This window comes from Alkalihalobacillus deserti, from assembly GCF_020734105.1.
GTDB classification, from domain to species: domain Bacteria; phylum Bacillota; class Bacilli; order Bacillales; family Bacillaceae_D; genus Halalkalibacter; species Halalkalibacter deserti.
Genome location: NZ_JAJAFR010000005.1, coordinates 57,672 through 173,014, shown reverse-complemented (window position 1 = coordinate 173,014; position 115,343 = coordinate 57,672). Strand labels below are relative to the sequence as shown.

General features: G+C 38.5%; 107 protein-coding genes, 5 pseudogenes and 1 riboswitch (1 of these 113 only partly in view). Of the genes and pseudogenes, 30 read left to right on the top strand and 82 right to left on the bottom strand.

The features are described 5' to 3' along the window. The 6 genes from LDX58_RS11780 to prfA form a co-directional block, all read right to left on the bottom strand. Positions 1–432, bottom strand: partial view of a manganese efflux pump MntP gene (locus tag LDX58_RS11780; protein WP_227937031.1) — the 5' portion only. It extends 105 nt beyond the left edge of the window; only the first 432 of its 537 coding nucleotides appear in the window; the start codon lies at positions 430–432; its stop codon lies off the left edge, out of view. A gap of 144 nt (positions 433–576) precedes the next feature. Then, the gene (locus LDX58_RS11775; RefSeq protein WP_227937030.1) at positions 577–1,617 is read right to left on the bottom strand and encodes an L-threonylcarbamoyladenylate synthase; all 1,041 of its coding nucleotides are present in this window, start codon (positions 1,615–1,617) and stop codon (positions 577–579) included. 222 nt (positions 1,618–1,839) lie between these two features. Continuing rightward, on the bottom strand, positions 1,840–2,283 hold the full coding sequence (locus LDX58_RS11770; RefSeq protein WP_227937029.1) for a GNAT family protein: 444 nt from the start codon (positions 2,281–2,283) through the stop codon (positions 1,840–1,842). Positions 2,284–2,339: 56 nt separating this feature from the next. Further along, positions 2,340–2,966: a stage II sporulation protein R gene (gene spoIIR / locus LDX58_RS11765; RefSeq protein WP_227937028.1), complete on the bottom strand. Its 627-nt coding sequence runs from the start codon at positions 2,964–2,966 to the stop codon at positions 2,340–2,342. Between the two features lie 370 nt (positions 2,967–3,336). Continuing rightward, entirely contained in the window at positions 3,337–4,212 is an 876-nt protein-coding gene (prmC, locus tag LDX58_RS11760) for a peptide chain release factor N(5)-glutamine methyltransferase (protein WP_227937027.1), read from the bottom strand. 1 nt (position 4,213) lies between these two features. Next, positions 4,214–5,284 (bottom strand): peptide chain release factor 1, encoded by a 1,071-nt coding sequence (gene prfA, locus LDX58_RS11755; protein ID WP_227937026.1) that lies wholly within the window; start codon positions 5,282–5,284, stop codon positions 4,214–4,216. Positions 5,285–5,441: 157 nt separating this feature from the next. Between prfA and LDX58_RS11750 the strand changes: the two genes are divergently transcribed. Next, positions 5,442–6,752: an FAD-dependent oxidoreductase gene (locus LDX58_RS11750; RefSeq protein ID WP_227937025.1), complete on the top strand. Its 1,311-nt coding sequence runs from the start codon at positions 5,442–5,444 to the stop codon at positions 6,750–6,752. Positions 6,753–6,984: 232 nt separating this feature from the next. Here LDX58_RS11750 and LDX58_RS11745 read toward each other — a convergent pair whose 3' ends face one another. The 10 genes from LDX58_RS11745 to LDX58_RS11700 form a co-directional block, all read right to left on the bottom strand. Then, entirely contained in the window at positions 6,985–7,458 is a 474-nt protein-coding gene (locus LDX58_RS11745; RefSeq protein WP_227937024.1) for a hypothetical protein, read from the bottom strand. 506 nt (positions 7,459–7,964) lie between these two features. Continuing rightward, entirely contained in the window at positions 7,965–8,657 is a 693-nt protein-coding gene (gene urtE / locus LDX58_RS11740) for an urea ABC transporter ATP-binding subunit UrtE (RefSeq protein WP_227937023.1), read from the bottom strand. Further along, the gene (gene urtD, locus LDX58_RS11735; RefSeq protein ID WP_227937022.1) at positions 8,635–9,438 is read right to left on the bottom strand and encodes an urea ABC transporter ATP-binding protein UrtD; all 804 of its coding nucleotides are present in this window, start codon (positions 9,436–9,438) and stop codon (positions 8,635–8,637) included. The genes urtE and urtD overlap by 23 nt, the downstream gene beginning before the upstream one ends. After that, complete coding sequence (gene urtC / locus LDX58_RS11730) at positions 9,386–10,480, bottom strand: urea ABC transporter permease subunit UrtC (protein ID WP_227937021.1); 1,095 nt, start codon at positions 10,478–10,480, stop codon at positions 9,386–9,388. The genes urtD and urtC overlap by 53 nt, the downstream gene beginning before the upstream one ends. Positions 10,481–10,499: 19 nt before the next feature. Then, positions 10,500–11,402 carry an urea ABC transporter permease subunit UrtB gene (gene urtB, locus LDX58_RS11725; protein WP_227937020.1) on the bottom strand — a complete coding sequence of 301 codons (903 nt, stop codon included), beginning with the start codon at positions 11,400–11,402 and terminating at the stop codon, positions 10,500–10,502. Positions 11,403–11,589: 187 nt separating this feature from the next. After that, complete coding sequence (gene urtA, locus LDX58_RS11720) at positions 11,590–12,861, bottom strand: urea ABC transporter substrate-binding protein (protein ID WP_227937019.1); 1,272 nt, start codon at positions 12,859–12,861, stop codon at positions 11,590–11,592. A 352-nt stretch (positions 12,862–13,213) separates the two neighbouring features. After that, on the bottom strand, positions 13,214–15,616 hold the full coding sequence (locus LDX58_RS11715; RefSeq protein WP_227937018.1) for a glycoside hydrolase family 31 protein: 2,403 nt from the start codon (positions 15,614–15,616) through the stop codon (positions 13,214–13,216). Positions 15,617–15,718: 102 nt separating this feature from the next. After that, positions 15,719–17,014 carry a TRAP transporter large permease gene (locus LDX58_RS11710; RefSeq protein ID WP_227937017.1) on the bottom strand — a complete coding sequence of 432 codons (1,296 nt, stop codon included), beginning with the start codon at positions 17,012–17,014 and terminating at the stop codon, positions 15,719–15,721. A gap of 43 nt (positions 17,015–17,057) precedes the next feature. Then, positions 17,058–17,531: a TRAP transporter small permease gene (locus LDX58_RS11705; protein WP_227937016.1), complete on the bottom strand. Its 474-nt coding sequence runs from the start codon at positions 17,529–17,531 to the stop codon at positions 17,058–17,060. An 87-nt stretch (positions 17,532–17,618) separates the two neighbouring features. After that, positions 17,619–18,668, bottom strand: a complete 1,050-nt coding sequence (locus LDX58_RS11700) for a TRAP transporter substrate-binding protein (protein ID WP_227937015.1) — start codon at positions 18,666–18,668, stop codon at positions 17,619–17,621. Positions 18,669–19,074: 406 nt separating this feature from the next. Between LDX58_RS11700 and LDX58_RS11695 the strand changes: the two genes are divergently transcribed. After that, a complete protein-coding gene (locus tag LDX58_RS11695) occupies positions 19,075–20,070 on the top strand; it encodes a LacI family DNA-binding transcriptional regulator (RefSeq protein WP_227937014.1) in 996 nt (331 codons plus the stop codon). Positions 20,071–20,317: 247 nt separating this feature from the next. Here the strand turns inward: LDX58_RS11695 and LDX58_RS11690 are convergent, their stop codons facing one another. The 3 genes from LDX58_RS11690 to LDX58_RS11680 form a co-directional block, all read right to left on the bottom strand. Then, positions 20,318–21,955, bottom strand: a complete 1,638-nt coding sequence (locus LDX58_RS11690; protein WP_227937013.1) for a glycerol-3-phosphate dehydrogenase/oxidase — start codon at positions 21,953–21,955, stop codon at positions 20,318–20,320. Positions 21,956–22,176: 221 nt separating this feature from the next. Then, positions 22,177–23,667: a glycerol kinase GlpK gene (gene glpK, locus LDX58_RS11685; RefSeq protein ID WP_227937012.1), complete on the bottom strand. Its 1,491-nt coding sequence runs from the start codon at positions 23,665–23,667 to the stop codon at positions 22,177–22,179. 241 nt (positions 23,668–23,908) lie between these two features. Beyond that, entirely contained in the window at positions 23,909–24,457 is a 549-nt protein-coding gene (locus LDX58_RS11680; protein ID WP_227937011.1) for a glycerol-3-phosphate responsive antiterminator, read from the bottom strand. Positions 24,458–24,971: 514 nt separating this feature from the next. Here LDX58_RS11680 and LDX58_RS11675 point away from each other — a divergent pair. Beyond that, on the top strand, positions 24,972–25,271 hold the full coding sequence (locus LDX58_RS11675) for an HPr family phosphocarrier protein (protein ID WP_308017502.1): 300 nt from the start codon (positions 24,972–24,974) through the stop codon (positions 25,269–25,271). Between the two features lie 638 nt (positions 25,272–25,909). On the opposite strand, the gene LDX58_RS11670 is transcribed toward LDX58_RS11675, so the two are convergent. From LDX58_RS11670 to LDX58_RS11620, 11 genes and pseudogenes are all read right to left on the bottom strand, one after another. Then, positions 25,910–26,173 (bottom strand): hypothetical protein, encoded by a 264-nt coding sequence (locus tag LDX58_RS11670; RefSeq protein WP_227937010.1) that lies wholly within the window; start codon positions 26,171–26,173, stop codon positions 25,910–25,912. A 480-nt stretch (positions 26,174–26,653) separates the two neighbouring features. Next, complete coding sequence (locus LDX58_RS11665; protein ID WP_227937009.1) at positions 26,654–27,226, bottom strand: thymidine kinase; 573 nt, start codon at positions 27,224–27,226, stop codon at positions 26,654–26,656. A gap of 12 nt (positions 27,227–27,238) precedes the next feature. Then, positions 27,239–27,892, bottom strand: a complete 654-nt coding sequence (locus LDX58_RS11660; RefSeq protein ID WP_227937008.1) for a tyrosine-type recombinase/integrase — start codon at positions 27,890–27,892, stop codon at positions 27,239–27,241. A gap of 307 nt (positions 27,893–28,199) precedes the next feature. Further along, positions 28,200–28,427, bottom strand: a pseudogene (locus tag LDX58_RS11655) (thymidine kinase); the annotation flags it as partial. 144 nt (positions 28,428–28,571) lie between these two features. Beyond that, complete coding sequence (locus tag LDX58_RS11650; protein ID WP_035661966.1) at positions 28,572–28,817, bottom strand: type B 50S ribosomal protein L31; 246 nt, start codon at positions 28,815–28,817, stop codon at positions 28,572–28,574. A 207-nt stretch (positions 28,818–29,024) separates the two neighbouring features. Further along, positions 29,025–30,293, bottom strand: a complete 1,269-nt coding sequence (gene rho / locus LDX58_RS11645; protein WP_227937007.1) for a transcription termination factor Rho — start codon at positions 30,291–30,293, stop codon at positions 29,025–29,027. Positions 30,294–30,710: 417 nt separating this feature from the next. Continuing rightward, on the bottom strand, positions 30,711–31,676 hold the full coding sequence (glpX, locus tag LDX58_RS11640) for a class II fructose-bisphosphatase (protein ID WP_227937006.1): 966 nt from the start codon (positions 31,674–31,676) through the stop codon (positions 30,711–30,713). A gap of 438 nt (positions 31,677–32,114) precedes the next feature. Further along, a complete protein-coding gene (gene murA, locus LDX58_RS11635) occupies positions 32,115–33,398 on the bottom strand; it encodes a UDP-N-acetylglucosamine 1-carboxyvinyltransferase (protein ID WP_227937005.1) in 1,284 nt (427 codons plus the stop codon). Positions 33,399–33,554: 156 nt separating this feature from the next. Next, complete coding sequence (fsa, locus tag LDX58_RS11630) at positions 33,555–34,196, bottom strand: fructose-6-phosphate aldolase (RefSeq protein ID WP_227937004.1); 642 nt, start codon at positions 34,194–34,196, stop codon at positions 33,555–33,557. 135 nt (positions 34,197–34,331) lie between these two features. Then, a complete protein-coding gene (fba, locus tag LDX58_RS11625) occupies positions 34,332–35,195 on the bottom strand; it encodes a class II fructose-1,6-bisphosphate aldolase (RefSeq protein WP_227937003.1) in 864 nt (287 codons plus the stop codon). Between the two features lie 274 nt (positions 35,196–35,469). Next, on the bottom strand, positions 35,470–35,832 hold the full coding sequence (locus LDX58_RS11620; protein ID WP_227937002.1) for a response regulator: 363 nt from the start codon (positions 35,830–35,832) through the stop codon (positions 35,470–35,472). A gap of 265 nt (positions 35,833–36,097) precedes the next feature. Here LDX58_RS11620 and LDX58_RS11615 point away from each other — a divergent pair, with 265 nt between their 5' ends. Beyond that, positions 36,098–36,616, top strand: coding sequence for a DUF2529 family protein (locus LDX58_RS11615; protein WP_227937202.1), 519 nt, complete (start codon positions 36,098–36,100; stop codon positions 36,614–36,616). 275 nt (positions 36,617–36,891) lie between these two features. Here LDX58_RS11615 and pyrG read toward each other — a convergent pair whose 3' ends face one another. From pyrG to LDX58_RS11560, 11 genes are all read right to left on the bottom strand, one after another. Then, positions 36,892–38,490, bottom strand: a complete 1,599-nt coding sequence (gene pyrG / locus LDX58_RS11610) for a CTP synthase (RefSeq protein WP_227937001.1) — start codon at positions 38,488–38,490, stop codon at positions 36,892–36,894. A gap of 209 nt (positions 38,491–38,699) precedes the next feature. Next, complete coding sequence (gene rpoE / locus LDX58_RS11605; RefSeq protein ID WP_227937000.1) at positions 38,700–39,242, bottom strand: DNA-directed RNA polymerase subunit delta; 543 nt, start codon at positions 39,240–39,242, stop codon at positions 38,700–38,702. Positions 39,243–39,435: 193 nt separating this feature from the next. Continuing rightward, entirely contained in the window at positions 39,436–39,621 is a 186-nt protein-coding gene (locus tag LDX58_RS11600) for a hypothetical protein (protein WP_227936999.1), read from the bottom strand. Positions 39,622–39,766: 145 nt separating this feature from the next. After that, positions 39,767–43,027, bottom strand: coding sequence for a fused isobutyryl-CoA mutase/GTPase IcmF (icmF, locus tag LDX58_RS11595; protein WP_227936998.1), 3,261 nt, complete (start codon positions 43,025–43,027; stop codon positions 39,767–39,769). Positions 43,028–43,041: 14 nt separating this feature from the next. Next, positions 43,042–43,644 carry a TetR/AcrR family transcriptional regulator gene (locus LDX58_RS11590; RefSeq protein WP_227937201.1) on the bottom strand — a complete coding sequence of 201 codons (603 nt, stop codon included), beginning with the start codon at positions 43,642–43,644 and terminating at the stop codon, positions 43,042–43,044. 210 nt (positions 43,645–43,854) lie between these two features. Then, on the bottom strand, positions 43,855–44,001 hold the full coding sequence (locus LDX58_RS11585; RefSeq protein WP_227936997.1) for a hypothetical protein: 147 nt from the start codon (positions 43,999–44,001) through the stop codon (positions 43,855–43,857). A gap of 82 nt (positions 44,002–44,083) precedes the next feature. Continuing rightward, complete coding sequence (locus tag LDX58_RS11580) at positions 44,084–45,226, bottom strand: acyl-CoA dehydrogenase (protein WP_227936996.1); 1,143 nt, start codon at positions 45,224–45,226, stop codon at positions 44,084–44,086. A 12-nt stretch (positions 45,227–45,238) separates the two neighbouring features. Further along, positions 45,239–46,381, bottom strand: a complete 1,143-nt coding sequence (locus tag LDX58_RS11575) for an acyl-CoA dehydrogenase (protein WP_227936995.1) — start codon at positions 46,379–46,381, stop codon at positions 45,239–45,241. Positions 46,382–46,727: 346 nt separating this feature from the next. Beyond that, entirely contained in the window at positions 46,728–47,579 is an 852-nt protein-coding gene (locus LDX58_RS11570) for a 3-hydroxybutyryl-CoA dehydrogenase (RefSeq protein ID WP_227937200.1), read from the bottom strand. Positions 47,580–47,592: 13 nt separating this feature from the next. Then, positions 47,593–48,771, bottom strand: a complete 1,179-nt coding sequence (locus LDX58_RS11565) for an acetyl-CoA C-acetyltransferase (protein WP_227936994.1) — start codon at positions 48,769–48,771, stop codon at positions 47,593–47,595. Positions 48,772–48,908: 137 nt separating this feature from the next. Further along, positions 48,909–51,011 carry a (Fe-S)-binding protein gene (locus LDX58_RS11560; RefSeq protein ID WP_227936993.1) on the bottom strand — a complete coding sequence of 701 codons (2,103 nt, stop codon included), beginning with the start codon at positions 51,009–51,011 and terminating at the stop codon, positions 48,909–48,911. 284 nt (positions 51,012–51,295) lie between these two features. Between LDX58_RS11560 and cls the strand changes: the two genes are divergently transcribed. Then, complete coding sequence (cls, locus tag LDX58_RS11555; RefSeq protein ID WP_227936992.1) at positions 51,296–52,492, top strand: cardiolipin synthase; 1,197 nt, start codon at positions 51,296–51,298, stop codon at positions 52,490–52,492. 893 nt (positions 52,493–53,385) lie between these two features. Here cls and LDX58_RS11550 read toward each other — a convergent pair. The 6 genes from LDX58_RS11550 to speE form a co-directional block, all read right to left on the bottom strand. Then, positions 53,386–54,159: an alpha/beta fold hydrolase gene (locus LDX58_RS11550; protein ID WP_227936991.1), complete on the bottom strand. Its 774-nt coding sequence runs from the start codon at positions 54,157–54,159 to the stop codon at positions 53,386–53,388. Between the two features lie 17 nt (positions 54,160–54,176). Next, positions 54,177–54,347: a XapX domain-containing protein gene (locus tag LDX58_RS11545; RefSeq protein ID WP_227936990.1), complete on the bottom strand. Its 171-nt coding sequence runs from the start codon at positions 54,345–54,347 to the stop codon at positions 54,177–54,179. 55 nt (positions 54,348–54,402) lie between these two features. Next, the gene (locus LDX58_RS11540) at positions 54,403–54,885 is read right to left on the bottom strand and encodes a DUF456 domain-containing protein (RefSeq protein ID WP_227936989.1); all 483 of its coding nucleotides are present in this window, start codon (positions 54,883–54,885) and stop codon (positions 54,403–54,405) included. Between the two features lie 534 nt (positions 54,886–55,419). Next, complete coding sequence (gene argS / locus LDX58_RS11535; protein ID WP_227936988.1) at positions 55,420–57,090, bottom strand: arginine--tRNA ligase; 1,671 nt, start codon at positions 57,088–57,090, stop codon at positions 55,420–55,422. Continuing rightward, positions 57,087–57,530: a YwiB family protein gene (locus tag LDX58_RS11530; RefSeq protein ID WP_227936987.1), complete on the bottom strand. Its 444-nt coding sequence runs from the start codon at positions 57,528–57,530 to the stop codon at positions 57,087–57,089. The genes argS and LDX58_RS11530 overlap by 4 nt, the downstream gene beginning before the upstream one ends. Before the next feature lie 204 nt (positions 57,531–57,734). Beyond that, the gene (speE, locus tag LDX58_RS11525; RefSeq protein WP_227936986.1) at positions 57,735–58,562 is read right to left on the bottom strand and encodes a polyamine aminopropyltransferase; all 828 of its coding nucleotides are present in this window, start codon (positions 58,560–58,562) and stop codon (positions 57,735–57,737) included. 203 nt (positions 58,563–58,765) lie between these two features. Here speE and LDX58_RS11520 point away from each other — a divergent pair, with 203 nt between their 5' ends. Next, positions 58,766–60,835, top strand: a complete 2,070-nt coding sequence (locus LDX58_RS11520; RefSeq protein WP_227936985.1) for a transglycosylase domain-containing protein — start codon at positions 58,766–58,768, stop codon at positions 60,833–60,835. Positions 60,836–61,100: 265 nt separating this feature from the next. Here LDX58_RS11520 and LDX58_RS11515 read toward each other — a convergent pair whose 3' ends face one another. The 4 genes from LDX58_RS11515 to LDX58_RS11500 form a co-directional block, all read right to left on the bottom strand. Continuing rightward, positions 61,101–61,625, bottom strand: coding sequence for a YwhD family protein (locus tag LDX58_RS11515; protein WP_227936984.1), 525 nt, complete (start codon positions 61,623–61,625; stop codon positions 61,101–61,103). A 214-nt stretch (positions 61,626–61,839) separates the two neighbouring features. Then, positions 61,840–62,343: a YwgA family protein gene (locus LDX58_RS11510; protein WP_227936983.1), complete on the bottom strand. Its 504-nt coding sequence runs from the start codon at positions 62,341–62,343 to the stop codon at positions 61,840–61,842. Positions 62,344–62,356: 13 nt separating this feature from the next. Beyond that, complete coding sequence (locus tag LDX58_RS11505) at positions 62,357–63,655, bottom strand: HD domain-containing protein (protein WP_227936982.1); 1,299 nt, start codon at positions 63,653–63,655, stop codon at positions 62,357–62,359. Between the two features lie 582 nt (positions 63,656–64,237). Beyond that, the gene (locus LDX58_RS11500) at positions 64,238–64,462 is read right to left on the bottom strand and encodes a YuzB family protein (RefSeq protein WP_227936981.1); all 225 of its coding nucleotides are present in this window, start codon (positions 64,460–64,462) and stop codon (positions 64,238–64,240) included. A 258-nt stretch (positions 64,463–64,720) separates the two neighbouring features. Here LDX58_RS11500 and lipL point away from each other — a divergent pair, with 258 nt between their 5' ends. Both lipL and LDX58_RS11490 read left to right on the top strand, forming a co-directional pair. After that, the gene (lipL, locus tag LDX58_RS11495; protein ID WP_227936980.1) at positions 64,721–65,566 is read left to right on the top strand and encodes an octanoyl-[GcvH]:protein N-octanoyltransferase; all 846 of its coding nucleotides are present in this window, start codon (positions 64,721–64,723) and stop codon (positions 65,564–65,566) included. A 261-nt stretch (positions 65,567–65,827) separates the two neighbouring features. Continuing rightward, positions 65,828–65,971 carry a methyl-accepting chemotaxis protein gene (locus LDX58_RS11490; RefSeq protein WP_227937199.1) on the top strand — a complete coding sequence of 48 codons (144 nt, stop codon included), beginning with the start codon at positions 65,828–65,830 and terminating at the stop codon, positions 65,969–65,971. Positions 65,972–66,188: 217 nt separating this feature from the next. On the opposite strand, the gene pta is transcribed toward LDX58_RS11490, so the two are convergent. Beyond that, on the bottom strand, positions 66,189–67,178 hold the full coding sequence (gene pta, locus LDX58_RS11485) for a phosphate acetyltransferase (RefSeq protein ID WP_227936979.1): 990 nt from the start codon (positions 67,176–67,178) through the stop codon (positions 66,189–66,191). Positions 67,179–67,439: 261 nt separating this feature from the next. Between pta and LDX58_RS11480 the strand changes: the two genes are divergently transcribed. The 4 genes from LDX58_RS11480 to gerQ all read left to right on the top strand — a co-directional run bounded on the left by LDX58_RS11480 (position 67,440) and on the right by gerQ (position 70,278). Then, a complete protein-coding gene (locus tag LDX58_RS11480; RefSeq protein ID WP_227936978.1) occupies positions 67,440–68,180 on the top strand; it encodes an enoyl-CoA hydratase/isomerase family protein in 741 nt (246 codons plus the stop codon). 80 nt (positions 68,181–68,260) lie between these two features. Next, positions 68,261–69,010 carry a hydrogen peroxide-dependent heme synthase gene (hemQ, locus tag LDX58_RS11475; RefSeq protein ID WP_227936977.1) on the top strand — a complete coding sequence of 250 codons (750 nt, stop codon included), beginning with the start codon at positions 68,261–68,263 and terminating at the stop codon, positions 69,008–69,010. Positions 69,011–69,252: 242 nt separating this feature from the next. Continuing rightward, positions 69,253–69,684, top strand: coding sequence for a cell wall hydrolase (locus tag LDX58_RS11470; protein WP_227936976.1), 432 nt, complete (start codon positions 69,253–69,255; stop codon positions 69,682–69,684). A gap of 24 nt (positions 69,685–69,708) precedes the next feature. Further along, entirely contained in the window at positions 69,709–70,278 is a 570-nt protein-coding gene (gene gerQ, locus LDX58_RS11465; protein WP_227936975.1) for a spore coat protein GerQ, read from the top strand. A 132-nt stretch (positions 70,279–70,410) separates the two neighbouring features. Here the strand turns inward: gerQ and LDX58_RS11460 are convergent, their stop codons facing one another. The 8 genes and pseudogenes from LDX58_RS11460 to pgmB form a co-directional block, all read right to left on the bottom strand. Further along, complete coding sequence (locus LDX58_RS11460; RefSeq protein WP_227936974.1) at positions 70,411–70,785, bottom strand: DUF423 domain-containing protein; 375 nt, start codon at positions 70,783–70,785, stop codon at positions 70,411–70,413. 30 nt (positions 70,786–70,815) lie between these two features. Next, positions 70,816–71,085, bottom strand: a complete 270-nt coding sequence (locus LDX58_RS11455; RefSeq protein ID WP_227936973.1) for a DUF5327 family protein — start codon at positions 71,083–71,085, stop codon at positions 70,816–70,818. A gap of 91 nt (positions 71,086–71,176) precedes the next feature. Further along, positions 71,177–71,422, bottom strand: a pseudogene (locus tag LDX58_RS11450) (MerR family transcriptional regulator); the annotation flags it as partial. Positions 71,423–71,451: 29 nt separating this feature from the next. After that, positions 71,452–72,192 carry an exonuclease domain-containing protein gene (locus LDX58_RS11445; protein ID WP_227936972.1) on the bottom strand — a complete coding sequence of 247 codons (741 nt, stop codon included), beginning with the start codon at positions 72,190–72,192 and terminating at the stop codon, positions 71,452–71,454. After that, a complete protein-coding gene (locus LDX58_RS11440; protein WP_227936971.1) occupies positions 72,189–73,202 on the bottom strand; it encodes a DUF294 nucleotidyltransferase-like domain-containing protein in 1,014 nt (337 codons plus the stop codon). Before LDX58_RS11440 ends, LDX58_RS11445 begins: the two co-directional genes overlap by 4 nt. A gap of 2 nt (positions 73,203–73,204) precedes the next feature. Next, positions 73,205–74,464: an ammonium transporter gene (locus LDX58_RS11435; RefSeq protein ID WP_227936970.1), complete on the bottom strand. Its 1,260-nt coding sequence runs from the start codon at positions 74,462–74,464 to the stop codon at positions 73,205–73,207. Between the two features lie 300 nt (positions 74,465–74,764). Further along, complete coding sequence (locus LDX58_RS11430) at positions 74,765–75,427, bottom strand: uracil-DNA glycosylase (protein ID WP_227937198.1); 663 nt, start codon at positions 75,425–75,427, stop codon at positions 74,765–74,767. Between the two features lie 115 nt (positions 75,428–75,542). Continuing rightward, positions 75,543–76,223 (bottom strand): beta-phosphoglucomutase, encoded by a 681-nt coding sequence (pgmB, locus tag LDX58_RS11425; protein WP_227936969.1) that lies wholly within the window; start codon positions 76,221–76,223, stop codon positions 75,543–75,545. Positions 76,224–76,327: 104 nt separating this feature from the next. Between pgmB and rarD the strand changes: the two genes are divergently transcribed. Beyond that, positions 76,328–77,275 (top strand): EamA family transporter RarD, encoded by a 948-nt coding sequence (rarD, locus tag LDX58_RS11420; protein ID WP_227936968.1) that lies wholly within the window; start codon positions 76,328–76,330, stop codon positions 77,273–77,275. A 61-nt stretch (positions 77,276–77,336) separates the two neighbouring features. Here rarD and glnA read toward each other — a convergent pair whose 3' ends face one another. Together glnA and cshA are read right to left on the bottom strand one after the other, a co-directional pair. Beyond that, entirely contained in the window at positions 77,337–78,695 is a 1,359-nt protein-coding gene (gene glnA, locus LDX58_RS11415; RefSeq protein WP_227936967.1) for a type I glutamate--ammonia ligase, read from the bottom strand. Between the two features lie 266 nt (positions 78,696–78,961). Beyond that, entirely contained in the window at positions 78,962–80,464 is a 1,503-nt protein-coding gene (cshA, locus tag LDX58_RS11410) for a degradosome RNA helicase CshA (RefSeq protein WP_227936966.1), read from the bottom strand. A 624-nt stretch (positions 80,465–81,088) separates the two neighbouring features. Here cshA and LDX58_RS11405 point away from each other — a divergent pair. Beyond that, positions 81,089–82,624 (top strand): FAD-dependent oxidoreductase, encoded by a 1,536-nt coding sequence (locus LDX58_RS11405; RefSeq protein WP_227936965.1) that lies wholly within the window; start codon positions 81,089–81,091, stop codon positions 82,622–82,624. Positions 82,625–82,920: 296 nt separating this feature from the next. Here the strand turns inward: LDX58_RS11405 and LDX58_RS11400 are convergent, their stop codons facing one another. From LDX58_RS11400 to LDX58_RS11385, 4 genes are all read right to left on the bottom strand, one after another. Then, the gene (locus LDX58_RS11400; RefSeq protein ID WP_227936964.1) at positions 82,921–85,110 is read right to left on the bottom strand and encodes a DNA topoisomerase III; all 2,190 of its coding nucleotides are present in this window, start codon (positions 85,108–85,110) and stop codon (positions 82,921–82,923) included. Positions 85,111–85,312: 202 nt separating this feature from the next. Next, positions 85,313–85,627 carry a DMT family transporter gene (locus tag LDX58_RS11395; RefSeq protein ID WP_227936963.1) on the bottom strand — a complete coding sequence of 105 codons (315 nt, stop codon included), beginning with the start codon at positions 85,625–85,627 and terminating at the stop codon, positions 85,313–85,315. A 5-nt stretch (positions 85,628–85,632) separates the two neighbouring features. Continuing rightward, the gene (locus LDX58_RS11390; protein ID WP_227936962.1) at positions 85,633–85,983 is read right to left on the bottom strand and encodes a DMT family transporter; all 351 of its coding nucleotides are present in this window, start codon (positions 85,981–85,983) and stop codon (positions 85,633–85,635) included. 57 nt (positions 85,984–86,040) lie between these two features. Beyond that, positions 86,041–86,155: riboswitch (guanidine-I (ykkC/yxkD leader) on the bottom strand. Between the two features lie 34 nt (positions 86,156–86,189). Continuing rightward, a complete protein-coding gene (locus tag LDX58_RS11385; RefSeq protein ID WP_227936961.1) occupies positions 86,190–87,389 on the bottom strand; it encodes a class I SAM-dependent rRNA methyltransferase in 1,200 nt (399 codons plus the stop codon). 695 nt (positions 87,390–88,084) lie between these two features. Here LDX58_RS11385 and LDX58_RS11380 point away from each other — a divergent pair. The 3 genes from LDX58_RS11380 (at position 88,085) to LDX58_RS11370 (ending at position 89,390) form a co-directional block, all read left to right on the top strand. Beyond that, on the top strand, positions 88,085–88,390 hold the full coding sequence (locus LDX58_RS11380) for a DUF3817 domain-containing protein (RefSeq protein WP_227936960.1): 306 nt from the start codon (positions 88,085–88,087) through the stop codon (positions 88,388–88,390). A 281-nt stretch (positions 88,391–88,671) separates the two neighbouring features. After that, positions 88,672–88,830, top strand: a complete 159-nt coding sequence (locus LDX58_RS11375; protein ID WP_227936959.1) for an anti-repressor SinI family protein — start codon at positions 88,672–88,674, stop codon at positions 88,828–88,830. Between the two features lie 236 nt (positions 88,831–89,066). Beyond that, positions 89,067–89,390 carry a helix-turn-helix domain-containing protein gene (locus tag LDX58_RS11370; RefSeq protein WP_227936958.1) on the top strand — a complete coding sequence of 108 codons (324 nt, stop codon included), beginning with the start codon at positions 89,067–89,069 and terminating at the stop codon, positions 89,388–89,390. Positions 89,391–89,480: 90 nt separating this feature from the next. Here LDX58_RS11370 and LDX58_RS11365 read toward each other — a convergent pair whose 3' ends face one another. The 4 genes and pseudogenes from LDX58_RS11365 to LDX58_RS11350 all read right to left on the bottom strand — a co-directional run bounded on the left by LDX58_RS11365 (position 89,481) and on the right by LDX58_RS11350 (position 91,166). Next, positions 89,481–89,696 carry a helix-turn-helix domain-containing protein gene (locus tag LDX58_RS11365; RefSeq protein ID WP_227936957.1) on the bottom strand — a complete coding sequence of 72 codons (216 nt, stop codon included), beginning with the start codon at positions 89,694–89,696 and terminating at the stop codon, positions 89,481–89,483. Continuing rightward, positions 89,683–90,075 carry a hypothetical protein gene (locus LDX58_RS11360; protein WP_227936956.1) on the bottom strand — a complete coding sequence of 131 codons (393 nt, stop codon included), beginning with the start codon at positions 90,073–90,075 and terminating at the stop codon, positions 89,683–89,685. The genes LDX58_RS11365 and LDX58_RS11360 overlap by 14 nt, the downstream gene beginning before the upstream one ends. 145 nt (positions 90,076–90,220) lie before the next feature. After that, positions 90,221–90,812, bottom strand: a pseudogene (locus tag LDX58_RS11355) (DNA-3-methyladenine glycosylase). A gap of 156 nt (positions 90,813–90,968) precedes the next feature. Continuing rightward, positions 90,969–91,166: a hypothetical protein gene (locus tag LDX58_RS11350; protein WP_504752853.1), complete on the bottom strand. Its 198-nt coding sequence runs from the start codon at positions 91,164–91,166 to the stop codon at positions 90,969–90,971. Here LDX58_RS11350 and LDX58_RS11345 point away from each other — a divergent pair. Then, entirely contained in the window at positions 91,161–91,367 is a 207-nt protein-coding gene (locus LDX58_RS11345) for a glycine betaine ABC transporter substrate-binding protein (protein WP_372459162.1), read from the top strand. The two genes, LDX58_RS11350 and LDX58_RS11345, sit on opposite strands and share 6 nt — an antisense overlap. Positions 91,368–91,677: 310 nt before the next feature. Here LDX58_RS11345 and aguB read toward each other — a convergent pair whose 3' ends face one another. Together aguB and LDX58_RS11335 are read right to left on the bottom strand one after the other, a co-directional pair. Next, positions 91,678–92,553: an N-carbamoylputrescine amidase gene (gene aguB, locus LDX58_RS11340; protein WP_227936954.1), complete on the bottom strand. Its 876-nt coding sequence runs from the start codon at positions 92,551–92,553 to the stop codon at positions 91,678–91,680. A gap of 20 nt (positions 92,554–92,573) precedes the next feature. Then, positions 92,574–93,602, bottom strand: a complete 1,029-nt coding sequence (locus LDX58_RS11335; protein ID WP_227936953.1) for an agmatine deiminase family protein — start codon at positions 93,600–93,602, stop codon at positions 92,574–92,576. 304 nt (positions 93,603–93,906) lie between these two features. Between LDX58_RS11335 and LDX58_RS11330 the strand changes: the two genes are divergently transcribed. After that, positions 93,907–95,826, top strand: coding sequence for a triple tyrosine motif-containing protein (locus LDX58_RS11330; RefSeq protein WP_227936952.1), 1,920 nt, complete (start codon positions 93,907–93,909; stop codon positions 95,824–95,826). A 223-nt stretch (positions 95,827–96,049) separates the two neighbouring features. On the opposite strand, the gene LDX58_RS11325 is transcribed toward LDX58_RS11330, so the two are convergent. Continuing rightward, positions 96,050–96,481: a GNAT family N-acetyltransferase gene (locus LDX58_RS11325; RefSeq protein WP_227936951.1), complete on the bottom strand. Its 432-nt coding sequence runs from the start codon at positions 96,479–96,481 to the stop codon at positions 96,050–96,052. A gap of 141 nt (positions 96,482–96,622) precedes the next feature. Between LDX58_RS11325 and LDX58_RS11320 the strand changes: the two genes are divergently transcribed. Together LDX58_RS11320 and LDX58_RS11315 are read left to right on the top strand one after the other, a co-directional pair. Further along, complete coding sequence (locus LDX58_RS11320) at positions 96,623–97,180, top strand: YpiB family protein (protein ID WP_227936950.1); 558 nt, start codon at positions 96,623–96,625, stop codon at positions 97,178–97,180. 165 nt (positions 97,181–97,345) lie between these two features. After that, the gene (locus LDX58_RS11315; RefSeq protein ID WP_227936949.1) at positions 97,346–98,050 is read left to right on the top strand and encodes a Dps family protein; all 705 of its coding nucleotides are present in this window, start codon (positions 97,346–97,348) and stop codon (positions 98,048–98,050) included. A gap of 533 nt (positions 98,051–98,583) precedes the next feature. Here the strand turns inward: LDX58_RS11315 and LDX58_RS11310 are convergent. Together LDX58_RS11310 and LDX58_RS11305 are read right to left on the bottom strand one after the other, a co-directional pair. Next, the gene (locus tag LDX58_RS11310) at positions 98,584–99,054 is read right to left on the bottom strand and encodes a thioredoxin family protein (protein ID WP_227936948.1); all 471 of its coding nucleotides are present in this window, start codon (positions 99,052–99,054) and stop codon (positions 98,584–98,586) included. Beyond that, positions 99,051–99,482, bottom strand: a complete 432-nt coding sequence (locus LDX58_RS11305; protein WP_227936947.1) for a disulfide oxidoreductase — start codon at positions 99,480–99,482, stop codon at positions 99,051–99,053. Before LDX58_RS11305 ends, LDX58_RS11310 begins: the two co-directional genes overlap by 4 nt. Positions 99,483–100,044: 562 nt before the next feature. Here LDX58_RS11305 and LDX58_RS11300 point away from each other — a divergent pair. After that, positions 100,045–100,308 carry a hypothetical protein gene (locus LDX58_RS11300; protein WP_227936946.1) on the top strand — a complete coding sequence of 88 codons (264 nt, stop codon included), beginning with the start codon at positions 100,045–100,047 and terminating at the stop codon, positions 100,306–100,308. A gap of 605 nt (positions 100,309–100,913) precedes the next feature. On the opposite strand, the gene LDX58_RS11295 is transcribed toward LDX58_RS11300, so the two are convergent. Next, positions 100,914–101,540: a hypothetical protein gene (locus LDX58_RS11295; RefSeq protein WP_227936945.1), complete on the bottom strand. Its 627-nt coding sequence runs from the start codon at positions 101,538–101,540 to the stop codon at positions 100,914–100,916. Positions 101,541–101,552: 12 nt separating this feature from the next. Beyond that, positions 101,553–102,722 (bottom strand): ParM/StbA family protein, encoded by a 1,170-nt coding sequence (locus tag LDX58_RS11290; protein ID WP_227936944.1) that lies wholly within the window; start codon positions 102,720–102,722, stop codon positions 101,553–101,555. A 671-nt stretch (positions 102,723–103,393) separates the two neighbouring features. Between LDX58_RS11290 and LDX58_RS11285 the strand changes: the two genes are divergently transcribed. Next, the gene (locus LDX58_RS11285) at positions 103,394–104,458 is read left to right on the top strand and encodes a sulfite oxidase (RefSeq protein ID WP_227936943.1); all 1,065 of its coding nucleotides are present in this window, start codon (positions 103,394–103,396) and stop codon (positions 104,456–104,458) included. Positions 104,459–104,521: 63 nt separating this feature from the next. Here the strand turns inward: LDX58_RS11285 and rlmN are convergent, their stop codons facing one another. Next, complete coding sequence (gene rlmN / locus LDX58_RS11280) at positions 104,522–105,577, bottom strand: dual-specificity RNA methyltransferase RlmN (protein ID WP_227936942.1); 1,056 nt, start codon at positions 105,575–105,577, stop codon at positions 104,522–104,524. A 322-nt stretch (positions 105,578–105,899) separates the two neighbouring features. Between rlmN and rsbQ the strand changes: the two genes are divergently transcribed. The 3 genes from rsbQ to LDX58_RS11265 all read left to right on the top strand — a co-directional run bounded on the left by rsbQ (position 105,900) and on the right by LDX58_RS11265 (position 108,738). Further along, positions 105,900–106,709, top strand: a complete 810-nt coding sequence (rsbQ, locus tag LDX58_RS11275; protein ID WP_227936941.1) for a sigma factor SigB/phosphatase RsbP regulator RsbQ — start codon at positions 105,900–105,902, stop codon at positions 106,707–106,709. Between the two features lie 19 nt (positions 106,710–106,728). Continuing rightward, positions 106,729–107,940, top strand: a complete 1,212-nt coding sequence (locus LDX58_RS11270; protein ID WP_227936940.1) for a SpoIIE family protein phosphatase — start codon at positions 106,729–106,731, stop codon at positions 107,938–107,940. 423 nt (positions 107,941–108,363) lie between these two features. Next, positions 108,364–108,738 (top strand): hypothetical protein, encoded by a 375-nt coding sequence (locus LDX58_RS11265; RefSeq protein ID WP_227936939.1) that lies wholly within the window; start codon positions 108,364–108,366, stop codon positions 108,736–108,738. A gap of 506 nt (positions 108,739–109,244) precedes the next feature. Here the strand turns inward: LDX58_RS11265 and LDX58_RS11260 are convergent. Beyond that, positions 109,245–109,694, bottom strand: a pseudogene (locus tag LDX58_RS11260) (SDR family NAD(P)-dependent oxidoreductase); the annotation flags it as partial. A 395-nt stretch (positions 109,695–110,089) separates the two neighbouring features. Here LDX58_RS11260 and LDX58_RS11255 point away from each other — a divergent pair. Continuing rightward, entirely contained in the window at positions 110,090–111,259 is a 1,170-nt protein-coding gene (locus LDX58_RS11255; RefSeq protein WP_227936938.1) for an MFS transporter, read from the top strand. Between the two features lie 280 nt (positions 111,260–111,539). Here LDX58_RS11255 and LDX58_RS11250 read toward each other — a convergent pair whose 3' ends face one another. Beyond that, positions 111,540–111,896, bottom strand: a complete 357-nt coding sequence (locus tag LDX58_RS11250) for a nucleotide excision repair endonuclease (protein ID WP_227936937.1) — start codon at positions 111,894–111,896, stop codon at positions 111,540–111,542. Between the two features lie 448 nt (positions 111,897–112,344). Here LDX58_RS11250 and LDX58_RS25930 point away from each other — a divergent pair, with 448 nt between their 5' ends. Both LDX58_RS25930 and LDX58_RS11245 read left to right on the top strand, forming a co-directional pair. Further along, positions 112,345–112,479, top strand: a complete 135-nt coding sequence (locus LDX58_RS25930) for a hypothetical protein (RefSeq protein ID WP_265416648.1) — start codon at positions 112,345–112,347, stop codon at positions 112,477–112,479. A gap of 102 nt (positions 112,480–112,581) precedes the next feature. Next, a pseudogene (locus LDX58_RS11245) lies at positions 112,582–113,077 on the top strand (FecCD family ABC transporter permease); the annotation flags it as partial. Positions 113,078–113,285: 208 nt separating this feature from the next. Here LDX58_RS11245 and LDX58_RS11240 read toward each other — a convergent pair. Then, entirely contained in the window at positions 113,286–113,717 is a 432-nt protein-coding gene (locus LDX58_RS11240) for a DoxX family protein (protein ID WP_227936936.1), read from the bottom strand. Positions 113,718–113,977: 260 nt separating this feature from the next. Here LDX58_RS11240 and LDX58_RS11235 point away from each other — a divergent pair, with 260 nt between their 5' ends. Beyond that, positions 113,978–114,517, top strand: coding sequence for a helix-turn-helix domain-containing protein (locus LDX58_RS11235; protein WP_227936935.1), 540 nt, complete (start codon positions 113,978–113,980; stop codon positions 114,515–114,517). Positions 114,518–115,087: 570 nt separating this feature from the next. On the opposite strand, the gene LDX58_RS11225 is transcribed toward LDX58_RS11235, so the two are convergent. Next, positions 115,088–115,234 carry a lmo0937 family membrane protein gene (locus tag LDX58_RS11225; protein ID WP_227936933.1) on the bottom strand — a complete coding sequence of 49 codons (147 nt, stop codon included), beginning with the start codon at positions 115,232–115,234 and terminating at the stop codon, positions 115,088–115,090. Between the last annotated feature and the right edge of the window lie 109 nt (positions 115,235–115,343).

Genomic DNA, 115,343 nt, shown 5'->3' with positions numbered 1-115,343 from the left:
CCATGATAACACCATGCTCACGACTCCAATCATTAGAACTGTTAAAGCCGTTTTTGCTCCTAAAATACCGAAGCTTAATCCTGCCGAAAAGCTATCCAAACTCACACTCAAGGCAAAAAGGATAAGGCCAAAACCGATCGGCTGCAAAATTTGCTCATCATCTGATTTAAATGAAGCCACAACCATTTGTAAACCAATAATGAGAAGTAGCCCTCCACCAATATACGTCGTGATCATACCAAAATAATTCGACAATAGTTTCCCCGTCACCATACCAAAAAGGGGCATAATGATGTGAAACAGCCCAATCGTTACTCCTATATCAAAAATCTGTCGCAATCGTAAGCCAAGCATGCCCATTCCGAGTGCCACTGAAAAGGCATCCATCCCTAATGCACTAGCCATAATAAAAAGTGTAAACAACTCGCTCATCTATATCCACTCCCCGAACATGCTATTCCAATGTATGCAAGTCCGAAAAGAAATAGACAACCTATCTTGAGATTGGTTGTCTGAATGAATGAAGAGTATAGGGTGTGTTTCATAAACACGCTATTTTCCTATGTTATGTGTTGCTTAAAAGATAGAACCGCCGGCAGCTTTTTCTAAGCGGTTCATGATGGCAATTCCTAGATTTTCATATGGGAAGGTTTCTGAAAATATGATTTCAGCCTTTTTTTCGTCAAAGGTTCGTAAGCTTTCATAGAGTTGATTCGCTACAGAAGCTAGGTCGGCTCTGCTTCCACAACTTACAATGACATCGGCCTCATACGTATCAACATTTTCTTTTGTTGTTAACACACCTGTTCGTTTACCTTCAGCTTTGGCTTTGGCAAGTAGAACTGGGATCTGCTTTTGATCACGAACTAGAACGAATGTCCCATCGGGTGCATAATGTGTATATTTCATTCCAGGTGATAGCGGAACTTCATCCTTTGATTTTAGAGAAGGATCAACTTTTATCTTTCCGATCACTGCTTCAATTTCTTCAATTGTCACGCCACCTGGGCGATATAAAACCGGAATCTCTTTTGAACAATCAAGCACTGTTGATTCAAGACCGACCCCAGTTTGGCCTCCATCTAAAATCCCGACTATTCTCCCTTTTAAGTCGTGATAGACATGTTTTCCGCTTGTTGGACTTGGCTTGCCAGAAAGATTGGCACTAGGAGCTGCCACTGGAACATCAGCCAGCTTAAGCAATTCAATTGCAATTGGATGATCTGGAATTCGAATTGCAACTGTATCTAACCCTGCTGTTACACTTTTGGCAACAGACTCCTTTTTGTTCAATATAATTGTTAAAGGCCCCGGCCAAAATTGATCCATTAGTTGTTTAGCGACAGACGGAATAGCCGTCACAAGCTGGTCCAATTGACTCACACTCGCAATATGGACAATCAACGGGTTGTCACTCGGTCTCCCCTTTGCCTCAAATATTTTCTTAACTGCTGTTTCGTCTAATGCATTTGCACCAAGACCATAAACCGTTTCTGTCGGAAAAGCCACTACTTCCCCTTTTGTTATCCACATAGCTGCTTCCCTTATACATTCACTGTGTTGATCTTTATTTAAAAAGTTGTCCACAGACCAAAAAAAAGTTTGTTTATAACTCACGTTTCATCGCTCCTATCTCTTCCATTTTGCAAGTCTTGTCAAACGTTGTCAACAAAAGAGCAAGATATCGACATAAACCCTTGTCATTCAAAGTCTTCAGCCTATGGAAACATAAATTCTTTAACACTGTTCGACAACTTTTTTATCTCCCACCTAAAAAAGTTGTCCACAGCCGTGGACAACTTGTAGATAACTCTGGTTATTTATCCAGTTATCCACATCTTATTCCAATAATGAACAGGCCCAAACTTTCGCATCAGCTTTTGCATTTCGCCTGAAATGTGGAGAACCTTTAATTGGGTCTGGAACCTCTTCTTTTTCAATTTCCCGAAATCCAAGTTGATGAAACAGGGCATTCGTCCCTTTTGTACAAAGGTAAATCGTTTCCATGTCTTGCTCTTCTGCATATTTTAAAGTAAGTTGTAAAAATTCTAAGCTCAGTTGCGCCGTCCAGATTGGTGAATCTAAGACAAGAGAACGCAAGAGGCCTTCTGTCTCATACTGTTCAATTCCGACCGTGCCAATTAAATTTTGATCCTGGTCCTCAACAACTAAGAAGCTTTCTATATTTTGCTCGATGCCTTCATCTCGTAATCCTGCTTTTGCCACCAATCTTTGAATTGGTAGCATATCTTGGTCTTTCGCCTTACGAACGACAATTCCCATAAGCTCCACCCTTTCACAAAAGCGCCTTATTAATCTCTATGTGGAGCTTGTACGAATTATGCCTTTTCTGAAGAAAAGATTCGATCGATAATGCTAGAAAACATTTCGACTACGAAAAATGCCACTTCTACTTCTTCTTCTGTTTCATTTGGTTCTTCTGCCTCAACCGTACTTGTATCGGTTGCTTCACCATTTGCCATATCTAGAAAACATAATGGAGGAAACAACACACACCACCAGTTTTCTCCTTTCCCCTCACCTAACGTAATTAAAACCGCATCATACAATCCAGCCGGATACACGATGTTTCCATATAGCTTTGTCGGAAACTGAACTTCAGAAAAACTCACTTCATATGATTGATTGATTCCCATATTGATTAACTCTTGTTCGACGATTCCCTCAATCATTGCTAAATTATCTTCAATCGTTGCTTTTGCTTCATTCAAATCATTTATATCGATGACCATATCCGTAATAGCTTCATTTACACTGTCACGAATATCGCGTTTTAACGCTTGATCTTTAATTGAGTCACTATTAGCTAAAATACGTAACCTAATCGCTTCTTCTTGGCTGACCTCCTGATGAAAAGAGGCAACCGCTACAGCATTTTCAGATTCCCAACTAATTAATAGAACAAACAAAGAGAATAATAGATAGATAATAACATTTGGTTTCAATTTAACTCCACCGCCCCTTCACAAACCATTGTGGACAGGAAGGTGAATCTTTAAACCTATGATAGATATTTTTTAGAAAGGGCGGGTTTCCCTTTCTAAAAAATATCTATGCAATGAGCAGAGCCACTGCCGGGTTTTAAGCCGTCTGTGAGTGAACTTCTCACAGACGGCGCGCAGCGTGCGGAGCCATTGCCATTACCCCAATCGAAGGGGTGGCTTTTCTCTTCTAATATAATCTAGCAACAAGCAGAGCCGCTGCTGAACTTTCAGCTTTCTTGAGCGGATTTCTCATAGAAGATTCATAGCGTAGGGAAGATTACCATACCTTGAATCGAAAATAAACTTTTTCGAAGCCATTACGTTCAAATATTTACTTTGTCACATTCATATTTCCATAAGCAAAAACCATCCGCTCTTTGCCATTGATATCTTTTTTAATTTCTGTTTTTGCAATAGGAAACGTTTCAACTAACATCGCTCTAACCGTTTCGGCTTGTCCGACTCCGACTTCAAAGGCAATGATTCCTTTTTCCTTTAAACAAAGCGGTAGCTCCTTCATGAAACGGCGGTATAAATCAAGGCCGTCCTCCCCACCGAATAACGCAAGATGCGGTTCATGTTCTCTTACATGAATAGCCAAGCTGTCTGCATCACTTAACGGGATATAGGGTGGATTGGAGACGATCATATCAACTTTCACTTTTGCATCGATTAACGGCTGAAGTAAGTCTCCTCGCTTAAAACCAACCTCCGCTTTTAACTGCTGTGCATTTTTCTTGGCGACGGTTAACGCTTCGATCGAGATGTCTATCGCTTGTACGTCTAATGTCTCGTCCTCTAACGCTAATGTAATGGAAATCGCCCCACTCCCCGCACCGACATCGACAAGTTGTACCGGTTCCTTTTTGAAAAGATGTTTTTTAAATTCCAATACAGCAACAACTAATTCCTCTGTTTCAGGGCGCGGGATTAGCACATGCTCATTCACTTGAAAACGTCTGCCATAAAACTCTTCATAGCCAATAATGTGTTGTACCGGAACTCCGTCTGCATGACGGTTCAGATCTTCTTTTAATCGCAGTAAGATGACTTCCTCAATCGGATCTTGCAGCATTAACAGCAGTTGTGTTCGATTGATCTGTAAATAATGACGTATCAGCCATTCTGCCACAGGCTGTTCAAGTTCTCGTTCCGCTAAAAAAGAAGAAGCCCAACGAAGGGCCTCTTGAATAGTCTTTTGTTCCATCTTAATCTTCAGCCCTTTGCATGGCTTCTGCTTGCTCTTCAAGAATGAGGGCGTCGATGATTTCATCAAGCTTCCCTTGTAAAATTTGCTCAAGTTTTTGAATCGTAAGACCGATACGATGATCGGTTACGCGACTTTGCGGAAAATTATACGTACGAATACGTTCAGAGCGGTCACCCGTTCCTACCGCAAGTTTACGGTTTTGATCGTATTCTGCCTGCACTTCGCGGTTGATTTTATCAAACACACGCGCGCGAAGAACTTTCATCGCTTTTTCTTTGTTCTTGATTTGCGATTTTTCATCCTGACATGATACAACCGTTCCTGTTGGTACATGCGTTAAACGAACAGCTGACATCGTCGTATTAACACTTTGTCCACCCGGTCCGCTTGATGTAAATGTATCAACACGAACATCTTTATCATGGATTTGCACTTCTACTTCTTCAGCCTCTGGTAAAACAGCTACCGTTGCTGTTGACGTGTGAATCCGTCCGCCTGATTCCGTTGTCGGAACACGTTGAACACGGTGTGCACCGTTTTCGTATTTAAGCTTCGAATAAGCACCAGCACCGTTAACACTAAAGATAATCTCTTTAAATCCACCAAGCTCCGTTGTCGTTGATTCGATAACATCCGTTTTCCATCCTTGCGCTTCCGCAAAACGACTGTACATTTTGTATAGATCGCCAGCAAACAACTGAGCTTCATCTCCACCAGCTGCTCCACGAATCTCGACAATAACGTTTTTATCATCATTTGGGTCTTTCGGTAAAAGAAGAATTCTTAAACGAGCCTCAAGCTCTTCTTTACGTCCTGACAATTCCTCAAGCTCTTCTTTAACCATCGTATACATTTCATCATCAAGCTTTTCTTCAAGCATGGCCTTCGCATCTTTATGCTGCTCATTCGCTTCTTTATATTCACGATACGATTCGACAATTTCCTGAAGATCTGATTGTTCTTTTGAATACTCTCTTAGTCGTTTTGAATCATTTATAACATCCGGGTCACTAAGTAGTTCGTTTAGTCGATCATAACGATCTTCTAATGATTGTAATCGGTCTAACACGGCTTTTCACCTCATTAAAATTTCCAGTCTATAACAGTCTAATTATAGTATATAGAAGGGGTCGGGTCAATGTGAGTCGAAATATCTTATAATAGCCTTGCCTTTCATTGCTTATCTAAACTAAAAATGGGTATTTTACTACTAAAGGAGTGAGGATATGAAATATGTCATTATCGGTGGCGATGCTGCAGGGATGAGTGCAGCAATGCAAATTGTCAGAGCAGATCAACAAGCGGAAGTAACCACACTTGAAATGGGAGCTGTTTATTCTTATGCACAGTGTGGCCTACCCTATGTCGTTAGCGGTGTGATTGACTCGTTTGATACTTTAATTGCCCGCGATATCGAAACATTCAGAGAAAAATATGGAATTGATGCAAGAGTCAATCATGAAGTCACTGCGATTGATGTAGAAAAACAAACCGTTTCTGGCAAGGAGTTTGAGCTGGACTACGATAAGCTACTTATTGCTACAGGTGCAAGTCCCGTTCTGCCTCCATGGGATGGCGTCGAATTAGATGGCATTCATACGGTCAAAACGATTCCTGACACAAAGGCAATCGTAGCTGAATTAAATCGTGTTTCGCGTGTTGTCGTCGTTGGCGGTGGCTATATCGGACTTGAGATGGCAGAAAATCTGGTTGAGCTTGGAAAAGAAGTCACATTAGTCGAGCGCGGACCGCGGCTAGCAAAGATTTTTGATGAAGAACTATCAGATAACATTCATAAAGAAGCGCAAAAGCATGGAATTATTTTAAAATATAATGAGTCGGTTGAATCGTTTGAAGGTGATAAACATGTTCGCCGTGTGGTGACCGACAAAGGTACTATTGATACTGATCTTGTCATCGTTGCCATTGGTGTACGTCCGAATACTCATTTTTTAGATGGAACCGGCATTCACCTATTTGATAATGGTGCCATTAAAGTAAACGCCTTTATGGAGACGAATATTAAAAATGTCTATGCCGCTGGCGATTGTGCGACCCAACACCATCGGGTAAAAGAGCGTGACGATTACATCCCTCTTGGCACACATGCAAACAAGCAAGGACGTCTTGCTGGAAGAGCCATGGTCGGTAACCCTCGACCGTTTCAAGGCATTGTCGGAACATCCATTATTAAGTTTTTTGACCTAACCTTAGGCAGGACTGGTTTGTCTGAAGTGGAGATGAAAGAGATTGGCTATCCGTTTAAGACGATTTCGGCCTCCATTTCTGATATTGCTAGCTATTATCCTGATCGAAAGAAAATGGATATACGCCTTAGTTATCATGCAGAGACGGAGCAATTACTCGGCGGTCAAATCATTGGTGAAGCCGGAGTCGATAAACGGATTGACGTGCTAGCTACTGCCCTTTACCACCGGATGCACGTGTCAGAGCTAGAAGATTTAGATTTAGCTTACGCACCTCCTTATAACAGTGTGTGGGATCCAATTCAGCAAGTCGCGCGGCGGAAAAAATAATGAGTGGCACAACAGTAGGGAGGCCAGGTTGCTATATGCATGCCCTGGTCTTTTTAAGGTTGTCAATGGCTCGTGTCCAGAGCAAAGTCGGGAAGTGCGCACTTTACTTTCTCTAAATTATTTCCCGGGAACGAAACTTCGACAATTTGCGCATTTTATTTATCCCCCCAAGTACTGTGTAAAATAAAACCGCTAGCCTCATACCTGACAGATTACCCAAAAAAGAACGCCCTTAGGCGTTCTCTTCACTAACATGTACTCGGTAACGTGGAATTTCTTGTAAAAGAGCTCGTTTAAGTTTCCCCATTTCCTTTTTCTTTTCGTCATCATTAAGTTCTGTTGGCGGTGTCACATTGACAAAAGCGTGGCTTCCGGCAATGATAACCACTCCTGCCTTCATATTATGTTCGACTTCAATGATATGATGGATCAACGCTTGATCGTTTTCTAACGTTCTACGTGTACTTTGTGGAGTGATATAACTTGTACCCTTGTTAAATTCGGCAACTTCGTTATAAGTGACACGTTGGCGGTTAGAACTTAGATCATTCATTGGACCAAGCCCAAATACACCATGTATTGCTCGGTCCATGTAATTTGAATTATTCGTATTCCCTAATGCTTGTGCTTCTGGCGGCTCAGGATCATTACACCCTGTAGCAAGCAGCATCCCAACAGCTAAACAACTTAACCATTTTTTATTCATACAGAGCACCTCCATGCTTTAAAATGGGGTTGCATTCGTAGTATGTCCAGACAAATTGCTTTTGTTCACTGTTAGTTTTGACCATACCTTTTTTGAACTAATTACGCGCATATATTCACATTAAAACTGCATAATAAAAATAGAAAATACAGGCTCCCAACAATGAGAGACTCCCAGCATTACTCATTTCTTTCGAATCTTGAATAAATTTGCAATTGCCCGCTGTCAGTAGTCCGACAAACACGGTACCGAAGTTTCCAATAATGTTGATCATTTCAAACAGAAATTTGGGAATTGATGCCATTGTCAGCATCTGGCGTTGACTCAGATAGTTTTTTAATCCTTCGTAAATCGGTGGGGATGCAAATTTGTAGTAACCGCAAAAATTAAAAAGATCGTTACTTTTGTAAAAAAGACTCCCAAAATCAATAAGACCATCTTTTAAAGATGGCCTCTCGCTTGTTTGAAATGACTTTGTTCCAAAAATTTAATGTTCGAAGTAACTCTCACACACTCAAATGATGACTTACCTCAGACTCAATTAACTCTTCACCCTCGTAAACAATTCTTCCCTTATCGATAATATAAAAATAATCGGCTACGCTTTTGGCGAAGTCAAAGCTTTGTTCAATTAAAAGGATCGAGATGTTTTCATTTTGTTTTTTGATGTCGCGGATAACATTTTGGATATCTTGAACAATATTTGGCTGTATTCCTTCTGTTGGTTCATCGAGCAGCAAGCATTCTGGTTCAGAAACAAGGGCACGAGCAATCGCTAATTGTTGCTGTTGGCCACCACTTAAATCGCCGCCAAGACGATCTTTCATTTCTATTAGCACAGGAAAATAATCATAGATTTTTTGATCGATTGTTCTTTTCGAATTGGATCGAGCCTCTAAGCCGAGCATGATGTTTTCGTTCACGGTCAATTGCGGGAAGATCTCTCTTCCTTGTGGAACATAGCTGATTCCTCGTCTCGCACGATAGGTTGGCGTTTTATGAGTCATTTCGTCGACTCCGTAAGTAATAACTCCTTTTTTTGCTTTTAGTAATCCCATAATCGATTTGATCAATGTTGTTTTCCCGACACCATTTCGGCCCATTAAACAGACAATCTGTCCTGGACGAATTTCCATTGTAATATCTCTTATTACCGTACTTTCATCATAGGCGACTTCAAGCTGTTGTAGTTGCAGCACTAGATTCAACTCCTTTTCTTCCCAAATAGACTTCTATTACTTTTTCATTTGATTGAACTTTGTCCATTGGACCATCGCAAAGCAGTTTTCCTTCATGCATAACGGTGACTTTCTCAGCAAACTTCCGAACGAAATCCATGTCATGTTCGACAACGATAATCGTACATTGCTGTTTGAGTTTTAATAGTAGTTCCCCTGTTTTCTCTTCTTCTTCCTCTGTCATCCCGGCAATCGGTTCATCAAGCAAGAGCAAGTCAGGCTTTTGCATCATCACCATTCCGATTTCAAGCCATTGTTTCTGTCCATGAGAAAGGATTCGCGCTTGTACGTCGCGTTGCTCCAATAGTCCAATCAATTCAAGTTGTTTTTCAATCTCTTCCTGTTGCTGCTGCGTTGTTTTCGCAAGTAGAATCGACCAGATGCTCTTATCTTGCTTCATTGCAATCTCCAAATTTTCAAAGACAGTTAAGTTAGGAAATATCGAAGGAGCTTGAAATTTCCGCCCAATCCCTTTACGAACGATTTCGAACTCTTTAAACTTTGTTAAATCATGTTTTTCTCTAAATAAGACATCGCCTTCCGTCGCTTTTGTTTTTCCACATAATACATCGAGAAACGTCGTTTTCCCTGCGCCATTCGGTCCAATCAGAAAATGAAGTTCCCCACGTTCAATCGAAAAAGAGAAATGATTAATGGCTGTAAATCCACCGAAGCGAACGACTACATCGCTACACTGCAGTACGTCTTCGCTCTCTATCTTCCGAGATTGATTTCGTTTCATTTCTTCGTCCTCCTTTTTTCTTTCCACGTAATTTATTAAATAAGCTCATTAATCCACCTGGTAGGAATAATACAATGATGACAAAAACAGATCCTAAGAAAAACAACCAGATATCAGGGTAATTTTCGCTGAAAAAGGTTTTGGCTAAATTGGTGACGACGGCTCCTATAATAGGTCCAATTAACGTCCCGCGACCACCTATTGCCACCCAAAGAATCATTTCAATCGATGGAACGATTCCAATTGTTGTTGGCGAGATCATTCCGACTTGTAAGACAAATAACATTCCTGCAAGCCCTGCAATTCCAGCAGATATTGCAAAGACAAATACTTTAAACAAGGTTGTATCATACCCTGAAAAACGAAGACGATTTTCACCATCGCGAATCGCAATGAGCGTTTTTCCGAATCGACTATGAACCAATCTATAACAAAAAAAGAAAATAGTAGCTAAACAGGCGATCGTTACAAAATAAATGATTTTCTGTGTCGATGGTGCCATTAATGGTTGGCCGAAAACCGTCGAAAAGCCTGTAATTCCATTCGTACCACCAGTAAATTCTTGTTTACTAATAATAAGCGTAACCGTTACGATGACCAATGCTTGAGTAAGGATGGTAAAATACACATCCTTAATACGATTGCGAAAGATAAAAAACCCTAAAGTCCCAGCTATTAACGCTGGCACAATAATGGCGAGTGGGATCGCCACAAAAGGACTTTGTAAGACAGCCCAAAACCATGGAAGCTCTGTAATGCCGTTCCACATCATAAAGTCAGGAACCGTACCTGATTCGAGTTTTAAATAGATTGCCATAATATAAGCGCCTACTCCAAAAAATATCCCGTGTCCAAGACTTAAAACACCTGCATATCCCCATAGAAGATCTAAGCCAATAACAAGAATAGCAAAAGCCAAAAACCGTCCTAATAAATTCAAGCGAAAATCTGACAAAAAAAGTGGACAAAGGATTAAAAACAGTAATAAAACAACGAACATCCACCTTCTGTCAAATATATATTTCGTTACTGAAAATGGCATTTTTCATTCTCCTTTTTTATTAATCTAATGAACGTGTGCGCAGAGAGAATAATCCTGAGGGCCTCCATTGTAAAAACAGAATGATAAGCGCAAACACAAGGACTTTCCCCATCGATGCATCTGTCCAAAACTCAAAAATGGTAGTAAACATACCAATGCCAAGTGCTCCTATTACAGTACCTGCTAACATCCCGACGCCGCCAACAACGACTACCATAAACGCATCAATAATGTAGTTCTGGCCGATCGTAGGCCCAATTGGACCAATTAGCGTTAGGGCCGAACCAGCGATCCCGGCAAAACCGGATCCAATCGCAAATGTTAACGAGTCTACTTTTCTCGATGAAATTCCGAGACATGTAGCCATATCTCTGTTTTGCATAACCGCTCGAATTCGTCTTCCTCCTGTTGTTTTATATAAGTAGAAGAATAATCCTAGAAAACAGACGATAACGAGTCCAATAATAAAAAGCCGACTATATGGAAGCGTAACAGACATCACTTGTAATCCGCCTCTTAAAAAGGAGGGTGCTTCTACCCCTACATTAGGAGCTCCGAAAATAGATCTTGCCGTTTGCTGCAGGATCAATCCAACACCGAAAGTCGCTAGTAAACTATCCAGCGGCCTACCATATAAGTGCCTGATGACCACGTACTCCAATAACATTCCGATTAATGCAGCCACGATAAAAGCAAAAGGTATCGCAAGGATAAAATACCAATTGAAATAGTCTGCTGGCACGTAATTTTCAAATAACAACTGGATGACATACGTCGCATATGCTCCAATCATAATCAGTTCACCATGAGCCATATTAATTACTTTCATTAATCCAAATGTTATTGCTAGACCCAATGCAATGAGTAACAAAATAGAACCTAAGCTAATGCCATTAAAGCCTTGGACGACCATTCCTTCCATTTTAACCCCATCCTTTTTCTATACATGCAATGGCTTCGGAGGTTATTTTAACAACCTCTCTTGCAAGTTTCTATTATTTTTTATAACAGAGGGTGACTACTCGTAAAAGAATCACCCTCCATCAACGAGACCGCTGAAAAAGGTACGGTTTTCACCTTTTTTCAATGGTCTCCCATCAACCATTTACTTATTGCATACTAGAAGAAATTTCGCTTGCCCACTCATATCCTTCTAAGAATGGATCTGGCTTAATTGGCTCACCTGAGTTCCATACTTCTTTAAATTGACCATCTGCTTGCACTTCTCCAATCCGAACCGTTTTCCAAACGTGTTGGTTATCGCCATCAAAGATGACCTTTCCACCTGGAGCATCGAATTCAAGACCAGGAGCCGCTGCTTTAACAGCATCTATATCGAGTGAACCTGCTTCTTCAACTGCTTTTGCCCATAAGTGAACCATAAAGTAAGCTGCTTCGATTGGGTCACCTGTTACACGCTCTTCGCCAAGCATTTCTTTATAGCTTTCTACGAAACTAGCATTCTCTGGTGTATCTGTTGTTTGATAATAGTTCCAGCTTGCATAATGTCCTTCTAATACATCTGCACCAATCCCACGAATTTCTTCTTCTGCTACACTGACCGATAAGATCGTGACGTCATCCGATGTAATCCCTGCATCTGCAAGTTGTTTGAAGAAAGCAACGTTACTATCACCATTTAGGGTATTGAAAATAACTTCTGGCTTACTTTCTCTGATACGAGAAATAATTGTGCTGTAATCTGTATGACCAAGTGGAGTGTATTGCTCGTCAACTGTTGTTCCATCACTCGCCTCTAGTTGAGCTTTGATAATTTGATTAGCTAGTCTTGGGAAAACGTAATCTGAACCTAACAAGAAGAATTCAGATCCTTTATTTTCAAGCAACCATTCTACCGCTGGAACTATTTGTTGGTTAGGAGCTGCACCTGCATAAAAGATATTAGGGGATGCTTCCATTCCTTCGTATTGAACTGGATAGTAAAGAAGTCCATTGTTCTCTTCAAAAACCGGCAGCATCGCTTTACGACTTGCAGAAGTCCAACCACCAAACACAACCGCAACATCATCTTGTTGCAAAAGCTTTGTTGCTCGTTCTGAAAACACAGATGGTTCAGATGCTCCGTCTTCGATAACCGGGACAATCTTTTTACCTAGCACCCCGCCAGCTGCATTGATTTCTTCAATCGCTAATAATTCAGCGTCCTTTACCGATGTTTCACTCATCGCCATTGTGCCACTTAGCGAGTGTAAGATCCCAACTTTGACTTCATCTCCTTCAATTGCTTCTTCTGTTGGTTCTGCCCCTGTTTCACCTTCTGCCTCACCCGTTGTTTCACTTCCTCCACAAGCACTTAATACAACCATCGTTGACATTGCCATTCCCATAAGAATGGACTTACTTCTTGAAAACTTTTTCATAATTGATCCTCCCTAGTTATGTATGGTTTTGTCTACGCATTTTACAATACCAAGATTTTCTAACATGATCTTCATTTCTGATAGAATATCTAACAATAATTTTTCGAAAATTCTAAAAACTACTATTGGAAACGCTTTCTAAAATAGACCTTAATGCAACATGAGATTGAACGAATAAGAAGAGCACGCCCTCATTAAAATAAGGCATGCTCTTCTTGATTGTATTTATATTTCAATATTACTAAATCTTATCCAGGAACTATGATTTCCGTATGCACCATGTAGGAGATAAACCACAGGAAGCCCTTGATTATAAGGGTTATATCACTTCCACACAGGTGGAATCCAATTTTTACAAAGCTACAGAATACCTATTATTTTCTTTTGTGATTTCCTGTCCATTTACAAACAATTTACGCTGTTCATTTTCAGGTAAATAGAAACAAAGGCTTTCATATGGAAGCTTGTACTTCCCTTCAATCTTGTAGCTTACATTGATTGTTTCGGAATCAGCATTCATTTGAACGGAAACGATCGTATGATTCTCTTGATAATTAGCTGAAATACCATCATCCTCATAAAGTTCATAGGATGTGCTTCCTGACTGCTTATGCGGGAATAACAAGAAACCTCTCTCATCCTTGTCCTTATTTGCAAATGAAGAATCAGTATCGTTTATCGGAATAATACTTCCAACTTTAATTAATAAAGGATTATATTCTAGTGGTGCCGGGATCGTAACGGTTTGACTACCTTCATACCATTCGCAAGTATGGAAATCATACCAACCAGCTTCGTGTTGAGGAAGATACACTTCTCTTTCTCTTTGTCCCTCTTCAACAACGGAAGCAATAAGCATTGATTCACCTATCATGAAATCATCGTTCTCTTCAAATGTTTTTTCATCTGCTTCAAATTCATAAAAAGTTGGACGAAGGATCGGTTCATACTTTTTATGCGCATTATATAAAGCAGTATATAGATAAGGAATGATACGCTGACGGAACTTGATTAAATCACGGATTAAACCAGTTGTTGCCTCTTCATACATCCAAGGAACATTAACAGATTTATCATCGTTCCATGAATGAATGGTGAAACGTGGATGAAAAATTCCGTTTTGTACCCATCTAACTAATAATTCTGGCTCTGGAGCTGGTCCTGAAAATCCTCCGATATCATGACCAATATTATAGATTCCTGATAAGCTTAACCCAAGCCCCATCTTAATATTGTACTTCAGGGATTTCCAGCTTGTATAGTTATCTCCAGACCACGTTTGTACATAACGCTGCATCCCTGGGCTTCCAGATCTAGAAATTAAATACGGTCTGATCTCAGGAGCAAATTCCATTTGTGCTTCATAAGAAGCCTTCATCATAAGAAGCGGCTGCAGAGAACGCACAACTTCAAAGCTTAATTTCTCACCAAATCCATCTACAGTTGCATCTTTTGACCAAATTTCAAATTCATTGTTATCATTCCAAGTGGAATCAATGCCATATTCTAAAAGCTGCTCTGTTACCTTTTGCTTCCACCAATCCACCGACTCTTCGTTGGTAAAATCAACGTATGCACCGACTTCATCCCAAAATTGAGCCATTTCAGGTTCCCCATCACCAGATAAGATAAACATGTTCTTTTCCTTTAACTCATTAAAAACAGGATGATCTTTTAACAATGCAGGTTTAATATTTGCGCATAGTCTTATACCTTTTTCATGGTACTCATTTATAAATCCTTTAGCATCTGGAAACTTGTCGGTATTCCAGTTAAACACGTACCGCTTATCTCCAATTGATGTATAGCCAGAAGATAATTGGAACGAATCACAAATGATGTCGTGTTCTTCACATTGTACTATGAATTTTTTCAATTGCTGTTGTGCATCAGGTGCATCTGTATAGGTCATGGTTGAACCAGAGTACCCCAAACTCCACTTAGGAGCAAAGATTGTTTTCCCTGTTAACCATGAATATTTTTTTACAACATCCTTTACTTCTGGACCAAGAATTACATAGTAGTCTAAATCTCCAGCCATGGATTGATAATAACGATACCATCCATGATAATTATCCATTTCATTTCCCATATCAAAAACACTTTGCGCCATATTATCATAGAAAATACCAAAAGAAATATTTGTTTGCTTATTTCTAGTAATATAGAATGGAATATGTTTATATAACGGGTCCGTATATTGGGCATCGTAACCCATCGGATCAACACTTAGCATACGGTAACGTTTCCCGTAACGATCCATTTCTCCACTTTTCTCACCTAGACCAAAATATTGTTCATCTAATGTTCGTTGCTGATAATGATGGACCCCTTCCCCTAATGAACCATCGAAATTATACGCTTGTGTATATCGGTCTGTAGCAATTTGCTGTACATTTCCTTCACTGTCTTTGTAAAACCAGGTGATTTTAAAACCATCTAAATTAATAGCTAATTTTAATCTTTTCGTTTCTACAGTAAAATGGCTTCCTTCATTTTGAAACTTATACTTTGGTAACGAAAAAGGTGATAAGTCAAAACGATCCCTACCTTTAAGAGGAACGTCATCCATTCCTGGAGCGACAAGCCAAGTGTTCTTCACATTAAGCTCGTCACCTTTTGTCATTACAACCCGAACCATATCCTCTTCTAACACAATCACTCTTGCTATAACATTAGAATTGTCCAATTGGAACATTAAAACATTTTCTTTTTGGTCTGAAAATTGAAATTGATAATTTTCTCTTAAAGACATAAAACTCACCTTTTCTACTATTATTATGAAAGCAGGTTTTTAAAATGTCGTAACGGTCTCTACTTACTATTAATTAAATTAATCACGTTATTAAAATGTAATCTAATAACCGAACAATCTCGGCAAAATCATACTAATTTCTGGTATATATGTTACAAGGAGCAGAACAAAAATGATCGATACATAAAATGGTACAAGTGGTTTTATCACATCTTCTATATCTAAATTTGCAATACTTGCTCCAACAAAAAGCGCACTTCCAACTGGAGGTGTAATATTTCCAATACTTAAATTTAAAATCATCATAATTCCAAAATGAAGCGGATCCATTCCAAAACTAGTTACAATCGGTAAAAATATTGGTGTAAAAATAAGAACCGCTGGAGTAATATCCATAATGGTACCAACAAATAATAAGAGTACATTCAAGATTAATAAAATAATAATCGCATTGTCGGAAATCCCCATAATCAATTGACTAAGAGCAGTAGGAATACCTGTGAACGCCATTACCCATGACATAACAGAAGAAGCAGCTACAAGCAGCATAATAACTGAAGTAATTTCAACTGTTTCCATTATGATTTTTGGCATATCTGACATATTAACAGTACGATAAGCCATAGCCAAAATGAATGTATAGGCTACTGCGACAGCCGCAGCTTCAGTTGCAGTGAATATCCCGCCTAATATCCCACCAATAACGATGACAATCAACATTAAGCTGGGAATTGCATCCAAAAATGTTTTAAAAGCTACACTAAAAGATACTCTTTCAGATACAGGATATTTCTTGCGTTTTGCAATAATAAAACCAACTAACATACAAGCTAATCCCCATAAAATTCCTGGTAAATAACCTGCAATAAATAGAGCGGCGACAGATGTTCCCCCACTTACTAAAGAATAAATAATCAATATACCACTTGGGGGGATAATTAATCCGGTTGGTGCAGAAGCAATATTTACTGCAGCTGAGAACTTCGGGTCATACCCCTCTTTCTTTTGTAACGGCCCCATTGTTCTGCCAATTGCTGCTGCTGCTGCAACAGATGAACCTGAAAGAGAACCAAATAACATATTACCCAATATGTTTGCATGAGCTAAGGAACCTGGCATTTTTCCTACAAGAACCTTCGCAAAATTTATGAGGCGTTCGGCGATCCCGCCATTATTCATCAAGATACCTGAAAGAATAAAGAAAGGAACAGCTAACAATGTAAAGCTATCAAGTCCTGTTACAATTTTTTGCGCCGCCGTAAAAATAGCCATATCCATCGGCAAAATGGTAAGGATAGTAACCAGAGAAGCAATTACAATACTTATCGAGATAGGCACACTAATAACAAGCATGAGCAGAAATACAACAACTAAAACAAGTCCCGCCTGTAATGCCATAAAATTTCACTCCTTTATACTAAAACCTTAGAAAAATGTGTATTCATTGTGAAGTTGGCTTTGCTTTTGCGAAATACTCCTTGACATGGAGTACTAAGTAAAATAAAAATAAAACTCCTGAAACGATTAGACTTAAATATAGATATTCTATTGGCATTCCAATTGCAGATGAAATTTGCCCTACTGCATTTTGATAGGCTTTTATTCCCCCAAAAAGGAGAATAACAACAATAAATACCATGACAACTGCTTCAACAAGCAATCGCACAAATATTTGATATTTTTCGGGTATTTTGCGAGCAACAAAAACAACAGCTAAATGTTTCTTTTTTCCGTATGCATAGGCTGAACCAACCATCGTCAGCCAAATAAGAGAATACCTTAAAAACTCCTCTGAAACTGTACTGGGGGCACTTAGAACAAAACGAGTAAAGACTTGCCAACAAGCTGTTATAACCATAACGGTCATTAAAGAGCATGTTAAAACTGCTGTAACCGTATCGACTATTTTCCTCATAGGATCGGCACCTTCTCTCAATATTTTATAGGCCTCTTTTTCTGAACATGAACCAGTCAGAAAATAGAGGCCTACTTTTCCTATAACTTATTTAAGATGGCTTTGGAAGTCATCGAAATATTTTCCATTGGTTTCATTTTCTGCTTTAAATTCCTCATGAAGTGGTGCCGCAGCATCAATAAATGCTTGCTTATCAATCGTATAGAATGTTACTCCCATTTCTTCCGAAGCTGTAATAGATTCTTCAATTGCTTGATTCCATACATCTTTATGACTTTCTGAAGACGTATTTGCTGCATCTAGAATTGCTTGTTGCTGCTCCTCTGACAGACTATCCCATGTTTTTGTACTTACAATTAAAACATCAGGAACATACTGGTGTTCAGTATACGTATAAGCTTTTGCTACTTCACCATGTTTACTACTCACTAAAGCTGTTTCATTATTTTCTGCACCATCAATGACACCTTGTTGAAGAGAAGTGTAAACTTCACCATAAGACATTGGTGTTGGTGAACCACCCATCGCTTTGATCATTGAGATAGATGTTGGACTTTCTTGTACACGAATTTTTAATCCATTCATATCTGCAGGAGACTCTACTTTTTGATCAGCTGTATAAATACTGCGCTGACCTGCATCATACCAGCCAATAGCAACAAAACCTTGGTCTCTAGTACCTTCAAAAATTTCTTGAACAGCCTCACTATTATCCATTACTTCATGATAGTGCTCTTTACTTTGAAATACGAACGGGAGTGAGAAAATCGCATAGTTCGAATCAAACGCTTCCAATGCACTTGCACTTACCTTCGCCATTGGAAGAGTACCTGATTTTACAAGCTCAATAACATCACGTTCTTGACCTAATTGTCCGTTCGGGAATACTTCAATTTTTACATTTCCCTCTGAATTTTCATCCGTAAGATTTAATAACTCCATTAATGAAGTATGAATAGGATGCGTTTCTGGCTGATTATGTGCTAATCGTAATGAAACTGCTTCTGCATTGCCAGTTTCTTCTGGACTACTACTTTCTTGATTACCGCCTCCACCATTACCTGCTCCACATCCAGCTAGTAATGAAAGAGATAAAATACCAGTTGCTGCTATTGATAAAAGTTTATTCATTTTCATTGGTGTTCCCCCTACATTTAATTTTTTGTAATAAACAACGTTGTTAAGTTGTAATCCTTTTCAATACTATTTATACAAAAATCTTTTAAACAAAAATAAGATTATCCGCCAGAGGAATTGATTTTTAACAAAATAACGTTTTCATTATTGATGAATAATATCCGACCAAAAACCATTAACATCATTATTTACAACGTGATTATTACAATGACTACTTTACTTTATAATGCGTAAATTTTCAACTGTGATTCATAAAAATTTTGTCTTTTTTTAATCATAAGCGTTTGACACATCCCTTTATAACTGTAAAATATGATTATATAACTGTTCTTCAGTTATTTTTTTATAACGTGGTTATTAATCTATATTTCGATTTTAAAAATAATTAAATAGTTGGTGAACTCTTATGAAATTAACGATAAAGGATATTGCAAAACAGCTTGGAGTTAGTCATTCAACTGTTTCGAAAGCTTTAAATAATAGTCCTCTTGTTAAACAAGAAACAAAGAATAAAGTTATTAAATTCGCAAAAGAGATGGGCTATGAACCAAATTACGCTGCCCAAAGACTCGTCTCTAAGCAATCTAATGTTATTGGCTTAATATGGCCCACATTAGAACGCGTTGCACCATCTACCTTGGTAACAAAAATTAATGAAGAGATTAGCAAGCATAACTATAAAATGATCCTTTCCATAGACTCAATTGAAAAATCAATTGAAATGTACAAGCGATTCCAAGTAGACGGCGTTATCGCGTTTAATAAACACAACATCGATATGCCACAATCAACCTCAATGCCTCTCGTTACTTATGGCGTAAGTAGAGATAAATCAATTCCTGTTATTGATGTAAATTATAAAGAAGCAATGAATGTAGCCGTTGAATACTTATATCAGCTTGGACATGAAAACATTGCTTTTATTGGAGATTTTTCTTTCACCGATGAAAGGCAAGTTGAAAAATATGATGGATTTCAACAGGCAATGGTAAAATTCGGACTTAAAGTCAGCAATCACAATCTGATCGATACTAGAGGACTGGATTGGTATGACGGCTATATCACAACGATGCACCTCTTAAATTCACCGTTAAAGCCTACTGCCATTATCGGTTCAAGCTATGACATTAGTGCAGGCATTGTCCGTGGATTGAGACAAGCGAATTATATTATCCCAAAGGATATGTCCGTCATTAGTTATGACAATATCCCACAGCTGGAAAATTTAGAAGTCCCCTTAACAAGTGTTGGTGTACCTGTTGAAGAAATTGCCCAACAAATGGTGAACACGTTGTTAAATTATATTAAGGATCCGAATTCAGTTCCACTCAGCCAAACATTAACACCTAGAATTTCAGAAAGAGCGTCTTGCGCAATAGCTAGAACTATAATGAATAAATAGAGCAATCTAAGGTTTTCAAATTTATTTTGCCTTCTATGTTGAAAAATATTCTTAAAACGAAAATACAATTGAAAAAGATCTCAAATTACGAGGGCACAGGTAAAAATCAACCTTTTTCAGTGCCCCTATTTAAGTAACAATGGCTTCGCACGTCGCGCGCCTGCTATGAGAACCCCACTCATAGTAGGCTTTTAAAAACTTAGCAACGGCTCCGCTCATTGCTTCGAGGGCATTGAAAGAGGTACTATTATTCATTACCAGTAGCGTTTTTTATCTCTGCCTCAAGGTCAGCATTAAACCTTTCCTTTTCAGAAGTAGACCATCCGAATCGTTCTTCCATATATCGTAAAACCTGATTTTTCGTGTTTCTCACGGTGTCAATATCAAATAAAAGACTTCCCGTTCTTCTGAAATAAAAGTCAACTGGAGTAACCGCCAATTCATACTCGATCGCATACACAAGTTTCGCAAAAACCACGATAGGCATTTCATACTTTTCTGCTTCTTCTTTATGCAGCAAATTAAATACGACAGGTGCATTTGATCCATAGAACGATGCCAGATGTGTTGCATCCTTCTTAGATAAACCTAATTTGGTTCCTTGTTCTGCTGTTTCTTGGACAAACTGTACGTACTTCTTTGACCCTCCTACGTCCCCTCCAGAAATAGGCAGCTTCCTTGTTTGGCAACCCATGAATTTCTGGCCTTCTTCAGAATCAAATTTTTCTGCAATAAGATTCACAATCGTTTCAGCCATCTTTCTATACCCTGTTAATTTGCCACCCGCAATCGTAATTAAACCTGAATCAGATTCCCAAATTTCATCTTTACGTGAAATTGCTGATGGATCTTTCCCTTCTTCTAGGATGAGCGGGCGAACTCCAGCCCAAGATGATTCAACATCCTTTCGAGTTACTTTTACATCGGGGAACATAAAATTAATGGCATCGATAAGATAATCTACATCTTCTTGAGTGATTTCTGGTGACGTAGGATCATCATGATAAAATGTATCAGTCGTCCCTACATAGGCTTTCCCGCCCCGAGGTATTGCAAAAATCATTCGTTTATCTGCTTTTGTATCAAAATAGATGGCTTGCTTTAACGGGAAGCGTGACTGATCAATAACAATGTGAACGCCTTTAGATAAAATTAATCCTTTCCCTTTTTTCGAGCCATCTTTCTCTCTTAACGAATCTACCCACGGACCAGTAGCATTGATTACTTTTTTAGCTCTTACTTTAATTTTCTCCCCTGTTAACTGATCTTCAACTAGCACACCAACTACCTTGCCGTTTTCATAAAGAAATTCTTGAACCTTCGCATAATTTAATGCTGTTGCTCCACTATCGACCGCTTTCTTTAAGACTTCTATTGTTAATCTTGCATCATCAGTGCGATATTCAACATAATGGCCCCCACCCTTTAAACCATCTTTTTTAATTAACGGTTCTTTTTTTAGGGTTTCTTCTACACTAAACATAACTCTTCGTTCACTTTTTTTCACACCAGCGAGGAAGTCATACACTCTAAGACCTATAGAGGTCATAAATTTCCCAAACGTTCCACCTTCATAAAAAGGAAGGAGCATCCATTCCGGAGTGGTGACATGTGGGCCATTTTCATACACAATTGCTCGTTCTTTCCCAGTTTCTGCCACAACTTTAAAGTCTAATTGTTTTAAATATCTTAATCCTCCGTGCACCAGTTTTGAAGATCGGCTAGATGTACCTGCTGCAAAGTCTTGCATCTCAACTACTGCTGTCTTGATTCCACGAGTTGTGGCATCAAGTGCGATTCCTGCTCCTGTTATACCTCCACCAATGACTAGTAAATCAAACGACACATCAGATAATTCAGAAATAATATCGTTTCGTTTTAACATTTATTTTTCCCCCTTATATACTTTAGAAAAATACGACTTTATTCAATAGCTTAAGTCTTTTCTATATTTTCATCCTTTTAAAGGCATAAAAAAAGAGGCCACGAACAACATTACCTTAAAAAGATAATGCGTCGCGGCCTCTCCGTGTCTCCTACCGAATATTAACTTATCTATAATATAGCAGATTATTTTAATTTTTTATATGGTAAATTTAAGATTTATTATTTAAATGCCATTGTAGCATGCACTGCCTTTTTCCAGCCATTATATAGTTGATCACGTTTCTCATCGGACATTTCGGGCTCGAATGAACGGTCAACAGCCCACTGCGCTTCAATTTCCTCCTTATTTTCCCAGTACCCTACGGCTAAACCTGCAAGATATGCTGCTCCTAGCGCAGTTGTTTCATTGATTACAGGTCTTTCTACCGAAACATTTAATAAATCACTTTGAAATTCTAATAGAAAATTATTCATTACTGCCCCACCATCAACTCGTAACGTTTTCAGCTTGATACCTGAATCAACCTCCATTACGGACAATACATCTTTTGTTTGATAAGCAAGGGCTTCAATGGTAGCTCTGATAAAGTGCTCCTTACTCGTTCCACGAGTTAGGCCAAAAACAGCACCTCTTACCTCACTGTCCCAATATGGTGTACCAAGTCCTACAAAGGCTGGTACAACGTATACACCATCTGTTGAGTGAACCTTCCTTGCATATTCTTCACTCTCACTGGCATCACTAAACATTCTCATTCCATCGCGAAGCCACTGAATGGCAGAACCAGCAACAAATATACTTCCTTCAAGTGCATACTCCACTTTTCCGTTTAATCCCCATGCGATGGTGGTTAATAGACCGTGTTCAGAACGAACTGCTTTTTCACCAGTATTCATTAGCATAAAGCATCCCGTTCCATAAGTGTTTTTCCCCATTCCCTTATCAAAGCAAGCTTGACCAAACATAGCTGCCTGCTGATCTCCTGCAGCTCCAGCGATCGGCACTTCTTTACCGAAGAAATGATATCCAATCGTATGGGAATAAATCTCTGAAGATGATTTGACCTCTGGTAGCATTGAAGTAGGCACATCTAAAATTTTCAGCAATTCCGCATCCCACTTTAGCTCGTGAATATTGAACATCAATGTTCTTGAGGCATTACTATAATCGGTTACATGCGCACGACCACCGGAAAGCTTCCAAATGAGCCATGTATCAATTGTACCAAATAATAATTTTCCTTCTTCAGCTTTTCTTCTTGCACCTTCAACATTCTCAAGAATCCACTTTACTTTAGTACCTGAGAAATAAGGGTCGATTAATAAGCCTGTTTTTTCACGGATAGTATTTTCAAGGCCTAATTTCTTAAGTCCTTCACAAATTTTACTTGTTTGCCTTGACTGCCAAACAACTGCATTATAAACAGGTATACCTGTTTCTTTATCCCACACAACTGTTGTTTCTCTCTGATTAGTAATGCCAATTCCCGCAATTTGCTCTGCACTTACATTAACTTCTGACAAAACGGTTGCTATAACAGCAAGAACAGTTCCCCAAATTTCATTTGCGTTATGTTCAACCCACCCAGGATTGGGAAAATACTGTTCAAATTCTTTTTTTGCTACATGAACAATCTCTCCCTTTTTATTAAAGAGAATTGCCCTTGAGCTGGTTGTGCCTTGATCTAATGATAAAATATATGTTTCCATCTAGAATCCTCCCTTAATTATAGTTGAGGTAATACATTTTCGTTCAGAACTTTGATTTCAACTAGCAAAACAATTTTTAAGTTTTTCAAAACTAAAAAAGGAAGACTCAACGAAAAATACCTAAGAAGGTATTTTTTCGTGAATCTCCCCATCTCCATCACGCTTATTAACATGTAATTAAATTATACTCTAAGAATGAAAACGAGGTCAAATACTTTTGATAGCAATGGTTTTGCTCTTATTATTTACTAAAAGTTTGCCATAGCTCTTTATTAGAGGTTGTTACTGTAATTGCACCAGCTTCTAATACATTTTTCACCTCTTCAGGGGTTTTAATAAAACCGCCAGTGAAAATTGGAATATCAACTAGCTTCTTTACCTCTTTAATAAGAAAAGGCATAACCCCCGGAAGTACTTCGATATAATCAGGTTTTGTTTTTTTTAGTAACTTAATACTCTTTTCAAGCGCATGAGAATCAATTAAAAATATTCTTTGTACCGCTAGAACCCCTTTTTGTTTTGCCTTTAATATAACACTGGACTTTGTAGAAATTAGGCCATAGGGATTAAACTCCTGACAAAGATATTCTGTCGCATACTCATCATTTTTTAAACCATTAATTAAATCAACATGAAAAAGAATCTTTTTTTTATGGGCCTCTGCCATCATATGAACATTCTTTAACTGCGCTACATGCATTTCCATAAGAACACCGATCTCAAAAGGACTTTTTAAAAAGTCCTCAAATTCTTTCATACTCGGCAATACTGGGAGTATTTTTTGATCCATTACTCTTGTCTCCTTTTATTATTAAACTAATCAATTGATCGCGCTTTGTCACTTTTGAATTCATTCACAATCAAAACACGTTATTATGTTTAATGATATAATTTATAGATTTTCATGTAATTTTTATGCCATACTACCGCTTATAACCCCTATACTATCATGTTAACAATAGGAGAGGTTGTAAAAAGTATAGATCCATATACTAAAAACATGGAATAAACGACTCCACACTAAAGTATGGAGGTTCTTCGTTGGAGGACTGAACCTCCAACGAGTAATACCGACTAAAGTCGGCTAAAAGCGAAACTACTTAAAGTAGGAGGTTTTTAACTGCAAGTGCTTACGCAAGCTGAAGCTTGGTGTGGAAAATAAGAATGGAAATAACAATAATATTGTAAATTGATATATATTTGTAAATTTTATCTTCATTGTATTTTTACAGCGTGCAAAGATAATAGTATAATTAACCTAAGATAATCTTATATAACCTTTTACAGGGGGAGGAATTTCATAAATGAATTTTAATAAAAGAGCGTCCGATGCATCGAAATTAGGTAGAGCTGTACAATCAGGGTCAATTAATGTAAAAGATATGGCTTCTATTGTAAACACTGCAAACAAATTTAAATCAAGTATTGTTTTGCATATAGAAAACAAAATAGTTGATGTAAAAAGCTTTCTTGGACTAAGTGTATCCTTATTGTCTAATTCTACTCAATATAAATTAGAAATTCATGGTGATGATGAAGAAGAAGCAAAAGATGAAATGAAAACTGCTTTTGCAGAATATGGTATTAGTGTTGAAATTAATTAAACATATCGTTTAAGCGTAAAATGAAAAGGAGTCATTTCTCCTTTCCATTTTCTTAAAAAGCTATGATGGCTTCGTAAATTCATATTAGATTTCATTAATAGAAAAAGAGGTTCTCCATCGTTAATGAAAAACCACTCATATATATCAATTGCTGGTCTTGGTGATGCAAGGAAAATACCACCCTACTGCTGAAGAGATAGGTCAAACCGGTTCGGTGCGGTCCGGTTTGGTATAACAATAACTTACACAATATTAAATAGAAGATGGATGTAAAATCGTAGAGAACGACCTCCTGTTATGGTTAAAATCTCGAAATATAAATATTGTTTAATTAACAGTGGGGAAAATTAACATGATATATAATAGGTGAAGGATACATAAATGAACTTATTCTAAGATAGTGATAAAAAGCGCCGCTGAACACTACGCTTCGCAAAAAGTAACATATGAGCCTATTAATATATACTTATTCCATGTGCTTTATAAAGAGTTCCTCTAGATGCTCAGTGTGCCCTTGTAGCTTTTTTGCTGTGATCGGGGTCTTTTCCACCTTCAGTTTCCCTAATGTACTCTATAGCCTCTTGTACGACCTTATAGTTGCTTTTCGTAGTATTTCGTGTCTTTTCTTTAAGGATTCGTTATACCTCATAGTAATCTATCTCCCCTGCATTCACCTGTTCTTCCAATACTTTGAAGGTGAATACTAAGCCATTGTGACAGATCTTAACAATTCTTTCTAGACAATTTACATTTCGTACAACGTTTTCAAAATGAGCAGCTCTACTAGGATTACCTTCTTCTCTCTCCATAACCTTTGTCCAGTATTCTAGTTCAATTTTATAGTCCTCATAATATTCTGCTTTTGGTACAAACCAATTACACGAATAACACTCAAAATGCACACTTGTCCCATCCGGATTACAACTATCAATATTGCTACAAAACCCTACACCTTTTTTACCATTTGCTTCCCTATAATAATTACCCTTATTGTCTGTTAAAAATCCTACTGGGTCTTTATTAAAAGCAACTATATCCTCTTTTGCTATGCCCCAAACCGATTCATTTTTTATAGTTCGCGGAAAGAGCCCTTTATCACACCAATTTCTTACAGTTTCTACTGAGCACTTTATTAGTTTTGCACAATGCTCGATAGAAAATAGTTCTGGATCGTCTGATAAAAAGTTCTCTATATTACTTCTTGGTATTCTCCATCCAGACGAATTTTTTTCTGCATTAGGGAACTCACCTATGTTAATCAGTTTTCATATTGTTCCTATACTTTTTTTAGTGAGTTATACCGATTTTAATCATTTTGGATAATTCTTCTATGCTATAATAATTACTCAAATTCATGTGAAGGATCCTCCTTATCAAACAAACTAAAGTGGAGGATCCTGATGACACTTACGACATACTGGATAATAAGAATCATTTCCTCCAATCTGTATTTGTTCCCCTGAATAAACAGGCTTACCTTGATTGTCTACACGCAAATTCATGGTAGCTTTTCTTTCACAAAACCAACATATCGTCTTCATTTCTTCTACCTTATCTGCATATAGCATTAAATATTTACTTCCTTCAAAAAATTCGTTACGGAAGTCATTCTTAAGTCCGAAACTCATCACTGGAAGACCTAATTCATCAACAATCTGAGCCAATTGTAATACATGATGTTTTTTTAAGAACTGTGATTCATCGACGAGTATACAATATTTTCTTTGAGTGTAACTCTTAACAGTCTCATATATGTTGGTTTCATCAAATATAGGAATAGCCTTTCTCCTAAACCCTATCCTACTAGACACATATCCCACTTCATCTCTATTATCTATACCAGAGGTGAATATGAGTACGGGTTTATTCTGCTCTTCATAATTATGAGCTACTTTTAGTATTTCAATTGACTTACCGCTATTCATAGCTCCATATTTAAAAAATAATTGTGCCATAAAACAATCCCCTTAACCTTTACTTTTGTCTTGAAAACGCCTTATGTTTAATTTTTTATAAACTTTATGTCTTCCTTTTCTATTAAAAGTTGTCACGTACCGTTTAAGTGTATCCATACTTCCCCACCCAAATTGTTCTAGTATGAATGCTTCAGTTACTTTACGATCATTCAGAGCATCTACTAATTGTTGTGCTAGAGTACTTATTCCACTATGAGTTCTTATTTCACTTTGATCGAAGCCACCCCTTTCTGCTGCCCTCTTTATAATTCTTAAATAATTTGTTGGTTTTAAAGGCCCTCCTTTAGCGCTCCCTTTCCAATTTAAGAAGATATAATCAACATTATCGGTTAGGGAATCTAACCTCTCGCCTCGAATATAAAGTTCAATTCTTTCTGACAATTCACCGCTTATAGGTAATTCCCGCTCATTAGTTTTTGCAAGTGCCTCATTCTCTATATTTTCTTCTTTTTTTATACTTAGGATACCTTCATTTGGTTCAAAGTGCTTTAATTTTAAACCAAGAATCTCTCCTATTCTCATTCCTGTTTCGATATTTATCTCAAATATTATTTTATCTCTAAGAGTTGGTAAGGACTCCACTATTGCATTTATTTGATCCTGGCTAAACCACTTAATATGGATTTGTTCTTTTTTATATTTCAATTTACTACTAAGAAGTTAATGACTGGTTAGAATCCTGTAGTAAGAACAGCTATGGTACTGGGAGGACATATGCCAATCATCTGTTGGACTACTTTTTATTAAGGACTTTTCTACCTTTAATCGGTATGTCTTTTTTTTCAAGCCAATCACTTCCCCGCCCTTATCAAACACATGTTCCTATATAATAGTACACAAAGAAGATAGTATACAACCCCCTATGAGCGTCTACTATCTTAGATCCTATATAGCATGGATTAAACTATTATGTTTACTATTATTTTAATCATGAATAGATTGGGAACAAAACATCAACAGCGACCACTTGTGTATCGGCTTTGATCAATTCCAATATATCTACAGATCTTTTCACAGGAGTCGCAACGACTTTCGTACCATTATGTGAGACCACTTCCTCTTCACTATAACGGTTGTCCAATTCTGGCTTAAACACTTGCACATTCAGTTTTCCAAAGCTAACCCGACGAACTCTTCTAATAAGCTCTTCTGACTTACCTGAAAACATACTTCCACAAATGACTTCAACCTAGCCATCTTGTTTCATGACATCTTCATTCCCCCACACAACAAATTATTCATTAGAATTTTCTACTCTTATTATGAGTAATATGAGCAAAAAAAACAGGCAAGAGCTTCGCGCTTGCCTGTTCACTATCCAATTTTACTTCATCTTGTATTTCTTCTTGAACTTATCAACACGTCCGCCAACATCGTTAAGCTTTTGCTTACCAGTGTAGAACGGATGAGAGTCTGCACTAACTTCAACTTTTAAAAGTGGGTATGTGTTACCATCTTCCCACTCAATTGTTTCAGCAGATCCCTTTGTAGAACCTGTTAAAAACTTGAAACCTGTGCTTGTATCCTGGAATACCACTTTCTGGTATTTTGGGTGAATGTCTTGTTTCATTTGTTTCATCTCCTTTTGCCCTGAATCTTTTCGAAACAGAGTTATCTAAATCACACATGTCGAAATTATAACAAGCCAGGCTTGAAAATGCAACTCCATTTTCAAGCAATTGGATAAATGCTTGTTAGAAAAATGTGGTTGTACTGGATATTCCCTTTTCACTACTTTGATAGTGACGTCCTAAATCATAAATAGAAAAACGTTTATCTACCGTTTTTTATTTCGATTCATTTCTTCTTCCATCGCCTCAAAGAAGTCTGCGTTCGTTTTCGTTTCTTTTACGCGTTTGATAAATTGGTCGACAAATTCTGGTGAATCACTCATCGTCTTACGAATCGCCCATAGCTTATCAAGCTGTTTCTTTGGCATAAGCAGTTCCTCTTTACGAGTACCCGAACGACGAATATCAATAGAAGGGAAGATACGGCGTTCAGCAAGCTTACGATCAAGATGCAATTCCATATTTCCTGTCCCTTTAAACTCCTCGTAAATGACATCATCCATACGTGAGCCTGTCTCAACTAACGCAGTTGCTAAAATCGTTAAGCTACCACCTTCTTCAATGTTACGAGCCGCACCAAAGAAGCGTTTTGGGCGATGGAACGCAGCTGGGTCAATACCACCAGATAACGTCCGGCCACTCGGCGGAATGACTAAATTATAGGCTCTAGCTAAACGAGTAATACTATCCATTAAGATAACCACGTCTTTTTTATGTTCAACCAAACGCATCGCACGTTCAAGGACTAGTTCGGCTACTTTAATATGGTTTTCTGGAACCTCGTCAAAAGTAGAGCTGACGACTTCTGCTTTCACTGAACGTTCAATGTCTGTTACTTCTTCCGGACGCTCATCAATTAACAATACGATGAGGTCAACATCAGGATGATTTTCAGCAATGCTGTTTGCAACTTCTTTCATCAAAGATGTTTTTCCTGCTTTAGGCGGCGCTACAATCAAACCACGTTGTCCAAAGCCAACGGGTGATATCATATCAATAATTCGTGAAGAAACGCGACCCGGTGCTGTTTCAAGATTGATTTTTTGTTCAGGATAAAGAGGTGTCAAAGCTGGAAAGTAAGGACGATCCCGTGATGTTTCAGGAGCATTGCCGTTTACGGCTTCCACATGTAACAATCCGTGATAACGTTCATTTTCTTTTGGTGGTCTTACTTTACCTGAAACCTTGTCACCATTTCTCAAGTCAAAACGGCGGATTTGTGAAGCGGAAATATAAATATCTTCAGAACTAGGCATGTAGTTAATCGGTCTTAAGAAACCGAAGCCTTCTGACTGAATGATTTCCAAAACACCTTCCATAAACAATAAGCCATCCTGCTCTGCTTGTCCTTTTAAAATGGCAAAGATTAATTCTTTTTTTGTTAATTTACTGTAATAGGAAACTTTGTATTCCTTAGCAAGTTCATAGAGTTCTTTAAGCTTCATATTCCCTAGATCTGCAATATTCACTCCCATTGTTACACCACGCTTCTTTATTTATAAATCCGTGACTAAACAGGCTTCCCCGTTAGTACATGGAATTTAACTATTTACTAACTATTTCTTAATTTTCATTTTGGAATTCTCATTCTTGTTTACCAAATTAAAACCTTTAAGGAAAATGTCTCGAATGGAGAGTTCTGGAGATACGATCGGTGAAAAAAAATTATAAAACGAACATATAGTCTATTTTAACCACAAATAATGATAATATTCAAGGTTGTTATTTATCATTTCTAGAAAAGATTTATTTTAAAAGTGAATAATGACTGTTTATCTACACGAGGAATCCACTCATTGTAAGCAGTGTAATATTCTACCATTCGTTTTCTGACGAATAAAACAAAGGAAAGCTAGATTTTGTGTAACTCCAGCTTTCCTAAAGACTATAAGTTAACGAATAACAAGATCTGGCTTCTTTTTCATACTGTGTTTTCCATCTACGAAACGTACTGTTCCTGATTTAGCACGCATAACCAGCGATTGTGTGGTTGCAGCACTACCGTGGTAACGAACGCCTTTTAAAAGCTCTCCATCTGTTACGCCCGTTGCCGCAAAAATACAATCATCACCTGCCACAAGATCATCCATTAAAAGCACTTTATTCACATCTGCAATACCCATCTTCTTGCAACGTTCAAGCTCTTCGTCATTTGCAGGTAAAAGCTTCCCTTGCAGCTCACCACCAAGACATTTCAACCCTACAGCAGCGATGACGCCCTCAGGTGCTCCGCCAGAACCTAACATGATATCTACACCTGTATCCCCAAATGCTGTATTCAAAGCAGCCGCTACATCTCCGTCAGACATCAGCTTAATTCTAGCTCCAGCTTGGCGAATTTCGTGAATCATTTTTTCATGGCGTTCGCGATATAAAATTGATACAACTAGATCTTCAATATCTTTATTTTTTGCTTTAGCGACAGCTTTTAAGTTATCAAGAACTGGAGCGTTAATGTCCACTTTCCCAACTGATTCTGGCCCTACTGCAATTTTATCCATGTACATATCAGGAGCGTGCAAGAGGTTGCCGTGATCAGCAATCGCAAGAACAGCTAATGCATTCCATTGACCAGAAGCAACGATATTCGTTCCTTCTAATGGATCAACAGCGACATCTACACGAGAACCATACCCATTTCCAAGCTTTTCACCTATATAAAGCATAGGTGCCTCGTCCATCTCTCCTTCACCAATTACAACGGTTCCCTTCATTGGGATCGTGTCGAATACATCACGCATTGCTTCAGTTGCCGCGCGGTCTGCTTCATCCTTATTGCCTCGTCCCATCCAACGTCCAGATGCTAATGCGGCCGCTTCCGTGACACGCACTAACTCCATTGATAAACTTCTTTCCATGCTGTCTCCCCCTCGTTATATCAACTACATTAACTATAATGGCTTCGCTCTGCTAGCGTACGACTTGAAAATACCAGAAAGCGGCTAGATTCATAGCCTTATTATAAAACAGTAAAACTTCTTGCTCTTGGTCATACTTATCTGATAAAAACTTTTTCTAATCTAAATCATGGCAATGGCTCTGCACGTTGCGCGCCTCTCACCGAGAAACCCGCTCGCAACTAGCTTAAGATCTTTGCAGCAGCTCCGCTCATCGCTTCAGCTAACGTAAAAAAGGGAAAACCGCCCTTTTTTACGTTAGCTTGTTTAAATCATGGCGATAGCTCTGCACGCTGCGCGCCTGTCGCGAGAAACCCGCTCGCAACTGGCTTAAGATCTTTGCAGCGGCTCCGCTCATCGCTTCAGCTAACGTAAAAAGGGAAAACCGCCCTTTTTACGTTAGCTTTTCACTTGATCGAGTTCTTCTTCTGTCATCTTTTCTCGCCATATCTTTGCGCCAAGGCCGATTAGTTTTTCTTCTAGATTGGTGTAGCCTCGGTCGATGTGCTCAAGGCCGGTAATTTCGGTTACTCCTTCTGCTAATAGTCCAGCAACGACTAGTGCAGCTCCTGCGCGGAGATCACTTGCTCGAACTTTAGCTCCTTGTAACCTTGCTTTACCATTTATAATAGCAGAACGCCCTTCAACTTTTACGTTTGCACCCATTCTTCTGAGCTCGTCAATGTGCTTAAAGCGAGCGTTGTAGATCGTATCTGTGACGATACTAGTACCTTCCGCTTGTGTCAGTAAACTTGAAAATGGCTGTTGTAAGTCAGTTGGAAAACCTGGGTAAACAAGTGTTTTTATATCAACACCTTTTTTCTCCTTGCTGTTATGTATCAACAACTGGTCATCTCTAACTTCAATCTCCACACCCATCTCTCTGAGTTTGGCAATCAATGATTCGACATGGTAAGGGATAATATTATCGATTAACACTTTTTGTCCCATTGCAGCCGCTAAAATCATATACGTTCCGGCTTCAATTCGGTCTGGGATAATCGAATGTCTGCAACCAGACAAGGAATCTACTCCATCGATTCGAATGACATTCGTTCCTGCCCCTTTGATTCTAGCCCCCATGCTTGTAAGCAATGTCGCCACATCAATAATCTCAGGTTCTTTTGCTGCATTTTCAATAATCGTTTGCCCTTTAGCTTTCACAGCAGCAAGCATAATATTGATCGTTGCACCCACACTAACAACGTCAAGATAAATACGAGCGCCACGTAGTTCATCTGCCCGTAAATAGATGGCACCTTGCTCATTAGTTACTTTTGCACCTAATGCTTCAAATCCTTTTATATGTTGATCAATTGGTCTTGGTCCCAGATTACAACCACCAGGCAAACCAATCACCGCTTTTTTGAATTTCCCTAGCATGGCACCCATTAAATAATAAGAGGCACGTAGCTTTTTTACTCGTCCATTCGGTAGTGGCATGGAAATCATATTCGCAGGATTCACTGTAATTTCATGCTTGCTAAGTTCCACTTCTCCACCAATTTCCTGCAAGAGTTCAGCAAGTAAATGAACGTCTGAAATTTCTGGTAGATTGTCAATGGTTACGAGTGAATCGGCTAATATTGCAGCAGGAATCAACGCGACTGCACTGTTTTTAGCTCCATTAATCTGTACTGTTCCTTCTAGAGGATATCCGCCTTCAATCATTAATTTATCCATAACCGCATCCCTTCCATTGGTGCTTTCTCTAGTGACACAATAAATTTTCTCTTTACCTCCATTATAACCATATCAATGAAAATGTAACGAGTTATTATGTCTTAGATTGTAACGGAATTGGCGTGAAAATTCCAGACGAGGCTAAAGAACTACGTCTTAACGATTGTTCCAATCCGCTAGAAATTTTTCAATTCCTTGATCCGTAAGGGGATGCTTGCTAAGTTGTTGAATTACTTTGAAAGGAATCGTGGCAATATGAGCACCTCGACGTGCTGATTCGGTTACATGAATTGGGTGGCGAACAGATGCAGCAATAATTTGAGTCGGAATTTGATGTGTGTCGAAAATCTCAACAATTTCAGTGATTAGCTCCAAGCCATTTTGACCAATATCATCAAGTCTACCAAGGAATGGCGACACATACGTAGCCCCTGCTCTAGCTGCTAGCAATGCTTGAACCCCTGAAAAAACTAAAGTAACATTCGTTGTTATGCCTAACTCTGAAAATGCGTGAACTGCTTTTAAACCTTCTGTTGTCATCGGCACTTTCACTGTAATATTAGGAGCGATAGCTGCAAGTTCTTTTCCTTCTGCAATCATTCCTTCTGCATCTAGTGCAATGACCTCTGCACTAACTGACTCTTCTGTTACAATACTTGTGATCTCTTTTAGACGATCATGAAAATCTACGCCTTCTTTCGCAACTAGTGATGGATTGGTCGTTACCCCACCTAGAATTCCTAATGCTTTTGCTTCTTTAATTTCCTCAACATTTGCCGTATCAATAAAAAATTTCATGTATGTGTCCCCCATCAATATGTTTTTTTGTCGAATCTTATCAAAGCGTTTACATTTTTCTTTTTTTACAAAAGCGACTTAATTGAAATGCCATTAAAAGCAGTTCAAATGAACTGCTTTTAATGGTAACTCTATTTATGCTTTGTTTGAAGAACCAAATTCACGCATTTTACCTTTAACTGTTTCTTTAATCGCATCACGAGCAGGTCCTAAAAATTTACGTGGATCATACTCATTCGGCTTAGCAGCAAGTGTTTCACGAACAGCAGCTGCAGCAGAGATTTGGCTTTCTGTGTTTACATTGATTTTAGCATGTCCAAATTCAATCGCTTTTTTGACATCAGCGGTTGGAATACCTGTACCACCATGTAATACTAGTGGAATACCAACTAATCCATCAATTTCTTTCATGCGGTCAAAACCAAGATTCGGCTCACCTTTGTAAGGTCCGTGAACAGATCCAAGTGCCGGAGCAAAGCAGTCTACGCCAGTTGCTTCAACTAACTCTTTACACTCAGCTGGAATCGCATATGCCGCTTCAGCATCGTCAACGATTAAATCGTCTTCTTGTCCACCAATACGTCCAAGCTCAGCTTCAACAGACACTCCAAGAGTATGAGCGACAGCTACCACTTGCTTTGTAATCGCAATGTTTTCTTCTAAAGGATGGTGAGATCCATCAATCATAACAGAAGTGAAACCAGCATGGATTGCTTCCACACACTTCTCGAAGCTTGAACCATGGTCTAAGTGAATCGCTACAGGAACAGTTACTTTATACTCTTCCATAAGTGCCTCAACCATTTTCACAACAAATTTGAATCCACCCATGTAACGTGCTGCACCTTCGGATACACCACAAATAACTGGAGACTTTTCTTCCTCAGCTGCTTGTAAAATTGCTTGAGTAAACTCAAGGTTATTTAGATTGAATTGACCAACCGCATAACCTTCTGCCTTTGCTTTAATAAGCATGTCTTTCATTGATACTAAAGGCATTCTACATCCTCCTTCATTTTAAGAGCCAATCTAGATGACGAATCAAATCGTACAATCGGTCTAAACGCCGCATCTATTTAACAAGGTACCCGATTGCGTGATTAAATATCCACCAAAACTATGTAAAAAAGGGCACTGCTAAACAAATAAAATTCTTTAATGGCTCCATTATTGAACGAGTTCATTATAGCATATTTACTTTAAAATACACGCTTTTCTATGGGGGTTTATGAAAGTTTTTCTAAGTAAGCGTTTTATTTTAGGCTGTACTAACTTATGATACGACTAAGCTTTTTTTGATCACATCACGAATATCATCAATATCAAATGGCTTTGCAAAATGAGTAATCGCCCCTAAACTCATGGCCTCATTAATTAAGTTTAATTCGCCATAAGCTGTCATCATAATGACGTCTACTTGAGGATTATCTTCTTTAATGCGTTTTAAAATTTCTAAACCATCCATTCCTGGAATTTTCATGTCGAGCAGAACAAGATCAGGTTTTTCTTGGTCAACAATTTTCAACGCTTGTACTCCATTCGCTGCATCAAACATTTTGTAACCATCTTTTTGAAGAATTTCACAAAGCAATACACGAATGCCATATTGATCATCTACAACTAGTATTTTCTTCATACCAGATCACTCCTCTCAAATTCGGTGTGTATTTAATTTTACAATTAAATGATAAGCTAAAATACTTCACACACTCCAACAACTTTTAACTATTCGTCACATTCCTTTTAAATCCTGCACTTATTTCTTTGTAAAACTAAAAACCGTCCGACAAATGATGTCTAACCCTGTCACTAATTGTTTGATTTATTTTTTATTGTCCTCTTAGTACGGTATAATGCACATGATTAGTTTGTCATAAAGGAGGTTTATTTACTTGCAAAAAATGTTCACAACCCAATTAATCGGATTAATGAACAATACTCTTGATGAAAACATCATGGAAGATGCGGCACGATTGCTTAGTCAAGCTCTAATTGGCGATGGTAACGTCTATATTTATGGGAAGGATGAGATGGCCGCTGTTGCAGCCGAAGCCCTCTATGGAAAAGAAAAGTTTGAGAATATAAAACCGCTATTGGAAAAAGGAAAAATGGCTAAACTAACTGCTGCCGATCGTGTCCTATTAGTGGCAAGATACTCTCATGACCGCGAGATGTTGAAACTCATCGAACACTTGTCAGAGCAAGGTGTTTTAATTGTTGGGATCATCGCACAAAGCACAGAAGTACATGAAAAACAGTGGAGCGATTGCGTGGATGTCCTGATCGATTTAAATGTCAGTAACAGCCTTGTTCCGACAGATTCTGGTGAACGGATTGGCTACCCCGCTTCATTGATGGCTCTTTATACCTATTTTTGCTTACATTTATTAATTGTTGATTTTTTAAGCGAGTATGAGTGAGGGGTGTAGACAGAAAATATTTCTTAATGAGCTTGTTTAAAAAGGGAGTTCTTCCCCTTTTGAACAAGCTCTTATAATACCGCGAATAGGCTCGAATTTATTGCCGATAAAATTTTGTTCGCTGTTAGATTATGAAAATTACTGATTTCGCTATTATATCCTTAAATTCGAAATTACATGTTTATTCCAAATGTTTACATTTTAAACTACCTCGAAGATTCAAATTAAAAAAAGCTGTTGAGACCTTTCTCTCAACAGCTTTTCTCATTTATTTATTACTTCAAAGATGCTCCAACAAACTCTCTAAACAATGGTTGTGGACGTGTTGGTCTTGAGCGGAATTCTGGATGGAATTGAGATGCGATGAAATAAGGATGATCCTTGATTTCAATAATTTCCACCAATCGTCCGTCCGGGCTTGTCCCAGAGAAGATGAATCCTGCTTTTTCCATTTGTTCACGGTACTCATTGTTGAACTCATAACGGTGGCGGTGACGCTCGTACACAATTTCATCGCTATACGTTGCATGAGCAATTGAACCTTCTGTTAGCTTACAAGGGAATAGGCCAAGGCGAAGCGTTCCACCCATATCTTCTATATCCTTTTGCTCTGGAAGCAAATCAATAATTGGATATGGCGTTTCTGGATTTAATTCTGCTGAATGAGCCCCTTCTAAACCAAGAACGTTTCTGGCATATTCAATTGATGCTAACTGCATGCCTAAACAAATGCCAAGGAATGGAACTTTGTTTTCACGCGCGTAACGAATCGCAGCAATTTTCCCTTCTACTCCTCGATCACCAAATCCACCGGGTACTAAGATTCCATCAGCCGACCCTACTAATTCCGCTACATTCTCGTCTGTTACTTGTTCAGCATCAATCCACTGAATCTCAATATCAGCATCGTATGTGTAACCTGCATGGCGAAGCGATTCAGCAACTGATAAGTACGCATCTTGCAACGCGACATATTTACCGACAAGTGCGATCGATACTTTTTCCGATAAATTTTGTACTTTTTCAACTAACGCCGTCCACTCAGTCATATCAGCGGTTTGGCACTCCAGATTCAAATGCTTACAAACGATGTCATCAAATTTTTGTGCTTGAAGATCAAGTGGAATTTGATAAAGCGTGTCCGCATCACGACATTCAATGACAGCATTTTTATCGATGTCACAGAATAACGCAATTTTCTCTTTCATATCTTGAGGAACTGGCATTTCTGTACGAACAACTATGACGTTTGGTTGGATACCAAGGCTACGAAGTTCTTTTACACTGTGTTGAGTTGGCTTTGATTTCATTTCTCCAGCTGCTTTTAAGTAAGGAATCAGCGTACAGTGAACATACATTACGTTGTTAAAACCGACATCACTCTTGATTTGACGGATGGCTTCAAGGAAAGGCAAGCTTTCAATGTCCCCGACAGTTCCTCCAATTTCCGTAATAACCACATCTGCGCCCGTTTCGCGACCTGCTCTAAAGACACGCTCTTTAATTTCGTTTGTTACGTGAGGAATAACCTGAACCGTTCCTCCTAAGTAATCACCACGACGTTCCTTCTTTAAAACCGTTGAATACACTCTTCCTGTTGTTACGTTGCTATTTTGACTTAAGTTAATATCAATAAAACGCTCATAGTGACCAAGGTCTAAGTCCGTTTCCGCACCATCATCTGTGACAAAAACTTCTCCATGTTGATAAGGACTCATTGTTCCCGGGTCAACGTTGATATAAGGATCAAATTTTTGGATTGTTACTTTTAACCCCCGGTTTTTTAGTAATCGCCCAAGAGATGCTGCTGTAATTCCTTTTCCAAGTGATGACACAACGCCACCTGTTACAAAAATATACTTAGTTGTCGCCATTTTTTCGTCTCCCTTGCTCGTGTATGAATGATTCTCTTGCTTAGGGTATGCTATATAAAATAAAAAAAACAAAAGTGACAGCTCTCCCCAAGGAAGGGGGCGCACTTTTGTTTTTGCTTTAACAGATCGTATAGATTTCTTAAGCCCTAAATGATTCTACCTAGATTAGATTAAGAAGTCAAGAGGATCAGACTAGATAAATTGACTTGTTATTTTAATTCCTCGTCATCATCTGAATCATCATCTATGTCATCATCATCATCTGTGTCAAGGTCATCGACTTCTTCTTTATCTTCAAAATCGTCGTCGTCCTCGTCATCAAGGTCTTCATCATTAGAAAGTTCATCAAGTTCGTCTTCCAAATCTTCATATTCATCTTCATAATCTTCGAAGTCATCATCCATTGTATCGACATCATCAAGATCAGCTTTGGCTTTAGCCTTTGCCTTAGCTTTTTTCTTAGGTTTAACAGGGGTTGTGATTTCTTCTTCAGACTGCTCAAGCGGATACCAACTTTTCAAGCCCCAGCGATTATCTCCCAAAGAATGAAATCTGCCATCAATATTCATATCCGTATATAAATAGGCAATACGCTCATTTAATTGTTCATCAGACATTTTCTTGATCGCTGCCACTTGTTTAACTAGGTCATAATAATCAAAAGGTTTCTTTGACTCTTTCATTATTTCAAACGCAATCTCAACCATAGACATTTCTAGCAAATCTTCTTTATCCATTGCCTTTAAGCTCATGGGCCACACGTCCTTTCAATCAATCTTCTATGTAGTAGTCCTAACTTGTAATAAACATACTTTTCATTATAAACACATTTCCAATGATTATGCTAGTTATGGAAGATAAAACATATTAGAGATTTCAAACCAATTTAATAAAATGAACTGACTCCCTTGTTAATCAACAGCTAAAAGGTGTTTGATAAAAAGATCACTTTTGCCTCGTCGACGAGTTTTGGGTGACCATTTCGATTTTATCAATTCGAACATTTAATTTAGAAAGCATCGATTCTGTGAGGATAGATCCTTTCTTTAATAGCAAAGTCCCTTCGCTATCAAGGAGATCTCTTTTAATCTCACGGTTAATATACCTTTGGTAAAGCTCCCTTTCCATCATCTCGTCTACACCTACCCACCGATTACATCTTTCCTATATTATACAATAACGGTTTTGTTTTGAAAGTCAAAATAAGTTTGTTATTATTTGTTTTTAAAGAGCAAAGAGGTTGTTCTAAGTTACCTTATAAACAACCTCTCCTCTTTTACATATTTCGACGATACTGACCGCCTACTTCGTATAGAGCTCCGGTAATCTCACCAAGGCTTGCTGTTTTTACCGTCTTCATTAGTTCAGCAAATATATTTCCACCAGCCACCGCCACTTCTTGTAAAGACGTCAGAGCTTGTGTAGCGGCTTCCCGATGTTGGTTTTGAAATTCGCGTAAATGTGTGATCTGCTGTTCCTTTTCTGCTTTTGTTGCGCGCGCCAATTCTAGTTCAAATCCTGCCTCTTCTTCCTGATTCGGGTTAAGATACGTATTTACACCGATGATAGGAAGCTCTCCCGTATGCTTTTTCATTTCGTAAAACATGGATTCTTCTTGAATTTTTGAGCGTTGGTATTGCGTCTCCATTGCACCTAGCACTCCACCGCGGTCATTAATCTGCTCTAATTCTTTCAGAACCGCCTCTTCAACTAAGTGAGTAAGCTCTTCAATGACAAACGAACCTTGCAGCGAATTTTCATTTTTTGCGAGTCCAAGCTCTTTTGAAATGATCATTTGAATGGCCATCGCTCGTCGCACTGAGTTTTCAGTAGGTGTCGTAATCGCCTCGTCATAAGCATTTGTATGCAGTGAGTTACAATTATCATAAATCGCCATTAACGCTTGAAGCGTTGTGCGGATGTCATTAAAATCAATTTCCTGAGCATGAAGTGAACGACCCGATGTTTGAATGTGATATTTCAACTTCTGACTTCGCTCGTTAGCCTTATATTTATGTTTCATAACCGTTGACCAAATTTTCCGGGCCACGCGACCAATCACCGTGTATTCGGGATCAAGTCCGTTGCTAAAGAAAAACGACAAGTTAGGCGCAAATTTATTAATATCCATGCCTCGGCTTAAATAGTATTCGATGTATGTGAATCCATTTGCTAGTGTAAAGGCAAGCTGAGAAATCGGATTCGCTCCAGCTTCGGCAATGTGATAGCCCGAAATCGAAACTGAATAATAATTTCTTACATCATGCTCGATGAAATATTGTTGAATGTCTCCCATCATTCGCAGCGCAAATTCCGTTGAGAAGATACAGGTGTTTTGGCCTTGATCTTCTTTGAGAATATCAGCTTGCACCGTTCCTCTAACTGTTGATAACGTCTCGCTTCGAATGTTTTCACTCTCTTCTAAAGTTGGAGCACGACCTTCCTTTTGTTCAAAGAGCTCTAGCTGCTGATCAATCGCTGTATTCATAAACATCGCAAGGATTATCGGTGCCGGACCGTTAATCGTCATCGAGACAGAGGTGGAAGGCGCACATAAGTCAAAGCCTGCATACAGCTTTTTCATATCTTCTAATGTACAGATGCTTACGCCACTCTCTCCTACTTTCCCGTAAATGTCAGGGCGATAGTCCGGGTCTTCTCCGTACAATGTGACCGAATCAAACGCTGTACTTAACCGCTTTGCTTCATCATCTTTTGATAGATAATGAAAACGACGGTTCGTCCGCTCTGGCGTTCCCTCTCCGGCAAACTGTCGCTTAGGATCTTCTCCTTTTCGTTTGAATGGAAACACACCGGCTGTAAATGGAAAAGCTCCTGGTACATTTTCCTCCATCGACCATCTTAGGATCTCGCCCCAGTCAGCAAATTTCGGCAAAGCCACTTTTGGGATTTTTAAGCCAGATAAACTTTCGTTCGTAAGCTCTGTCACAATTTCTTTACCGCGAATCTTAGTAATGAGTTGATCTTTGCTATACGCCTCTTTTAGCTCAGACCAATTATCGAGGATCGCTTTACAGCTTGGATGTAACTGTTGTTCATAGAGCGCTTTTGTTTCGTGGAGCTGTGTGATGACTTCTTCTGTATCTAATCGATGCTGTTTGAGGGCATCGATCGTTCCAGTTATTTGAAAAAGTTTTCGCGCCACTTCTACTTGTTCCTCAGTCATCTTCTTATATCCACGAACCGTTTGAACGATATCTCGTAAATATTGCGTTTGTGCTGGTGGGATAATCACATTTTGCTTAAGCACTTCAGCACTTGTTTCAATCGATGTTTCCCAGTCCTTGTTACACTTTTCTGCAATGGTTTGAATCAGCGCGGCAAAAAGCGTATTCGTGCCTAAATCGTTGAATTGACTCGCAATCGTCCCATAGACCGGCATCGCTTCAAGTCGTTCTTCAAAACGATTACGACTCCGTTGATACTGTTTTCGAACATGTCTTAAGGCGTCTTCTGAACCTTTACGATCAAATTTATTGATCGCAATCACATCGGCAAAATCAATCATATCAATTTTCTCTAACTGCGAAGGCGCGCCGTATTCACTTGTCATCACATAAAGTGATACATCCGCAATCTCTGAGATCTCAGCATCGCCTTGCCCAATTCCACTCGTTTCAACAATTACAAGATCATAGCCTGCTGCTTTCACAACAGAAATAGCTTCATAAATACTGGCTGAGATTTCTGTCCGTGATCCGCGCGTCGCTAAACTTCTCATAAATACTCTTGGATGATGAATCGAATTCATTCTAATGCGATCACCGAGCAATGCTCCACCCGTTTTTTGTTTCGTCGGATCGATGGAAAGGATGGCAATCGTCTTTTCTTTGAACTCAAATAAAAAACGTCTTACAAGTTCATCCGTAAGAGAACTTTTTCCAGCTCCTCCTGTTCCCGTAATTCCGAGCACAGGTGTGTCTGTTGCTAGCTCTTTAATTTTTGTTAGGGATTCTTCCAATGCAACAGCTGTCTCTTTTTTTGCTTCTGTAAATTGTTCTGCTAGTGTAATACAGCGCGCGATTGCACGGTTGTTTTTATCTTTTAGTTGAGCAATCTCATCGTTAATTTGCTCAACGGTCGCAAAGTCACATTCTTCAACCATTTTGGTAATCATCCCTTGGAGACCGTGCTTTCTTCCGTCTTCTGGAGAGAAAATACGCGCGATTCCGTATTGATGTAATTCTTCAATCTCTGGAGGCGTGATCACTCCACCTCCTCCCCCATAAATACGAATATGCCCTGCTCCCTTTTCCTGCAGCAGTTCGTAACAATATTTAAAAAATTCGACATGCCCACCTTGATAGGAAGAAATCGCAATCCCTTGCACATCCTCTTGTATGGCAGCGCTTACAACCTCATCAACAGAGCGGTTGTGGCCAAGGTGAATGACCTCCACACCACTCGCTTGTAAAATCCTTCTCATAATATTAATAGAGGCGTCATGCCCATCAAATAAACTAGAAGCCGTTACAAATCGAATATGATTTTTGGGACGATATAGTGCTGTTTCCATCTTCATCTCTCCTCTTAATTAGGACGATATACTCCATGAAGCAGCTGTTCTATTTGTAGTTCCGTATATTCTTTTAACCCATAAAGTTTTTGAATCGACCATCTTCTAAATGTCCACATATGCGCTTGGACCAGAATATTATGCGAGATTAACTTTATTTTTTCTTCCGTTAAAGAAATAGCTTCTTCTTTTAATGAATCACGCAGGATCATTTCTATCATTTCTGTCATTTCCATTTCCTTTCTTAACACATAAGAAAGAGCTTCTTTCGGAAGAGACTTTGCTTCTTGATACATGACTAGCACTTCATCTTGCATATCATGAATCACCTGAAAAAAAGCAGCAATCGCTTTTTTAAGTCGCGTTATCCCCCTACTACTCGTATCTAATTGATGAACAAGACGTTCCCTTACTTCATCATAAATCGAATCACACACTAAAAATAGGACATCTTCCTTAGATCCAATATATTCATAGAGGGTACCAATGCTAAATCCAGATTCTTTAGCAATCTCTCTCGTCGTCGTTTTATGGAATCCTTTTTGCTTGAATAGACGGACAGCTCCTTTGACCATTTGCTCTCGTCGTTTTTTAATGAGCTGCGGATCTTTAACCATCGATGGAACCGATTTTTTCAATTCTGCCAACCTACTTCCTCATTCGTTTGCTCTAAGCATACTAGAACTTTTGAGAATGTTCTATACTTTCTCACTATTAGAGGGTAGATCTTTTTAAAGTGAATGGCTGTGGGATGGTGTTTCGACGGCATTATCTTTCACTTCCAATGATATTTCAGCCGCCCGAGCTAGTTTACCAGCCACCTCAATTTATTCGTAGGCTTTTGTTGCCTTTCCGGCAACTTCAGTAAGCATTCCAGCAACTTCCGGTAACTTTCCAGCAACTTCAGCTGATATTCCGGCAACTTCCTGCACTTTTCCGGCAACTTCACTTTTATTAGCGACCTCTCCGTTCATAATAGCGACTTTCCGTCTTATATGAATGCCCTTGCTCCCACTCCACGCTAGAGCTTACAAGTCGTTTTATACATTCCTTACATCAATCAGTCAGTAACATCTTTGAAATAACCAAACGCTGAATTTCATTGGTTCCCTCGTAAATTTGCGTAATCTTGGCATCGCGCATAAAGCGCTCGACAGCGTATTCCTTCGTGTACCCATAGCCACCGAATACTTGAACGGCTTCAACCGTTACTTCCATCGCTGTATCACCTGCGAAGAGCTTCGACATCGCCGATTCTTTTCCGTATGAAAGACCTTCGCTTTCTTTCCATGCAGCTTGATAAGTAAGCAAGCGACTTGCTTCAATTTTCGTCGCCATATCAGCAATTTTAAAGGCAATTCCCTGTTGGGCGCCAATCGATTTACCGAATTGCTTGCGTTCTTTCGCATATTCAGTCGAAGCATCTAACGCTCCTTGCGCAATTCCGACTGCTTGAGCGGCAATGCCGTTACGCCCTCCATCAAGCGTCATCATTGCTATTTTAAATCCTTCTCCTTCAGCACCGAGGCGATTAGCTACTGGAACGCGGCAACCTTCAAAGATGATCGTCGTTGTTGGTGATGAGCGGATCCCTAACTTTTTTTCTTTCTTTCCAACTGAGAAACCTGGGGTATTCACATCTACAATAAAGGCGGTGACTCCTTTATAACGAGCGCTCGGATCGGTGACAGCAAATACAACGTAAATGTCTGCAACGCCTCCATTTGTTATGAAAATTTTTGAGCCATTTAACACATAATGATCTCCGTCTAATACGGCTGTTGTTTTCATTGCCGCTGCATCTGACCCTGAACCTGGTTCCGTCAATCCGTATGCGCCGATCTTCGTTCCTTCCGCTAAAGCGCGTAAATACGTTTGTTTCTGCTCTTCGTTCCCGAATTTGTAGATCGGCCAACCTGCAAGTGACGTATGAGCTGACAAGGTGACACCTGTTGACGCACAGACGCGAGACAGCTCTTCAACAGCGATCACATAACTCATGTAATCAGCTCCAATTCCACCGTATTCTTCTGGCCATGGAATGCCCGTTAAACCTAACTCCGCCATCTTATCAAAAATCACTCGATCAAAACGCTCTTCCTCGTCACGTTCCGCAGCCGATGGAGCCACCTCTTTATTGGCAAAATCACGTACCATTTTTCGGATCATCTCTTGCTCTTCTGTTAAAAGAAAATTCATCTTATTTCCCCCTTAGTTTGACAATAACTGTTTGCTGATAACGAGTCGTTGAATTTCACTTGTACCCTCATAGATCTCACATACTTTCGCATCGCGGAAAAATCGTTCGACGGGATACTCCTTTGTATAGCCATACCCACCAAATACCTGGACTGCTCCAATCGCCACTTCAACGGCAGTTCTCGATGCATACAACTTGGCCATGGAGGCTTCCTGTCCACAATGCATGCCATTATCTTTTAAATTAGCAGCTCGATAGGTTAACAGTTTGGCTGCTTCAATTTTGGTTGCCATTTCAGCGAGTTTAAAAGCCACGCCCTGTTGGAAGCCAATCGCTTTACCAAATTGTTTGCGTTCTTTTGCCCACGCAACAGCTGCTTCAAAAGCAGCTTCTGCTATACCTAATGATTGAGCCGCAATCCCAATCCGTCCTAAGTCAAGATTAGCCATCGCAATTTTAAAGCCCTCCCCCTTTTGCCCAAGAAGGTTGCCAACTGGAATACGTGCATCTTCAAAAATAAGTCCAGTTGTATTGGAACCATGCAAACCCATCTTCTTTTCTTTCTTTCCGATCTTAAAACCTGGCGTATCTTTTTCAACAATAAATGCCGAAATCCCCTTGGCTCCTGTTCCTGGAGCAGTTGTGGCAAAGATGATGTACGTATCGGCTTCCCCGCCGTTTGTAATAAACACTTTCGATCCATTTAGAATGTAGGAATCGCCATCTTTGACTGCGGTTGTTTTCAAACGCGCTGCATCTGATCCTGCTCCCGGTTCCGTTAAGCCAAACGCCCCTAAAAAAAGTCCGGTTGCTAACTTAGGAATATATTTTTGCTTTTGTTCTTCCGTTCCGAAATATAAAATTGGATTAGTACCGACCGATGTATGAACCGATAAAATGACACCAACCGTAGCACTCACCTTTGATAATTCATGTATGGCAATAATATAAGAGGTAAAATCCATTTCTGAGCCACCGTATTGCTTTGGAATTGGAATGCCCATAATCCCAAGTTCACTCATTTTTTCAATGACCGGTCTCGGAAATGTCTCATGCTCTTCCATTTCGGAAATAAACGGGGTAATTTCCTTTTTTGCAAATTCCTGAACCATTCTCCTCATCATTTCTTGCTCATCTGTAAAACGCAAGTTCATCACTTGCACCCCCTTTGAAGTAGAGATTTCTCAGGAAAGGTCCAATTTTACCTATCTTGAGAAGTCCCGAAGCAATGTTTAGGGCCACTGCAGTCTTTCAAGTCTGCTAGGAGTGGGTTTCTCCTAGCTCGCACGCAGCGAAATACCATTGCCAAGGTCAAACTTTACCTTTCCGGAAAAACCTCAAAGCGACTGCTTTCTATTAAGACAGCTATGACACATAGCGTAATTTCGGGAGAGCTCTCTTATGATTTTCCACCCATTAGAAGTCTGTGGGCTTTGCGTAAAGTTACGATTAAACTCCAAATGTACGCTAGCAAAACAAAGCATTTCTTACTTTCAAACTCTACTCATACTGATAAAACCCACGCCCCGATTTCTTCCCTAACCATCCTGCTTTCACATATTTACGCAATAACGGACATGGACGGTATTTATCGTCACCAAAGCCTTCATGTAATGTTTCCATAATATAAAGGCATGTATCAAGTCCAATAAAATCTGCTAGTGTCAGAGGTCCCATCGGGTGGTTCATACCTAGCTTCATGACTTCGTCGACTGCTTCGGGAGTGGCAACCCCTTCATACACCGTGAAAATCGCTTCGTTGATCATCGGCATTAAAATTCGATTTGAGACAAATCCCGGAAAGTCGTTTACTTCTACAGGTGTTTTACCGAGCCTTCGTGATAACGCTTCCACAACTTCGTATACGTCATCGGCAGTAGCAAGACCTCGGATCACTTCAACAAGCTTCATCACTGGAACTGGGTTCATAAAGTGCATCCCAATCACTTTTTCTGGTCGACTTGTGGCTGCTGCTATTTCAGTAATCGGGAGTGAGGATGTATTCGTTGCTAAAATGGCATGTGTAGGGACAATCTCATCAAGCTCAGCAAAAAGGTTAGATTTAATCTTCATATTTTCCACCGCTGCTTCAATCACCAGATCGACATCATTTGCATTGTTTAAATCCGTTGACAGCTGAATCCTCTCAATGATTTTTATTTTTTCTTCCTCAGACATGCGCTTTTTTTCAACTTGTCTCGATAGATCTTTCGTGATCGAAGCGAGCCCTCGCTCTACAAATTCTCCCTTTAAATCATGAAGTATGACTTCAATTCCAGCCATTGCATGAACCTGAGCAATCCCAGAACCCATTTGACCAGCACCGATCACCATTACTTTTTTTATCTCCATCATTTATCTCCCCCTAAACTTCTATTAAAACAGCGTCTCCTTGCCCACCACCACTACAAATCGCCGCAATGCCAAGTCCACCACCTCTTCTTTGCAATTCATAAGCAAGCGTTAATATAATTCGTGCTCCACTTGCACCAATCGGATGACCAAGGGCAACGGCTCCTCCATTTACATTAATTTTCTCTGCGTCAAGCCCTGCAATTTGCTGACTCGCTAATGCAACTGCCGCAAAGGCTTCGTTTATTTCAAAAAGAGAGATTTCCTCTGCAGTTAAACCCGTTTTCTCCAGCAATTGATTGATAACAAGTCCTGGTGTTTTCGGGAAATCCTCAGGCTTTGTTGCGAGTGCAGTATGAGCGACAATCGTCGCGAGTGGTGTAAGTCCTGCTTCTTTAGCCTTGTTCTCTGACATTAGCAAGAGAGCAGCAGCCCCATCATTAATCCCTGGTGCATTTCCTGCTGTAATCGTTCCATCTTTTGAAAAGACGGGTTTAAGCTTCGTCAACGACTCAACCGACGTATCTTTACGCGGCGCTTCATCTCGGTCGACTAAGATTGGTTCTCCTTTACGCTGTGGAACTGGAACGATGGCTATTTCATCTGCTAGTTTGCCAGATTCAATCGCGGTAATCGCTTTTTGATGACTTCTATAGGCCCACTCATCTTGTTGTTCTCTCGTAATACCTAGCTCACGCGCAACATCACTTCCGTACGTGCCCATATGAACATCCCGGAATGAGCAGGTTAACCCGTCATGAACGAGTCCATCAATCATCTGACTATTCCCCATCCGCGTGCCCCACCTTGCATTCGGGAGATAGTACGGCGCGTTACTCATTGACTCCATCCCACCTGCAACGACGACCTCAGCTTCTCCTAAACGAATCGCTTGATCGCCAAGCGTGACGCTTCTCATACCAGAAGCACACACTTTATTAATTGTTTCTGTTTTAACGGGCCAAGGCAGTCCTGCTGAGTGAGCAGCTTGCCGTGATGGAAGTTGCCCTTGCCCAGCTTGCAGCACATTTCCAAGAATTAATTCATCTACTTGATCACCAGACCAACTAGCTCGCTTCAATGTTTCCTTAATCGCTAACCCTCCAAGCTCTGAAGCGCTCAAGCTACTTAATGCGCCACCAAATTTTGCAAAGGGTGTTCTCGCCCCACTAACAATCACTGTTCTCACCATCTGCTCACTGCCTCTCTATATTTAGATCGTACGCCCTCTGACTGAACGCTCGTTCGGAATTGTGATGAACATCAAGCCCTGCTTCTTCGATAGAAGTGGGCTTGATATCATCCTATGAAAGCCTTTTCTATTTTATTCTAGTGAACTAGTTCATTTTCCTGCTTTATTAAAGATTTTTCTAAGATTTCAACTAAATCAAGCGTTTGTACAGCTTCTTCTACTTCTTTTGCCTTCGTCCCATCACTTAGCATCGTTAAACAATACGGACAACCACTGCCGATGACAGTTGGTTTCACCTCAAGTGCCTGTTCGGTACGAGCAACATTGACTCGCTGTCCTTTATCTTCTTCCATCCACATCATCCCGCCACCGGCACCACAGCACATTCCTTTTTCTTTGTTGCGCTCCATCTCGACAATTTCCACACCTGGAATTGCTTTTAAAATGTCACGTGGTGGTTCGTATACTTCATTGTAGCGGCCAAGGTAACAAGAATCATGATAGACAATGGTTTCATTTACCTCATACTTTGGTTTAATTCTTCCTTCCTCAAGGAGCTTAGCAAGTAGTTCTGTATGGTGATATACCTCGACTCCTTCAAGGCCAAACTCAGGATACTCATTTTTAAACGTATTGTAAGCATGTGGGTCGATCGTGACGATCTTTTTGACATTATGTTTTTGGAATAATTCAATATTCGCCGTTGCAAGCTCTTGGAATAAAAATTCATTCCCAAGACGTCTTGGCGTGTCCCCCGAGTTCTTTTCTTTATTTCCGATGATCGCGAAAGTCACGCCTGCTTCGTTCATTACTTTCGCAAATGATTGTGCAATTTTCTGACTTCTCTTATCATAGGAGCCCATTGATCCGGCGAAGAAAAGGTATTCAAATTCTTCTCCAGCTTTCTCTACTTCCTTTACAGTTGGAACGTGAATATCATCACGACCCTCGCGCCAGTTCTCACGCTCTTTACGGTTGATCCCCCAAGGGTTACCTTGACGCTCAATATTGGTCATGGCACGCTTGGCATCCGCATCCATTTTCCCTTCTGTTAAAACAAGGTACCGACGCATATCAATAATTTTATCAACATGTTCGTTCATAACTGGACATTGGTCCTCACAATTCCGACACGTTGTACAAGCCCAAATTTCTTCTTCGGTAATGACGTCGCCAATTAAGCTCACGTCATAACCAGCTGCCGCTTCCTGGCCACCAACTCCTTGCATAGCCAGTTGATTTGCTTTTGTATTTGAAAAAGCAAACGCTGGTAACCATGGTGATTTTGACGTAACTGCAGCTCCTTTTTCCGTTAAGTGATCTCGCATCTTTACAATTAAATCCATTGGTGACAACATTTTTCCCGTTCCCGTTGCTGGACACATATTCGTGCAGCGTCCGCATTCAACACAGGCATATAAGTCGATTAATTGCTTTTGGTTAAAGTCTTCAATTTTATTAACACCAAATACCTCTTGGCTTTCATCTTCAAAATTAATAGAAGATAATTGGCCTACCTTATGTGTTCGACCAAGGAATACGTTCACTGGACCAACAATTAAGTGGGCATGCTTCGACTGTGGAACATAGACAAGGAATGTAAGTAGGAACAATAAATGCATCCACCAAAAAACAAAGAACAATCCTCCTGCAATAGCTGGTGAGACAAAGCTAAACACAGCGGCAATACCCGAGGCAACCGGTTCAAACCCACTAAGTGATTTATCTAACCAGATGATCTCCATTCCTTTTGCCAACAGTTTTGACGTCATAAGTCCACCAATAAAAACAAGGACAAGACCCGACTTCCAACCGCGTTTAAGACGAACTAATTTTTCGATATACCGACGATGAAAAGCCCAAACAACGGCAATCAAAATCATAATGACGACAAACTCTTGGAATAGCGTAAAGATTGGATAAACAGGTCCAAATGGTAAATGTGACCCAATTGCTAACCCTTTCCAAATTAAGTCAATCGCTCCTAGTTGAACCATTAAAAATCCGTAGAAAAACATCATATGGATGATGCCGCTTTTTTTATCTTTCATTAATTTCTTTTGAGCAAAGACGTTCACCCAAATTGCGTTAAGGCGCTCTTTCATTGTCTGATCAAATTCTGCTTTTTTCCCAAGCTTAATGTACTCATATCTCGTTTTCAGTAAAGTAATAAATAAATACACTGCATAACCTGTGACTAATAAGAACATTAGCCAGTTTATCCATGTTAACGCTTCCATAATTACGACCCCTTTCTTATTCACAAGTTTCTAGCTTGCTTTGGGTTGACATTTTTCAAATTATAATCATTATAGCATACCTTAGAATGAATGGTCATTCACATATTTGAAAATATTTTTTTCATGTTCTCTTCTTTGTTGGTACATGCTATAAAAAATAGGTTTTCTGCAACTTATTTCGACTCGAATCCTAAGTCACAGCGACTCCGCTCATTGTAGCTTAATTTACATCTGACTTGTCCAAAAACAAACTAACCAATAGCTTATAGAAAGAAGGTTATGCTATGAATGGATGGATTATTACTCTCTTAATTGTTATCGCTATTCTTATATGGCTTCGGATCGATTTTAAATTAGGACTACGACAACAGAGAAAAGAAGCAACAAGACATATTCAAGAAACTCGGTATAGTGAAGTAGACTTTCTTCCTACTGGTGATGATTTTTATAAGCGTTTATTTGCAGATATCCAACAAGCAACGGGTCATATTCACCTGCTTTTTTATATAATTAAAAATGATCACATTAGTAAAAAATTGTTGAAGATACTTGAAGATAAAGCAAAGGAAGGTGTAGCTGTTCGATTACTTGTAGATAAATTCGGTTGTAAAATTTCTAGAAAAAACCGAAAAAAATTAAAACAAGCTGGCATTAAGTTTGCTTATTCACATCCCCCTTCTTTTCCCTATATCTTTTTTACGTTTAATCGAAGAAACCACCGTAAAATTGTAATCGTTGACGGGCGAGTCGGTTACATCGGTGGGTTTAATATCGGCGATGAATATCTAGGGCGTGATCCTAATTTTGGGGCTTGGAGAGATTTTCATCTACGTTTAGATGGCGATGGGGTTCAAGATTTACAAGAACAATTCCTCCAGGACTGGCAAACCGCTAGACAAAAACACATGGTGAAAGAGTCGCATTATCCTTCATTAAAGCAAGGCCAGGTACCACTGCGTATTTTGCCAACTGATGGAACGTACTTGGAAGAAACGTTTATCAGCCTTGTTAAACAAGCAAAAGAGAAATTAATTATCGGAACTCCTTATTACATTCCAGGTAAAGAGTTTCAAAATGAGTTGATCGCTGCTGCCAAAAGAGGGGTTGACGTTACACTCATCATCCCTAAAAAAGCAGATCATTCCATTGTAAAGGAAGCTGCTTTCCCCTATTTTGAACCGTTATTACTTGCTGGTATAAATGTCTACCAATACTACCGCGGCTTTTTCCATGCAAAGGTCGTCACCGTTGACCTTCAAGTTTGTGACATCGGAACAGCAAACATTGATCAAAGAAGCTTTCACATTAATCACGAAATCAATTGTCTTATTTATGATGAAACGTTTATTCGCGGGGTTCTCACTGAATTAGAATATGATATCTCAAGATCTGAACGTCTGACCATTGAAGCCTTTCGCAGCAGATCTCTTTTTCAAAAAGGAAAAGAAAAAGTCGCAAAGTTAGTATCTGGATTGTTATAGAGCTTGTTCAAAAAGGGCGGTTTTCCCTTTTTGAACAAGCTCGAAGCAATGAGCGAAGCCACTGCCATGTTTTAAGTCGATCCGAGTGGTTTTCTCAGATAGACGCGCAGTGAGTGAAGCCATTGCAACGCCGCATTAGAAGAGAGGATATTAAAGGTTCAAAAAGGGCGGTTTTCCCTTTTTGAATAAGCTCGAAGCAATGAGCGAAGCCACTGCCATGTTTTAAGTCGATCCGAGTGGTTTTCTCGGATAGACGCGCAGTGAGTGAAGCCATTGCAACGCCGCATTAGAAAGAGAGGATATTAAAGGTTCAAAAGGAGCGGTTTTCCCTTTTTGAACAAGCTCTTATAGAAGAAGACCTAGATTTTATTGCAAAAGAAAATCAAAGCAACTTAGGAAATCAGGTGTAAAATCACAGGTTTTTATACTTGCGTTTATTACACTTTAGACCATGAAATTATATGCTCATCTGAATTTTAGCTCGTATAGTGACAAAGGTTAATATGTTAATCGAGGTAGAATAGATCGTTGTATATTTAATAAAAACCAGGGAGGGCCTAAATACGTGGCTATGAAGGCCCTAAGGTTTGTATTTATGCGAATTTGGGCTTTATTCCGACTTTTTAACTACCAAATATTCAAATCTACACGAATTTGGGCTTCATTCCGACTCTCTAACTACCAAATATTCGAATCTGCGCGAATTTGGGCTTTATTCCTTCTCTTAACTACCGGAAATTCGAATCTACACGAATCTGCGCCTCAACACTTCCTTGATAGTGAAAAAGCCCTTCTAGATCCCTTCATGATAATCAGGTTCCTATTAATTAGTGATGGTAAATTATTTCCCCAACCTAAAAAAAGCCTTGTATTCCATCACAAGGCTTTTCCATTCATCCTAACTTCTTACGCTTGATCCAACTATCAATAATAGCATTACATTGTTCCGGTCTTCTTGTTGGTACTTGATGAGCAACTCCACTTACTAAAGCGACATCTAGATCTTTTAGTTTTTTGTAAAACTTCTTGATATACGGACGACCCACTAAATCTTGCTTCCCATAAATTAACAGAACAGGAGCCGTTATTTGATTGAGTCGATCGGTTGAGACATATCGCTTACCCTCTTCATAAATCTTTTGAAGAGTCGGTCCATCTGATTGCTTAATAAAATGAGCCATTTCTCTTTGGTGATGTTTTGACCTGAAATGTGCTGCTGATAACCCAAAGGATAAAAGATTAAGCAACTTATTTTTTGCAGCCCAAATCCCAAGCTCAAACTCTGCACCAAGTAAAGTCGTCGAGACTTCTGGAAACCCACCAATTAGTATGATTCCCTTTACTTGCTCAGGATAGAGCAGTGCGAATTCTTGCGCAATTGAACCTCCATTGGAATACCCGCAAACAATAACAGGAGGTAAGTTCAATTTACTTATGAGCGCATGAATCATCTTTGCTTGATCTGTAACAGTCGTTTCTTGCGTTTTCTTTGAACTTCTTCCACTATCGATTAAATCGATGTAAATCAACTGATACTGTTCTGCTAACTTTTTTTGATAGCGATACGTCTCAGAGCCCATAACAGGTGGATGGATAAAAACAATCGGTGTTCCTTCGCCATGCACTTCGTAATACAAGTGAAGGTTTGGTTTTTTTAAGTAAGGCAACCTCAACGTCCCTCCTCTTACGATTGAATAAATGGCAATAACCAATGAAACAATTTATAGCCTAAATAAACACCTACAATCCCCATAACTCCTGCTAATGCGGGTGGTGCTGGAATTGGCAGTTTAATTAGCGCAAAGAAAAAACCAACGACAAGGCCTGCAATCAGCGCGAGAAAAACCTCTTGCATCATTATCCCTTCTTTCATTTCTTACTATGTGTGAAAAATCATTTTTTATCCGAACTTACCAGATAACTTCGATGAAAAACCAACTAATCATTACAAGCTGAATAATAAATTTTGCAAACGTACTGCTCAAAAAGGCAAAAAGTGAAGCAATTGCTACTTTCACGGCATGATTCGCATTCTTGCTTGCAATCATCTCCGCCACGAACACTAAAATGAATGGCACGACAATTAACCCAATGGGAGGATAAATGAAAGAACCTAGGATAACACCAATTGCTGCCATTCTCTCGCCCCACTTAGACCCTTTGTACTTTTTAACGAAAAATTGACTCGCAATGAGATCTGAGCCAAGAATTAAAAGCGTTAATAACCCCGTTCCAATCCAAAACCAAACCGAAAGCTCCCCTGCATCAATCAAGAAAACATATAGTAGAAAGCCGCCCCATAGCGCAGCAACAGAAGGAATAATTGGAAAAATTAAGCCAACAAAGCTCAATATAAAAAAAGCAATAATCAAAATCCATAGCACAATCGTCATGTTTTTCCCCCTCATGTAAAAAAGGTAACCCAAAGAGAATCAGTCTTAGGATACGTCAAAAGACGAATTTTAAGACCAACTTCAAGGATTACCTTCTATTCTTCTGTGTTACTCACAATGTGATTAGTTATTTTATTCATATCAGCAAGCCTATTTGCTACTGATACGCATTAAACGAATTCTCTACTTCATATAATTGTTATTCAAAAAAGGCTGCAAACTGCCGCCTTGTTGTTGTAAATTCTTAAAACATCTGCGAAAATGCTATTTTATCAGCGAAATCCCAAATATATCAGCCCACTTTTAAATATAACAGCGAAATCCTAATTTTAACCACGAAAAAAGTTTAATGGCAAAATTCAGCTGTATCACAGAAAAAAAACATGATCAGATTAAGCTTGTTGCAAACGCTCGTTCAATGTGCGCTTCGCTAAAATGCCTGCTCAGAAAAGGCTTAAGAGCTAGCAACGATTTCGCTCATTACTTTGAGTTAGAGGAAAAAAGGTAAAGTACAGCCTTTTTCCTCTAACTGTTCTACATTTTCTCTGGTGCTTCGACGCCGACTAAAGCGAGAGCGTTCTTGATCGTTAGTTGAGTCGCTTTCATTAATGCTAGGCGGGCATTTGATGCTTCTTTTTGTTCTGGATCAATGACACGTTCTGCATTGTAGAAGCTGTGCAAAGTCGATGCTAAGTCATGAACATAGTTTGTAATCCGGTGTGGCATTTGTTTTTCTGCTGCTTCGGCTACGACTTCTGGGAAGTCTCCGATTGCTTTTAACAAATCATAAGCTTTTTCAGAAGAAAGAGCAGATAAGTCCGTTGACTGATCAAAAGTCATGCCTTGTTCTTCTCCTTGGCGAAGCATGCTACACACACGGGCATGCGCATACTGTACATAGTAAACTGGGTTTTCGTTTGATTTAGAAACAGCCAAGTCCATATCAAAATCAAGTTGAGAGTCTGTGCTGCGCATCGCAAAGAAATAACGCGTTGCATCGATTCCGACTTCCTCCATTAAGTCACGAAGCGTCACAGCTTTCCCGGTACGCTTACTCATTTTCACTTTTTCGCCGCCTTGGAACAGGCTAACCATTTGAATGATTTGCACGTCAAGTTGTTCAGGAGCATAACCAAGTGCCTGAATCGCTGCTCTCATCCGCGCGATGTAACCATGGTGGTCGGCACCCCAAATGTTAATTAACTTGTCAAACCCACGGTTCATCTTATCTTGGTGGTAGGCAATATCTGGAGTTAAATACGTAAAGCTTCCGTCATTCTTAATAAGAACACGATCTTTATCATCTCCATACGTCGTCGATCGGAACCAAGTTGCTCCCTCCTCTTCATAGGTTTCACCTTTTTCATTTAAAACCTTCAGCGTTTCTGTTACTTTATTAGACTCATACAAAGAGGTCTCAGAAAACCAGTTGTCAAAATCAACACGATATTCTTTTAAATCAACTTTGATTTTTTCAAGCTCTTTATCTAGTCCATATTGACGTAAAAACGCATGACGCTCTTCTTCTGGTAGATGAACATATTTGTCGCCGTATTCTTCTGCTAATGCTTGTCCAAACCCGATAATATCTTGACCGTGATAGCCATCTTCAGGCATTGATTTATCTAGTCCAAGCGCTTGAAAATAACGTGCTTCTAATGAGAAGATAAGATTGTTAATCTGATTACCAGCGTCATTAATGTAATATTCGCGTTCAACATTATAACCCGCTTTAGCCAGAATGTTACACAACGCGTCACCAACAGCTGCCCCACGTGCATGGCCTAAATGAAGCGTTCCAGTTGGGTTCGCTGAGACAAACTCGACTTGAATTCGTTTGCCCCCTCCAACGTTTGTTTGACCGTATGTATCCCCTGCTTGTAAGACTGCTGGAATCACTTCTCGTAAATAACTGTTGTCCATGAAAAAGTTAATAAAACCAGGGCCAGCAATTTCCACTTTTTCAACCGATGCACGCTCGTTATTTAAGTTTGCCACCAGTTCCTCTGCAATCATTCTCGGGGCTTTTTTAGCGATACGCGCTAGTTGCATGGCCATATTCGTCGCATAATCACCATGCGCTTTATCTTTCGGCGTTTCTAGAATCACTTCTGGAATATCTGCTTCAGTAGCTAGACCGGCTTGCTTGATAGCCGCAATGATTTCGTCTTTCAATTGCTGCTTTATTTGTTCTACACTGTTCATTTTGTTGTATCCTCCTCTAAGGTCAAGCGGACTTCGTGCGTCCCCGTTTCCTGTCCCTGTAACATGAATTTATAGATTAGTTTGATTCGTCCACGATTTTTCCCAGACGGCCATTGCACCAATAATTTATCTGTTAAGGCTTTTGTTTCCCATGATGCATCTGATGTTACATAACGGCCGAGCGTTTCCTCGCCAACAATAAACCCTTGTCGCATGAGGATCGATCCTTGCCGAATAAGCATCAACTCTCGACCATCCCATTTCATTGTTGTATGTACCGGGTTTTCATCAGATAAATTCTCTTCAAACCGTAAATAATCTTGATTCCCTTTATGAAACAATTCACCACGTGTTGTAAACTCATAGGAATCTGTATGATCATCATGGTTGATTTTGGTTTGAAATCGCAGCTTTACAGATCGTTTTATCGTATTTTTCATGCGGCTCGCACACCTCTCTATTCAACAAGTTTAGCGAGTTTGATGGTGAGTTGCAAGATGACTACATCGCATTTCTTGTTCGTGCTGTATTTATCTTGAAAAATAGGGTATTTCCTTTACCTAAAATGACGTTATACCTCTTTATCTTAGAGTTAGCGAAAAAAAGACGAGCAACCTATTGCGGTGCTCATCTTCATGCTGTCATTATTTCAATAGATCTGCAACAAATTTCGGCAAGGCGAAGCATGCTTTATGAAGTTCTTTTGTATAGTATTTCGTTTCGATTTCATGGAAACGACTTTCTTCCACTTCTAATGGGTCATGCTTTTTTGAGCCTATTGTGAATGTCCAAAGGCCACTTGGATACGTGGGAATATTAGCTGTGTACAATCTTGTTAGCGGGAAAATTTCTTTTACATCGCTGTATACTTTGCTAATCAATTTTTTTTGAAACCAAGGATTGTCCGTTTGGGCAACAAATATACCATCTTCTTTTAGAGCTCTTGAAATCCCTTCATAAAAGCCTTTTTCAAATAACTTAACAGCGGGTCCGACTGGTTCTGTAGAGTCAACCATGATCACGTCATACTCATTTTCTGATTTGGCAATGTGCATAAAGCCATCATCGACTTGAACATCGACTCTTGCATCATCTAGCGCACCTGCAATCGTAGGTAAATATTTTTTCGAATACTCGATCACTTTTCCATCGATTTCGACTAATGTTGCTTTTTCAACCGATGGGTGCTTAAGCACTTCACGGATGACTCCTCCGTCTCCGCCACCAACGACTAATACGTTTTTCGGATTAGGGTGAGTAAAAAGTGGGACATGTGCCACCATTTCATGATAAACAAATTCATCTATTTCTGTTGTCATTACCATTCCATCTAGGACAAGCATTTTTCCGAATTCTTCTGTTTCAATCATATCTAGCTTTTGAAAATCGGTTTGTTCTGTGTGAAGCGTTTGTTTGATTTTAGCTGTAATTCCAAAACGTTCTGTTTGCTTTTCTGTATACCATAATTCCATATTCGCCACCTCACAATTTCTAGACTCATTTATCTATAGGTTCTTCTAATTTTTTTGTTCTAATCTTAACAAATGAAAGTATAAAGCAACGGCAAAAAAAAGCAAGTTAAATTTATCCAACTATTCGTTCCTCATGTTTAAAAAATGCATTTCTTACCAACAATGAAAAGATAAGAATGCAATCTAGGAACGGGGTGACGTTTATGGAAGTCGTCGTTAACCGACGAATTCGCCGGAAAAGGCGCTTAGTTCGTTTATTTTTTCGATTATTATTAATTTTTCTGGTGTTAGCGACAGGAGCTGCTGTAGCGCTTCTCTCTTATACGAAAATGCAAGGTCCTCCACCTCTTAACGTACCGCAAACAACCGTTTATTATGGTGCAGATCATACTCCTATCGGTGAACATCACAAAGGAGAAAACCGCCATTGGGTTGCTTTATCGACAATTAACCAAAATATCATTGATGCAACGATTGCGATTGAGGACAGACGTTTCTATCGTCATTGGGGCTTTGACATCAACCGAATAGGTGGCGCGGTTATTGCTAATTTGCGCGCTCGATCGGCAGCCCAAGGGGCGAGTACGCTTACTCAGCAATACGCTCGCAATCTCTATTTAAGTCATGATAAAACGTGGAAGCGAAAGTGGAATGAGTTGCTTTATTCACTTAGACTTGAAATGAATTATGATAAGGACCAAATTTTAGAAGGATATTTAAATACCGTTTATTATGGACATGGCGCTTACGGGATTGAAGCAGCAGCGCAACACTATTTTGGTAAATCAGCAAAGAATCTCTCATTAGCTGAAGCAAGCATGCTTTCAGGAATTCCTAAAGGCCCAAGCTATTATTCTCCTTTATTTGATTTTGAACGAGCAAAGAAGCGTCAAGCCATCGTCTTACAATCCATGGTTGCTTATGGAGTCCTGAACCAAGTAGAAGCGGATGAGGCCCATCTTGAGCCATTAAATTTTGTTCAGAATGATTTAGATCACCCTTCAACAATTGGCCCTTATTTCCAAGATGTCGTTGAACGACAACTGATTGAGGAAATTGGAATTGATTCTGCTTTAATTGATGCAGGGGGATTAAAAGTTTATACGACGCTCGATCCCAAAATGCAAAAAGAAGCAGAGTATTGGGTTCAAAAAGAAATGCCTGATTCTGAATTGGAAACAGCACTGGTCGCTATGGACCCTAGAACAGGTGATGTGAAAGCACTGGTTGGTGGGAAAAATTATGTAGAGAGTCCATTAAATCGAGCTGTTCAAACGAGAAGAAGTCCAGGTTCATCCTTTAAACCTTATTTGTATTATGCAGCACTAGAAAATGGCTATACGCCTGCATCAACATTGCTTAGTGAACCGACCACGTTTAACATTGATGACGGTCGCGACACGTGGTCCCCGAGCAATTTCAATGGTAATTATGCAGAAGATTTCATTACGCTTCTACAGGCAATCGCATTTTCTGATAATATTTACGCTGTGAAAACACATCTTTTATTGGGAACAGATCGGGCGGTTGAATTGGCAAAGCGTGTAGGGGTCGAAAGTCCTTTACACAATCATGCCTCCTTAGCTTTGGGAACTGACATTGTGACTGTACTTGAGATGGCAAGGGGGTATAGTGCCTTTGCAAATGGTGGTATGCGTGTCGATCCCCGCTTCATCGAGAAAGTTGTCGATGCAGAGGGTGAGGTTGTTTATGAATCTAAACCAACGTTAACCCAAGTCCTAGATCCTAAGCTAGCATTCATCCTAACTGATTTGATGACTGGGATGTTTGATCCTTATTTAAATGCTCATACTTCCGTAACAGGTCGTTCCATTGCTCATCTAATCAATCGCCCGGTAGCGGGTAAATCCGGGTCAACTAGTACGGACAGCTGGATGGTCGGTTATACCCCACAACTTGTAACGAGTGTATGGGTTGGTTTTAATGAAGGGATCACACTTACCCATTCAACGGACGGTCAAAGAGCTAAAAAAATCTGGGCCAATTTCACTGAGAACGCTCTAAAAGGGCAACCAATCTTGCCATTTGAAAAGCCAGACGGAGTCGTTGCCGTGAAAATGAACCCACATAATGGGTTACTCGCAACAGAAAATTGCCCGACTCACCGAGTTACTTACTTCGTTGAGGGAACGGAGCCTACAAAGGAATGTCCAAAACCAGCTCCAAACGGCGAAGAAGTGGAAGCCATTGATGAAGAGGCTCATGAAAAAGAAAAATTCCTTGATCGCTTTTTCAAGTGGTTTGGCCATTAAAAGAAAGTGACTGGATGTGAGACTATAGAAAAAGGTCGATTTTCTCAGCAGTCAGAATAATGATGCTAGAATCATTTATAAAGTTGAAAAAGCACGAGGGGGAATTCCCTCGCGCTTTTTCGTGTCCTAGCATAAATTGTGCATTTATACTTCTTTCAGTTTACTCGCTCTTTAGCAAAACCTCAATAGTCGCATTCAGTTTTCAAAAACTGTTCAAAGTTAATTGAAATTAGGTATTTACATTTTCAATAACTGCTTATTTAATTTATACAGCTAAGGCCTCATGCAATGTTTTATCTGAATTCTCCCACATTTGTTCATTATGTTCCTTTAAGAATTTAGCTAAAAGCGCCTTGGACGTATCATCCATTTCATCAACGAGGATATGGCCCTTTAACGATTTATCCATTTTGTTTACGTGTTCAGGCAAACTTTTATAGCCGCGGCGAATCTCAATGTCTACTGTCATTTCACAACCAGCTACCCCTGCATAAAAGGGTTTGCCATCCTTGATTTTAATCGTGACCCATACAAGCCAATACAGCTTTCCATTAGGGACTTTTTCTTTATCAGGTAAAAACTTGATTCTCTTTTCAACAATAGAACGAGCATGCAGCGCACCCATATCAACAAATGCTTCACCTTCCGTCGGGTCAATGAATACAGGTGAGACATTGTCTAAATTCATGACGCCAGCTCCGTAACCGCCATGTCCATCCGTTGAGTCATTGCTAAGAATGTTAAAGCCCGTCTTTTTCTTTTTTAAATTATCGTTATTTAACAAGTCCATTCCAAACACCCTTCCTAAACTCTCTTTGATTAAGATTCTACACAAAAAGCCCTACTTTATGCTAGTTTAAAATGACTTAACCTAAAAATTCTTAGGAATCTAATCGGACCATTACCTTCACAACTTTTACTACCAATTTTTAATCACACTACCTACGTTACCTATTCTAACAAAAAAAGCTCCTCTTTCGCATTTAGAAAAAAGAGCTTGGCCGTCAATGAACGAGTTCACGTAAAGATTTAATAAACGTATAAGCTTGTTCGATATCTTCTTCTGTGTAATTCGATTTCTTCTTTAATGTAAACACTTTTTCTTTTACTTCATCAAGAGGAAGCTCTTCGAAATAAAGCAAAGTAGAAGTAAGTTCGAGAAAGCGAGAGCTCTGTTCATTTAAACTAGTAATTAATTTTTGGCTTTCTGGTAAATTAAATTGATATAACTCAAGAAATTTCCGGCCTTCTTCCGCTAATCCATAGCGATACTGATAATAATTTCCTTTGTCTTCTTTCATTTCATCGACAAATCCGAGGTTACATAGTTCTTCTATTCGCAAACTAAGTTCCTCCGAATAAGGTCCAAACATATGAAATTTAAATCGCTCAGAAAATGGCACATTCATTTTTTTGGCAATATAAATAATTTTTTGTAATTTTTTCCGTCCAACAACTTCACCTGCCTGCAAAAAAAGCGCCATTACATTTGCATGATCCTTCAGCAATGCCTGTTCCCCCTTATACGTTTAATAGGTCTCGAATCTTTTTCTTCACTTCTTTATACTCACGCTCATCTTCTAAATAATCGAGTGGAAAATAGAGTTTATGATCGGTCCGCTTTTTACCCGATATCGCTTCGACTACCTCTGACTCACGCGATAGTTCACGCAATTTGCCATTTGGCATAAGCAGATGAATCGGCAAACGTTCCTCTTCTTCACCTGGACGATAAAAGTCATAAGGAAGATCAGAAGACGAATCCACGACTAAATAATAGTCTGGATTTAAATCAGCCTTCTGAAATAAATCTTGAAGCACAAGCCAGTCATTCATTTGTAAATTCGGATTAAACTCGACGTATTTAAACAATTTTCTATTAAGAAATCTTACACAAAGATCTCTTAAAATGCGATCCTCTTCTTCTTGCCACATTTGAAAATAATACATGGTTATCGACTCATCTAACCGCAAATAATCATCCAAGCTCCCTTTTCCATCAAAAAAGGAATAGAAGTGGTTCGGCTTATGTTTGAAGGCATACCCTTGATCATATAACTCCTTGGCACGCTTGAAAATCTTTGTCAAAATCACCTCGGCACTTCTTGTGACTGGGTGAAAATAGACTTGCCAATACATTTGGTACCGACTCATAATGTAATCCTCAACTGCATGCATCCCACTTTGTTTAATGGCCACTTGATCTTCCATCGGCCGCATCACACGTAGTATGCGCTCCATATCAAAATGCCCGTAGCTGACTCCAGTATAGTAAGCATCACGTTGCAAATAATCCATTCGATCGGCGTCAATTTGACTCGAAATAATACTAGTTACAAGCTTATTCGCATATGTTTTTTCAATGACATCTGCTACAGCTTGGGCAAAGGTTGGGCTCACATTGGAGAGAACTTGATTGATTTCCGTATCACCAAGGACAATTTCCCTTGTCCACTCTTCGTGATCCGTATCAAACACTTTTTCAAACGAATGAGAAAACGGGCCATGGCCCACATCATGCAAAAGCGCTGCTGACAACGCAACGAGTCTTTCATCTTCATCCCAATTGGGGCGTCCTTTAAATACATCAAGAATTCGTCTTGTAATTTCATAAACACCCAGTGAATGATTAAAACGAGAATGCTCAGCCCCATGAAAGGTGACATACGTCGTACCAAGCTGTCTCACACGACGTAACCGTTGAAATTCCTTCGTACCAATTAATTCCCAAATCAACTCATCCCGCACATGAATATAGCGATGGACAGGATCTTTAAACACCTTTTCTTCTTCTAATTGACCATAATAAGGTTTTACCATAAGTTCCTCTCGTTTCCTATAAGGTACCTATATTATAACTAGAAAAACTTGACTCCTGCCAGACTAATTCGAAAAAACATAAACTCTTTCCAAACTATATTCTGACCGAAGCCGGAAGTTCCGGCAGGAGTCTTAGTTTTTCTTGCCCCGCCAAGCTTACCCTCTTTCACCCGTAGAGAACGAGGGGAAGAAGAGTTCTTACTTCTTTCACTCGTTCTGTAGGGGCTTGAACACTTTCTTATGACATGATCTCATCAACCTCAAAAACTTGACTCCTGCCAGACTAATTCGAAAAAACATAAACTCTTTCCAAACTATATTCTGACCGAAGCCGGAAGTTCCGGCAGGGGTCTTAGTTTTTCTTGCCCCGCCAAGGCTTTCCCTCTTTCACCCGTAGAGAACGAGGGGAAGAAGAGTTCTTACTTCTTTCACTCGTTCTGTAGGGGCTTGAACACTTTCTTATGACATGATCTCATCAACCTCAAAAACTTGACTCCTGCCAGACTACGATCGAAACCGAATAAGAGAGCGGAAGTAGAATTCCCTCCATATAAAAAACCTAGCTGCTCGGCAACTAGGCATTTATAACTTAAGCTTTTTTAATACTTTATCGATCAACTGATCTTCATCGGGTGCTGCAATTGGACGATTGTTTACAAACACAAACGACTTTTTTCTTCCTGGACCACAATAAGATTGACAGCGTATATCTATTGTTGCGTCTGAATCAACTTTTTGTAATCTAGGAACCAGACTCTTAATATTGGTCGCTTGGCATTCATCACAAATACGAAATTCATTCGCCATGTCTATCTGTTCCTTTCACTATCATATTCATCTATGCTGCTCATTCGATTATTCATTTTAGCAACCATTAGTATATCACAGAGCCTAACTGAAGAACAAATGAGAATCAAACACAAAGATTAGTCTTCCTTCATTAAAAGATTTAACGATCATACACCAATTATAATCTGAAAACACTAACCTTCAACTTCATTTAAAAAGAAGTAGTCGACATGCTATAATTATACAAAAAGAACTTGAACGTATAGGAGTTTAAACATGCAGAATTTCGATCTCCCAACCATTTCACCTAACTGGCGCTTCATTGATCATACAACATTTGGACCACAATTCGACGCACTTCAATCGTTTGCTTATGATGATACACTCTGCACCTCTATCGGGCAACAAAGAGCCAACCCAACGATAAGAGCATGGGTTCATCATCAAACGGTCGTCTTAGGCATTCAAGACAGTCGTCTTCCTTGTATTGACGCTGGACGATCTCTTCTTCAATCAAACGGATATCGAGCCATAGTTCGTAATTCCGGTGGCTTAGCTGTCGTTTTAGATGAAGGCGTCCTGAATCTCTCCCTGATTATAAAAGAAGAAAAAGGCCTATCGATTGACGACGGCTATAATTTAATGTTTTCATTGATAAAAAAAATGTTTGCCACTTATCCTGTTGACATCGAAGCATATGAAATTATCGGATCCTATTGCCCAGGAAGTTTTGATTTAAGTATTGTTGGCCGAAAATTTGCCGGCATCTCACAACGTAGAATTCGTGGTGGAATTGCTGTCCAAATATATCTTTGTGTTACAGGGAGCGGGAGTGCGCGAGCTAAATTGATTCAACACTTTTATGAAAAAGCAGTTCAAGAAAGCCCAACGAAATTCACTTATCCGGATGTACAGCCAGAAACAATGGCCTCATTAAATGAATTGCTTGAGGCTAACTTATCGATTGCTGATGTGATGTTGTTGTTACTAAAGACCCTGCAAAACGAAGGCGTGCAGTTAGCTGTACAGCCGTTTTCTGAACAGGAGCTAGTATTATTTTCAGAGAATTACGAACGGGTTCGAGTACGGAATGAGAAAGCGCTGAGATCATTTAACCTTTAAGGATAGAAAATGGAAATAGAGACCAAATCGTACAAGGTTTGGTCTCTGTTTCTCTATTTATAAGCTTTAACATGCGTTCAAGGAATTCCTCCGTCGTTCACAACCGTCGTAATAGTTTAGTATTAAAGAAAAGTTAGTTACGCCTAACAACTGCTCTCATCGCTTTTAAAAATTCCTCTGGTTGTTCTAAATGAGGAGCGTGCGTTGCCTGTTTAATGAAGATGCATTCTTTATCAGGTGCTTTAATGATTAAATGCAGAAATTCAGTCTGCTCATGCTGGTGAATATGGAAGAGGATTTGCCGTTGTTGCGAAGGAAATCAGAAGACTTTCACATGAATCTCAACAATCATCTAATAAAATTAAAATAGAAGTCTCCATTATTCAAGATTTAATAAACGAATGATTAAATGAAATTCAGCATTCAGCAAGTTTTACTGAAGAACAAGCTGCAGCCGCTGAAGAACTCTCTGCATCTATGGAAGATTTAAACCTATCGGCAAAGGATCTTTTTGATCTTTCTTTAATGGAAGTGTAGCTGATTCGATTAACCTTCATAAAAAGCGAGGCTAGTGAAAAAAGTAAAACCACTTTCTTCACTAGCCTCATTCTCAAATCACTGCTTACAATGTTACCTTCTGATTGATCGATTGCATCGCCGTAATCAATGAGAGCTTATAGACATCAGCTACGTTACATCCACGCGATAAATCATTCACTGGTTTGTTTAAACCTTGTAGGATTGGTCCAATTGCATCATAGCCGCCAAGACGTTGAGCAATCTTATAGCCTAGGTTACCAGATTCTAAACTTGGGAAGATGAAGACATTTGCTTCCCCTTGAAGCGGTGAATCTGGTGCTTTCTTTTTAGCTACTGCTGGGACAAAGGCAGCATCAAATTGAAACTCACCATCGATGACTAAGTCCGGCCTTGCATCTTGAGCAAGCTTAGTTGCTTCTGACACCTTTTTCGTTTCAATTGATGAGGCGGAGCCTTTTGTTGAGAAGCTTAGCATCGCTACTTTCGGATCAAGTCCGAATACTTTTGCCGTTTCAGCTGTTGCAATCGCAATTTCCGCTAGCTCTTCGCTGTTTGGTGCAATGTTGATCGCGCAATCACCAAAAACAAATTTGTGCTCATCCTTAACCATGACGAATACTCCTGAAGTCCGTTTAATTCCTGGTTGCGTCTTAATGATTTGCAAAGCTGGGCGAACAGTGTCTCCAGTTGAATGCGCGGCCCCACTTACAAGTCCGTCGGCTTTATTCATGTGTACAAGCATCGTTCCAAAATAATTGACATCCAATAATTTTTCACGTGCTGTTTCTTCTGTTTCTTTTCCTTTACGACGCTCAACAAAGGATGCAATCATTTCTTCGATTCCATCGTAGTTGCGTGGATCAATAATGGTTATGTTTCTTAGATCGATCTCATTTCGCATTGCCTTTTCCTGAACCTCATCTACATTTCCGATTATAATAGGTGTGACAACTTTATCTTTAGCTAAGTTCGCTGCAGCTTCTAAAATTCGTTCATCCGTTCCTTCTGGAAGCACGATGGTTGGATTATGTTTTTCAATCTGAGCTTTGATTTCATTAAAAAGATTACTCAAATAATTTCCTCCTCAAACCTCGTTCTCTTTATCATATGACAAGAATACTCCTCTTGCTTGCAAAAAGAAACCGTCTTTGTCAAGTTCACTAAAGTGTTAATTTTTAAAAGAATCTTTCTGTTTGCGCTTGCACCGTTTTCCCGTTTGTTTAGAATAACATTCCTTTACTTTAGGATGACCAAAGGAATAATCGCTTATGTGCTGAATACTATGTAAGAAGAACAATGAATGACTATTCATTTTTAAGGGAGGATTAAGAACATGACTGAATCCATCATTCTATATGCAGTGGACAATCATACTGCTACAATCACACTTAACAGGCCTCAGGTTAAAAATGCTTTAAATAAGGAATTACATTTCGCTTTGTATGATGCATTTGAAGTGGCAAAGACCGACAAAAATGTAAGCGTTATTGTTTTACGAGGATCTAATAACGCCTTTTGTGCAGGTGCCGATTTAAAAAGTATACCAATAGAAGAATTGCATTCATTTGATTACGGAGGATATTTGGACGAAACGTACAATCGGTTAATACGACTAATTGTCTCAATAGAAAAGCCAATTGTTGCACATATAAATGGGATTGCCGTTGGTGCTGGTTTAAGCATTGCTTTAGCTTGTGATTACAGAATAGCGAATCCCGGTGTGAAAATGGGTCTTGGTTTTTTAAAAATTGGCCTTGTGCCTGATGCTGGTGCTTCTTATTTTCTGCCTCGTCTTGTTGGTTTAGGGAAAGCCAATGAACTTGCTCTAGGTAACCTGATTTCAGCTGAGGAAGCTTATCGTATTCATTTGATCAATAACATTGGTCATTTAGATGAACTCGTGCAACAGCTTTTAACCATACCTCAAATGGCATTTGGCTTAATGAAGCAAAATTTCCGTGTGAGCTTTGAACATGACTTAGAACTGATGCTCCAAATGGAAGTCGATGGACAACGTCAAGCTAGCAAGACAACCGAACACAAACGGGCAATACAACAGTTTTTGTCACGGTAATGTCAACGTCTTTGTTTTTAGTCTGCGTTCAATTATGGTATAGTTTGAACGATGAATGAAAACAAAGGAGTTGTTTAAACATGAGTGAAGCTGCAGTAACATTAGATGGTTGGTATTGTTTACATGATTTCCGTACGATTAATTGGCCTGCATGGAAAACGATTTCAACTGAAGAACGTGAACAGATATTAGCTGAATTTCATTCCATGATCTATCGATGGAATCAAACAGAGGCAGATGAAAAAGGAAGTCACGCTCTTTATTCGATTCTGGGGCAAAAAGCTGATTTCATGCTGATGATTCTTCGTCCGACAATGGAAGAACTAAATGATATTGAAAGTGCATTCAATAAATCACGTCTTGCTGAATTTACGATTCCTACATATTCTTACGTATCAGTCGTTGAATTAAGTAACTACATGGCTGGGGAAAGCGATGAAGATCCTTATCAAAACCCCCATATCCGTTCAAGACTGTACCCAACATTGCCTAAGGCAAGTCACGTTTGTTTCTACCCAATGGACAAGCGCAGAGATGGAGATGATAACTGGTACATGCTTTCAATGGAAGATCGTCGTGCGATGATGCGTAGCCATGGCATGATCGGTCGCAGTTATGCAGGAAAAGTAAAACAGATCATTACTGGCTCTGTTGGCTTTGATGATTGGGAATGGGGCGTTACGTTATTTGCTGATGACGTGCTTCAATTTAAGAAGTTAGTCTATGAAATGCGTTTTGATGAAGTTTCAGCTCGCTTTGGCGAGTTCGGATCGTTCTATGTTGGGAATATCCTTGATCCTGACCATCTTTCCCGCTTTTTCCACGTATAATCTATCTATAGTTAAGAGTGACTCGTTTCATTAAAGGCCACTGAAAAAGGTGCAAATCGTACCTTTTTCAGTGGCCTTTTTTATTGAAAAAATGCATACCTTGCAATCCTTATTCATATAGTGAAGTAACTGCACCGCCTACGGCATATCATCCATACTTTACTACTTTATGGATGCAGTTTGTTTCGTTTCATTTCTAGCTAAAACATCTAAGAAGGTCAACTTTGATAGGAGGTGAACGGATGGCTGTAATTAAAGCATCATCCAGTGACGTTGACGTACTCGCAAGACTGATGCGAGCGGAAGCAGAAGGTGACGGAGAACTTGGAATGTTAACAGCAGGAAACGTAATGGTGAATCGGACCCGTGTCCGATGTATGGATTTTGGGAACGTAAATACCATTCCTCATATGGCGTTTCAGTCTCCTGGTGGTTTTGAGGCTGTTCAAAAAGGTTATTTTTACCAACATGCTCGTGAAAAAGAAAGACGTTTAGCGCGACGGCTTATTAATGGTGAAAGGTTCCATCCTGCAGAAAATTCATTATGGTTTTTCCGTCCAGAAGGTTCTTGTCCTGCACAGTGGTGGGGCCAGTGGAACACTGGACGTTTTAAGGCACATTGTTTTTATTCTCCGACACAAGAAGCGTGTTCAGAAGTGTACAGCACATATTAATTTGACATCAAAGGGGCGATCAATGTGTATCAGCAACCATGGTATCCACAATCTCAAACTGGAGCTGGATATGGACAGCAGCAACAGGCGTATCCTCAGCAACCACAAGGCTATCCGCAACACCCAGCATCAGGTCAACAAAGTGGGCAACTGCCTTATATGTCATCCCAAGGCTATCAATATTCACAAATACCAGGTATCACGCAGCAGCCACAACAACCTTTCACCGGTATGAATTCACAGCAGATGCTTGCACAGCAACAGGGCATGCTGCCGATTGAACAATCATATATTGAAAATATTCTTCGGTTAAATCGTGGTAAAACAGCTACGTTTTATATGACATTTGAAAATAACCCTGAATGGAATGCAAGAGTTTTTAGGGGGATTGTTGAAGAAGCTGGACGTGACCATATTATCGTCGGCGATTTTGAGGATCAAACCCACTACTTACTTTTAATGGTCAATCTTGATTATGTAGAATTTGATGAGCCGATTGAGTATGATTATCCATATGGCGCTGCAGCACCTGTTTCACCGGCTGCTCCTACTACACCTTTAGCCACTTACTCGCCAAGACCAAATAATTCATGATAGACGATCCTCTAAACGAGAACTTTTACTTAATAGGAAAAGTGCTGTTTTAAAGCAGACGAAGATGCGAAAGCTTTACTTATTCCACTTTAATAAAGGGAGACTCCATAATCGAGTCCCCCTTTTTCCCTGTTATAGTCCTCTTAACACGGCAATTCCAAGCAAAATCCAACCTACAATAAAAGCTAGTCCACCAATTGGCGTAATCGCTCCAAGTTTCGTAATCCCTGTTAAGGCCATCACATATAAACTGCCTGAGAAAAGTAAAATACCGACTAAAAAAGCCCACCCTGCTCCGTTTAACATGCCAGACACTGGCATTTTCAGAGCGATGATCCCAACAGCTAAAATTGCAAAGCCATGGATCATATGATACTGTACACCAGTTTGGTAATTTTTCATCATGCGTTCGGTTAATCTTGGCTCCAGACCATGTGCTCCGAAAGCTCCAATCACAACAGAGAGCGCCATGACTATACTTCCAATGAAAATAAATAATTTCGCCATTTCTTCAGCTCCTTTTTCCTACTACCTAACTTAAAAATCAAGAAGGTTTCTTCCTTTTACATCTTGTTCAACACTTGAAACAGTCTCTTCCGGCACCGAATATTCCTTCTGAGAAACTGGTGTAAACGTTTGGCCCGGCTTTGCCACTTTGTTTGAAGGAGACTTAAGCAGCTGACAATAGGCTTCTATGACTGCGACACGTTCTGCTATGGATTGCCGATCTTCTTGGGAAATAGCTACTTTAAGAGTTTCTATTTGTCCTTCTAACTGTTCACAAATGGTTTTAGCTGATATTTCCATAATGTCCCCCCTTCTTTATCCAATAATCATAGCATACACAATTTCTCCAACTAAAAAAAGGACTAACCTAGTTGTGGTTGGTCCCCTCATCTTGTTGTCTTGATGCAAAAATAGCTTTTACACCTGCAATGTTAACACCTTGCTTGATCAGTGTTTTGATCTCAATAAAGCGTTCAATATCATCTAGGGAGAACATTCGTTGATTTCCATCATTTCGAGTTGGCTTAATAAGTCCTTGTTCCTCATAATAACGAATTTGCCGGGCAGACAAGTTCGTCATATCCATGACAACTCGGATCGGAAAACACGCTTGCCTTCTTGGAATATCTGACTTCACTCGCTCCCCCTCCTCCCTCGTTACAATAATCATTGAGCCGTTCGACCTTTTGCTAAATAAGAGTAGACTTCTCTTAATGTTTCAAACCCTTTTTCTTTTGCAAGATGAATGTTTTTTTGCCACAACTGTGCCGTTATTCGTGCATCTTCTAAAGCATGATGACGAACTTGAATCGGAATCTGGTAATGAGCACAACATTCATCCAATGTAACTAACTTTTCAGTTGGGGTGACAATTTTAGTTAAAAATGAAGTGTCTAAAATACGATGTTGAAACGTAGTTCTAAGAGTTTGCCAAGTGGCATGTGACATAAATTTCTTCTCGTGATGCGCATGATGGGCGACTAAAGTAGAATGCCCAATAAATTTGTAAAAGTCAGCTAAGACATCAACGAGTAACGGGGCATCTGTTAACTCTTCAATCGTTAACCCCGTTAAATCAAGAATGTCACTTGATGGCAACTTTTCGCATTTAACGGTGGAATAGAAAATCTCTTCTTCGAGAATGTCGCTTCCTTTCATTTTGATTGCTCCAATTGAAAGGATGCTATCTCCTTTATCAGGATAGAAACCACTGGTCTCTAAATCAAATATGATGAACGATAGCTCAGAAAGTGGAAGGTCGAGTACATCTTCATGTTTCAATTCACGCTGAATCTGACGCAAATGAGACAGTCTTGCAGCACCAGACTGTTGCTGCATCGACGTGTATACATTCGGGCTTAATTTGCTTGAAAGTTGCTTTACTAGCTGAACCATATTGTTTATCATTTTCGTTCACCCTTTTTCAGATTCCTCTCTAGATTTTGATACAATTGATGCCCTTCTTTGATCCACTTTCGTAATTGCTTTCGTTCATTAAGACTTAATTGTTCTAGTTTTAAATGGTGGATATCTTCATACGTTTTCGTCTCACGATGCCAGTGAAGGCGTTGTTCAAGTATTTGTTCAAAGTTTTGTTGTGCCTGTTTGATTTCATCATACTTCTTCGGTAAATACTGAAATCGTTCTAACGTTGGAGAGTTAAGGATATGTTGTTCAATCGCAAGTAATCTTAATGCATTCACATAAGGAAATAGAACAATTTGTTTAAAGTCAAATTTGCCTTTATGTCTTCCTTTTGTCTCAATGAGAAGCTGATTGAATATCCCTATTCCCTTTTTCAACCTTCCCGTATTTTCAGTAAGTCTTCTCAACAAATATGGCTTGGCTTCAACGGTTTGAAATAATATTTGTTTCAAGCAGTTGAGCATCTGAGGTTCACCGTGGATAGTGGTTGCATCAACAAATGTTAAAGTGTACCTGAGTGTTTCCCATGTATTTTCCTTCAACCAAAATTTGATTTGGTGCTCCCACTTTGCTATAGAATGACACCACTTCGAGTTAGAAGCCATCACTTTTCCATCACAGCGCTTATACCCTACTCGTTCAAGGGCATGAACAATCTCTTCCCCAAGATGCAAGAAATAGATTTCATCTTCTTCATTTTCACTTTCAAAGACAAGTCCATGATCTTGATCACTCCAAAAAGACTGTTCACGTCTTCCCCCACTTCCCATTAAAAAGAAAGCAAAGTGAGCAGGAGGCTGGCCCCACTCACTTTCTGTCTTTTCAAGAGCGAGACAGACCGCTTTTTTTATGATTCGTTCATGACTTTTTTGAAGTGAGGCCGAGGTATGTTCCTGACCATGAATGGCTTGAATACGTTCCTCAAACAAATGCCGGTAACGTCTATCCCATTCTTGATTCCCATAGGTAGGATAAACCTTTGCCCCAGTCACTCTTATGCTCCTGTTCTTTCGTTACCTGGCATGCTTTCAGGATACCCGTAGCTACCATGTTCACTTAGGTCAAGACCAACGATTTCTTCCTCTTCAGATACACGTAAGCCACCAAGAATTGCCTTAGTGATAAGAAGTAAGATATACGAAGCAACAAATGCAAATGCTGCTACTGCAACAACACCTAAAAGTTGAACACCAAGTTGTGTAAATCCACCACCGTAGAATAAACCAGCTGAACCAGTGTACGCTAATTCAGGTGTTGCAAATAAACCGTTTGAAAGTGTTCCCCAGATCCCTACTGTACCGTGAACAGAAAGAGCAAAGATTGGGTCGTCGATTTTCGCTTTATCAAAGAACTTCATACTGAAAAATACAATGAGTCCACCAACAATACCAATCACAACAGCGGCCCAAGGTTCAACGAATGCACAAGATGCTGTGATTGCAACGAGACCTGCTAACGCACCATTTAATGTTGTTGGGATATCTGCTTTTCCTGTTGCTGCCCAAGCAATCAACATTGCTGCAATTGCACCTGCACCAGCTGCAAGTTGTGTGTTTAAAGCAACATAACCAAAGAATGCATCGGCAACACCTAATGTACTACCTGCATTAAATCCAAACCAACCTACCCATAGAATTAAAACCCCTAGAGCTGTATAAACTTGGTTGTGACCTGCTAAATCATTTGACGAACCATCTTTATTGTATTTACCAAGACGTGGTTTTAATAGAATAGTAGCGGCAAGTGCTGCCATTGCCCCAGTTAAGTGAACAACTGATGAACCTGCAAAATCTTGCTTACCAAGCTCTGATAACCAACCTCCACCCCAAATCCAGTGTGCTACGATTGGATAAACAAACGCTGAGAATAAAACGGCAAAAATAATATATGCTGATAATTTCGCACGTTCAGCAAATCCACCAAACGCAATTGTTAAAGCAATAGCTGCAAACATAACTTGGAAGAAGAAATCTACGGAACCGACTAAACCTTCATCACTTGTTGAGTAATCACCGAAGAAGAAATCGGATAATCCAATAAAGGCATTTCCATCACCGTAAGCAAATCCCCAACCTACTGCCCAATAAACAAGGGATGCGATACCGACTGTAAAAATTGTTTTACCAGCAATATGCCCCGCATTTTTCATTCTTGTTGAACCTGCTTCTAATAGAATAAATCCACCTTGCATAAATAAAACTAAAACTGCACAAATCATGACCCATACATTATCCATAAGTGCTAATTCATTCATTTTTCAATCTCTCCCTTCAGAATATGAACACGCTAGCGTTAGAGAAGCTAACATCTCTTGTTAGTTCTCATTATACGTACAAAATATTCTGAATCCACCTTGTTGTAAGATATCCTTACAGGCTTTTTGAACAGCCTATCTTTATGAAAAGGCTTAATAAACGGTTATTTAATCCTTTCAATCGATAAAGGCCATCACGAAAAAAAAGGTGACTCAAACTGATACTCTAAGCAGTTTTTTGATAAAAAGCAGCTTAGAGTTTCAATAAAAGTCAACCCTTAAAAGGAAATCTTACATTGTTTAACTCCATTTTATTGGTTCAGTCTTGTCTTGTTCTAACAGATGGTTGATTTGTGAAAATGGCTTACTACCAAAAAAACCGCGATTAGCTGAGAAAGGACTTGGATGAGGGGCCTGTATAATCGGATGATGCTTGTTTGTAATTAGACTTAGTTTTGCTTGTGCCTGTTTCCCCCACAATACAAAGATAACTGGAAGTTCACGCTCATTTAGAACCTTGATGATTGCATCAGTGAATCTCTCCCATCCTTGACCTTTATGCGATGCCGGCTCTCCCTTCCGAACAGAAAGAACGGTATTGAGTAAGAGTACACCTTGTTTAGCCCATGGAACAAGGTAACCGTCTGTAGGTGGATCACAACCAATATCCATTTGTAACTCTTTGTATATGTTTTTTAACGATGGTGGGATCTTCTGGCCTGGTTTAACCGAAAAGCTAAGCCCGTGCGCTTGGTTTGGACCGTGGTAGGGATCTTGCCCTAAGATGACGACTTTTGTTTCTTCATAACTCGTATAGTCTAATGCACTATACCGATCAACTTCGGGAGGGTAAATGGCATGTATTTTAGAATCCTCATTTAGGAACTGCTCTATTTTTTTAAAATAAGGTTGTTTAAATTCAGGCTCAAGTATATGCTGCCAATCAGTTGTTAACAATTCAATCCCTCCTTTTAACAATGTTATTTATTGTAACACAATGTTATCGTAGTGACTTTGGAAACTTCATACGGAGATCTGACATAACCAAATCTCCTATTGTACCTTTTTTCAATATGAATTAATATAATGTCTTATTGTCTTTATTCAAGGCAGCTTCTAACGATTCCACTGTTAACTTCATTGTTGAGTCTAAATAGAAATTGGCTTTGCTTAAAAATGGTTCATGACCGACACCTACAGAAAACATATCGGTTTGTAGAACCGCTGCTAATCCTGCCTCTCCATCTTCTATAGCCACACATGCAGAAGGGTAAACATCGATGTGCTCAGCAGCTCTTAGAAAAATCTCAGGATCGGGCTTGCCTCGCTTTAGTTTCGTGACGTCAACCACTCCTTGAAAAAAATCAATTAATTCAAGCCTGGTTAAGACTAAGCTTGCATTTTGACTCGCAGATGCCACGACCATCGGAATTTGCCGTTCGGCTAATTGTTTAATAAAATGTCGAATGCCAGGCTGTGCGTCCTCTGCAGTGAGCTGTGAGATCATTTCTTGATAATGTTTATTTTTCTGTTCACAAATCTCGGCTATTTCTTCTTCAGTAAACGTATATGATGATCGCTCGATAATCGCACCGACCGTCTTTCTACGGCTAAGTCCTTGCAAAGCTTGATTCCAATCATGTGAAAAATCAACATCTAGACTTGAAGCTACTCTCAGATTGGTTTCGTAATGCAATGGCACTGTATTTGAAATGACTCCATCCATGTCAAAAATAACAGCTTTCATTTGTTGCTTCATAAAACATGCCTCCTCATTTATTTAGGTTTCCGAAGATCTTTTCATAGGCATCCGATATTAATTTGTGTAAAATAAAGTTATCTCATTTGGAGAGGAAGAAAAATATGCAACAAGATCATCAATCCGGTATCCTCGCTGCTATCGCTGCCTATTTAATTTGGGGAATTCTTCCGTTATATTGGAAGCTTCTTGAGACCGTTTCTCCAGGGGAAGTATTGGCCCACCGTGTTATTTGGTCACTCGTTTTCATGATCGGCATTTTAGTAATCCGAAAACAGCTACAGCCAGCTTGGAAAGAATTCATCATCATCTTTTCACATTACCGTTCTGCCATAGGAGTTATTTTAGCATCTTGCTTTATTTCTTTAAATTGGTTCATTTTCATTTGGGCCGTTAATAGTGACCGAGTCATTGAAGCGAGCTTAGGGTATTACATTAATCCCCTTCTCAATGTGCTTTTAGGAGCCCTTTTCTTAAAAGAGTCATTTACACGTTGGCAGGTGTTATCATTTGTTTTGGCCTTTTCCGGGGTAACCATCATGACGCTTTACTATGGAGTCGTGCCATGGACAGCTTTATTACTAGCATTATCGTTTGGCATATATGGATTAATGAAAAAATTAGTCAATGCTGGCGCTATAGTCGGTTTAACTGTTGAAACGCTATTAGTCACCCCTATTGCCTTTGTTTATTTATATTGGATTCATCATCAACCTCTATTCAACAGTGCCTTTGGTTTAACTCAGGTTGATACGACAATGCTATTAATTGGAGCTGGAGTAGCTACAGCCATCCCATTATTGTTATTTGCTTTAGGAGCAAGGCGCATTTCATTATCCCTCATTGGTTTCTTACAATACATTGCACCAACTATTATGCTCTTATTTGGAATTTTCTTGTTCAACGAGCCTTTTTCACAAATTCAATTCTTGGCCTTCCTCTTAATCTGGGTTGGACTCATTATCTTTACGACATCAAAAACGCCGGCTTTTCATAAACTCACTGCCACGTTTTCCCGTTCGAAATCAGAACGAAAGCAAAAAGCATGCTGATAAATCAGCATGCTTTTTTATAATCGAGAGAAAACACTCAAGGTTGGTTATGCAATTGGGATTAGAACTTTGATTGGTAAGCAGCAATTTCCCAGTTTGTAACAGCTATACGGAAGTCATCAGACTCTGCACGCTTAAGAGCTACATACTCGTTGAAAGCATGCTCACCAAGTGTTTGACGTCCGATTTCACCAGCTTCGAAACGGTCAAGTGCCGCTTCAAGGCTTGTTGGTAAATTTTCAATTCCGCGAGCATCTAATTCTTCCTTAGACATATGGAAGATATCTGCATTAACTGCTGGAGTAACTGTTAAGTCACTGTCTACTCCATTTAAACCTGCAGCTGCGATAACTGCAAACGCGAAGTATGGGTTTGCAGATGGATCCGGGCAACGGATTTCTACACGAGTTCCCGGACCGCGTGTTGCAGGGATACGAACTAAAGAAGAACGATTAGACGCAGACCATGCAATGTAGCAAGGTGCTTCATATCCAGGTACTAAACGCTTGTAAGAGTTAACAAGTGGATTTGTTACTGCTACAAAATCCTTAACATTCTCCATTAAACCAGCAATAAATTGATAGGCTTTTTCTGATAAGCCCAGATCACCAGATGCATCATAAAAAATATTCTCTTGCTTTTCATCATCAAACAAAGAAATGTTAACGTGCATTCCGCTTCCGTTTTCACCAGCAAGTGGTTTTGGCATGAATGTCGCATGGTAGCCAAATTGTTGTGCTATTGTTTTAACAACCCATTTGTATGTTGTCGCTGCATCAGCAGAACCTAGTGCATCTGCATATTTAAAGTTAATTTCATGCTGTCCGATAGCTACTTCGTGGTGAGAAGCTTCAATTGTGAAGTTCATCATTTTCAAAGCTTTATAGATTTCAAGACGAACTTTTTCACCTAAGTCTTTTGGAGATGGCTCAAAATATCCACCTTTATCTTGTGTGTCTAAAGTTGGTTGTCCATTTTCATCTGTTTTAAACAAGAAGAACTCAAGCTCTGGTCCAACACTGATTGAATAACCTTGGTCTTTTGCACGTTTAACTGTTTTTTTCAAAACGTTACGTGGGTCGCCATCAAAGTCTGATCCATCAGGCTTTTTTACGCTACATAGAAAGCGAGCTTCTGAGTAGCCCTCTTGCTCTGTCCAAGGAAGAACAGCAAAAGTTGTTAAGTCTGGGTCTAAATATAAATCTGATTCATTAATTGGTGTGTACCCTGTAATAGAAGATCCGTCAAACATAACTCTTCCTTCTACTACTTGATCTATTTGGTCAGCCGTTACAGTAACATGTTTAAGTGTTCCTTCAATATCCACGAATTGTACGTGAAGAAGTTCTACGCTCTTTGTTTCAATCGTTTCTTTTATAGTTTGAACTAAACTCTCTCTTGTTGGTGTAGAAATTGCCATTTCTCAACACTTCCTTTTCATGTAATGTTTTATGACATCAACTTGTTATGTTTTACTTTATGATTTTGCAGGAATTTTCGCAATAAGTATGTGAGATAATCTGACATAGAAAATATTACTAATGCAACTGTTGTTTTTATAAGAATCCGCATAGCTAAAGCAATGAAAAGGTTTACAAAAATTTGATTTTATATAAATTATTTTTCATATACAAGCTAGAAATTTCATTAAAAAGAAAGCTGGCGCATTCGCCAGCTTTCTCATAACTATGCCTGTTTTGATTTGCGTTGCTGTCCGCCACGGCCACCTTGGCCTTGACCGCTTGAACGACGTGCTCCACTGCGCTCATCTTTGCCACGGAAAGAAGGACGACGACGATCATCACGTTGACGACCACCACCACGGTAAGGTTTTCCAGTACCGCCGCCGCTACCTTGACGTTTTTTCACACGTAACGGTGCTTCACCTGTTAGACGAACTGGAGTTGTATCCGGTTCTTTTGTAAGAAGCTTCAATGCCGCTGCAAGAGCAGTTGTAGCATCTGTTTCTTGTAGCAAATCTTTAGCAGCTTTGTGATAGCTTGCTGCTTCGCCACTTGTGATAAGTGAGCGTAATTGTTCAATAGCAAGTTCTTGCTGCCCTCTAATCGCTTGTTCATGAGAAGGCTTCTGAACTTTCGCCATCTTTTTCTTAGAAAGTTGTTCAATTGCTTTAACATGATCCATTTCACGAGGCGTAGCAAACGTAAGTGCTAAACCTGATTTTCCAGCACGACCTGTACGTCCAATTCTGTGAACATAGCTTTCTGGGTCTTGCGGAAGATCAAAGTTATAAACGTGAGTTACACCACTAATATCAAGACCACGTGCCGCAACGTCTGTTGCAACAAGGACATCAATTAGTCCCGTTTTGAACTTACGAAGAACACTATCACGCTTTGCTTGATTTAAGTCACCATGAATTCCTTCAGCACGGTAACCACGCTTAATTAATGCTTCAGATAATTCGTCCACACGTCTTTTCGTACGACCAAATACAATCGCAAGCTCTGGTGAATGAATATCCATGAAGCGGCTTAATACATCAAACTTTTCTTTTTCATGAACTTCCACATATTGCTGTTCGATGTTTTCCATCGTTACTTCTGAAGATTTAACAGCAATTAATTGAGGACTTGACATAAACTGCTGTGCAAGTTTTTCAATTCGTTTCGGCATTGTCGCTGAAAATAGAAGTGTTTGACGCGCTGTAGGAACTTCTTTTAAGATTGTTTCAATATCTTCAATGAAGCCCATATTAAGCATTTCATCTGCTTCATCTAAAACAACCATCTTCACTTCATTAAGACGAATCGTTTTACGTCTCATATGATCCATTAGTCGACCAGGTGTTGCCACTACTACGTGTGGCTTGCGTTTCAAATCAGTGATTTGTTTACGCATGTCCTGGCCACCATACACGACAACCGTACGAACGCCTTTATGCTTACCAAAAGTAACGAGTGACTCTGCGACTTGATTCGCAAGCTCTCGTGTAGGGGCAAGGATAAGTGCTTGAACATGTGCTTCTTCAACATTAATACGGTTTACTAGCGGTACACCGAACGCACCTGTTTTTCCTGTGCCCGTTTGCGCTTGCCCAATAATGTCTTTTCCTTCCAATGCAGTTGGAATCGTCTCAGTTTGAATAGGTGTTGCTTCTTCGAATCCCATTTCTGTTACTGCTTTAACTACATTGGGATCTAAGTTAAAATCATAAAAAGTTGCCAAATATATAATCTCCTTTGTTGGTGATCTTCACCTTGTTTAAAAATTTAAAACATCTTTAATAATATCATGTCCTTTTGCATAATGCAATATGTTTTCTAAATTTTAGTAATTTAATGTGATGCATACAAACGATTATCGCTGCTTAAAACATCACAGAATTGCATTCCATCCTTTTACCTTTAACCCTTTTTGCTGAACACGAGTTTCCCTCTTGTTATTTTACTCACATCTTCTTTTGATACACTCCAGTTTTTCATTATTGCTTCATGTTTTAGATCACGAACAATTACTCGGTAATGCTCTAAGATGTGTTGCTCACATCTTTTTATTTATCATGTCCCCTTACATGCTTATTTAATCTTTTTACCAACACTTATTGTATTTTATGTGTGTTTTGACTTATTAGAGCAAGGTTATCCTTTCTTATTTTCAGAAAAATGTATCGATCTCTCTTCTCTGTACTAACCCAAGCCACAATATTCAAGTAATTAAATAAGCATTTTTAAGATTACTTCAATCGTTATTCAAATATTTCAAAACCTAGCTTGTAAAAAATGCAATACATGAATTCTCCTCAATTGGTTACATTATGAAAAAGAAATCGTACTAACTTGGAGGTACATAATGGATGAATATATTTTAATGAATTCTACAATGCCTGAACAACCTGAGCCTTACTGGCGCGACTCCTTTGATGTAGAGAGCTTTCCTACTTTAGAGGAAGATCTCGATGTTGATGTTGTCATTGTCGGTGGTGGCATATCTGGAATTACAACAGCCTATCGTCTTTCTGAGGAAGGATTGAAAATAGCTTTAGTAGAAGCTGACGTCCTTCTAAACGGAACAACCGGACACACAACAGCAAAAATAACGGCTCAACACGGCGCTATTTACGATGAATTGACCTCTCATTTAGGCAAGGAAAAAGCAAAGCTATACTATGATGCCGCGACAGATGCGATGGCATTCATTCAGAACCTTGTTCAAGACAAAAAAATCGATTGTGACTTCTCCAATGAAGATGCGTATTTGTACACGACCATGAACACGGGTGTCAATAAGCTACAAAATGAATTTGAAGCTTATAAGCAACTAGGAATTAAAGGAGAGCTTGTTCAAACAATCCCTTTGAATCTACCTGTAAAAGCCGCTCTTGTCATGAAAGGGCAAGCGCAGTTTCATCCACTTAAATACCTATCTTATTTAGTTGGAAAAATTAAAGAAAACGGTGGATTTATTTTCGAACATACTGTCGCAGAAGACATAAAGGAAGGTAATCAACCAACAGTCTTGACTAGAGGTGGCTCTAAGGTAACAGCAAACTCCGTTGTTGTCGCTTCTCATTTCCCATTTTATGATGGTGGTGGCCTTTATTTTTCTAGATTGCATGTCGAACGTTCTTATATTTTAGCTGCTAAAGTACCTAAAGGTGAATGTCCAGATGGCATGTATTTAAATGTTGACTCTCCTTCACGTTCCTTACGCTATACGATGCAAGACGGGGAAAAGCTTGCTTTAATTGGCGGTGAAGAACATAAAACTGGACAAGGAATTAATACAAAATACCATTATGATGCTTTAGAACAATATGGAATGGAACTGTTTTCAGATCTCAACATCGAATACCGCTGGTCAACTCAAGATATGGTGACGCTTGATAAAGTTCCCTACATTGGGAAAGTTTCCCGTATGCATCAAAATATCTTTGTCGCATCAGGTTATCGTAAGTGGGGGATGACAAATGGAACGATGGCTGGGCTGTTATTAAGTGATCTCATATTAAAACGTGAGAATCGGTATGAATCCCTTTACCGCCCTTCTCGCTTTATTGCTGACCCAAGCGTTAAGCATTTCATTACTCATAATGCAGATGTGGCAAAGCAATTACTTAAAGGTAAATTTGACAAAAATGAGAAACATCCTGATGATGTCAAAAAAGACGAAGCTGCCGTCGTGACCGTTAATGGTAAACGGGCAGGTGCTTATCGCGATTCTGAAGGACAACTTCATGTTGTCGACACAACCTGTACGCATATGGGGTGTGAAGTACATTGGAATGATGGCGACCGTTCATGGGATTGCCCTTGCCATGGGTCCCGCTATTCTCCTAGCGGTGATGTGTTAGAAGGTCCTGCAAAAAAGCCTTTAAAAAAGTTGTAAGTCCGTTTCAAACGGCTCTACTCCTTTCCGGGCCTATAATACTTAACATTTAACATTTTTATGAAGCAGCTAAACCAACTCGTTCATTTTGGTTTCTAATCGCCAAGAACCCCCACGCCTTGTGGAGGTTCTTGTTTTATTGGGTTAAACATTAAGACATTGCCATTTTCGCAATTTAATCGCAAACCGGATTTACTAGCGACATTTTCACTGATATCAGTGAAATTTGATTAATCATTCGTCCTATGTTATCCATGAATGTCGTCGAAATCAAACAACCCTCTTATGACACAAAATCACTGTTTTTTCAACTTAGCCAATGCATCGGCCAATGCTGTATTAGTAAATTCCTCTTTATTGTTTTGCTGCTTTATATAGTTGGATACTTCTCTTTTTGAAACTTTTTTATTTTGATTATCTTTGCGTTTTTCTTGGAATGTTGAAAGTTTTTCACGATGCCCACAGACGCATGCGAATGTTTGGCCTTCCCCCTCGCCCCAAATCTCTAGCTTTTTCTTGCATTTAGGACAGCGTGCGTTTGTTATTTTTGAAATGTTTTTCTTGTAGCCACAGACTGGATCCTGACAAACACGTCTTTTCCCATGTTTTGATTTCACTTCAAGCAAAAGCTTACCGCATTCAGGGCACGGACTTCCCGTCACATTATCATGCTTAAACAACTTATCGCTCTGCTTAATTGAATTGACAATATTTATTGCATATTCTTTCATTTCTTTCACAAAAACAGCTTTATCTAGCTTTCCAGTTGCAATTTTTTCTAGCTTTAACTCCCACTCTGCCGTTAAAGCAGGTGATTGCAAATCAGTTGGCACGAGATCGAGTAACTGCTGACCCTTTTTCGTCATGTGCAAATATTTATCACGTTTTTCAACTAAATGGTTATTTAATAGCTTTTCAATGATATCTGCTCGAGTCGCAACAGTCCCTATTCCACCCGTTTTACCTAGCGTGTCTGCTAATTCTTTGTTTTGATTTTCCAGATAAGCCATTGGTCGTTCCATTGCAGAAAGAAGCGTTCCTTCTGTTAAACGCGCTGGTGGTTGTGTTAGTCCTGAAGTTAGCTCGACCTTTATTACTGACAATTCCTCCCCTACTTCAACAACAGGCAAATGAAGGTCCCCTGCCTTATCAGTCGGCTTCTGCGAGTAATCGTCTCTATAAACAATTTGCCAGCCTAAGTCCGTCATTCTTTTGCCTTTTGCCACTACTTGCTCTTTTGCAAGTGTCGCTGTAATCGTTGTTTGGTCATATTGATAGGCATCAAAGAAGACGGCTAAAAACCTCCGAACAACTAAACGATAGATCTTTGTTTCCTTTTCACCAAGAGCAGTAGGACTCGGTGATTGCTCCGTTGGAATGATCGCGTGATGATCAGAAACTTTTTGATCGTTAATACAAGAAAGTTGCTTGCTGATTTTCACGCCATTTAATTTGGAAACTACTTTGCGGAACGGCTGAATATCACAGGCTTCAATTCGTTCTACCAATGTCTCCACCATATCTGAAGATAAAAACTTCGAATCGGTTCGAGGATATGTAAGCACTTTATGTTGTTCATATAAACGTTGTAAGATCGAAAGGGTTTCTTTAGCAGAATAACCAAACAACTTGTTCGCTTCTCTTTGTAACTCCGTTAAATCATATAGAAGTGGTGCCGATGTTTGTTTACGAACCGTTTTGATATCGATTACATTCACCACTCCTTTAGACATGTTCTCGCGTATTTTCGGTCCTTTTTCTAAATCAAAAATTCTTCTTTCATTCGTCTTGTTGTCGATCCAATGAAAGGTGATGCCTTTTTTCGTATCAACGACCAATTCTTGAAAAGAAACTGGCTTAAAATTTCGAATATCTCGTTCTCTTTTTTCAATCATCGCAAGAGTAGGTGTTTGCACACGGCCACAAGACAGTTGTGCATTGAATTTTGTCGTCAACGCTCTTGTGCCATTCATCCCTACATACCAATCTGCTTCAGATCTTGCCACTGCAGAATGATATAAGCCTTCATACGCTTTAGCGTCTTTAAGCTTTTGAAATCCTTCTTTTATCGCACGGTCCGTTACCGACGAAATCCATAAACGTTTTAATGGTTTTTGAACATGTGCCTTCGCCAAAATCCACCTCGCAACGAGTTCTCCTTCCCGCCCCGCATCGGTTGCAATAATAATCTCTTTCACATCTTTACGTTGCAGTTGTGCCTTCACGACATGGAACTGCTTGCTCGTTTGTTTCATAACAACTAACTGCAACTTGGACGGTAGCATCGGTAAGTCTTCAAGCTTCCACGTTTTATATTTCTCTCCATAACTTTCAGGTTCTGCTAGTGTCACTAAGTGTCCAAGCGCCCATGTGACAACGTATTTGTCTCCTTCAATAAAACCATTACCTTTTCTCCCGCAATTTAATACACGTGCGATATCACGCGCAACGGATGGCTTTTCGGCTAATATAACTGACTTTTGCATGAGAACATCCTTTCCAAACCTCTTATTCTTTCAATGATAGCACCCTCGTCACAAAAAAGAAATCGCCTCTCCTTGCCTCCTGTTTCACGTGAAACATTTCTGATTATTAGGGAGATTTAAAAAGGTATCATTGTCTTTAACCATCTCACATCTGAGAGATGGCGTAAGGAATGAGACAGTCCTTACGTCATTATAAAATTTATTAAGATACCACTTTTAACCCAACTGCTGAGAGCACAATTAAACTTAAGAACACCACTCTCTTCCAGTTTTTCGACTCACCATAGAAAAACATCCCGATAAGCACACCTCCTGCAGCACCAATCCCCGTCCAAACGGCATAAGCTGTCGCCATCGGGAGGACGACCATCGCCAGCGATAAAAAGAAAAAACTCATTCCAAACGCTCCAATTAAATAGGTTAATTGTAACAATCCACGTTTTTGATTAAACTGACTAATCATCGCTACGCCTGCCATTTCAAACAAACCTGCAAGGACTATAAAAAGCCACTCCATCTTACTTAGACCTCCTTCTCTTCCACCTTCGCTTGCGTTGTTACCTTCAAACCAACAACCCCAATGAGCAAGATAACAATAAATAAAACCGTTGCCCGATTCATAGGTTCTGAGAAAATGAAATGATCAACCAATGCTGTCCCAACTGTTCCTAGTCCAACAAACACGGCATATGCCGTCCCAACTGCTAACCTTCTCCCTGTCCAAATTAACAAAATGAAACTGATCACAATCGCTAGTATCGTTGCGACCCATTCGCTCGATGTAGTCGCATACTTGAGTCCAACAACCCACCCTACTTCAAATCCAGCTGCAACGACTAACACTAGCCAAGCCCATTGTTTCTTTGTTTGCATCCTAATCCCCTCCGTAGTAACAAAAAAGCCGGAACGTCCTATCATCAAAATGACAGTACCTCCCGGGCTTTTCCCTCCGTGTCCATAGAACTCTACTAAATTCATGAGAGCTATGTGCTCTCTCTCGGACCAGTCCGGTTGTTAAAACCGCGGAACCCTAGAAAGCCTTTAAATATACTCATCGTATTACTTTAACAACTTACAGGTTACCGACCTTTCACCCTGATGAAAACTACTTTTAAATAGTTTCCTTCTGAGAAAGCTTTCGTTGTTTTAAAATCTTGAGGCAATGTAAATTGTTCAACTATTTCATAGTTTAACCGTTCGTTCTGAAAAGCCTCTTTGATAAACTTATGAAATTTAGCCATATTAAATGTACTACAATTTGTCGATGCAACAATGACACCATCCTTTTCCGTTATTGCTATAGCTTCTTGTAGCAACCCTGTATAATCTTTTGCTGCACTAAACGTGTGTTTTTTCGATCTAGCAAAACTCGGGGGATCTAATATTACTAAATCAAACACCCTTTCTTTCTTTTTTGCATACTTAAAATAATTAAATACATCCATGACAACGATGTCTTGTGCTTCATAGTCAATCTTATTAACACTAAACTGCTCAATTGTTTTAGGTAAACTCCTTTTCGCCAAGTCTACACTCGTTGTTTTGACAGCTCCCCCTAAGGCAGCAGCCACCGAAAAAGCACCGGTATAAGAGAACGTATTAAGGACTGTTTTTCCTTTTGCATACGTTTCTTTAATCCGGTTTCTTACCTCTCTTTGATCTAGAAATACACCGACCATCGGGCCATCGTTCAAATAAACAGCAAACTCGATATGATTTTCTTTAATAAGCAACGGAAACTTTCCACGTTCACCCATGACAAAATCATCATCCTCTACATATTCACCTTTACTGGCAAAGCGCTTTTTCTCATAAATCCCCTTAAACGAACTTACCTTTTGAAATGCTTCGTATAGATCACTTCGAAACTCGTAAATTCCTTCACTGTACCAAGTAAAGACATAGAACTCATCATAATAGTCTATCGTTAAACCACCTATTCCATCTCCTTCCCCATTAAAAAGGCGGAAAGCTGTTGTTGCTGAGTCCTGAAACAAGTCTTTTCTTTGTACTAATGCGCTCTTAATACGATTCACAAAAAAATCACTATCAATCTTTTCCGTTTCGTTTTTCGTTAAAACCCAACCAATTCCCTTGTTTTGTTTGCCATAATAGCCCTTTCCAATAAAAACTCCAGATTCATCATGCAATTGAACAATCGAGCCTTCCTCTATCTGCGGGAGTCCTAAGCGTAGTGATGATGCTTCAATTAATGGAAAGCCTTTTTTTATTTTCTCTGCAGCTTGTTTTTTGATCGATAACGTTATATTTGGTCTCATATAATCTCCAATCACTTTAATTTTTATCTAATAGTATGTACCTGAAAAAGAGTGGATAAGCTCCTTTTGTTACTAACTCTGCCTATACACTCTAACTAAGTTTGAAATAGTCTTTGCTTATCATAACTTACTATTCCTTTTTAGCAAAAGCAAAAACCCCCCTATCAGCTTTCATCCAGCGTAAGATCAGTTTTGGCTAACACTTTTCCATTTTTCAATCGTTTGTTTTAGAGTCACGAGAAAGATTTTGAATAAAAGCTTTAGCGATCTTGATCTTATCAACAGGAAGTACAAGCAAATACTTACATCGTAAGATTATCTAACGCTATTTCAAAACCTGCTTTCCGTAGTGAAGTTAGTTTCTTAATGACTCATCTCATCTTCATCATTAACTAAGGAATGTTCTGTTAACTCCAACTTAATTTGGCTTGGTTCAATACTATTTTTCGAAGCTTGTTTCTCCCCTTATTTTTATGAAGGAAAAGTAAGAGGCTGTTCTCCACAATTAATTTCTTTGTCTTTGGATTCGTAAAAAAGATACGAAGCGAAGCCTCCCTATCTATCCAAACTATAAAGCCTATTCCAATTTGCAAGGGTTCATCAAATGTTAATACATGTACTTCGTTGGACTTGCTATAATAGAAAGGAAGAGTTAAAGTCAGATCAATTGAATTGGATTGGAGTTGAATTGTGGTATGAGTACATCACTTAAAGCATTTCGTCTGATTGGCTATTTAGAGGGAATATCTTTCCTGCTTCTTCTTGGAATCGCGATGCCTTTCAAATATATGTTAGATATGCCTTTGATGGTTACAATTGTGGGGGGAGCTCACGGAGCGCTATTTGTTCTATATATAGGCGTAGTTTTTTATATGAAGCTGAATGCGAATTGGTCTTATATGAAGGCTTTTCTTGCTTGCGTCGCTTCAGTCGTGCCATTTGGCCCGTTTATTTTTGATGCTAAGTTCTTAAAGGAAGGACCTGTTACAAAAGGGTTTTGATTAGATTTTTATAAGAAAAACAGCATTAGCCGTCTTTTCTTATAAAAACTTATTATCTTCAAGAAGAGGTTAGTGGAAAAGGTCAAGTCCGACCTTTTCCACTAGCCTCTTCTACTTTACTATTGTTTAAATATAAAGAAATCTATCATCCCTAAATACTCAGTTCTAAATAAAGAACATTTTTTTTGTATTCACTTTATTTTCTGCACTTTTCGTACTATACTTACATTACGTTCTTTAAAAAGAACAATAGTGGTAATTTGTTGGGAGGAGGCATTTTAATGAATCAAAAATCGAAGGTACTTGATTCTGGTTGGATTGAACTCATTCTTACTGCAAAAAGGTTAGGCTTAACCGATGAAGAAATTAAGGACTATTTACAAAATCACTCTTCAGTAATCTCTTTCACAAAAGATGCAAAAAAAAAGCGAGTGAGATGATAGTCCTCTCCTTTTTCCTCCCCCCCAAAACTTAAGAACTATTCGTTCAATAAAGACTTTTATGGAATTAGACTATTTAAGGAGATAAGAATGAATACGTTGTTATATTAACATCAAAAATCGTAAAGTCCTGATCAAACTAGACAGGGATTTACGGCTCTTAAAGTAGTTCTATTTACATTACGATACAGACACTGCTATAATTTAAGTATAATATGGCAGAGAGGAACATTCATATGATCGGTGAACGTGTTAAGAAATATAGACTTGAAAAAGGCTTTTCTTTATCTGAACTAGCCGAGAAAGCTGGGGTTGCTAAATCTTATTTAAGTTCGATTGAACGAAACATCCAGTCAAACCCCTCTATTCAATTTCTAGAAAAAATCTCATCGGTACTCGGCATTTCCGTTGAAGATCTTTTGAATGAAGATCATAATTATGGAAATGAATTGGATTCTTCGTGGATTGAATTAGTCAGAGAAGCAATGGACTCTGGTATTAGCAAAGATCAATTTCGAGAGTATTTAGAATTTAATAAATGGAAAAATAAACAATCATAATTTAAGGCAAAGGGTGACTAAGTATAAATTCGTTCTGTTAGCATTATTTTTGAGCTAGCTTTGACGAATTTAAAACAGGCACCCTTTCTTTTACTTTTTAACGGGTTCATTTAACGTTTCAATTAGTTCAATAAATTTTATACCTAGCGCCGTTGAAATTTTCTCTAATACTGAGATACTTGGATTTTTCTGCATACCTCTTTCAATATAACTAATATATGACTTTGATACACCAGATTGAGCAGCTAGCTCATTAAGTGTCATCCCTTTTTTTTCTCTAATTTTTCTGATATTACCTCCGTTCATCTTTATAACTCCTCATTGGTAAGATACTTACTTTTTTGTTTAATAATCTTGGGACCTCATCATCATCTAACAAAGGGATGAATCGACTGCTATTCATAATAAATTCAAATTGATAGTGGTGCGCATTACTGCCCATTCTACTCATAGATTGAATAATTGTTCCGTATAATTCAATATCATTTCCAGCAATAGTTGTTCGTAACTGATAAATAACAGATTGAGCTAAGGGAAATTTCAATTGACTAATAAATGATAAAGATCTTGTTGTAATTTCTATGATAATAATAGATGAAAGCTTTGAATCTACTATTCTTCCCTCTACTTGATAGATAGCTATTTTACCTAGTAAAGGTTGTTCAGAAATCAATGTTTTTGGCATTTAACCCTCCTATTCAACACCTTTTTTGTTCTCATTAAAGAACATTATACATTCTATTTAACGAACAGTAAACCCTTTTCGTTCTTAATAATGGATGAATTGAACAGGAAAATAGTTGATCTCTTTAAGTAAGAAACCAACTTGATCATTTTCTAGATATAAAAGGGTTGTTTTTCTCCCAAAAACGCCATAAATAATTTCTTGCTTCTCCACTGTTTTCAATCCCAATCCGAGTTCCTGTTTCTATTTTTTTAATGATTCGTCCTTGAGCAATAAATAGAGGCGGTTGGAAGCCCGGTAAGCCATAGTCTTCCTTTGTTATCGCAAAAGCTTTCGTTAATTTCCCTGGTCCATTAGTAAGGTCGACTTTTTTTTTTGTCTCCCCCCCTACGTTCATACATAAGGTCTAAGCCAAAAAAAGGCTCAACTGCTCGAATCAAGACGGCTTCTGGCTTGTCGACTTCTCCGCTAACAATATTAACTAAGCAGTGTGTATGCATCACATATGTATAAATATAGCCTGCCGGTCCATACATCACTTCTGTTCTCTTTGTCCTTCTATTGCCAAAACTATGAGCCGCTCGGTCTTCGGGACCCTTATAAGCTTCTGTTTCGACTATCCAACCAGCAGTTAGCCCCTCTTTTGTTTGTTTAACAAGTACCTTTCCTATTAAAGACTCGGCAAGATCTAGGGTTGGTTGATTAAAGTAAGAAGGATCTAACGGTTTAAAATCCATTTTATGGCCTCCATCATTCAATTGATTCAAAAAACACAAAGTTTGATTAGTCAAGGACACTACAAAAGCAAACAGTGGCAGTCGCCCGAATTTTGCTTAGATGCTTTAGAGACTAGTGAAAAAGGTTAATACCGGCCTTATTAAAAATCATATTAATCAAAGTTTATCTTTTTGCTTCGGAATAAAATTAAAAATTTCCTTAGATTCAATGCAATCGACAAATCGATTCAGCCAATCATCATATTCTAATGCATACTTTAATTTTTCTTTATCCACTTTCGCTGCTTCTTTTGTTTCTATAGAAGTTTGTTCATTTTCAACCATTTTATCGATCTCACTTAAGCATTTATGAATGGTGTTTATGTTAAGCGAGATTCCCAGTCTCCACTTGATGCAGCAGTTGGCGCTTGGTTACCAACGACACATGCCGATTACTATGCTCAATATGAAGGTGACTTTGAGGATCTAGGCTCAAACCTTCACGGAACTGCACTTGGTTTAGTCGTTCCAACTTATATGGACATCGATTCAATTGAAGATTTAGTAGTAGAATAATTGTGTTAAGCCAGAGCATCTAAGCTCTGGCTTTTTTGAGGAAAGATTAAGATAATTCGTACAGCTGAACACCACAAATAATTTAGATTGATCACTAATAGTAGTTAAGTTTCACTGTAAAGGACATCAGATCCGTTATTTGTCGAGAATCAAAGGAAAATGATCTTCCTCCAAACGAATCGAAAATACAGCTCTTTCTCACAAAATAGTGGAACCTATGTCCGGATATAAACGACAAGTGTTAATTAGTGTGCTAAAAACCCAAACCTTATGCGGTTTGATCTTTGTTTTATACCGCTATAGCTCTATGCTACACAGTTAATTCGCCATCGTAAGAAGTAATAATCTTATACAGATCCGGTCTACGATCTCTGAAAATCCCCCACTCAATTCGTTGATGGTCAAGGGCATCTAGATCAAATTCAGCTACTAAAACCGTTTCTTCAGTACGTCCAGCTTCCTCAATTTTATTTCCTTGAGGACCTGCAATAAACGATGAACCATAAAATGTAATCTTAGAATCCTCATCCTCTTCAACACCGATACGATTGGACGCAACGACCGGCACTAGATTCGACGCAGCATGTCCTAACATACATGTTTGCCAGTGGTCTTTTGAATCAATCGAAGAATCGTGTGGCTCTGAACCAATCGCCGTTGGATAAAAGAGAATCTCAGCTCCCATTAATACCATGCAGCGAGCTGCTTCTGGATACCACTGATCCCAACAAACCCCGATACCGATCTTGCCGTAACGTGTATCCCATACTTTAAATCCTGTATCGCCTGGATTAAAGTAGAATTTTTCCTCATAACCGGGTCCATCAGGAATGTGACTTTTCCGATAAACACCTAGTACTTCGCCATCCGCATCAATGACGGCTAATGAATTATATCTAGCGTTATTTTTCTTCTCATAAAAGCTAATCGGTAGCACAACCTCAAGTTCCTTAGCAATATTTTTAAAGTGGTTAACTGCTTTGTTTTTGTCTACTTCTGTCGCGTATGAATAATAGTCAGATTTCTCCTTTTGACAAAAATAAGGAGTCTCGAATAGCTCTTGAATTTGAATAATTTGTGCGCCTTTACTCGCTGCATCGCGGACAAGTTCCTCTGCTTTTTTAATATTATCTTCCACACAACCTTGATCACCCATTTGCGTTGCAGCCACTTTTACTTTTCTCAAATCAATCACCTCTTCTATTATTAATCTGCCGCTATCATTTGCTGAGTCGTACAATGAACATTGCCGCCCTCTTTAATAATCGCCATGCCATCTATTGTGCGTATTTTCCGATCAGGAAATGTTGCTTGTAACACATCGATTGCCTTTTGATCGTTCTCCTTAGCCGTCCCACCAAATATCGGAAGAATAATACCACCATTTACAAAGTAGAAATTTAAGTAGCTAACGGTTAAACGACTTTCCTCAAAATGAACTTCTGGAGGTTGTTCAATTTCAATGATTTCAAGTTTTCGCCCTTTTGCATCTGTAGCATTACGTAGAATTGCCAAGTTTTCCTGTGTAATCTGGTAATTATCATCACTAGGATCATGACAAACTTGCATAATGACTTTTCCCGGTGCAGCAAAGCAAGCGACATTATCGACATGGCCATCTGTCTCATCTCCACTTAAACCATTTTTTAACCAAATAATGGTTTCAACATTTAAATAGTCCTTTAAATATTGTTCAACAAGCTCCTTTGTCAGATCAGGATTTCGATTTGGATTGAGAAGACATTCCTCCGTCGTGAGTAACGTTCCTTCTCCATCGACATGGAATGAACCACCTTCCATGACGATTTGGGCATCAAACTTTTTGATATCAAAGTGCTCGAGGATTTTCGGTGCAACGTCATTGTCTAAATCCCAAGGACTATACTTTTTTCCCCATGCATTAAAGATCCAATTAATCGCTGCCATTTCGCCATCCTGATTGCGAATGAACGTCGGACCATTATCACGAAGCCACGCGTCATTATGTTCAATAGGTAGAAAATCAATACGCTCACCTGCAAAAATCTTTTTTAATTCATCTATATCATTTGGATTGCTAATGACAGTAACGGGTTCAAATTCAGCAATGGCTTGAACAAGTTCGACATAGCCATCCCAAATATTTTTATAATCATCAGGGTACACCATCGAATCTTGAACAGGCCAAGATATAAACGTACGTTGATGGGTTGTCCATTCTGCTGGCATTTTATAGCCTAATTCTTTTGGATACATGTATTCATCTCTCTCTTTACCTTTATATTTTCTTAAGCTTTAAGAAACATCATATAACAAACTTTCCTCATTCTCAAATGTAACCTTGCTAACCTTTCCTTAGCAACTTGCCTCCGTTCCATTTCCATTCTTATCGTCAAATTTCAAGAAATTTGAAACGAAACTCAGCTAAATTCTGTTTAACAAATGACTCCAAATTAGGAAAAGTCGAAACAATCTAAAATTCGACTTCAGCTTTCAACAAATTCCACATCTCTATTAGCTTTATAATTCTACTAGAGACTTTATACTTTGGAGGTTTATGATGAAAAAAGTAACTATATTTATTGTTTTCCTATTTTCTTTTTTCCTTTTTAGTCAACCGACTTTTGCTAATTCTACTAATCAATTGATTATCATTAACAAAGCGACAAATCAATTAGCCTATTATACTAATGGAAAGCATGTCGATACATATAAAGTCGCCACTGGTAGGCAAAGTAACTTTACACCAGAAGGCATATTTAAAGTAGTAAACAAATTAAAAAACCGCCCTTATTATAAAGCAAATATCGCTGGCGGAGACCGAAGAAATCCCCTTGGCGATCGCTGGATTGGTATAAATGCGCGAGGTACAAATGGCACCACCTACGCGATTCATGGAAATAACAATTCAAAATCAATCGGGACCTACGCAAGCGCCGGCTGTATTCGCATGTTTAATGATGAAATTCGCTTGTTATTTGAACAAGTTGAGGTGAATACCCCTGTTGTCATAACAAATACGAAACAATCCTTTGACGCCATTGCTGCAACGCATGGTTACAATGTCGAAAGTAAACTAAGTCATGTAACCGTTTCTACTAAAAGCCCACAACCTACGAACACATCTGTAGCCTTCACAGCAATGACTTCAAGTGGCCAAGACCCATTATTTAAATATTCTCTGTATGATGGTTCGAAATGGACGACACTGCAAGACTTCTCATCTAGTAAATCACTAAACTGGGAACCAACCAAAGCAGGTTCTTACAAAGTAAAAGTACAAGTGAAAAGTAAGAAATCAAATCAAACGTTTGATGACGAAAAGGTCATCAGCTATAACATCTTTACTCCAGCAAGCCTAAATTCCGTCAAAGCGGATGAAGTGAGTCCACAGCCTACAAACACTAGTATTGTAATTTCAGCTAATAGTAACAGCAACCCAGATAATCTATTTAAATTTTTAGTGTACAATGGCGAAACATGGACGACAATACAACCATTTTCCTCTACGCCTATAGCGAATTGGAAACCTTCAACAGCGGGATCCTATAAATTAAAAGTACAAACGAAGCATAAAGATTCCAAAAATAATTTCGATTCAGAAAAAACCATCAACTACCTAGTTTATGATTCAGCTGAAGTAACCTCCTTTAGCTCAGACAAAGTAAGCCCGAGTCCAGACAACTCAACTATTAACTTAACAGCTAAATCAAACAAAGATTCAAATAACGTGTTTAAGTTTCTCGTACATGATGGTTCTAAGTGGACGACGATTAACGATTTCTCTTCTACTTCAAAGGTAAATTGGAAACCTTTAAAGGAGGGTTCTTATAAACTGAAAGTACAAGTCAAACATAAATTTTCAAAGAAATCTTTTGATCAAGAAAAAGAAATGAACTATGTTGTTTACAAAAAGGCGACACTGGATTCAGTCCAAACGGACAAAGTAAGCCCACAGTTTGCAAAAGCACATATAATTGTCTCGGCAAATACGGTTAACAAAAATCACCTTTATAAATTTTATATCCATGATGGAACTGATTGGAAAACCGTACAAGATTATTCTCATACAACAACCTATAACTGGGATCCCCAACATGAAGGTCCCTTTAAAATTAAAGTGGAAGTTAAGCATAAACTATCTAAAGAAAAATACGATGATGTTAAGGAAATAAACTATTACATTAACAAACCAGTCACACTGCAAGAATTAACGCCTACGATACGCGAACATGAAGAAAATCTTCCGTTAACGATTAGCGCTATAGCAACTGGAGGTACCGAACTTCAGTTTAAATTTGAACTATTACAAAACTCAAATTGGGTTACCTTACAAGATTACTCTCCTTATAACACGTTTGAACGGGTCACCCCTACTGAAAGCGGTAACAATACAATTCGTGTATTAGTTAAAGAACAAGGGTCAACGAATGAGTTTGATGCAGTACTTGAAGAGCGTGTTCAAAAAGGTACTCTATAAGACTTGCAATGGCTCCGTTCGCTACTCGTCTTACTATGGGAAACCCCCTCATAGTAAGACTTTTAAAGATGTAGCGACTAGGCTTATTGCTTCGAGTCCGTTCAAAATTCAATAATACCATAAGAAAACAGTGTAACCAGCTTTTGCGTGGTTGATGATTTAAATTATTTTATTCTTAAAAGAGTGCCCTTGATCCTCGCTCTTTTTTGTTTCACATGAAACATTAAATATTTTTTTCCATCAAAGTGGAGACTTCATAAAACCCTAATTTATCATATAATTTCTTTGCTTGATTGCCTGCAAAAACATTGAGCTGAACTCTTTTGAAGTTCTTTCTTTTATAAAAATCCAGCGCATACCTCATAAGTAACTCTCCACACCCATGCTTTCTCCATCTGGGGATTACGTAAATTTCCAGTATCATACCAATGACTTCTTGTTCGTATGGCAAATTCGTTTCACCTATTAAAATCCATCCACATACCACCCCATTTTCGATTAAGACATGATACTCACCTTGGTAAAATAAAGTCATATCATCATTTATTCCTTGCTGATTCCCACTCAAATAACCTAACGTCGCTTCCTGTTGGACAATAGGTCCATAGCTTTGGATCAAATGTAACTCTTGATTTGTTGCTCTCCTTATCATCATTTTGCGTTTCCCCTCTCCATGAACCTTTTCGATACTTTATTCAATTTAGCTCAGCAATGTTATCTTTATTTTAATACGTTCTTAATTGCTAAATGATCTAGTCATGTTATGCTAGAGGAAAGAAAATTTAGGGTGATTTAAATGAAAAATTGGGTTTCTACAACTGAAAAGAGCAATTTTTTAAAATGGTTTTTAAACCAACATCAACTCAAGCATAAAGATGCACGAATTCTGATTGAGTATTTACTTAAACAACATCCTATTCTTGAGAACTTAACTTTCACTAGTTCCATTAAAACAAATGAAAAATCAATTATTATATCAAGTATGCAATCAGATCAACCAGGATTTGTTTATTACAATGGAAAGAACAAAACAGGAGATGTATCAAAAGCACTTGGAGATTTAATGAGCAACCCAGCCGATAAATTAAATATCGTCTTACATTTTTATGGGAGACAAAATAACCAGCGCTATCTTCAGTTAGTTGAACCTTCCACCAATTATTTTGTGCGTCACAAACAATTTCAAGAATACTCAAAAGAGGTTAATAGTCTTATTGAAAAGTCACTTATTGAGCAAGAAATAAAAAAAGTTAGGGAAGAAATTGATGCAGCGTTGGATCAAAATGACAAGCAACTATTTAATAGATTAGTAGAAAGGTTATCTGAACTTAAAGAGATTGAAAAAGATAAATAACCGATAAAAAGATGGGTGTCTCAATGATATGAGGCATTCGTTTTTTTGTTGACCCCACTCACCATTTCTCTTCTATATAAATCTCCAGGCTCACCAATATACATATAATTCAATAAAAACCACATACTAGTAATGAATCTTAATAAAAGAAAAGAGGCTAATACGATGGAAACACATGATAATCAAGGTTTTTCTCATGATGAATTTAAGCTTAACAAATCTGGCTTCGATATGGCTATGCCTGGTCACAAAACAGACCACCCAACCGATATGGTTCTAAGACAAGAACCTAGAACAGCTCGTAAAGAAGGATCGGGTATCAGTTTACCGTATGAGACTCGCTTGGAAATGGGGTTAATGTTAGATGAACATTTATGCGCTCTAAATGTAGCCTTGCATCAATATACGAAACATCATTGGTTAACAGAAGGTGCGGAATCATTTGGAAGTTTACACCATATCCTTGATGAGCATATTGACGTGACCCAAGACCACATTGACAGTGTTGGAGAAAGAGTTGCGCGTCTTGGTGTTGTACCGACTGCACACCCTGTTACGCAGCATGAGATTTCTTATATCAAACATGAAGTTGAAGGTCGTTATACGATGCGAGATTTTCTTCGTAATGATCTTGAGCACGAAATCAAAATACAAGGTATGATGAGAAAAACAATCAAAAGAGCTCATAGCTTGAATGACTTTGGAACCGTTCAAGTGTTAGAGGAAATTCTTTTAAAAAGAGAAGATCTAGGTTACCATATTTGGAGCCTTTTGGAAGATGATACCCTTGTTCGCGGCATGAATCACTTAATGGATCGAGAAAATGATATGGCTGTGAATAGAACGTTAAATCCAAACCTTAAGCAGTAAGACAAGCAAGTAGCTACTAATAATTAACATTACAGTCATAAGCTCTTTTAACTATGCATTGGGTCAACCTAGACTCAATGCATTTCCCTATTATGCTTCCTCCCTGGAATGGCGATTCCAAACAGTCTTTTGGCAATCCGTAAAAAACCAATCTTCCCCCACTCCTTTTATAAAATAAAGTACACGATTAATCAATTACTTCATGTTTACTCTTTTTCTATTAGTGATATGTAATAAATAAGACTACTAGTGATGATAGTAACAAAACCATTATTGCGACAGGCAATGTATGGATCCATTCATCTTCAGATTTTAATACCTCCTCAAAAGTTGGTGTGTTTTACCAAGGAAGTACAAGCGAGTTAGTTGGTATAACAGCTGATATGTATAAAATGGAGGAAGGATATGTTTCAAAGAGTTATGCTACTCTAAATTAATCATTCAAAAATTTTCTAGTCATACAAAATAAGCACCCAAACCATAATGTTTGGGTGCTTATTTTAAATCTAAAACGAGGAAGTTAAAAGCACAAATTATTTTAATACCAATTCTTCAAAAAATTGCTCAAACTCCTCATTTGTTGCAGCACCTACTAGACGGCCCTTTTCTAATCCGTCTTCAAAATGAATAACGGTTGGAGTTGCTGTTAAGTCATATTTCTCCCATCCATCTTCAAATTCCAATAGATTATATTGAACAAGGTCCACCCCTTTTTCATTTGCTATAGGAACTAACCGTGGGGTTGTTTCTTTACAGAACTGACAAGTCGAGCTATAAAAGTAAACCGTTACTGCTTCTTCTTTACTTAACTCATTTTCCAACTCTTCTGGTAAGATGATGTTTTGATAATTAGGATTATCCTTCAACTCAATTGTAGCTGGGTGCAAGGTTTCTTTTCCAAATGCATTACCTTCCGCTTTCTGTGTTTGCTGCAAGTTTGATACAACAGCTAAGGCAACAAATATTAGAATGACCATGCCCCCAAAAATAATAACTTTCTTCATGCAGATTTTTCTCCTTTCGCTTTACGCAAAACAATTAAACTACAAATAAGAATTATAACAAAAGCTGTTAAAGCTAGAAATGGAATCGTCACAAAACCAAACCAATTTAAATATTGTCCTGAACATGGTATGCGCCCACAACTAGGGGCTGATTCCGCCAAAAAGGAAACCTTTTGAATCGCATAATGATAGGCTGATAGACTAAAGCCGATAAAAGATAAGACCGCTGAATAAAGAGCAACACTAGCATCTTTTTTAATAATCCCTACCGCTAAAATAATAATCAATGGATACATAAGAATTCTTTGATACCAGCATAGCGTACAAGGTTCAAAAAGTCTTATTTCTGAAAAATATAAAGAACCCAAAGTAGCAACCAAAGAGGTAATCCAAGCAACAATTGTTATATTTTCAATGTTTTTCCTCATGATTCCATCCTCTTATATAAATTTACTATCCAGACCTCATTATACAAAAAAGGTTTAAATTAAGCTACTTCCTCGCCTTACATTTGCATTTTGGTGACCCCATTAAACCTGAGATATTCACTGCATCTAAAGAAAAAGCAACCTTATTTTAGAAGTGGCCGTATTAAATTGTCACCGAACTCCAATTTAATAGTTGTCAGTTTAAATTTTCAGAAGGGACGTGCTTAACTTGGCTAATTTCACTTAAATGCTTAACGTACAACCCCCTTACAAAAAAAGTAACCTCTGAGTTCGTTAAGAGACAGAAAAAGAAGGGGAGACCAACAAAAAGCAAACAACCTCTTCCCTCCTCCTCCTCTTCTTTAGCTTAAAGTAAACTTCTGATAGACCTAACAGTGGTTTTAGAAATTGGTCGTTTATAATTATTTAGATTTCCCCTCCTTTCTCTTTTAATGCTTCTTATTATCTTATCCATTTATCTTTTCATTGAAAAAAGATGCCTGATGTTATAGATAAAAAGTCGACTTAAAGCACATTATAACTGTGAAAGGAGATGGACTACATGAAAAATAATATTTCCAGCGTACAAACCCAAAATGAAATTTTCCAAGCTCAACAATCGGTTGAGCACGTTCAAAATGCAGTTAGCCAAGCATTGAGTCATCCTAATCAGCAACTAATTGATCAAGCATATCATTCGATTGAAAAAGCAGAGCATGCGCTTAAACAAGCATCTAACTTTGATAATCAAGATGCGGTTCAATTAGTACGGAGCGAGCTTGAACAACAGAAACAAGCTTTGCAAAAGCTACCTAATCAAGACTAAGTTAGCAAGGGCTTTACCTAGCCCTTGCTTTTAAAAAGACTCCGGTTGATCAAAGCCTACTCTTTTTCAACAGCATAAAACGTTGAATATAAGTCTTGAGCCATCTTGCTTAAGTCTAGTCAACTTGACACATGCTAATTGCTCTTCTGAAGACGAAGCAACATTTTGTAAGAGTTCACAGCGGTTCTAACAATAAATAATTTCTATTACTTTCAACCTAATTGGATTAGTTTGAAACTCCGTCACTCACTTTACTAAATTTTAACAAATATTCAACCTGCTTCATTACCAGTGCTACCCCAACTTCTATTGCCTTCATCATCTTGGTCGACCTAAGTATAGCCCTTATGCTTCTACATTTTTGAAGCGGTGAAGGTAATTGCTCCGACTTATTGCCAACGTTTTATTAACCCCCACAAAAATTCTCTACGAACTGAATTTTCATTCTACAATCACTCCTCGTATATTGGCTAAACACCCTTGTTTTAACATACCAATACTTCCACTTTTCGAAATTCAGATCCGAATGTCACATCACTTTGATATATAGAAACAAAAAAACAGACTCACTCGCTTTTTCGCGACCACTGAGTCTGTCCTTGTTTTTACCTATTCATCTGCGCTAAGAAATCACCGAGTACATCTTCTGCATCCTCTTCTTCTATTTCCCCTTCTTTTGGTTCAGTTGAAGATGCGATTTCATCTTTGGCTTTACTCCAATCAAAATTCATCAAATCATCCTCTAAATCATCTTGATCGGTCGTTACCACTTGTTCAACATCCTCTAAATCCGGTTCAATAATCTCTTGAATGCGTTCAGAACTCACCTCAGCATCGAAAGAAATTTCCTTTTGTTCCTGTAAGTACAGAGCCTCATCGATATTAATCGAATTGCTGTTAAGAGCGGCTAGAACAGACGTGGCCCGAACAGGATCAGCTAATAGGTTATAGATAACACTTCCTAATAACGCTTCAGAATGAGAATGCTTAAGCCAGCTACGCTGTTCCTTGCTTAACTGTCTTGGAAGTGGGATCGTAACCGTTTCTTTCTCTCGCGCCAGGGTATTACTAACTCCTTCAATCGTAAATTCAGCGATTTTGCTAGAAAAGTTTCGTCTCTCTGTCTCTTTTAACTTTTGTAATTGTTTTATAATGTGATCAGGTGTATCAGAAGGGAGACGGAATGTAATCGCCTGCCCCCTCTGAATCCCAGTCGTCCCCTTTTTTGTCATGAAATCACCCTACTAGTTTTTTACAGCCTTTTTCTCAGGATCTTTATGATTTTTACGGTCAAACGCTGCAATTAACTTATAATAAGCATTCGCCATCATCCAAATGCTTTCTTTCTCATCTTCAAAAAACCCAATATTATATCCATCTAAATTGTTATTTAATGTTGTTAGGTAATCTTTTAAAACCATTGCACCACCACCAACGAAATAAGCAATTTCCGTTTGGGAATTCTTTTGCCAAACGTTACGTAAATGACGGTATTGTTTTTTCGCAAGCTCTACAAGAATACGATCCGTAATATCGTGAACGCTTGTCCGACTACCTTTAACCATAATATGATTACGATCTTGTTTCTTCGTTAAGATTTCTACTACATCTCTACGGCTATCTAATTCAACACCGTGCTTCGTTCTAATTTCCTCTCTGATTGCTTCTAATGATTCAGATACACCTAGGTTGAAACCTTGTGCTTTGTCATCATCAACATTACGATTTTTAATAACGGCAATATCCGTTGATAGACCACCGATATCTTGAATAATAATTCTCTTATCAACTAAATCTCTATTAATAATGTTTAAATTATTATCCATCACTAAATTAATGTATGCAGCAAATCCTTCAGGGTATACCTTCAACTGATCAAATTTAATATTGACCTTTACTCCTTGGTATTTAGGAGTAACTAAAAATTCAACTTGGTGAACCGAACTTAATAGACGAGACCGGTAGCCAACATCTTTACCTTCTTTTACTTCACGTAATGGGAGCCCTGTTCCAAGTGTGTAATTAGCATCAATAACATTGTTTGTCTTTTTAAAAGCTTCCTTATTTTCTTCTCTCACTGCATCCAATGCTAACGTAGCAAATAACATAACAAGCGTTTGGTCTTCCTCAGATTTACTGCTACCTGGATCTAGCTCTGTAGCATTATCACTTTTCGCTGCTAAATTACCGATACGATAGATAACATTATTTTCTTTTAAAGCAGGGGAGTGGACTCTAATATGTATTCCCTCTAGAGGATCTTTATCGTTTAATTCTTCAATTCCAATAACTGGACGATCTTCTGTATCTCTTGCAATGACATTCGGGATATTTATTTCAAAATCCGCTTTTCCAAATAACGCTTTAATCGAATCATTACCAACATCAATTGCAGCAATCCTACTTTTACTCATACAAACACACCTTCCAATCTAATTATTGGGGTCAAACCAAGTTTTTCCCACATACTAGTAGATTATAGTAGAGTTGTAGATTCGTCAATCATACTTAAGTTGTATGCAAATTCGATTACATGTATACATTTTTGTATACAACGATACAAAACAGTAAACAAGCTGCCATATCAACATGTATACGTTTTTGCATACATGTAAACTATATTGCATACACGATGTATACAATTTGTTTTCTTGTTTACATTTTTGTAAACAATGACTTATTCTCTATTTTATCGACAAAAAACACTCTCCCCTCCCCTACTCCCTCTAAATCTTTAATAAGAAAATCTCTCTAATAATATGATATTAGTTGATTCAAGCTTTTCCTCTCCTCTACCTATTTGCACGTTTCTCTTTAGCAGTTTTAGAAAAATGTTACTCATATGAATAGAAGCATGTAGTAATAACTATACATAACATTACAGATAACCGTTGGAGAGTTATAGGTGCGATTTGAGTTGTTTAAAAACAAGAAATAATGCTTTTTCTGAACTAAATAGGGCCACGAAAGCTACTCGTAACTGAGGATACAAGTAGTTTTCATGGCCCTTAATAAAAATAAACATGAATTTGATATCAAACCGCATAAATATGATTAGTAAATATTTCCTTTTAAGGAGGAAACCATGTCAAATTCACCTGATCGTTTTGTAAAACCGACCCTAACAACACAAAGTCTCAATCCTGATAACAAGGAGACCCCTATTTCATTTATGAACAGCGATCTTATTGGTCAGAAGTTACTTTATAAAAGGAATCATTTTTCTTATCCAACCCTAACTTACTCAAATTATTGGTTACCTATTAATGGATTGGTTACAACACCAAAAGTATTCTCATTACAAGACATTGTCAATTTCCCCTCAAAAACACAGAAAGTAGTTTTAGAATGTGCCGGAAACAAACGCAGTTTATTCACCCCTAAAGTATTTGGTGAGCAATGGGGTAAAGGAGCTATCAGTCAAGGATACTGGACTGGAGTTCCTTTAAAAGACCTATTGCAAACAGCAGGAATCCTTGAAGGTGTTACAGAGGTGATTTTCGAAGGTTATGATTCAGGAAAAAAAACAGACTTGGATCATATTTATTCCTACTCAAGAAGTTTACCATTAGAAAAAGCCCTTCATCCCGATACCCTTATTGCTTATGAATATAATTATCAACCGATCCCTTTCAAGCACGGTTTTCCTTTACGATTAATTGTTCCACAATGGTATGGAATGGCTTCAGTAAAATGGATTAAACAAATTCGTTTGATCAACGGAAAGTTTAAGGGACCATTTCAATCAGTTGATTATGTATTTTATCCACATGTGGATAACGATGAAGACGCCTATCCGGTTACAATGATGCATGTGAATTCAACTATTCAAAAACCATTAGATAGGCAAATTCTAACTACAGGAACCCACCTGATTAAAGGAATTGCCTGGACGGGAAAAGAGACTATTTCAAAAGTTGAAATAAGTACAGATAACGGCGAAACATGGTCAAATATAGAGTTATTAAATAAAGATCATTACGAATGGACCTCTTGGGTATATAAATGGTCGGTGTTAGAAAAAGGAGAATACACGATTATGACAAGAGCAACAGATTCCTGTCACCGAACCCAACCCGATCAGGCCTTTTGGAACAGAAAAGGCTATGGTTATAATGCGATTGATCATATTACCGTAAAAATTGAATAATCTTTTTCTGTTTATCCACATGTGGAAAAAAGCGTTCCAACGACTGGAACGCTTTTCTTCTTACTATTTTGCTTGTTTAATTTGTTTACTTCTTAATTGTCCACAAGCTGCATCGATGTCCGTACCATGCTCAATTCGAATCCCACAGTTAATCCCATTTTTCTTTAAAACATCATAGAAAGCAAGTACAGATTGTTCGTCACTTCGTTGATACTGACTGTGCTCATCTACTGGATTATATGGGATTAAGTTCACATATGCACGTCTTCCACCAATGAGCTCAGCAAGCTCTTGCGCATGCTCTTTCTGATCGTTTACATCCTTTAAGAGAATGTATTCCAAAGTGATTCTGCGATTAGATTTTTCGATATAATAATCAATCGCTGGCATTAATTTACTCAATGGGATGGCCCGATTTATTTTCATAATTCGAGTGCGTAACTCATCATTTGGTGCGTGCAGGGAAATCGCTAAGTTGACTTGTAATTTCAAGTCGGCAAACTCATAAATCTTTTCAGCAAGACCACTCGTTGATACGGTAATATGCCTTGGACCAATCTCAAGACCTTTTTGATCCTTAACGATTTCTAAGAAATCAACCATGTTTTTGAAGTTATCAAATGGCTCGCCGATTCCCATTATGACAATATGGCTCACTTTTTCGCCCTGACCGACTTGATCAAGGTGGAGTTGAACCTTCATAATTTGCTCGACAATTTCTCCGCTTGATAAGTCCCGATCCTTCTTTAGCAAACCACTAGCACAAAAGCTACAACCGATATTACAGCCAACCTGTGTCGTCACACAAACCGATAATCCATATTTATGGCGCATTAGTACCGTTTCAATCAAACTTCCATCCTTTAAATTAAATAAAAATTTAACTGTTCCGTCCGCTGATTCTTGCTTCGTATGCTCAGTTAACGTTTGTATAGAGAAATGCTCTTGTAATAATTGAAGACAATCCTTATTGACATCTTTCATTTCAGAAAAATCAGTTACTCTCTTTCTATATAACCAATCCCAAACTTGAGCAGCCCGTCCTTTTTTATGTCCACGTTCTAACAACCACGTAGTTAACTGTTCAGATGTTAACCCATAGATCGATTCTAAATTCATTGGATTACCCTTCTTTCAACCTTTAAAATGTGATTCTATCCTTAACAGATTGTTTTATTATTGTCGCAAATTTAACTGAGTTAAACAAGGTTTGACCATCTCTTGCCCTCAAGCATGAACATTATATCTACAATTCATTTAGATAATCATACTATTTCCCTCTATATATCCAAGCCTTATTATATTACAATTTAACCAATAGATCTTTTGGTAACACCCATATGGAACAAGTTTCCTATGTTAGGATCATGCGAAATACAATGAAATACATAAACATTAATAAAATTGAATGGTTTTAATTACCAGACAAGGAGTTCTATATATGGATCATATTTTAACTCGCAATCATGTTCAGGTTACAGGTAATGGGACTCAATCGATGATATTTGCTCCTGGATTTGGCTGTGATCAAAATGTTTGGAATTTAGTAGCAAAGGCATTCGAAGATGATTACCGGATTATTTTATTTGACTATGTTGGTTCTGGGAATTCAGACATACTTGCCTATGATCCACTCAAGTATAGTACTCTAGAAGGTTATGCTCAAGATGTACTAGATGTATGTCAAGCGTTACATGTAAAAGATGCGGTATTTGTAGGACATTCCGTTGGTAGTATGATTGGCATGCTCGCCTCCATTCAGCAACCAGAGCTCTTTTCGCATCTGATTATGGTAGGTCCTTCTCCTTGTTATCTCAACGATCCTCCTCTTTACACAGGAGGCTTTGAGAGAAAAGATTTATTAGGATTAATCGACATGATGGAAAAAAATTATATTGGTTGGGCCCATATGTTTGCACCTACTGTTATCGGCAACTTAGACCAACCTGAGCTTACTCAAGATCTAGTGAATCGTTTTTGTTCAACCGATCCAATCATTGCTCGTCAATTTGCTAAGGCTACTTTTTTTGCAGACAACCGTGAGGACTTAAAAAAAGTCAGTGTTCCTTCGCTCATTTTACAATGTTCAGATGATTTTATTGCTCCACCAGCAGTAGGTCAATATGTTCATCAACATATCCATAACAGCACCTTGAAATCGATAGAAGTAACAGGGCATTGCCCACATATGAGTCATCCTGATGAGACTGTTCAATGTATAGATGACTATTTAAATCAATTCAGTAGATAGAATAAAATGGGGTGATGGAATGGATGAGCAATTGAATGAAGCACCGTGTGGCTTTTTAACACTATCAGATGAAGGCATAATCGTGTCAATAAACCAAACGTTACTTAAGTTATTGGGATATCGGCTTGATCAACTGCTTGGACAAAACATCAACTGCATTCTTTCAGTTCCTGCTCAAATGTTTTATCAACTTTACTTTTTCCCTCTTGTAAAGGTAGAAAAACAAGTAGAGGAAATGTACATTTCTCTCCTCTCAAAAATGGATGAGGAAATCCCTGTCCTCCTTAATGCACGTAGAAGTGACCATGAAGGGGTACCGCTTAACGAGTGTGTACTGATGCCAATGCATAAAAGAAACGAATTTGAAAACGAACTGCTTAAAACAAAAAAAGAGGCCGAAGAAGCATTAGCCGCTAAAAATAAAGCCAATGCAGAGTTGGAAATAGTCCTACAAACGCTACAAAAGAAACAAGAAGAGTTATTAGATCTCAATCAACAAAATCAAAAATACAAGATAGATACAGAAAAAGAGTTAGAACTTGCTAGAAAAATCCAAGAGACATCGTTAACGGCTCCGATTCAAAATGAACATCTTGAGGTTGAATCTTTTTATAAAGCCTCAAGTGATCTATCAGGCGATATGTACGGGTTTTATCAGATTGATTCACATCGATATGGAATTATCATTTTGGATGTGATGGGACATGGGATTTCTTCAGCATTGGTATCAATGTCATTACATTCCTTGTTTCAACGATTAATTTCAATTGGTTTTTCACCAGAAATTGTCATGAAAGAACTAGATCATCATCTACACGATTTGTTTCAAAATAACGATGAGGCGAGGCACTACTGTACCGCTATTTATTTTTTAATCGATACGAATAAACAAGAGATTGAATATATTAATTCAGGCCATCCCCCTGCCTTTTGGCAAGATCCTAATGGCATACAGCATGAACTTTTCTCTATGACACCTCCAGTTGGATTAATTGAAGGCATTAAGTTTAAAACAAATACGTTTACCTATACAAAAGGCGGCCGGTTACTTCTTTATACTGATGGCGTCACAGACCCTCTTGGATTTAACCATTTACAATCGATATTAAAGGAAAACCAAAAAGATTCGTTAGCTGAATTAAAAGATCGTATTTTAAAATCCCTTCATCACAAAGAACACACTTATCATAAGAACGATGACCAATGTTTCATTTTAGTTGACTTTAAGTAAAGAGGATGCCTCAAGCAGCTTAGAAAAGCTTTTGAGATATCCTCTTTTTACTAGTATCGATTTGCTTCGAGCTTGTTCAAAAAGAGAAGACCGCCCTTTTTCTGTCATTAAACTTAGAGAGCAAGTCTTTCATACTATATTCAACGTATCTATGTATCATAAAATCGATATTTCATAGTATTAAAGACTCATCCAAGCTATCAACTATAACCTTTACTTGGAGAGTTGGGTTGAAGATGAACGTTCCTATTAAATTCTTGTTAATCTTGCAAATAACATATATCATTTACTTAATAGGAAAAGATTGGAGGAGAAGGTATTGATCATGAAGGCCTCGCTATGAGTCTTTACAATTAAAAATTCTTAAATCTTTAAATGTCCGTATGAAGCTGTTAGCAAAAGAAAGAAATAATTATGTGAATCTTGAAAAAGGCTACAAAGATAGCAGAAAAACTATTATCTACTCATTTAAACGAGACACCTTACTTGCGGTTACCTGACTATCACTTTGATCAACTTGAAAAAGGTATTTGTTGTCCTATTTGTCAAACATTTTATACTACCTTTACTTATACTTTACTATGTTCTGTCTGCGGTGGTGGAGAGGAAAAAGATACCGCTGTATTACGGGCCGTTGAAGAATATAAACTTATTTTTCCAACTAGCAAAATAACTACCAACATTATTTATGAGTGGTGTAACAAGATTTTTTCTAAGAAAATCATTCAAAAGATTCTTTCGAACAACTTTAAACCTACAGGTAAAGGCAAAGCTTCTTATTATGTAAATATTGATTAATCAGTAATATAAAAGCGGTGTTCCTACTCATTTCTTAGATTCCTTTCATCTTTTCATTACTGCTTGCACGGTTTCACTGGTTTTAGGCTTTATCCCCAGTCTTTAACGACCGCTCCTTCCTTTTTCACTGATTCCGGGCTTTATTCCTCTTCTTTAACGACCGCTCCTTCTCTTTTTCACTGATTCCGGGCTTTATTCCTCTTCTTTAACGACCGCTCCTATGCTTTTCACTAATTCTTGGCTGTCTTCCTCTCCTTTGAAGCCTTCTCAAACCTTATAAACTAACTTAAGCCTTACTTCAACACAAAGCGCATACATTTCATCTGTCAAGGGTTCTACCAACTTACAATTACTCAGAGTGAAAGCAAAGGCAAGATGCCTTTGCTAATCTATTTAGGTTTGAAATTTCAAGCTATTCTATTAATCTTTAGCCATATAAACACACATACTCAGCTTCAGCTGCGTTTCCTAGGTGCTTTTTCCGGTTATTTACTCCACTTTTTTTACTATTGAGCTGTATATCCACCATCAATGATTAAAACCGTACCCGTAACAAAGTCGTTCTCACTTAAAAACACCATCGCATGGGCAATTTCATCCACACTGCCAAGTCTACCAACTGGATGGTTTGCAACAAGGCCATCATAATAGTCGCCAAGTGCTTCCTTGTTAACCATTCCAGTTTCTACATAACCAGGACAAACAGCGTTCACTCTAATATTTCTCCCCGCATACTCATGTGCAAAAGACTTTGTTAAAATATTTACAGCGCCTTTACTGGCATTGTAGGCAAATACCCCAGCTTGACCAACGGTACCTAAAATAGAAGAAGTGTTTATTATAGAACCGCCTCCTGTTTTAAGCATTTCCACAATCGCATATTTAGCAGCATAGAATACACCATCTTGATTAACTGCAATGACTTTTTTGTAGTCTTCAGTAGACAGTTCATGTGTTTCTACCTGTTACAATCGCAATCTTACCGTTTAAATTAGTCATTAGAAAATCCTTCCTTATTTTTCGACTATTTCGTAAGTTTATCTATCCCAAGAATATCATTACAGTAGTCAGAAAACTGTGAGGAATGTCACTACGACTTTATTATATGGGACGGAAAAACCTAGGAATTTGGAATTTTGCTGTTATAGTAAAAAAGAGGATTTTTTCTTGAACTATCTAAAACGAATATAAAATTGATCGGATAGAGTCACTCAAATATCATTAAAAATCTTACAGTCGACATCTCATCCCTACCCGCTACACTTATTACACAACAGAAAGCGTTGTAATATGTTAAAATAACAACATTAAAACACCAAAAATCAGCAAGGAATCTGGAGTGAACATTATATTGGAAACAAAAAAAGCATTACCTGTTTTATTTGCCGTTATGTTTCTCGTCATGGTCGGGTTTGGGATCATTATTCCTGTGATGCCGTTTTACGTAGAAGAAATAGGCGCTTCTCCGACACAATTAGGGTTATTAATGGCCGTATATTCTGTCATGCAACTTCTATTTGCGCCGATGTGGGGACGAGTCTCTGACCAAATTGGGCGAAAGCCTGTGATGATGATTGGTATTTTTGGATTGGCATTATCCTTTTTCTTAATGGCCGTCTCCTCCACCCTATGGATGCTGTTTGCGGCAAGGATCATCGGAGGATTTTTCTCTTCTGCTAATATGCCAGCTGTTATGGCGTATGTAGCAGATATTACATCAGAGGAAGACCGTGGGAAAGGGATGGGAATCATTGGGGCCGCTATCGGTTTAGGATTTGTTTTAGGCCCGGCTATAGGCGGAATCTTTTCTCAGTCTGGTTTAAGCATCCCTTTTTACATAGCTGGTGCATTGTCTATTATTACGTTTCTATTTGTCATGTTCGTGTTAAAGGAATCTTTAAGTCCGGAACAACGCAACAAGCAGTTAAAAGAAAGAACTCCCTTGCTCCATGCTCTTAAAGGTCCTGTTTCCATTCTTTTCATTCTGCAATGGTTTGTCTCTTTGTCATTAGCTGGTCTAGAAGCGACCTTTGCTTATTTTGCTTATGAGAGAGCTAATTTAGGAGCTGTCGAGCTAGGTTACATCTTTATGATAATGGGGCTCTCAGGAGCGATTGTACAGGGTGGACTTGTAGGAAGATTAACGAAGAGATATGGCGAAGGATTAGTCATTCAGATTGGGATTGTGATTTCTGCCGTAGGCTTTTCCCTTATTTTATTGGTTGATAGTTTTTTAACGGCCGCTCTTTATTTGACGATTTTCGGGGTCGGTAACGGCTTTATTCGCCCGAGTGTTTCATCCTTGCTAACAAAAGCATCACCAACCGGATATGGCCGTACAACAGGGCTATTATCTTCTTTTGATTCACTTGGTCGAATCATCGGTCCTCCACTTGGAGGTTGGCTCTTTACGATTGCGATTGGGCTACCTTATATTTTAGGAATCGTTTTATCTGTTTTCGCCTTACTTTTATATCAAATTTATAAAGCAAAAACGAAAAGTTCCGTTCCAAGCACGTAAAAATTTATACGATTTTGACGTTTAAAGGTCTGATCTAAGAAGGGAATTTTCTTAGGCCAGACCTTTTTGCTGTTATCCTCAACGTTTCTGCTAAAGGAAACCAAGCAGTCCATCTACAAAACACGGTAGTAACCACCCGACTTCCTCCTTTTATTAAGGGAGGGAAGAAAGTGTGTAGTTGAATCGTCATACTTTTTAGGACATTACTTACGCTTCGATAACAAAAAAGCAATAAGCATCGTCTAACGTGACTGCACTCATTGCTTTTATATTATTGGTTTTATCTAAAAAATACTTTATCTACATTGTGTTTTGCCTTGAGTTCATTAATAATATACGTTTCATAGATCTCTCTATCAACAGGATCTTCAATCAAACAAACGTCAATTTTAGTAACTTCATCTCTATGCATTCTAATCGCGGATACATTATCCTCAAAATGTTTTTTTATTCTTGGTCTTAACTTCCTTGCCTTACCAACAAACAATAGTTCCTTGTTGTCGTTATAAAACATAAAAATACCACCCTTATCTCTAGGAATTAGGTGAAAGTCAGTAAATCCATAAATATTACTTAACTCTGGATTATCCTGTTTCGTAATGGTGACATTCGGTGTTGGAATCGTTATGTTTATCACTTAAGCTCACTTCCTCTTTCTATGCTGCTGTAAATACTATCATAAGTCTACATGTATTACCATTTTATGATACTTCTCAATGCAATGTCTATACAATGACATCTTCAAAGTGTTACCGAATAATTTCTTTTATTTATAATACCCACTTCTCTCTTTATTAACCTAGAAATACCACACAAAGCCCCCTATTTTTCACGTTTTCGCATCAATCAATGATTCATTACTTAATTTCAAAAATAGTGACAAAATACTTTATGCGCTTTTATCGATCATTTGTAATAAGTGACCTTAAATTCGCTTCTAACTGCACAAAACTAAAAAGTATTCATACGATTAATTCATTTTCAATTAAATCACTCGAATTTGTCCCTCTTAAGAAAATAAGGAGCAATAAATTGGGTAAACTACACAAACATAATGATTTTATTACCTTGGAGGTAGTCATCTAATGAAAGATAATAAGAAGGAAACTAACAAATTCATTTCTAATGAAGCCATACGTGGCAAGCCCTATTTAGATATTGACCGTGTTATCAATGAAGGCAAAACTGGAGGTGCGCTTTACAGGAAAAGAGATACGTAGGGCATTCTTAAAATTCATGAAAAGAAGGTTGATAACCTTTTTTTTCATGAATTTTTCTTGTTTGATCTGTACATTTACACTGTAGTTTATCTAATCAATTGTTTTAAAGAGGAATTTGTGTTGTATTCCGTTCGGTTACCAAGAATCATCGTTACACTATTAGTAGGAATGGCACTTGCCTTATCTGGTGCTATTTTACAAGGAATTACCCGAAATGATTTAGCTGACCCAGGCATCATTGGGATTAACGCAGGTGCTGGAGTAGGTGTAGCCGTTTACTTTTTATTTTTTCTCATTAAAGAAGGGATGTTTGTTTATTTACTACCCGTTGTGGCCTTTGTCTCTGCTTTTGACGGCCTGTGCTATCTATTTGTTCTCCTATAGCAGAACTACAGGTCTTCAACCAGTTCGTTTGGTGCTAACAGGTGTTGGATTTTCTATGGCGCTATCAGGTGTCATGATCCTTCTCTTTTCCTCCGTCGATCCTTTTAAAGTCGATTTTATCGCTAAATGGTTGGCCGGGAATATATGGGGCTCTGATTGGCCATTTATTTGGGCCATCCTTCCTTGGTTAGTGGTCCTTATTCCGTTTACTTTGTCTCGTTTATAGACAAAGTTAATACTTTAGATGAACCCCCTTGAGAAATTATCATTCAAGGGGTTTTGTGGTATCTGTAAAAGACCTCACTTACTTATGAGAAGGTTCTCCGTAACTTATTTAGGATTTCTACGCCTTTTACAAAAACAAAGCACTACTCCTTGTAGAGTAGTGCCTAATTGAAGTCTTATCTTTTTCAGTAGAAATATTAAGCTACTTTATTGTTCTCACTTTTATTCGTTTGCTTATTGAAAATCAATTGATCAAGCGCAAACATTTTACTACCATTGATGGCAATAAATACAGCCATCGCTAAGAAAGCTAAATCTAATTCATACCCAGCCGTTTGCCCATCACCTAAAAAACCAGCAGCTAATTTCACTTTAAAAATAGCTCCAATCATAACTAGTGATAATAAAACAGACACGATCCTAGTACCTAAACCAATGACTAATGCGAATCCACCAACCAACTCTATTAATGCTACAACATAGGCCAATCCACCAGGTAAGCTAATGCTATCAAACCATCCAGCAATGTTTTCAATTCCGCCTTGGAATTTAACTAATCCGTGTATAAAAAAACTCATTCCTAAAATAACTCGTAACATCAACGTACTTGCCTCAAATTTATTTATCATTTTAGCTCCTCCAAATTTATTATTTTTAACATCAACCGCCCAATACTCGCATCGTTTTTAACAATCAATTCAGCCAAAGCGACTAAAATTTCCACACAGGAAAACTTTAGATAAAAAAATAACCATATAACGACTTTAATTAGTTTCTTTATACGAATATTTATTATCTATAAGTTAACAGCTTTCGTTGTAGATTGTCAACCTTTTTTTTGCTAAGATAGAATTATGTTTTTTATTAAGAAACATTAGAGGTGAATAACTTGGAATTAGGATCAAAAATTCGTGCGATACGAAATAGGAAGAAAATCACCATTGCTCAAATGTGTGAAGGTACTGGACTTTCAAAAGGATTTATCAGCAATGTCGAAAACAATAACACCTCTCCATCGATAAACACGTTACAAACAATATCAAGTTTTCTTGATGTACCTTTACCCTATTTATTGTTAGAAAAGAAACAGCATATGCGGGTAGTTAGAAAAACTGAAAGAACATACTCTACCTTTAACACCTTGAAAATAGAGCATTTAACATCCAAAGGTGGGCTAAGAATGATGCTAGTTGAATTTCCTCCTGGTGCTTCAATGGGTGAAGCAAATGCCCACGAAGGAGAGGAATGCCATTTAGTATTAGAAGGAAAAGTCTTTGCAGAGCAAGGCGAAGACTCGATGATTATTGAAGAAGGGGATTCCTTCAGTTGGAACGCAAGTGTACCGCATTTCGTTAAAAATATTGGAGATGGAAAAGCGGTCGTGTTAATTTCAACCTATTCAGATACCGAACTTAATGACGTTCTTTAAGAATTGTCAAGCCAAGGTTCCTGACAGCCTTCGAAAACGGCGATCAGGAACCAAAGCATTTCTCCTAAAACAGGAGAAAAAAGACGGGCAAAAGATTCCTTTGTTCTTAAGATGAGCCGTGGTTCCTTATAAAGGAGCCGTTAAAACTACTACTATCGAGTAAGTCTTCCTTATCCATCCTTTGCCTTCTCACACAATAAATCAATGATTTCTTGACCAATTTGACCCGAGCTAAATGTGATAAGCTTTGTTGAGTTTCGGTAAGGTTACTCCAGTGAGAAGATAAAGAAAATGTAGCCAACGATTGGAAAGAAGAAAAGCATATAAATCCAGAGAAGCGTTCTATAGGATGAACGGTTTTCTAGCATCAGTACATATGAAATAGAAAGAAGCGAAATGACTTTCACATTGCTTGAGTATCCATAAAAAAAGCAGAAAAGTAGAATGTATTCTAGGACTAAATTACAAGTCCGCTTTATCTGAATTCCTCTATTCATTTTATGAGATTTAAGTTTAGAAAAAGCACCATGTAAAGATTGGTGCTAAGACATTCATTCGATGTAATTTTTTCTAGAGAATTTTCTTACCTTGAACAAGTCGCACAATAATTAGGATTAAAGCGACCGCTAGTAAGATATGAATAATATTCCCCAAAAACCCTGCTACTGCACCTATTAACCAAAGTGCTAGTAACACTAAAATAATTGTCCAAAGCATTTGAATTCCTCCTCCAACTATTATTAAATTAACAATGTGTTTAATAGCTATGTACCCATCAATGATCCGATTAAACTTAGTTGCCATTCTATTTATAAGAAAAAACAAA

Bases quoted from the DNA above. Each gene is read 5' to 3' on its own strand.
- LDX58_RS11770 (WP_227937029.1), bottom strand. From the start codon at position 2,283: ATGGGAATTGTCGTTCGTAAGGCGAAAGACCAAGATATGCTACCAATT.
- prmC (WP_227937027.1), bottom strand. From the start codon at position 4,212: ATGGAACAAAAGACTATTCAAGAGGCCCTTCGTTGGGCTTCTTCTTTT.
- LDX58_RS11750 (WP_227937025.1), top strand. From the start codon at position 5,442: ATGAAATATGTCATTATCGGTGGCGATGCTGCAGGGATGAGTGCAGCA.
- LDX58_RS11745 (WP_227937024.1), bottom strand. From the start codon at position 7,458: ATGAATAAAAAATGGTTAAGTTGTTTAGCTGTTGGGATGCTGCTTGCT.
- urtD (WP_227937022.1), bottom strand. From the start codon at position 9,438: ATGAAACGAAATCAATCTCGGAAGATAGAGAGCGAAGACGTACTGCAG.
- urtC (WP_227937021.1), bottom strand. From the start codon at position 10,480: ATGCCATTTTCAGTAACGAAATATATATTTGACAGAAGGTGGATGTTC.
- urtB (WP_227937020.1), bottom strand. From the start codon at position 11,402: ATGGAAGGAATGGTCGTCCAAGGCTTTAATGGCATTAGCTTAGGTTCT.
- urtA (WP_227937019.1), bottom strand. From the start codon at position 12,861: ATGAAAAAGTTTTCAAGAAGTAAGTCCATTCTTATGGGAATGGCAATG.
- LDX58_RS11715 (WP_227937018.1), bottom strand. From the start codon at position 15,616: ATGTCTTTAAGAGAAAATTATCAATTTCAATTTTCAGACCAAAAAGAA.
- LDX58_RS11710 (WP_227937017.1), bottom strand. From the start codon at position 17,014: ATGGCATTACAGGCGGGACTTGTTTTAGTTGTTGTATTTCTGCTCATG.
- LDX58_RS11705 (WP_227937016.1), bottom strand. From the start codon at position 17,531: ATGAGGAAAATAGTCGATACGGTTACAGCAGTTTTAACATGCTCTTTA.
- LDX58_RS11700 (WP_227937015.1), bottom strand. From the start codon at position 18,668: ATGAAAATGAATAAACTTTTATCAATAGCAGCAACTGGTATTTTATCT.
- LDX58_RS11695 (WP_227937014.1), top strand. From the start codon at position 19,075: ATGAAATTAACGATAAAGGATATTGCAAAACAGCTTGGAGTTAGTCAT.
- LDX58_RS11690 (WP_227937013.1), bottom strand. From the start codon at position 21,955: ATGTTAAAACGAAACGATATTATTTCTGAATTATCTGATGTGTCGTTT.
- glpK (WP_227937012.1), bottom strand. From the start codon at position 23,667: ATGGAAACATATATTTTATCATTAGATCAAGGCACAACCAGCTCAAGG.
- LDX58_RS11680 (WP_227937011.1), bottom strand. From the start codon at position 24,457: ATGGATCAAAAAATACTCCCAGTATTGCCGAGTATGAAAGAATTTGAG.
- LDX58_RS11675 (WP_308017502.1), top strand. From the start codon at position 24,972: ATGAATTTTAATAAAAGAGCGTCCGATGCATCGAAATTAGGTAGAGCT.
- LDX58_RS11665 (WP_227937009.1), bottom strand. From the start codon at position 27,226: ATGGCACAATTATTTTTTAAATATGGAGCTATGAATAGCGGTAAGTCA.
- LDX58_RS11650 (WP_035661966.1), bottom strand. From the start codon at position 28,817: ATGAAACAAGACATTCACCCAAAATACCAGAAAGTGGTATTCCAGGAT.
- rho (WP_227937007.1), bottom strand. From the start codon at position 30,293: ATGGGAGTGAATATTGCAGATCTAGGGAATATGAAGCTTAAAGAACTC.
- glpX (WP_227937006.1), bottom strand. From the start codon at position 31,676: ATGGAAAGAAGTTTATCAATGGAGTTAGTGCGTGTCACGGAAGCGGCC.
- murA (WP_227937005.1), bottom strand. From the start codon at position 33,398: ATGGATAAATTAATGATTGAAGGCGGATATCCTCTAGAAGGAACAGTA.
- fsa (WP_227937004.1), bottom strand. From the start codon at position 34,196: ATGAAATTTTTTATTGATACGGCAAATGTTGAGGAAATTAAAGAAGCA.
- fba (WP_227937003.1), bottom strand. From the start codon at position 35,195: ATGCCTTTAGTATCAATGAAAGACATGCTTATTAAAGCAAAGGCAGAA.
- LDX58_RS11620 (WP_227937002.1), bottom strand. From the start codon at position 35,832: ATGAAGAAAATACTAGTTGTAGATGATCAATATGGCATTCGTGTATTG.
- LDX58_RS11615 (WP_227937202.1), top strand. From the start codon at position 36,098: ATGTTCACAACCCAATTAATCGGATTAATGAACAATACTCTTGATGAA.
- pyrG (WP_227937001.1), bottom strand. From the start codon at position 38,490: ATGGCGACAACTAAGTATATTTTTGTAACAGGTGGCGTTGTGTCATCA.
- rpoE (WP_227937000.1), bottom strand. From the start codon at position 39,242: ATGAGCTTAAAGGCAATGGATAAAGAAGATTTGCTAGAAATGTCTATG.
- LDX58_RS11600 (WP_227936999.1), bottom strand. From the start codon at position 39,621: ATGATGGAAAGGGAGCTTTACCAAAGGTATATTAACCGTGAGATTAAA.
- icmF (WP_227936998.1), bottom strand. From the start codon at position 43,027: ATGGAAACAGCACTATATCGTCCCAAAAATCATATTCGATTTGTAACG.
- LDX58_RS11590 (WP_227937201.1), bottom strand. From the start codon at position 43,644: ATGGTTAAAGATCCGCAGCTCATTAAAAAACGACGAGAGCAAATGGTC.
- LDX58_RS11585 (WP_227936997.1), bottom strand. From the start codon at position 44,001: ATGAACGGAGAGGTCGCTAATAAAAGTGAAGTTGCCGGAAAAGTGCAG.
- LDX58_RS11580 (WP_227936996.1), bottom strand. From the start codon at position 45,226: ATGAATTTTCTTTTAACAGAAGAGCAAGAGATGATCCGAAAAATGGTA.
- LDX58_RS11575 (WP_227936995.1), bottom strand. From the start codon at position 46,381: ATGAACTTGCGTTTTACAGATGAGCAAGAAATGATGAGGAGAATGGTT.
- LDX58_RS11570 (WP_227937200.1), bottom strand. From the start codon at position 47,579: ATGGAGATAAAAAAAGTAATGGTGATCGGTGCTGGTCAAATGGGTTCT.
- LDX58_RS11565 (WP_227936994.1), bottom strand. From the start codon at position 48,771: ATGGTGAGAACAGTGATTGTTAGTGGGGCGAGAACACCCTTTGCAAAA.
- LDX58_RS11560 (WP_227936993.1), bottom strand. From the start codon at position 51,011: ATGGAAGCGTTAACATGGATAAACTGGCTAATGTTCTTATTAGTCACA.
- cls (WP_227936992.1), top strand. From the start codon at position 51,296: ATGAATGGATGGATTATTACTCTCTTAATTGTTATCGCTATTCTTATA.
- LDX58_RS11545 (WP_227936990.1), bottom strand. From the start codon at position 54,347: ATGCAAGAGGTTTTTCTCGCGCTGATTGCAGGCCTTGTCGTTGGTTTT.
- LDX58_RS11540 (WP_227936989.1), bottom strand. From the start codon at position 54,885: ATGACGATTGTGCTATGGATTTTGATTATTGCTTTTTTTATATTGAGC.
- argS (WP_227936988.1), bottom strand. From the start codon at position 57,090: ATGAACAGTGTAGAACAAATAAAGCAGCAATTGAAAGACGAAATCATT.
- LDX58_RS11530 (WP_227936987.1), bottom strand. From the start codon at position 57,530: ATGAAAAATACGATAAAACGATCTGTAAAGCTGCGATTTCAAACCAAA.
- speE (WP_227936986.1), bottom strand. From the start codon at position 58,562: ATGGAATTATGGTATACAGAAAAGCAAACAGAACGTTTTGGAATTACA.
- LDX58_RS11520 (WP_227936985.1), top strand. From the start codon at position 58,766: ATGGAAGTCGTCGTTAACCGACGAATTCGCCGGAAAAGGCGCTTAGTT.
- LDX58_RS11515 (WP_227936984.1), bottom strand. From the start codon at position 61,625: ATGGACTTGTTAAATAACGATAATTTAAAAAAGAAAAAGACGGGCTTT.
- LDX58_RS11505 (WP_227936982.1), bottom strand. From the start codon at position 63,655: ATGGTAAAACCTTATTATGGTCAATTAGAAGAAGAAAAGGTGTTTAAA.
- LDX58_RS11500 (WP_227936981.1), bottom strand. From the start codon at position 64,462: ATGGCGAATGAATTTCGTATTTGTGATGAATGCCAAGCGACCAATATT.
- lipL (WP_227936980.1), top strand. From the start codon at position 64,721: ATGCAGAATTTCGATCTCCCAACCATTTCACCTAACTGGCGCTTCATT.
- LDX58_RS11480 (WP_227936978.1), top strand. From the start codon at position 67,440: ATGACTGAATCCATCATTCTATATGCAGTGGACAATCATACTGCTACA.
- hemQ (WP_227936977.1), top strand. From the start codon at position 68,261: ATGAGTGAAGCTGCAGTAACATTAGATGGTTGGTATTGTTTACATGAT.
- LDX58_RS11470 (WP_227936976.1), top strand. From the start codon at position 69,253: ATGGCTGTAATTAAAGCATCATCCAGTGACGTTGACGTACTCGCAAGA.
- LDX58_RS11460 (WP_227936974.1), bottom strand. From the start codon at position 70,785: ATGGCGAAATTATTTATTTTCATTGGAAGTATAGTCATGGCGCTCTCT.
- LDX58_RS11455 (WP_227936973.1), bottom strand. From the start codon at position 71,085: ATGGAAATATCAGCTAAAACCATTTGTGAACAGTTAGAAGGACAAATA.
- LDX58_RS11445 (WP_227936972.1), bottom strand. From the start codon at position 72,192: ATGATAAACAATATGGTTCAGCTAGTAAAGCAACTTTCAAGCAAATTA.
- LDX58_RS11435 (WP_227936970.1), bottom strand. From the start codon at position 74,464: ATGAATGAATTAGCACTTATGGATAATGTATGGGTCATGATTTGTGCA.
- pgmB (WP_227936969.1), bottom strand. From the start codon at position 76,223: ATGAAGCAACAAATGAAAGCTGTTATTTTTGACATGGATGGAGTCATT.
- rarD (WP_227936968.1), top strand. From the start codon at position 76,328: ATGCAACAAGATCATCAATCCGGTATCCTCGCTGCTATCGCTGCCTAT.
- glnA (WP_227936967.1), bottom strand. From the start codon at position 78,695: ATGGCAATTTCTACACCAACAAGAGAGAGTTTAGTTCAAACTATAAAA.
- LDX58_RS11405 (WP_227936965.1), top strand. From the start codon at position 81,089: ATGGATGAATATATTTTAATGAATTCTACAATGCCTGAACAACCTGAG.
- LDX58_RS11400 (WP_227936964.1), bottom strand. From the start codon at position 85,110: ATGCAAAAGTCAGTTATATTAGCCGAAAAGCCATCCGTTGCGCGTGAT.
- LDX58_RS11395 (WP_227936963.1), bottom strand. From the start codon at position 85,627: ATGGAGTGGCTTTTTATAGTCCTTGCAGGTTTGTTTGAAATGGCAGGC.
- LDX58_RS11390 (WP_227936962.1), bottom strand. From the start codon at position 85,983: ATGCAAACAAAGAAACAATGGGCTTGGCTAGTGTTAGTCGTTGCAGCT.
- LDX58_RS11385 (WP_227936961.1), bottom strand. From the start codon at position 87,389: ATGAGACCAAATATAACGTTATCGATCAAAAAACAAGCTGCAGAGAAA.
- LDX58_RS11380 (WP_227936960.1), top strand. From the start codon at position 88,085: ATGAGTACATCACTTAAAGCATTTCGTCTGATTGGCTATTTAGAGGGA.
- LDX58_RS11375 (WP_227936959.1), top strand. From the start codon at position 88,672: ATGAATCAAAAATCGAAGGTACTTGATTCTGGTTGGATTGAACTCATT.
- LDX58_RS11370 (WP_227936958.1), top strand. From the start codon at position 89,067: ATGATCGGTGAACGTGTTAAGAAATATAGACTTGAAAAAGGCTTTTCT.
- LDX58_RS11365 (WP_227936957.1), bottom strand. From the start codon at position 89,696: ATGAACGGAGGTAATATCAGAAAAATTAGAGAAAAAAAAGGGATGACA.
- LDX58_RS11360 (WP_227936956.1), bottom strand. From the start codon at position 90,075: ATGCCAAAAACATTGATTTCTGAACAACCTTTACTAGGTAAAATAGCT.
- LDX58_RS11345 (WP_372459162.1), top strand. From the start codon at position 91,161: ATGAATGGTGTTTATGTTAAGCGAGATTCCCAGTCTCCACTTGATGCA.
- LDX58_RS11335 (WP_227936953.1), bottom strand. From the start codon at position 93,602: ATGTATCCAAAAGAATTAGGCTATAAAATGCCAGCAGAATGGACAACC.
- LDX58_RS11330 (WP_227936952.1), top strand. From the start codon at position 93,907: ATGAAAAAAGTAACTATATTTATTGTTTTCCTATTTTCTTTTTTCCTT.
- LDX58_RS11325 (WP_227936951.1), bottom strand. From the start codon at position 96,481: ATGATGATAAGGAGAGCAACAAATCAAGAGTTACATTTGATCCAAAGC.
- LDX58_RS11320 (WP_227936950.1), top strand. From the start codon at position 96,623: ATGAAAAATTGGGTTTCTACAACTGAAAAGAGCAATTTTTTAAAATGG.
- LDX58_RS11315 (WP_227936949.1), top strand. From the start codon at position 97,346: ATGGAAACACATGATAATCAAGGTTTTTCTCATGATGAATTTAAGCTT.
- LDX58_RS11310 (WP_227936948.1), bottom strand. From the start codon at position 99,054: ATGAAGAAAGTTATTATTTTTGGGGGCATGGTCATTCTAATATTTGTT.
- LDX58_RS11305 (WP_227936947.1), bottom strand. From the start codon at position 99,482: ATGAGGAAAAACATTGAAAATATAACAATTGTTGCTTGGATTACCTCT.
- LDX58_RS11300 (WP_227936946.1), top strand. From the start codon at position 100,045: ATGAAAAATAATATTTCCAGCGTACAAACCCAAAATGAAATTTTCCAA.
- LDX58_RS11295 (WP_227936945.1), bottom strand. From the start codon at position 101,540: ATGACAAAAAAGGGGACGACTGGGATTCAGAGGGGGCAGGCGATTACA.
- LDX58_RS11290 (WP_227936944.1), bottom strand. From the start codon at position 102,722: ATGAGTAAAAGTAGGATTGCTGCAATTGATGTTGGTAATGATTCGATT.
- LDX58_RS11285 (WP_227936943.1), top strand. From the start codon at position 103,394: ATGTCAAATTCACCTGATCGTTTTGTAAAACCGACCCTAACAACACAA.
- rlmN (WP_227936942.1), bottom strand. From the start codon at position 105,577: ATGAATTTAGAATCGATCTATGGGTTAACATCTGAACAGTTAACTACG.
- rsbQ (WP_227936941.1), top strand. From the start codon at position 105,900: ATGGATCATATTTTAACTCGCAATCATGTTCAGGTTACAGGTAATGGG.
- LDX58_RS11270 (WP_227936940.1), top strand. From the start codon at position 106,729: ATGGATGAGCAATTGAATGAAGCACCGTGTGGCTTTTTAACACTATCA.
- LDX58_RS25930 (WP_265416648.1), top strand. From the start codon at position 112,345: ATGAAAGATAATAAGAAGGAAACTAACAAATTCATTTCTAATGAAGCC.
- LDX58_RS11240 (WP_227936936.1), bottom strand. From the start codon at position 113,717: ATGATAAATAAATTTGAGGCAAGTACGTTGATGTTACGAGTTATTTTA.
- LDX58_RS11225 (WP_227936933.1), bottom strand. From the start codon at position 115,234: ATGCTTTGGACAATTATTTTAGTGTTACTAGCACTTTGGTTAATAGGT.